We start from the raw sequence: 108,291 nt of genomic DNA, 5'->3' as shown, positions 1-108,291 counted from the left end.
TGGTTTCCTGAGTGACTGGGACCTGCACTATCTGCCCCACTGCATCCGCCTGATCCCCATGGAGCTTGGCCTGCGCTTTCTGACGGATCATTTGGAGGGCGATGTGTATTTCCGCTGCGATCGACCCGGGCACAACCTGCAACGGGCCCTGGTGCAGTTCCGACTGACCGAAGCGGTTGAGCAGCAGTTCAACGCACTGGAGCAACTGGTTGCGCGGCTGAAGCAGCAGGAAAGCCCAAGCCTCTGAGATGGCGCGTTCAGCCGTGATGCTGCGTCAGGCCTGCCGCCTGATTCCCTTTGAACGGTCCATTTCACCGGGGGTCCAGATCAGCGCCGAGCTGGTGTGGAGGCGCGAGGGTTGGCTGGAACTCAGCTATGGGATTCTGGCCCGCGCGGCCAAGGGCATCGACGTCCTGAAGCTGCCGGTGGGACTGAACGATGGGCCCCAACAGGGGCAGCGCAAAGATGAGCTCTGGACCACCACCTGCTTCGAGGCATTCATCGCTGCCCCTGGAGAGCAGCGCTACTGGGAAGTGAATCTGGCTGCCAATGGCGATTGGGCGGTCTATCGCTTCGATGGCTACCGCAGTGGCCAAACTCAGCAGGAGCTGAGCATGCCCCCAACGGTGCGACTGCAACGCGGGGTGCACCAACTGCGGCTCGACGCCCGGATCGCGTTGGAGCCCTGGTGGACACCAGGCGTCTGTCCAGACCTGGCACTGACGGCTGTAATGGACCGCGGGCAGGAGGGTCTGAGCCATTGGGCCCTCAGCCACGGCCGCAAGGCGGACTTTCACGACCGCAGCACCTTTCTTTCAGCCTGAACCGCACCGGTAGGGTCAGCACAGCGCCCCTGCCTCACCATGCGCAGCCGCAATGTGCTGGTTGTCTCGGCCATCACGGCAAGCCTGCTGACTGGGCTTTTGCTGAAACCAAAACAGCCGCAGGCTGAAGCCGAAGCGGTGGTTCCCAAGCCAGTGGTGATGGCACCAGTGCTGCTTCCGGCCCAAGCCAGCCAACCGACAACGAAAGGCGGCCGTCAGTACCCCCTTGTGCCAGCGGAGTCAGCCGAGCTGGCAGCACTGCTGGTTGCTGTTGAACAGGCTCTAAGGGATCCCGCCACACCGGCCGAGGCACTGCCCGATCTCGGCCATCAACAGCAGGTGATCTACCGGGTCTTATCGACAGACGAACCCAGATCTCAGCAGGTCGTGAAGGCGTTACCCCCGCGCTGGCGCAGCGTGGCCGAACGCCACCTGGCGGCACGGCGCGAATTCGTTCGCATGAGCCGCGGCCGTGGGCCGACGATGCTCCCCGCCTGGCGGATCATTCAGCCCGAACCGGCGGCGGATCTGCTCAGCTATTACCGCAAGGCCGAGGCGGCGACAAGGATCGAATGGGAGGTATTGGCGGCCGTGAATCTGGTTGAAACGGGCATGGGTCGCATCGATGGCATCTCCGTAGCCAATGCCCAGGGCCCGATGCAGTTCCTACCTACCACCTGGGCTGAACCTGGGATTGGCGCCGGGGACATCCGCGATCCCAACGACGCCATCCAGGCAGCAGCGCGCTACCTGGTCAGGCGGGGCGGACTGCAGGACATTCGCCGCGGCCTCTGGGGCTACAACAACAGCGATTACTACGGCCGCGCCGTACTGCTCTATGCCTCACTGATGAAAGAGGACCCCACGGCCTACACCGGTTTGTATCACTGGGAAATCCACTTCAATGCTGCAGACGGCGATCTTTGGCTGCCGGTGGGTTACAACCAACCACAGCGCATCTCGGTTGAGAAGCATCTGCAGGACAACCCCGCCAGCAGATCACCAAACCGGTGAGCATCGACACCTACGCTGAGACCTGGCGTGATCCAGGAAGCGGGTGTCCAAGGAAACCTCCCATCGCGGTGATGAACTGAAGGGTCTCGGCTGGTCCGAGGCTGATGTGGCTCGCTACGTCGAGCTCTGGGAATACCGGCAGCGCTGGGGAGCCATGAATTTGGAGCGGGAGGATCGCCTGTTCCTGCGCAAAGCCGAAAAAGCTCTGCCAGCGATTGTGACTGGACGGGCCGCCGCCAAGAAGCCAATCAAAGACAAGACCTACTACCGCTGGCTGCGCTTCCATCTCGATGCGATGACCGAAGCCGAAGCGGAAATGGGCCTAGGCGACGGTGAACGCGGAGCATGGCCTGTGCTGCTGGAGGCCGAACTCCGTCTGCTCGACCATTACGAGCCCGTGCTCGGCTTGCCCGACACGTTGAGGGCTAAAGCCCTCAGCCCCTTGCGTGAAAAGCTCACCGCTCAAGTGGCCTCCCTCGGCAACACCAAGGCCTACGACTTCCAGGCGCCCCTGATTGCGCTGAAAGCGGAAGACAGCAGCAACCGCTGGAAGCACCTACGCGAGGTGGACGCCAGTGATCGCACCTATCCCCTGCTCAGCTCAGATGGCGTGGCTGGATTCCGCAGCGAAGCGCACCGCGACATCCAGGCCTTGATCCGCAGCACATTCCCCTCTTTGGCGGAAACCGACAAACCCGAGCTCTCTGACGACTAGAACTGGGGCAGTGGCCCCCGCCGAAGACCATGTCTCACCGTTTCGAGACCCTGCAACTGCACGCCGGGCAGTCCCCGGATAGCGCAACAAACGCGCGGGCGGTTCCGATCTATCAGACCAGCTCCTACGTCTTCAATGACGCCGAACACGGAGCCAACCTTTTCGGTCTGAAGGAGTTCGGGAACATCTACACCCGCCTGATGAATCCCACCACCGACGTGTTTGAAAAACGCGTCGCCGCCCTTGAAGGCGGGGTGGCCGCACTGGCGACAGCCTCCGGGCAGTCGGCTCAGTTCCTGGCGATCACCAACTGCATGCAGGCGGGAGACAACTTCGTTTCAACGTCTTACCTGTACGGCGGCACATACAACCAGTTCAAGGTGCAGTTCCCGAGATTGGGAATCGACGTGCGTTTTGCCGAAGGCGACGACGTCGCGAGCTTTGCAGCAAAAATCGACGACAACACCAAAGCGCTCTACGTCGAGGCGATGGGAAATCCCCGCTTCAACATTCCCGATTTTGAGGGTCTTTCTGCGCTTGCCAAAGACAAAGGCATCCCATTGATCGTCGACAACACCCTTGGGGCCTGTGGGGCTCTGCTGCGACCGATTGAGCATGGCGCCGATGTGGTGGTTGAAAGTGCCACCAAGTGGATCGGGGGCCACGGCACCAGCCTGGGGGGCGTGATCGTGGATGCCGGCACGTTCAATTGGGGCAACGGCAAGTTCCCGTTGATGAGCCAGCCCAGCGCCGCTTATCACGGCTTGGTGCACTGGGATGCGTTTGGCTTCGGCAGTGACGTCTGCAAAATGCTTGGCCTGCCGGATGACCGCAACATCGCCTTCGCGCTGCGGGCCCGGGTGGAGGGCTTACGAGATTGGGGTCCGGCCGTTAGTCCGTTCAACAGCTTCTTGCTGCTGCAGGGCCTGGAAACCCTGAGCCTGCGCGTTGAGCGCCACACCGAAAACGCCATGGCCCTGGCCACCTGGCTGCAGACCCATCCCGCCATTGCCCATGTGAGCTATCCCGGTCTGGCTAGTGATCCTTACAACGCTGCCGCGAAGAAATACCTGACAGGCCGCGGGATGGGATGCATGCTGATGTTCTCCCTCAACGGTGGCTACGACGATGCAGTTCGCTTCATCGACAGCCTCAAGCTGGCCAGCCACCTTGCCAACGTGGGCGATGCCAAAACGCTGGTGATTCACCCCGCGTCCACGACCCACCAGCAACTGAGTGAGGCTGAACAAGCCTCGGCTGGAGTGACCCCCACGATGGTGCGGGTCTCTGTCGGACTCGAGCACATCGACGACATCAAGGCCGACTTCGAGCAGGCCCTAGCCGTTCTCAGCTGAATAAAGACCCAGCCCCCATGGCGCTGATCCTTCCTGGCAGTTACCACAAAATCGCGGAGGTTGAACGCAACCGGATTTCCTGGATTCAGCCTGAACAGGCCGAACGCCAGGACATTCGGCCCCTGCGTATCGGCATTTTGAACATCATGCCGCTGGGCAAGCAGTACGAGTTCAACCTGCTGCATCCACTGGGCCTTTCGGTGCTGCAGATCGAACCGATTTGGATTCGACTCAACTCCCATGCCTACAAGAGTTGGGATCAAAACCATCTCGACCAGCTCTATGTGAGCTGGGATGAAGCCTTGTCCCAAGGTCCCCTGGATGGCTTGATCATCACCGGTGCCCCCGTGGAACACCTGCCCTTTGAAAAGGTCAGTTACTGGAATGAACTGGTCCAGTTAATCGAGAAAGCGCGAAGCACTTGTGCCAGCACCCTAGGCCTGTGCTGGGCCGGTTTCGCCCTCGCCTACCTTGCAGGCGTCGACAAGGTGGCCTTCCAGCAGAAGCTGTTCGGGATCTACCCGATGCGCAGCCTTGTTCCGGGGCATCCGTTGATGGGAACCCAAGACGACCATTTCGTCTGCCCCCAAAGCCGTCATGCCGGACTACCGGATGCCGCCATGGAAGGCGCCGAACGGGATGGACGTCTTCGTTTGCTCGCCCACGGCGAACACGTTGGCTACACCATTTTCGAGACACCGGATCAGCGTCAGCTCATGCACCTCGGCCACCCCGAATACAACGTGGGACGGATCCTCGGAGAAATGGAACGCGACCAGGCCCGGGGAGATGTTCCTCCGCCTGAAAATTTCGATGCAGCCCAACCCCAGACCCTGTGGCGGTCCCACCGAAACCTTCTATTTCAACAGTGGCTTTGGTTCTGCTATCAGCGGGTCAGCCTGAAAGCCTGATCAGGCTTGGCTAGGCAGCACCATTAACCATTTCGTTTCGGGGTGAATTCCAGATTGACCGAAGGCTCGTGAGCGACGGCATCCGGACGCTCAGCTGATTTGCGATTGAGTTCCCTCTCCAGCAAGGCGATACGTCTCTCGCGCAGGCAATGACGGCATCCACCCAGGGTTTGAAGATGCTTTTCCGGTGTGATCGTGATCGGTTGAACCGGATGGGCGTTGCAACGGATTTGAACGGGACTCTTGAAACTGCGCCAGCGGATCAAGCTGTAATCGAATTGATCACCGAAGCGCTGTACGGCGCGCTTGAGGAATTCGTCTTGGGTAATGCGGGCTCCCATGCACCGAATGTATGGGACAGTCGCGGGAACGAAGCGACCTCGTCATCCGACGTCACGAATGGCCATCCATCCAGCCGCAGCTGTAACGGACTGGTCCCTGCATGAGGGTTGGCTGAAGCCAGATCTTGCCAGGCACTGGCAAACACAGCTTGAACACCAGCTCCAGTGGGAGCAGCCCGTCGTTCAGGTCTATGGCAAGCGCCACCCGGTCCCCCGAATGACGGTGTTTCTTGCCAATGAAGGAATTCACTACCGCTACAGCGGTGCCATTCACACCGGCTGTGGCTGGCCTGAATGGTTCAAGCCATTACTCCACCAGGTGAATGAAGCCTGTGAGACACACTTCAACGGATGCCTGCTCAATTTGTATCGCCATGGCGATGACCGCATGGGTTGGCACGCCGATGACGAACCGGAAATTGATCAGCGGGCTCCGATTGCCTCCCTTTCACTCGGGGCGACGCGGGATTTTCAGCTCCGCCACCGCAACACTGCTCAGCTGAAGATGTCTCTGCCGTTGGCCGATGGTGACCTTCTGGTGATGCACCCGGGGTGTCAGAGCCGCTGGATGCACAGTGTTCCCCAGCGGCGCAAAGTGCAGAGCACCCGCATCAACCTCACCTTTCGCCGTTTTCAGAACTGAGATCGCAGCAGCACGCCCCATGCAGGCGCTGTCATCAATGCCAGCAGCGTGCTCCAAAACACCAGACCTGCGGCCTGCTCCTGATCAGCACCCACAGACTCTGCAATCAGCAAAAGAGAGATCGCCGTCGGTGCGGCTCCTTGCAGAGCAACCGCCTGAACCATCAAAGGCTTGAACTTCAACAACGATGCAAGCAGCAACAGGAGCAACGGGTAAAGCAGGAGTTTGGCCACCAGTGGCTTGAGCAGCTGCACAGGACGGGCCACTGGAGCGATGCCATGACGATGAATGCTGCCCAGGCGCATGCCCACCACCATCAGAGCCAGCACAATCACGCAGCGGGAGGGCCACCACAGCGCATCGGCCATCGCTCCAGACCATGGGGTCGCCTGAACCAGCAAAGCGCCGATCAGTCCTTGGGTTGCAGGACTCCCAGCAACGCTGCTCAGAAGACCACGTAACCGTTTGGAACCATCGACCTGCCTCCCGATCAGCAGCGGTCCCAGGCTCCAGACCAGCAGTGTCGCCCCGAGGTCGTAGCCAATGCTGATGGGCAGAGCTTCGTCAGGGAGGAAGGCCAGGGCAAGAGGAACCCCGAAATAGGCCGTGTTTCCGGTGCAGCTGCCGAGCCGCAGCATGGGAGACGCCAGCTCAGCCAATCCCGGCAGGCGCGCGGCCCCCACCAGAACAAGGCCCATCGCGAGCACCGCAAGACCTGCGGCCTGCAACATGTCGCCGCTGAGGCCACCTTTCAAGAGCAGGCCCATCACACTGATCGGCACACCAAAGCGCACCAGCGGTGCAGCCAATCGGGTGGACAGGGTTTCATGGCGTCGACCAGCCCAGAACCCAAGCAGAAGAGAGGGCACAAGCTCCAGCAAAAACCGAAGAATTGGCACCTCCACCAGACAAATTGACCCTAGAAAACTGAGGTAAATGATGCCCCAGCCACAGGCTTAATCTGACGCCCGATCGGCCGCGTGGATCCAGCTGATGCAGCCAGCTTCGCGCCATCGCATCGTGCGCAGTGATCAATCAGAGGATGGGCTGACAAGGCAGCGCTTTGACAGCTACGACGCTGCCTACGATGAACTTGAGCGTTACTACGGCGATTTTTGCTGCTCTGATGATGATCGTGTCGAGTACACGATCGTTTGTGAACCCTCCGACAGTCCTGAGGTTTAAACCACTGAGGAGGCCTCAAAATCAGCCCGTCAAACTTCATCGCAGGGGAGCAGTCTCAAAAGCCAGACCACAGAGACGCATCCCTAGATACCAACCTTTCAAACCACTAAGCCTTAGCAATATCGGCTCGAATGATTGACATCCAGCCAGCCAACCAGTTATGAACTATGTATCCATTGAGACGCATTTAAAATGCTGACCGGTTCCGATCTGCTTGCCAAGGTCAAAGAGCTTGGAGATGTTTCCAAATCCGACCTGGTAAGAGCTTGCGGATACGTCTCTGACAAGAAAGATGGTGGTGATCGCCTGAATTTCACAGCCTTCTACGAAGCTCTGCTTGAAGCCAAGGGCGTGAATTTGAGCAGCGGTGGTGCTGCGATTGGCAAAGGCGGTCGCAAGCTGAGCTACATCGCCAAAGTGCAGGGGAACGGCAATCTGCTGATCGGCAAGGCTTACACCGCCATGCTGAACCTGGAACCCGGTGACGAGTTTGAGATCAAGCTTGGCAAAAAAGCCATCCGTCTGATCCCCACGGGTGCAGCTGCGGAGCACAGCGAAGCTGCCGACCAAGTTGACGAGTGATCAACTGATCCATCACCCCAAGGTGAATCCCTCTCAGCCCCTTCACCACAAGGAGGGGCTTTTTTTGGCAACAAAGCAACCCGGGGCATACCGCAGCCACGATGGGGCTGGCATCACAATTGTTGCTCGGTAATGTGAGCCCGAGTGGAGCGACAGAGTTGAAATCCTTCAGGACAACCGTCGCTTCGCTCCTGAGCAATACGTTTCTGATAGGGGGCTCAGTCGCCATATCCATCCATATCGTGCTGACTTTTTTTCGGATGCACGGACTGGCTCTGACCCTCGCTTTTGTGGTGCTTTGGCTGATCAGCGTGACTGCCTACCTCCATTGGAAGGAGCAGCATTCGAAGCCTCGGACTGTCAGCCAAGCTGCAACGCACCAAAAGAACAGCCGAAAGCCCACTGAGGCTTGGAGAGAACGACAGTCGGCCTGAAGCAATGCACGAGGCTGTGCAAGCCGTTTAGTGCTGCATCTGATTAAGGAACCTGCGGCTGCGTTCTTCCCTGGCATTGCTGAAGAACGTCTCTGGATCGGAGGTCTCCACCACCTGGCCCAGATCCATGAACATCACCCGATCCGCCACCTCACGGGCAAAGCTCAGTTCGTGGGTGACAACCACCATCGTCATGCCGCCTTTGGCCAACTGACGCATCGCATCCAACACTTCCTTCACCCGCTCCGGATCCAAGGCGCTGGTGGGCTCGTCGAACAGCATCACCTCAGGATCCAACGCCAGAGCCCGGGCGATTGCCACCCGCTGCTGCTGACCACCACTGAGCTGCGCCGGGTACTTGTAGGCCTGCTCGCGAATCCCCATCTGATCAAGAAGCTCCATCGCCCGCTCCTCGGCAGACGCCTTGGCACGCTGTTGCACCTTGATCGGAGCAAGGGTGATGTTGTCGAGAATGGAAAGGTGAGGAAACAGGTTGAACTGCTGAAACACCATCCCCACGCGCTTGCGAATCGCCCGCACCTGACGTTCACCATGGGTGGCATCCAAGGAAACCCCGAGCACATCAAGAGCACCGCCGTCCAGCGTTTCCAGACCATTGAAGGTACGGATCAGCGTGCTCTTACCGGACCCAGAAGGGCCCATCACCACAAGCACTTCGCCGCTGTTCACCTCAAGGGTGACGCCATCGAGAGCTCGAACCCCTTGGGAATAGCTCTTGACCAGATCAGTGGCACGAATGGCAACAGTCATGAGGCGGAGCGGGCAGGGTCAAGCTGAACTTCCAGGTGGCGGGCCAGTAGCGCCATGGCCGTACACGCCAGCCAGTAAACCGCAGCAAGCCAGAGATAGACCTCCAGATAGCGGCCGATGAAAGCTGGATTCGCCAACAGGCTGCGGCTGATGCCCAGTAATTCCACCAAACCCAGAATGGCCATCAGGCTTGTGTTTTGCAGCAAACCCACCGCCTGGTTGGTGAGCGAAGGAAGCGCAACCCGCAGTGCCTGCGGCAGCACCACCAATTGCAGCGATTGACGTGGCGACAGCCCCAGCACGGCTGCAGCTTCCCGCTGGGTGGGCGGAATCGCCTGCAGTCCACCGCGCACATCCTCTGCGATGTATGCCGCTGCAAACAAAGCGAAAGCCACAAGCGCCCGCAGAACCCGATTGATCTCAAGCCCTGGCGGCAGGAACAACGGAATCAGTAGTTGTCCGAAAAACAGAACCGCAATCAACGGCACAGCCCGCATCAGCTCGATGTAAGCAGCGCTGATCCAACGCATCACTGGCAGATCACTGCGCCGGCCGAGGGCTAGGAGGATCCCCAACGGAAGCGCCAAAGCACCACTGCCTCCCGTAAGCAGCAGCGTGAGCGTCAGACCACCCCAACTGCGCGTGCCCACCGGCAGCAAGCCCAAACCTCCGGCCAAAAACCAGAGACCCAGCGGTGCCATCACGATCCAGAACAACGGCAACCAACGGCGAAGCCAGCCATGCTTTGGACCGACGAGGGTCAGCAGCGTGAGCGTGATCAGTGCAGCCATCCACAGCAGCGGTCGCCAGCGTTGATCCGCTGGAAAACTGCCCACGGCATACAGCGGCAGATTTGTGGTCACCACAGACCAGTCAGCCCCAAACAGCAGCCAATGCAGCATTGACCAGCCAGCCCATCCGAGCAGAGCCAGCAGTAGCAGGGTGATCCCACGATCCAACCAACGGTTCATCAACGGCTCCTGTTGAGACGGCCCAGAACGGCACGGTTGAAGGCAGCCATGCCGCCGCTGATCAACAAATTCAGCAGCAGAAAGCTGAGCAGCAGCAGCAGGAAGCCTTCAATGGCGCGGCCGGTTTGGGTGATGGTGGTGTCACTGACGGCGTAGAGATCGGCGTAGCCCACGGCAATCGCCAGGGTGCTGTTCTTCGCGAGATTGAGGTATTGGCTCGTGAGCGCAGGAAGAATCGCCGGAAGCGCCTGGGGCAACACAATCCGACGCAGCCCTAGCCCTTCCCCAAGTCCAAGGCTGCGAAAGGCCTCCCACTGGCCCCTTGGCACAGCGTTGATGCCACCGCGCACGATCTCTGCAATCGACGCACCCGTGAACACCGTGAGCCCGACAAGAACCGCACAAAATTCAACGCTGAGATTCAGGCCTAACAACTGAATGCCCTGATTCGAAAGCCGGATCAACCCACCGATCGGCACCGACGGAAGGCCAAGGAAGGCAACGAAATACCAGAACAGCAACTGCAGGAGCAGAGGAATCTGACGAATCAACGCCACGTAGCCCCCAGCCAGGCTGCTCAGCAAACGGTTATTGCTGCTGCGGGCTGCACCAGCAGCCACACCCAGGACGGTGGCCAACACCAGACCAGCTGCGATCACCTTCAGGCTGTTAAGCCAACCGATGGTCAAGGCCCAGAGGTAGCTATCGGATGGGGCATAGGGGAGAGCTGTTTCCGCCAGTGCAAAACCAGCGGGTCGACCCAGCCAGCCAAAACCCAGCCCCAAGCCCGTCCGGATCAGATTGACGGCCAGATTGTTGACCAACAGAGCCAGAAGGCCGATCAGAACGGCGGCGACACCAACCTGAACCAGAAGACGACGCTGCCGCATCAGGTGAACGGTGGGGAAATCATCAAACCACCTTCACCGCCCAGGCGGTTCGCCCCCCTTGGAATCGCCACAGCACTGTCCGGTCCGAGATGGCGGTTGTAGATCTCGCCGTAATTGCCGGTGGCACGGATCATTTGAACGACAAAGTCATCGGCCAGTCCGAGTTTTCGGCCCAGGCCTGGATCCACACCCAAGAAGCGCCGCAGAGCGGTTTGGGAGGGATCGGCTGCGGCTTGCTTCACCACCGCATCCACATTCCCTTGGGTGATGCCCCGTTCCTCGGCTTCGATCAGGGCGTTGACCACCCAAGTCATGGCATCACCCATGGGCTGGTCCCCCCCCACCACAGCTGGAGCCAAGGGCTCCTTGCTAATCCGGTCATCAAGGATCAGATGCGCCTGGGGATCACTGAAACCTGAGCGTGCCGCAGCCAGTTGCGACCGATCAGACGTCATGGCTTCGCAGCGCCCCTGGAGGTAGCCGCCAACCACCTGATTGAGGTCTTGGTATTTGATTGGTGTGTAAGGAAGCCCCTGGGAAGCGAAGGCATCGTTGAGGTTTTGCTCGGTCGTGGTGCCCGATCCCACGCAAATGGACTTACCACTCAAATCAGCCAGCACACGCACTCCGCTGGTGGCATTCACCATCAGGCCCTGTCCGTCATGGAACACCACAGGCCCAAAGCGCAACCCGTTGCCCCCCACCGCATCGCGGCTGAGGGTGTGGGTGGTGTTGCGGGACAACAGATCGATCTCGCCCGATCGCAAGGCCGTGAACCGCTCAGGCGCGGTTAGAGGCCGGTACTGAACCTTCTCAGCATCACCAACAAAAGCAGCAGCCATGGCACGGCAGATGTCGACATCCAGGCCGGTGTAACGCCCATCAGGGCTGAGAAAACTGAAGCCTGGAATCTTGCCGCTCACCCCACAAAGCAACTCTCCACGCGCTTTGACCAGATCAAGACGCGATCCAGCCGCACTGTCCAGTGACGCGCAGGACGCAAGCAAAGAGGACAACCCGGCCAACGCAACGATCAGAACACGCGAACTGGATCGGAACATCAGCGTTGGTACGAATCGGGTGGGATTGTCCCAGATCCCGAGCAAAGCCATCACGTCCGATCTACGTTCACGGCAATCAACAATGGTGCAATGAGGGTCTGGGCCTGCCTTTTGGCCGGACTGATCGCTGGAACCACTGCTCCCGGTGCTGTCGCATGGGAAGAACAAGACCGTGGCAGTTACAACAACAAGATGGCTCTGTTGAGTTTTCTTCTAGAGAGTGCTCAACAACGAGCCGGACGTGATGTTCAGACCCTTTGCCTATTAATGAGTATCGGCAACGATGTCACCGAGCAGTACATGGCGATCAACCCTGATGACGTGCAGATTCAGCAGCGGCTCATGGCGATGCGCCAAGACCTCAGTGCCTGTCATGCCAACCAAGCTGAGGCTCATGCATGGGCTGATTCCTGACCGCCGATCCGCTCGAACAGATCAAGGCTTTCCTCGTTCAGACCAATCACGCTGACAACAGATCCACCGCTGCGGTATTTGCGGATGAGCTGATCCAACGCAGCCACGCCGCTCTGGTCCCAAATATGGGCTTGGGAGAGATCAATCGTGATGCGCTCTGGATGGTCGTGAAGATCAAATCCCTGAAGGAAATACACCTTGCTCACAAAAAACAGCTGCCCCTGCACGCGGTACAACCGCTCCTGATCACCGATCTCGACAGCCTCCACCTGAATCACCTTGGCCACCTTGCGGCTGAACAGAATTCCTGCCAGTGCCACGCCAGCCAACACGCCAAGGGCGAGGTTGTGAGGGGTGGTGAGCATCGTGACGGCAAAGGTCATCAACATCACCGAGGTGTCGCTCTTGGGGATGCGACGCAGATTGCGCAGACCGTTGATGTCAGCGGTGCTGACAGCGATGCTGATCATCACGGCCACCAGGGCCGCCATCGGAATTTGCTTGAGCCAGGGCCCTGCCAGCAGGATCATCGCCAGCAGGCTCACCCCCGAGAACAGGGTTGAGAGCCGCGTGCGACCGCCGTTGTCCACATTCATCACGGACTGACCCACCAGGGCACAGCCGGCCATGCCACCGAACAGGGACGCGACGATATTGGCGATGCCTTGCCCCCTGGCCTCAACGTTTTTATTGGTGGTGGTATCGGTCTTGTCGTCGAGGATGTCCTGGGTCAGGAAGGTTTCCATCAGACCCACCAGGGAGATGGCCAAGGCTGTGGGGAGCACCAAGCCAAGGGTGTCCAAGCTGAAGGGAACACCGCTTTCACCGAAGGGAAGGCTGAAGGAGGGAAGCCCTGCCGGAAGGGTGCCGAGACTGCTGACCGTGGGGATGTCGAAGCTGAATCCCACACTGATGGCGGTCAGAACAATGATGGCCACCAGCTGTGAAGGCACCACCCGGGTCAGCCGGGGAAGGCCATAGATGATCACCAGACCCAGCAGGACCAAGCCCCAGACGACGGGGATCTGGCCGCCATGGGGGAGCAACGACGAGGCCCCATGGTCAACATCTCCAGCATGAAGATTGAGACCGAGCTGGGGCAGCTGGGCCTGAAAAATAAGCAAGGCAAGCGCATTGACGAAGCCGCTCAGCACCCCTTGAGGAACAAAGCGCATCTGATAGGCAAGACGCAGATAACCCCAGAGGATCTGCAGTAGACCCGTCACGAGCCCGGCCACCATCAAGTACTGGACACCCAGGCCTGGCCCCCTGGCTTCACCGGTGGCCACAAGCCCTGTCATCAAAAGGGCCGTAGAGCCGGTGGCTGAGGTGATCATGGCCATGCGACCACCCACGACGGCGATGGTCAACGACAGGCAGAACGCTCCGAACAGGCCCACCTTGGGATCAACCCCAGCGATCCCCGAAAAGGCAATGGCCTCGGGAATCATCGCGAAAGCCACCACCAGACCCGAAAGCAGGTCTTTGCTGGGGTTGGCCAACCACTGATTCACCAGGGTTGGGCTGAATCGTTTGGCCATCAATGGATGCCGGTTATCGGCGACCGTAAATCAGAGCGTCGGCAGGGTGCCTGCTGGATCCAAGCGCTGTTTCAGCTTTCGCAACTCGAGCAACCAGGGGCCGAACGCTGCTTCCAACTCCTTGTGATGGAAGGGCAGATGGTCGTGAAACTGCGCCAGATGCACACCAGGGCAGGCCGGCTGGAGAATCTGCCAGACCTCCTCCAACCAAGCGAGGCTGCGCCTTTGGCCAGGGGCATCCCCGGGCGTCCACGCGGCCGTGATCCATGGTTTCCACTCGGCGTTGCGGTGCACAAATGAGCTGGCCTCCACCGCAACCTGTTGCGTCGCCGCCCCAAGCTGCTGACAGGCCAGGCTGCAGATCGGATGAGGACGGTGCTGCAGCAAACGGCATAAATCCGGCATCAAAGGCCCCCAGAGCTCAGCCGCTGCTGGCCCCAACAAGCCAACCACCTCCGTGTGAGAGCGGGGAGGCATTGGAGCCAATCCCCGCAGCGGCGGGAGCTGATGCAACCCATCGATCTTCTGCGCACCAGCCCATGGAGCATCAGCAATCCGGAGCAACTGCACCACCTCAGCGCTCTCCCAGTGCCACTGCAGGCTGGCGCTGGCGTCGGCCGCTTCCGCCTGAAGCATGAACTCAGGCAGTTGATTCGGAGACACCACGCACTGCTCCACCCAAAGCGGCACCAGCGGCTGGGTACTCATGCGCAGCTCGCTCACCACCCCCAAAAACGGCGCTGCACCACATAGGCTCCGCCACTCCAGCGAACCAGCATCGGCGGCCCGAGACAGCGCAAAGGGGCTGCCATCGCCCCAGACCCCATGGATCTCAAGTACTTGATCAACCGCGAGCCCCACCTGCCGGCTCAGCGGCCCCATGCCGCCCGTGAGCACATAGCCAAGCCCAGGCAGACCCGACAAACCAGCAGCCACGGTTCGGCCGTAGGGAAGCAAGGCCTCCAGCACCCCTCCCATGCGGCAGCCCCCTCCAATCCAGACCGACTGATCCGCGGGCTGCCACTCCAAACGTTGGAAGTGGGTTTGAAGATCCAGGGTCCAGTGATCGGCCACGGCGGCCCGCGACGTAGTCCCACCACCACAGAGACGCAGCGGCCGGGGGCCAGTCCAGTTCTGAACCAAAGCTGCCAACTCCTCTGGTCGAGGGGAAACCAGACCGGATCGCCTTGCATCAGCCGCCTGCGCATTGAAGAAAACGGGACGGTCTGAATCCATTGCGATGCGACCGATATCGTCAAACCATTGGAACAGCAGAGCGACCTTTTGGCCGAACAGCACGCGGAAAACAGCAACGAGCGCCTTGGCGTTCTGATCTGCGGCCACGGCAGTCGCAACCGATTGGCCGTCGAAGAATTCGCACAGATGGTGGACGCCCTGCGACCTCGGCTCGCCCCCATGCCGGTGGAGCACGGCTACCTGGAATTCGCCCGCCCCATCCTTCGCGATGGCCTTGAAGCGCTCAGGCAAAAAGGCGTCACCAAGGTGCTGGCCATTCCAGCCATGCTTTTCGCTGCAGGGCATGCCAAGAACGACATCCCCTCTGTCCTGAACACCTACACGGCCGAAACGGGTTTACCGATCGATTACGGCCGGGAGCTGGGGGTGGACCGGTTGATGGTATCGGCCGCCGGAGCCCGCGTTCAGGAGTGCCTGGATGCGGCGAAGCACGACGTTCCACTGGCCGAAACCCTGCTGGTGGTGGTGGGTCGAGGTTCCTCGGATCCAGACGCCAACTCCAACGTGGCCAAGGTGACGCGGCTGTTGGTGGAGGGGTTTGGCTTTGGCTGGGGAGAAACGGTGTACTCGGGCGTGACCTTCCCCTTGGTGGAACCGGGGCTTCGTCACGCCGTAAAGCTGGGCTTCCGCCGTGTGGTGGTCGTGCCCTATTTCCTCTTTTCAGGGGTTCTGGTGAGCCGAATCCGCCAACACACCGAGCTGGTGGCTGCCGATCATCCCGAGGTGGAGTTTCTCTCTGCGGGCTATCTAGGCGACCACACCTTGGTGGTGGACACCTTCAAAGAACGGGTCGAAGAGGTGTTGCGGGGGGACACCGCCATGAACTGCTCACTTTGCAAGTACCGCGCCCAGGTGCTGGGTTTCGAACAGGACGTGGGACGTGCTCAGGAAAGCCACCACCACCATGTGGAAGGACTTGCGGAAAGCTGCACGCTCTGCGAACTGGAGTGCACGGGTGCCTGCCAACCCGACGGCATCCCGATTGCCCATGACCACGGCCACCCTTCAGACCAAAGCCATGGGTCAGACCACAGCCATGCGCACCATCACCCGCCCTATCCCCATTCCGATCACCCCCTTGGGCCGGTAACGCTGCAACGCAGAAGCGACACTCCTAAAGATTGAGTCCATATCCCTTAAGGGAAACGGTTTCCCAGTGACCAATGACACGGTTCTCGAAAGCGACTGCAGCGACGAAGCAAAGATCAGGCTTTCTTATCGAAATTGCTTCGCCAGGGTCCACCCTCTTTTTCCACAAAAAACAACGTCGTTTTCCACAGGCAGAAGTTGGCCCGCCGGCTGTGACGGTCAACCTGTGAATTTCTGAGGGAATCGTGCCACTGGGTTGACAGACTTCCTATCCGACCTAGGCCAACCGCATTTCGTCATTGCTCATGCACTCAGACCCAGTCACAGACTGCCGTCTCATCTCGTCTCACCTGCAATTCAACAAAAGTGGACGGCTTTGACGCAAGCGCCGGTTATGTGGCTTTCATAGTTGGCGTTGGACAGGGACAAGCCGGAAGGAATGAATCGAAATCACCTTGAGCGATGCCATGAAAAGGGGACCACTGAGCGCGGTACTGCTTCAAAAGCCAGCTACGTGAGCCTGGAAACGGAAATCCCCGAGGTGCTCTATCGAGGCATGAAGGATTTCCTCGGGGAGAACCCCACCTGGGACCAATACCGCGTGATGAGTTCTGCTCTCGCCCACTTTCTGTTTCAGAACGGCTGTGACGACCGCGCCGTTACCGAGCGCTATCTCGACGATCTGTTCATCCGCCCCGACCACTGAGGGCCATCAGACAGGCCCGACGGCTCAGGGCCATCATCGTTAGGGTTGGGCTCTGCCAAGCCGACGTCGGCCAACAGGCGCCATCCACCACAAGAACGTTGGGAGCTCGCCAAAGACGGTTAGAGGAATCAACAACGCTGCTGGTCTCACTTCCCCCCATCGCAGCCCCTCCCACCTCGTGGATGTAGTAGCCAGGGGGGGCTGCACCGTCCGATAGCGCAACAGCTCCCTCCAGGAAAGGCTCAACCAAGGGCAGGTGGAAGAGGTCTTTGATCGATTTGGCTTCGCCTCCGGCGGCGGTAATGCAGGCCTGAATTGAAGCGCGCATGTGCCCCACCATTGCCAATTCATTGCCGCTCCAACGGCAGGCAATCGAGGGGACACGCACGCCCCAGCGGTCCATGCGCTCACTCAGGGTCACCCTGTTGTCAGCCCTGGGTAGAACTTCGCCATGACCAATGAGGAACCCTGTGATGGTTGAAGGGCGACGCCGCAACCACCGCGGCGGATCAAACCGTCCAATGCCACCCCAGAGGCCATAGCCGCCCTGAAAATCAGCCGATGGCAGGTGTCGGCCAAAGGGAACAAAAAAACTTCCAGCCCCCGTGAGCATGGGCTGATCGCCCTGAACAGGCTCGGGGAAGGCAAAAAACTGCGATGTGGACACATGGTCCATCAAGCGTGTTCCAAGTCGTCCTGAAGGGTCGTCCAAACCGTTGCTCTGTTCCCCACGACGGGAACGCAACAGGATGGACACGGTCTGGATCGTGGAAGCAGCCAAGACCACGAGATCCGCCTTCAACTCCCTGCGGTTGCCGTTGGATTGGTCAACGGCAACCACACCAATGGCTTTGTCTCCGCCTGCATCCATCAACAGATGCTCCACCAAATGCGCAGAAAGCAGCTGTGTGCGTCCTGTGGCCATGGCGCGGGGAAGGCTGCTGCCGCGACTGCTGGAACGAGGCCAGGCGGGATCCTCTCCCTGTGGCGCCGGACCAAACCCCCTTGAGGGAATCACGGGATAACCCAACCGTTGCCTTACAGCTTCAGCAAAACGCTCTTCCGCCGGCGTCGCCGCCAGAGCCGGTTGCGTTTCGCCATCCGGCAGATGATTCAAACCATCGCGCCCACCATGAACTCCTAGCCAGCGCTCCAGTTCGGCGTAGTGAGAAGTCAGCTCACCGCTGCGCAAAGGCCAACTGACCTGTTCACCCTCCACATCCACACCAGCCAGATCCTCATCCGAGAGACGCAGGGTGATGCCACCCCATGTGAGGCTGCGGCCGCCAACCTGCAAACCTCGCGTCCACAGAAACGGCTGTTCCGCCGGGTGCTCGTAGGGATGCAGACGCTCGTCGGCATACAGACGAGGGTTGGCTTTCCAGTAGCCGGGATGCTGGGACTGCAGGCGGTGGCTGCCGCTGATCAGGCCCACGATCCGCCGCAGCAGATTTCCTGGTTCAGACCCGAAGGCTTGCGTGCTGTTGAGGTCAGGTCCTGCCTCCACCACAAGCACGCGCGCTCCTGCTTCAGACAAGGTCATGGCGGCCACGCCGCCACTCGCTCCCGAGCCAACAACAATGGCGTCCCAAGGGCCATCGCAGTTCATGGAGCGACTGCTCATAGAGGTACGACAAGCAAAAAAAAATCTCCCGTTAGGGAGATCTCTTATTCAATCAGAGTTGGTGGCGGGGGGGAGATTTGAACTCCCGACCTTCGGGTTATGAGCCCGACGAGCTACCAGACTGCTCTACCCCGCGACGACCTGAAAATCATACATGTCGGTGTCGCACGTGACAGCAAAGTCACGACTGCAAGGCACCGGACACTCTGAGCTTGACGGTCGGGTTCACGACCAGTACCTGCTCATCGAGCTCATCGAGCCCCATCGGTGTGAGCCACTCCAGTTGACGCAACAAATGCAGAGCAACCGCTTGCTTGGCACGACGGGAGCCGTCTTCCACCTTGATGGCTACTCCAAGACCCTCACCAACGCGGCTGAGGCATTGAATACCCTCTGCACCACCTTTGCTCAAGACCTGACCATGGCTGCGCCTCATCAGCTCGGTGTCAAAACGACCCTCGCCGGCCACCAGATCGGGATGACTCAGCATCGCTCGACTGATCTGCTCGAATTCAGCATTCTGTGAAGCGCCTAGGTGGGCATAGAGCAAGGCCATCTGAGCGAACTGCAACACCAGGGTGGGAGCACCACAGTCATCCCGTTCTGCAACCAATTCCTCAGCAGGTAGACCGATCAGTTCAGCGACCCGGCGGTTCACTTCAACCTGCAGCGGATGGTCCTGCTGGAGATAGGTCTCGATCGGCCAGCCCATCTTTCGACTGGTGGCCAGGAAGGCAGCGTGCTTACCAGAACAATTGTGCTGCAGCGGGCTATCAGCCCCATTGGGAACTGGACATTGAAGTGAGGAGCTGTCCAACTCTGCTTTCCAGAGCAATCTGAAGGCTTCCCGGGCGTGGGCATTGGTACCCGCATGGGACGCGCAGCTGATGGCGATGCCCCGTTCATCTACATCCAGTTGGTCGGCGGTTCCACTGCTAAGAAACGGCAGAGCCTGAAAGGGTTTAAGAGCCGAACGAATGAAACTTTCCTGCCCGGGGTTTCCTGCCGACATCAACACCCGTCCTCGGCCATCACAAACCACCGCATGAACGCGATGCACCGATTCCGTAATCGATCCACGCCGCAGACAGACCTCAAGGGGGGCTGAGGCGGATCGGGCTGCAGGGCTGAAGCCCGAGGGCAAAGTCATCGGACACCCCGATTTGTTCAGAGAGCCTGACAGAGACTGGCACCGGCCAGCATCAAACCCGCCGATGTGGCCATGGCTCGTCCCAGACGACCAAGGATCGGGCGAACCTCATGCCGGGCCACAAGAAGATCCCGTTCCCGCCAGGACAGCGGCTTTTCCCAAGTCTGCCCGTCGTACCAGCCGGATTCCTCGTAGTCGACGGATTCACGCAGAAGCCTCTGCATGACGTAAGTCCATCCAAGCCATTGCCGAACCAGTAGCAGCAGGGGGAGCACAAGAGCTGCAACAGCGGCTGAGGCCAAGAGCCTGGGCGGATCCTGCTTCAAGGTCCAACTCCCACTGGCAATCAAGCTGCAGACCGGAAGTATCAGCAGCCAGAAGCCGGCAAGGCGTTGAGTCAGGCGAGGAGCTTGCCCCGCTGGCCAAGAAAAGAACCATGACTCGCAGAGCTGCTGAAACTCTTCAAGTGGCCGCTGCTCCGGCGGAACGGGGCAGGACACCGCTTCTGGCATGGGGCAAGCGGCTAGTTATCCGACGGTAAGAAGGTTCGGCTTTCACCGTGACTCCAAAACGCCTCAAGGTCGTAGTAGCCGCGCTCATCGGGCATCAGCACATGAACGATGACGTCGCCGTAGTCCAGAAGAGCCCAGCGCCCCTCATTCAGCCCTTCCTTCCGCAAAGGAAGCAGGTCTGCCTCCGTCTCCAAGCGGTCTTCAACAGACCGTGCAATGGCACGCACCTGAACATCGGACTGACCACCGGCGATGACCATCCAATCGGCAAGGCTGGAGACTTCATCAACGCGGATTAGTCGGATATCAGTGGCCTTGCGGTCATCGCAGGCGTCTGCCACCAACTCAGCAAGCTTCTCGCTATCCATAAACATTCTCACTGGTGACGGAACTACGTGAGCCCTCCTGTTGGGCCATTTCAGCTCTGGCCTTGCTGGCGCTCTTGCGCAGGGCCTCAAGACGGTCTTCGTAGTAGCTGCGGCGGCGCTTCTTGCGGGTCTTCTCGACCAAGTCCTTCAGCGCTCCCCCCAAACTGCGGTAGGCATTGGGCACGCTGTAACCAAACCGGCAGGCCAGGTCAATCGCGCGCTCATCAGCGCTGATGGCGTCTTGAAGACGCTTTTCAGAATTGTTCTTCAGGTACAGCCTGTAGCCCGCGAATCCGGAAAGGCCAAGGGCCATCATCAGCAGCAGGCCGTCCTGAACCCACAATTCACCGATGGCTCCCCCGAGGCCGATGGCGAGAGCCGCCATCTCCCAACCATCCCGAGGAATCGTGTCGTTCTGAATGCGGCCAACCTCGTGCCAGAACAAGAGATTGCGATGGTCCAGCGCGAGGGCATCCCATTCATCGAGATCCACCTGGATCTCCACTTCATCCCGCCCGATCTCTTCCAGGGTGATCAATGGAGGATCGACTGCAGCAGCTGATTCCACAAACACCCAGCTCTGCATTTCCGGTGGCAGCAGCCCCTTCAGGCGCTGGAGCTCACTCATTGCAACTCTGGTGCTGATCTGCACTCACCGTAGCGAGGCCAAGTCCCGCGGTCGGGGCAAGGCCGCGTGAGAGGCTTGAACTGTTTGGCCAAGGACGATTTCCCATGCCGAGGCGGTCTGACCTGCGTCGCATTCTTTTAGTGGGATCTGGTCCGATTGTGATCGGCCAAGCCTGCGAGTTCGATTACTCAGGAACCCAGGCCTGCAAAGCCCTTAGAGCCGAGGGATATGAAGTCATTCTGATCAACTCCAACCCGGCGTCGATCATGACCGACCCGGAGATGGCTGATCGGACTTACATCGAGCCGCTCACGCCGGATGTCGTCACCCGGGTCATCGAAAAGGAGCGCCCGGATGCTCTGCTTCCCACCATGGGTGGACAGACCGCCCTAAATCTGGCAGTCACCCTGGCGGAAAACGGCACCCTGGAACGCTTCGGCGTCGAGTTGATCGGTGCCGACCTCAAGGCGATCCAGAAAGCAGAAGACCGTCTGCTGTTCAAGCAGGCGATGGAGCGCATCGGCGTCAAGGTCTGCCCTTCAGGGATTGCCTCAACCCAAGAGGAAGCAGAGGCCGTTGGGGCCGCGATCGGCAGTTTTCCCCGGATCATCCGACCTGCCTTCACCCTGGGGGGAAGTGGCGGCGGCATTGCCTACAACCCCGAGGAATACGCAGCAATCTGCAAGAGCGGACTTGAGGCGAGTCCGGTTTCTCAGATTCTGATCGAGCAATCGCTCCTTGGCTGGAAGGAATTCGAGCTTGAAGTGATGCGTGATCTGGCGGATAACGTCGTGATCGTCTGCAGCATCGAAAACCTCGACCCCATGGGGGTGCATACGGGGGATTCGATCACGGTGGCTCCGGCCCAGACCCTCACCGACCGGGAATACCAGCGACTTCGCGACCAATCAATCGCCATCATTCGCGAAATCGGTGTCGCAACGGGCGGCAGCAACATCCAATTCGCGATTAATCCCGACAACGGCAATGTTGTGGTGATTGAGATGAATCCCAGGGTGAGTCGATCCTCGGCCTTGGCTAGCAAGGCCACCGGATTCCCGATCGCCAAGATTGCCGCACGCCTCGCCGTCGGCTACACCCTCGACGAAATCCTCAACGACATCACCGGCAAGACGCCTGCCTGCTTCGAGCCGACCATTGATTACGTCGTCACCAAAATCCCGCGCTTCGCCTTCGAAAAATTCCGAGGCAGTCCGGCCGTACTCACCACCTCGATGAAATCAGTGGGCGAAGCAATGGCCATCGGCCGTTGCTTCGAAGAGTCCTTCCAGAAAGCTGTGCGCTCCCTGGAAACGGGATTCTCGGGATGGGGAGGCGACCGGGAGGAACCGGAACTCACCGATGGCGAGCTGGATCGCCAGTTGAGGACCCCCTCTCCAGAGCGCATCCTCAGCGTGCGTACGGCGATGGTGCGCGGACGCAGTGATGAGGAGATTCATCGGATCAGCAGAATTGACCCCTGGTTCCTGGCCAAACTGCGACGCATCATTGACGCAGAGGCAAGGCTGATCAAGGGCAAAAGCCTGGAGCAGCTGGATGCCGAAAGCCTGTTTGAAGCAAAGCAGCTGGGTTTTTCAGACCGACAGATCGCGTGGCAAACCAACAGCGACGAATTGTCGGTGCGTCAGCGGCGTCATCAGCTCGATATTCGCGCCATCTTTAAAACCGTCGACACCTGCGCTGCAGAGTTCGCTTCCTCCACTCCTTATCACTACTCGACCTACGAGCGTCCCTTGCAGACCCTGCAGGCCGACGGATCCCTCAAACCCCTTCCCGCTTCATCTGAGGTAAGTCGCCGCGAAGGCGGCCGAAAGATGATGATCCTAGGCGGTGGACCCAACAGGATCGGGCAGGGGATCGAATTCGACTACTGCTGCTGCCATGCCTCCTTTGCAGGGCAAGATCAAGGGATCACCACGGTGATGGTGAACAGCAATCCGGAAACGGTGTCCACCGATTACGACACCAGCGACAGCCTCTACTTCGAACCGCTCACCTTGGAGGACGTTCTCAATGTGATCGAAGCGGAGCGTCCCGATGGCGTGGTGGTGCAGTTCGGTGGACAAACGCCTCTAAAACTCGCGATTCCCCTGCTGCGCTGGCTTGATAGTGCTGAGGGGCGCGCAACCGGCACCAGCATCTGGGGCACCTCTCCTGAATCGATCGACCGGGCCGAGGACCGCGAACAGTTCGAAGCCATCCTCCGGAATCTGAACATCCGCCAACCCCGCAATGGATTGGCACGCAGTGAGGAGGAGGCACGGGCCGTGGCGACGAGGGTGGGCTATCCAGTCGTCGTACGTCCCTCCTACGTCTTGGGCGGACGAGCCATGGAGGTGGTGTTCGACGAAGAGGAACTCAACCGCTACATGCGCGAAGCCGTTCAAGTGGAGCCAGACCATCCGGTGCTGATTGACCAGTACCTCGAGAATGCCGTTGAGGTGGACGTGGACGCGCTCTGCGATCACACCGGTGCTGTAACTATCGGTGGTCTGATGGAGCACATCGAACCGGCGGGAATCCATTCCGGAGACTCAGCCTGCTGCTTGCCGGCGGTCTCCCTCGGCGAGGCGGCACTGAACACGATTCGCGATTGGAGTCTCTCCCTGGCGCAAACCCTCGAGGTGCGGGGTCTGATCAACCTTCAGTTCGCCGTGCAGCGCAACACTGATGGATCGGAGGTCGTCTACATCATCGAAGCCAACCCCCGCGCCTCAAGGACTGTTCCCTTCGTCGCCAAGGCCACAGGACAACCACTTGCTCGCCTGGCAACCCGACTGATGGCGGGCGAAACCCTGACCGACATCGGCATGACCAGCGAACCGAAGCCACCGCTTCAGTCGATCAAGGAGGCGGTGCTGCCGTTCCGGCGCTTCCCGGGGGCGGACACGGTGCTGGGGCCAGAAATGCGCTCCACGGGAGAGGTGATGGGATCCGCCGACAGTTTCGGCATGGCCTATGCCAAGGCTGAACTCGGCGCTGGAGAAGCTCTGCCCACCCAGGGGACGGTGTTCCTCTCCACCCACGACAGGGACAAGCAGGCGCTGGTGCCCATCGCCGCTCGGCTGATCGAACTCGGGTTCGATGTCACGGCCACCTCGGGCACGGCTCAGGTTCTCGCCAACGCGGGATTGAAGGTGCAATCGGTGCTCAAGGTGCACGAAGGGCGCCCCAACATCGAGGATCAGATCCGCTCCAAACAGGTGCAGCTGGTGATCAACACACCGATCGGTCGGCAAGCTGCCCATGACGACAAGTACCTGCGTCGAGCAGCGCTCGATTACGCCGTGCCAACGGTGACGACCCTCGCGGGAGCACGCGCGGCGGTGGAGGCGATCTCAGCGCTCCAGCAACAGCCAAGGCTCAGCATCCATGCCCTGCAGGACGTTCACGCCATGCAGCGTTAGGCCACCGGTAGGGTTGCAGAAGCCATCTCACCGCTGTGACAGCCTCCGTTCCCGTTAAGTCTGGTAGTGACCTGCGTGATGACTTCCGTCGCGCCTACGAAAACCGCTACACCTGGGCGCCTGGATTCCCCGGCTACCGCGGACGCTGCATCTGGCAGCAGGGGGATCAACGGGTCGAGGGCAAGTTTGAGATCGGCGCAGATCTCAAAGCCAAGGTGGAAGGGATCGAAAACGAAGAGATCCTCAAGGCGGTGAATTCCCAGCTCTGGGAAGTCGCCATCCATCGCGTGCGTCGCAGCTTCGAGCAGACCCACGGTGAGAACACCTTCACCGCCGGTGACACCAACGATGTCGGAACCGAAGTCCTGGTCGGCGGCAAAGGAGCAGGGGACAAATACCGCATCAAGGATGACGTGGTGACCATGGTTCACCGTCACATCCACGGCACTGTCGTGACGATCTACACCACCGATGTCACCGACACGGGTGCGGGCTACCTCAGTCACACCTACACCAGTCAGTATTCCGACCCGGCAACGGGAGAAGCACGGGGCGGTCGCAGCAGCTTCAAAGACAGCTTCTCTCCCCTGCCTGGGGATGGCCCCTGGGTGCTGGCCGAGCGGGTCGTGACCACCGAAGCCCATGGCGATACACCCACCGGAAGCCAGACCTTCCGCTTTGAAGATCTCGAATCACTCTGAGTTGATTGCCGGCACAAGCCGGCTATGAGACCATCCGCCCAAACCTGTTGAAAGGCATGGGCGGAGTCGAGTCGACCATTCAGGCCATCAATAGCCCGATCAACAGCATCGTCTGGGGATGGCCCACTGTCCTTTTAATTGCCGCAACGGGCATTCTTCTGATGGTGGGTCTGCGGTTCATGCCGCTGCAACGGCTGGGCTACGGCATCTCAATGATGCTGCGTCCTGCCGCATCTCAAACCGAAGGAGAGATCACCCCCTTTCAAGCGCTGATGACGTCGTTGTCGGCAACGATTGGCACGGGAAACATCGCCGGTGTTGCTGGAGCCATTGCCGTTGGTGGACCTGGTGCCGTCTTTTGGATGTGGATCATCGCGATCTTCGGCATTGCGACCAAGTACGCCGAAGCTGTACTCGCGGTTCAGTTCCGCGAAACCGATGGAGACGGCAACCACGTGGGTGGTCCGATGTATTACATCCGCAACGGACTCGGAAGCGACTGGAGCTGGATGGCTGGCCTGTTTGCCCTCTTCGGCATGTTGGCGGGATTCGGCATCGGCAACGGGGTTCAGGCCTTTGAGGTGTCGTCAGCCTTGAGCCTGATCGGCATCCCGAAGCTGGCGACCGGTGTGATTTTGGCGGCCCTGGTTTTTGCTGTCGTCATCGGGGGCATCAAGCGCATCGCCCAGGCGGCCTCCACCATTGTTCCGTTGATGTCGATCCTCTACATCGCTGCATGCCTTCTGGTGTTGTTGGCAAATCTGGGGAGCGTGCCTGAAGCCTTCGCCACAATTTTCTCCAACGCCTTCTCTGGCAAAGCTGCGGCCGGTGGTGCCCTCGGTCAGGTTGTGCTGATGGGGTTCAAACGGGGCATCTTCTCCAATGAAGCAGGCCTGGGGAGCGCTCCGATCGCTCACGCGGCTGCCAAAACCGATGATCCCGTCCGCCAAGGCACGGTGGCGATGCTGGGCACCTTCATCGACACCCTGATCATCTGCACAATGACCGCTCTGGTGATCATCACCACCAAAGCCAATCTGATCATCGATGCAGCAGGCGAAAACCTGAGCGGAGCAGATCTCTCAATCACCGCCTTCAACACCGGCATCGCAGGAAGCGGCGTGGTGGTCACCCTGGGGTTGGTGGTCTTCGCCTTTACAACCATTCTCGGCTGGAGCTTCTATGGCGAGCGCTGCACCACCTATCTGTTCGGTCAGTCCGCCGTGCTGCCCTTTCGTTTGACTTGGGTGGCTGTTGTGGTGATTGGTGCTATCGCCGGCGACCGTGGAGTGATCTGGTCGATCGCCGACACCCTGAACGGCCTGATGGCTCTCCCGAACCTCGTGGCCTTGATCCTGCTGTCCGGAACGGTGTTCAAACTCACCAAGGGCTACAGTTTCAGCGACTGAGCATAACGACGAGCAATAAAAAAGGGGCTCAACAGCCCCCTTTTTTATTGGCGGGCGATCAACCCTGATCAGGCAACGGAGTCACAGACTTGAGCCTTTCATTGAGCTGTGTGGCCAGGCTCTGACGGCCCACCGCTAGAACCTTGAGGGTGTCTTCGTGCATCCGCAGCTGAGCGTCGGCAACCTGCATGCCACGCACAAGTTCCTTGAGCTCATCGGGAAGCGTATTGAGGTCATAGCGCTTGCCCTCAAAGGTCAAGACAGGGTTGTTGGCTGCAGAATCAGTCATCGTTTATTGCCGGGATGGCGGTGTGCCGGCGGCCAGATCGTAGAGGGATTCAAGTCTTTTGCTGATCTCGAATGAACTGCCGTTCGCACAATTCGCGATAACGCCCACCACGCTGCATCAATTCATCGTGGGTTCCTCGATCGACAACAGCACCTTTCTCAAGAACCACGATTCGATCGGCTTCCTGCACCGTGGCCAGACGGTGAGCGATCACCAACACCGTTCGTCCCTTCATCGCCTGCTTCAGTCCAAGTTGCACCGCAGCCTCGGCTTCAGCATCGAGGGCACTGGTGGCTTCATCCAGCAGCAACAGCGCTGGGTTGCCAAGCACCGCCCGGGCAATGGCGATCCGCTGCAGTTGTCCTCCGGAAACGTTGGTTCCCCGTTCCTCAAGCTGGGTGTCATACCCCCGGGGGAAGGCACGGATGAAATCATCCGCATTGGCCAACCGAGCCGCATCGCGCACCTCATCGTCCGTCGCACGACGCCCGAACCGAATCGCTTCAGCAACGGTTCCGGAGAACACGGTTGTGCGCTGCGGAACCAGGGCCACCTGCTGACGCAGCTCACGGGCGCGCATCAGGCTGATGTCGGTGCCATCAAGACAAATCTCACCCTGTTGAACGGTGTTAAATCGCAGCAGGAGCGACAGCAAGGTGCTTTTGCCCGCACCGGAGGGGCCAACGATGGCCAGCACCTGACCGGCATCCGCCCGCAGATTGAACTGATGCAGCACTGGCTGGGCTGGGTCATAGCCAAAGCTCACCTGATCAAAAACCAGATCACCTCGGAGAGCACCGATGGATTGCGCCTCGGCTGGATCAGCAGCCTCCTGAGGCTCTCTCTCGATCTCACGCAGACGTCGCAGCGACGCCTGCCCCTGCTGGAATTCGTTGAAGTTGTTGGTGACGTGGGCAATGGGATCGATCAGCACGATCAGCCCCGTCAAGTAACTGCTCAGCCCGGCAATGCTCAGGTCCCCGGTCTTAATCCGCCAGGCTCCGAGGGCCAATACGGCAAACAGACCCACCACCTCGATGATGCCAACCACCGGATGCTGCAGCGCCAAGAGGCTGTAGGTGCGGTGGCGAGCCTGCCGGTGCTGGTCGATTTCCGTCTCAAAACGCTCCTGCAGCCAAGGCTCAGCGGCAAAAGCACGCACCAGGGGCAAACCTTCGATGGCCTCACCAAGCAGACCGGCCAGTTCACTCACCTTTTTCTGACTGCGTTCAGTGGCCGCCATAACGCGCGCACCAAACAGGCTGATCAACCAGACGATCACCGGTGCCAGCAACAGGATGGCCAGCGTCAGTTTCCAGTCGAGCCAAAGCATCATCCCCAGCACAGCAAAGAGCTGAAGCACGCTGGGAACCGTGTCGTGAATGGTCTTGTAGAGCACCTCGCTGACGCGATCTGCGTCTTCTGTGAAGCGGTAGGTGAGATCACCGGCCGAGAGCTTCTCCAGCGCTCCCAGCTCCACGGTCTGCAAGCGGCGGAACAAATCGCGCCGTAAGTCCTGGCTCACCAGCAATGCAGGCCCGGCAAGAAGAGAGTCCTGACCGAACTGGGCGATTTTCTGAACAGCAAAGATCAGCAACGCCAGCCCGATCAGCTGAAACACGCGAGCAAGATCGCCCGACCCCAGCGCTGGGAACAAGTCCCCGGCCAGCTGCACGAGCAGCGGAAAGCTACCGACGTAAACCACCATGCAGCAGCCCCCCCAGAGCAGTTCCCGCAAGTGGGGGCGAAGCAGCGGCAGCAGCCGGCGGAATCCGGCCTGGGATGGGGTCAGCATCCCGGCACAGTATCAATGGTGAAATCAGAACTCTCTCCAATGAAGCTGGATCAGTTCCTGAAATGGAAGGGTTGGGTCTCCACCGGCGGTGAAGCGAAGCAACGCATTCAAATGGGTGAAGTGGAAGTCAATGGAAGCGTTGAAACCCGGCGGGGACGTCAGCTTTCCCCGGGAGATCGGGTTGTGCTTGCAGGGGAGGAGTCCTTTGTCGGGGGCGAAAACGCGACCGGGCCGTAAGTTGGCTGCCACATTCCATGGGGAAGCAAGGCGTGCGCAGACCGGTGATCGCTGGCAACTGGAAGATGCACATGACCTGCGCCCAGTCGCGGGAATTCATGGAAGCCTTCCTGCCACTGATTACCGAAACCCCAGACGACCGTGATCTGGTGCTGGCACCACCCTTCACGGCGCTGTCGACCATGGCGGAACTCAGCCAGAACTCCCGTCTCTGCCTGTCAAGCCAGAACGTGCACTGGGAAGGCCAAGGGGCCTTCACTGGGGAGATCTCCCCAGCGATGCTCAAGGAGCATGGTGTGACCCACACGATCGTGGGCCACAGCGAACCCCGGAAATACTTCAGCGAAAGCGACGAGCAGATCAACCACCGGGCCAGGTCATCCCAGTCCAATGGTCTGATTCCGATCGTTTGCGTTGGCGAAAGCGATGAGCAACGAGAACGGGGCGAAGCCGAACGGGTGATCCGCCGCCAGATCGAGCAGGGACTCGAGGGTCTCGATGCAGAGAAGTTAGTGGTCGCCTACGAACCGATCTGGGCGATCGGCACAGGCAAAACCTGCGCTGCCGAAGAAGCCAACCGCATCTGCGGTCTGATTCGAAGCTGGGTGGGATCCCCCGATCTGGTGATTCAGTACGGCGGCTCCGTCAAGCCCAGCAACATTGATGAGTTGATGGGAATGAGCGATATCGACGGTGTTCTGGTGGGGGGAGCTTCCTTGGAGCCTGAAAGCTTTGGACGAATTGCCAACTACCAAGCAGCTTGATTCAGGCAACTGGCCCCAGGGCTGGCGCCAACGCACAACAGTGATGGGGGTTATCAACATCACCCCTGATTCATTCAGCGATGGAGGACGATTCCTCGCCAGCGAACGGGCCCTCGCCGAAGCCCAGTGGCAACTGAGCAATGGCGCTGACGTGTTGGATCTGGGAGCACAGAGCACCCGCCCTGGGGCTGAGGAGGTTGGCGCCGAGGAGGAATTACGCCGACTGTTGCCTGCGCTCCAAGCAATCCGGCAGCACTGCCCAGAGGCCCTGATCTCCATCGACACGTTTCTCGCACCAGTTGCCGCCAAAGCACTGGAGGCAGGTGCCAATTGGATCAATGATGTGAGCGGTGGCAGGCGGGATCCCGATCTGCTGCGCGTGGTCTCCGACGCGGGCTGTCCGGTGGTGCTGATGCACAGCCGCGGTGACAGCCAAACCATGGATCAACTCACGACCTATACCGATGTCGTTGCGGATGTGAAGGAGGCGTTGCGGGAGCGCAGTGAGGCCGCGATTCAAGCCGGCGTCCTGGAAAGCCAAATCATCTGGGATCCGGGTCTCGGTTTTGCCAAGACCCACGAGCAGAACCTCCAGCTGCTGCGGGATCTGGAACAACTCACTGAGGGCCCGCAACCGGTGCTGATCGGTCCTTCGCGCAAGCGCTTCATTGGTGCCGTGCTCGACGAGCCCAGACCGAAAGCGCGGCTCTGGGGGACCGCTGCCGTGGCCTGCCGCTGCGCTCAGGCGCGCACTGCCGTGCTTCGGGTGCACGATGTAGGCCCCATCAGCCAGACGCTGCGCATGGCTGCCGCCCTTTGGTGAGATCCACGATCTTCATACAGATCGCGTCTTACCGAGACCCGGATCTTCCGGCCACGCTGCACAACCTGATCGAAAGGGCAGCACAACCCGAACGCCTGCGCTTCGGCATCTGCCTGCAGCTGGCTGATGACGACCCAACCCACTGGGGAGAAAGTGCATTTCCGAATCATCCACACCTGAAGATCGTCAGGCTCGATGCAAAGGAAAGTCATGGAGCCTGCTGGGCCCGTCGGCAGGCCCAAAGCTTTTACGGCGGGGAAGATTTCCTACTTCAGATCGACAGCCACATGCGGTCCGTGGAGCACTGGGATGACCTGCTGCTGAAGGCCTGGAAAGAATGCAGCGATGAGCGAGCCATCCTCAGTGTTTACCCCAACGGCTTTCAACCACCCTGTCGATTGCAAACATCAACATTGCCGGTGATGGGTGCGGGTGAGTTCGATTCATACGGCATCCTCAAGTTACGAGGCATCAGCCGATTCCAGCTTCCAGAAGAACAGCCAGAACGTCCTATCCCCGGAGCCTTTATCGCTGGAGGCTTCCTGTTCGGAGCTGGCTCAATCGTGAGAGAGGTGCCCTACGACCCCGAGCTCTACTTCTATGGGGAAGAGATTGCAATGTCGGCACGACTTTGGACTTCGGGTTTCAACATCTACGCCCCAAATCGCCTGCTTCTTTTTCATCTCTACAAGCCAGAAAACCCCGCAGCAGAACATTCAGCTACTCATTGGGGTGATCACAGTGACTGGCACAAGTACAACCTTCGCTCACTCAAACGTGTTCACAGACTGCTTGGCAGCCTCGACAATGCCCCGGCAGCAATCCGTTGCTTCAATGATCATCCTGGCGAACTTAAATCCTTCGGATTAGGGACGAATCGCAGCTTAAAAATGTATCAACAGTGGGCTGGAGTTGATTTCAAAACAGCAAAGATCAGCCTTGCAGCAAGAAAGGCAGAGTTCAACATTTCGCAGCTCTGAATGCAACCAATTCATCCCCAACAAAAAAAGCCAGAATTCGTAGAGAACTCTGGCTGATGCTCAACGCTTGCCTGAAGATCAGTCGGTAACAACACCCTCAATCCGATCTTCCACTTCCTGATAAAGCTCCTGCAGCTGTTCGATGTTTTCGTCTGAGGTTTCCCAGTAGCCGCGACCATGAACCTCAAGAAGCGTGCCCACAATCTGGCGGAAGCTGTTGGGGTTCAATTCCAGAAGACGCTTGCGCATCTCCGGGTCATTGATGAAGGTCTCGTTGGCTTCCTCGTAAACGAAGTTGTCTACGGCACCACTGGTTGCACTCCAACCCAAAGTGAAGTTGAGGCGCTTGGCCACCTCTCGCACACCCTCATAACCGGAGTCGAGCATGCCTTCGTACCACTTGGGATTCAGCAACTTGGTGCGTGAATCCAGGCGGATCGTTTCACTCAGCGAACGAACCTGCGCATTGGCCGTGGTGGTGTCAGCAATGTAACTGGTGGGGGCTTTGCCGTCATCACGGAGGCCCGCGATCAGCTTGGTGGGATCGGAGTCGAAGTAGTGGCTCACATCGGTGAGGGAAATCTCAGCTGAATCCAGATTCTGGAAGGTCACGTCCGCTGTCTTCATCACGTTCTCGAACACCTCCCGCTTCTGGTTCATCTCACCAGGGTTGTCAGCATTGAAGGCAAAGGTCTTGCGGGAGAGGTACATCTCCTGCAGCTCACCTTCCTCCTCCCAGGTGCTGTTCTCCACCGCAAGGTTCACGTTGGAGCTGTAGCTGCCGCTGGCGTTGGAGAACACCCGGCAGGCCGCATCACGCAGGCTCATGCCTTCTTTCTCTGCCTGCTCAAGGGCGTGCTTGCGTACAAAGTTCTGCTCCAGGGGCTCGTCGGCCTCTGCAGCCATCTTCACGGCCTGATCAATCAGGGCCATCTGGTTGATGAACAGATCGCGGAACACACCCGAGCAGTTCACCACCACATCAACACGGGGACGACCGAGTTCTTCGAGGGGAATCAGCTCAAGCTTGTTGACCCGACCCACGGAGTCAGGCATCGGCTTGACACCGACGAACCAGAGAATCTGAGCCAGGGATTCGCCATAGGTCTTGATGTTGTCCGTTCCCCAAAGCACGCAAGCGATGGTCTCGGGCCAAGTGCCCTGCTCCTCGCGCTGACGATCAATCAACTTGTCGACAACACTCTTGGCCGCAGCCACCGCGGCACGGGTGGGAATCGCCTGCGGATCCAGCGCGTGGATGTTCTTGCCGCTGGGAAGCACACCAGGATTCCGAATCGGGTCACCACCTGGGCCCGGAAGGATGTATTCGCCATCCAGCGCCTTCAGGAGACTCTCCATCTCCATGTCGGCACACACCTGCTCGAGGCAGAAGCGCAGATATGCAAAGAGTTTGTCGAGCTCGGTGGAATCGATCTGAACGAAACCGGCCGTACAACAAGCCCGCAACCAGGGTGAGGGAAGCTTGAAGCCAAACCTCGCCAGCAGGTCGTAGAACCAACCAAAGCTGTTGCGCAGGCTGACACGACCATCACGACCAGTGAGGGTGCGAACCATGGCACCGATCGCAGCGCGGGATGTCTCCGTGATCGTGCGGTTGAGCTCGACATCAGCGAGCACGCCCTCGTCGTTGCCTTTGTAGATGTCTTCAATGGAGCGACCCATCGCCTCAGCCAGCAGACCGGGGAGTGAGCGCAGACCATCCTCCTCACGCTCAAGAGCAGCGATGCTCACCAACGTGGCAACCGCTTCCTCCGCGGTGGGAGGCTTGCCAATGGTGTGCAGGCCACAAGGAAGGAGACGGCTTTCAATCTCCATCAACTGGCGATAGACGGCACCCACGAGGGCATCGCGACCCTCCAATTCGAGGGTCGAAGCATCTTCCTCAGGAAGGTCGACGTCCTTATCAAGGTTGCACTGACGTGCCGTCTCAACGATGGTGTTGACGATCTGAATGCCGCGGCCGCCCTCACGGAGCTGCTGGTAGGAACCAACCAGTTCACCCAGTTCCTTCAGGCCCCTGTAGAGGCCAGCATTTTCGGCAGGAGGGGTGAGGTAACTGATGGTGGAGGCATAACCCCTCCGCTTGGCAATGGTGGCCTCGGAGGGGTTGTTGGCGGCGTAGTAATAAAGATTGGGCAGCGCACCGATGAGTGAATCGGGATAGCAGGTTTCGCTCATGCCCATCTGCTTTCCGGGCATGAATTCGAGGGAACCGTGGGTGCCGAAATGCAACACCGCATCAGCCTTCCAGATCTTCTGCAGGTAGGTGTAGTAGGCGGCGAAGCCATGGTGAGGGCTTGCACTACGGGAGTAGAGCAGGCGCATCGGGTCACCTTCGTAGCCAAAGGTGGGCTGAACACCGACGAAGAGGTTGCCGAAGTGGCGACCGAAAACCAAAAGGTTCTGGCCATCGCTGTTGAGGTTGCCGGGGGGCTTACCCCAGTTCTCTTCAAGCCGCTCGGAGTAAGGAGTCAGGCGCTCGTACTCTTCGACACTCATCCGATGGGCGATGGACAGCTCCGGGGAACCCTGCATGGCATCGGCGTCATTGATGACAGCCTCCAACAGCTCTCGAGGAGTTGAAGGCATGTCCTGGACGTCGTATCCCTTGGCCTTCATCTCCTGCATCACCCGATGGATGGAGCCGAAGACGTCGAGGTAAGCCGCCGTTCCGACGTTGCCCTTGTCGGGAGGGAAGCTGAACACAGTGATCGCCAGCTTCTTTTCGTTGCGGGGCTTGATCCGCAGTGATGACCAGCGGATTGCGCGCTCAGCAATGGCATCAACCCGATCTTGGAGGGTGTGAGCTTTGCCGGTGGCGTCGTCGCGACCAGACAGAACAATGGGCTCGATGGCACCATCAAGTTCTGGAATGGCGATCTGCAAGGCCACCTGCACTGGGTGCAGGCCGAGGTCGCTCTGTTCCCACTCCTGGGTGGTTTGGAAGACGAGAGGAAGCGCAACCATGTAGGGGCGGTTTAGCTTTTTCAGCGACTCAATCGCCTTGGGGTGGTCCTGGCGGGCCGGGCCACCGACCAGCGCAAAACCGGTGAGGGAGACGATGCCGTCCACCAGGGGCTGCTCGGGATTCAGCGGGTCGTAGAAGAAAGCGTTGACAGGCTTCGAGAAGTCGAGGCCACCGCAGAAGATCGGAATCACGCGGGCGCCACGGAACTCCAGTTCCTGGATGGTGGCCACGTAATGCGCATCGTCACCGGTGACGATGTGGCTGCGCTGCAGCACCAGGCCAATCACAGGTCCTTTGCGGGCTTCCTCAGACAGGTCTGAGCGACTGGAGTTCCAGTTCAAATATTCCTTGAGGTCCTCGAACATCGAAGGAGCCAGGGGGTGCCAGATCCCGAGGTCGGGGAACACTTCAGGCTCTGCCACGTCCATCGCTGGACGCTCCTCACCTTCTGCCGCTGGGAAGACGTACTTGTCCGCCAGCATCAACAGGAAGTTGCGGAGGTTATCGGGAGTACCGCCCAGCCAGTACTGGAAGCTGAGCATGAAGCTGCGGGCATCCTGCGCCTTCTCGACTGGCAGGTACTTGAGGACGGTGGGCAGGGTGTTCAGCAGCTTGAGCATCGCGTCCTGGAAACCAGCACCTCCGGCCTCCTTCCGCTTCTTCATGAAGCCTGCGATGGCGCTCTTGCTCTGACCGAGCTGAGCCATCGAGAAGCTGCCCAGCTTGTTCAGCCGCATCACTTCAGGCATGGACGGGAAGACCACAGCCGCCTTGAGTCGGTCGCGGTGTGGGGCAACGGCGTCCACAACCTTCTGAGCCAGATCTTCAATGAAGATCAAGGAGGCGACAAAGACATCAGCCTCAGCCACATCGGCACAGAAGCCGGCGTAGTTGTCGTCGTCGCGGAGTTCTTCGATCAGATATCCGCTCAGCTCGATCCCGAGATCGCCGCCTGAGGCATTCAGTGCCGTCGCAGCCTGAGTGAGGGCGTTTTGATACTGGGGCTCCAGTACCACATAAACCGCTTTCATCACGGACTTGTGGTTCTGACCCTCAACAGGAGCAACGCGGCGATCGGCGGAGCGGACCTGTGTGAACATCTGGGAGCTTTTAGCAATGTAAAGAACCTTACGGTGACTGGCCCTAGGGACGCGAGGATTTCTGATCGGCCGTTACACGAGCCGACCCATAGGCTTTGAAGCGTCTGCTGCGCTTTCATGACTGGTCCGATTCCCGTCGTTGTCGCCGGTGCCTTGGGGCGAATGGGCGCCGAGGTGATCAAGGCTGTGGTGGGAGCCCAAGACTGCAGTCTTGCTGGCGCCATCGACAACACACCCGGCAAAGAGGGGGCCGACGTGGGCCTGGAGCTGGGCTTGGGCGAGCTTGAGGTGGCCGTGACGGCTGATTTCGAAGGCTGTCTCTGCGCTGTGAGCCAATCGGTGCGGGACAGCGGCAGCGGCGCCGTGCTGGTGGACTTCACCCACCCTTCCGTTGTGTACGAGCACACCCGAGCGGCGATTGCCTACGGCGTTCATCCCGTGATCGGAACCACGGGGTTATCCCCGGAGCAACTCAACGACCTCACCGAGTTTTCGGCCAAAGCGTCCGTGGGTGGGGCCGTGATCCCGAATTTTTCAGTGGGCATGGTGCTGTTGCAGCAAGCGGCAGCCGCAGCGGCACGGTTTTACGACCACGCGGAACTGACGGAGTTGCACCACAACCGCAAGGCCGACGCCCCCAGCGGCACCTGCATCAAAACCGCTGAGCTGATGGAAGAGCTGGGGAAAAGCTTCAATCCCGAGGAAGTGGACGAGCACGAATCCCTAGCGGGTTGCCGCGGTGGACAGCGGGACAGTGGTCTGCGGCTGCACTCCGTGCGGCTGCCGGGCCTGGTGGCTCACCAGGAAGTGATGTTCGGTGCCCCGGGGGAGACCTACACCCTGCGTCACGACACGATCGATCGCTCCGCCTACATGCCAGGCGTGCTGCTCACGGTGCGCAAGGTGGGCAGCCTCGGCAGCCTTGTGTATGGCCTTGAGCGCCTGATCTGAAGGCGACACCATGCTCATTCCCCTTCGCCCCGGTGAACTGCAACGGTTAATCCCTGCCGTTGCCACCGGCAACCAGTTCCGCTTCTCCCTCGGCAACCCCCAGGAGGTGCTGCAGCGCCTGATGATCGCCGCCATCGGTGGAGTCATCACATTCCTGATCTACAACCAAGCGCAGCTCGGTAGCCGCTGGGGCCCCGTCTGGCTGGTGATCAGCGTCGTTTTTTTCCTGTATGTGCTTTGGGGCCCAATCGTTCAGGCCGGCCAGCGCAACGCGACCCTGCGGCGATATCCCTCGGCTGCACTGTTTGAGGGCGAAATAGCTGACGTGATCACCCGAGAACGGGTGGAAAACCGCCACGAGCAAGCCGACAGCCGAGGCCGGCTGGAACTCGTGGAGAACCGACGCACATGGATGCTGCTCGAACTCGAAGACGAGGAGGGCTATCTCGGCCGAGTGGCATTTCCGATGGAGAAAAAGCACCAGTCGATCCGACGCGGCAGCCTGATCCGCTGCCTAGTGCTGAGTGAGCGCAAGGATTTCTCACAGATCGGAGCCCTCAGCGATGCTTGGCTGCCGGGCATGCGGATGTGGGTTGGCGAGTACCCATTCCTGCTCCGTCCAGCCTTTGAGGAACTCTGCCAACTCCGCCTGAACAGCCGCCGCTGAATATTTCTTAAACCTGGTTTACACTTCTTATTAATTCAAGCGGTGGCATCCATGTCTCAGTCTTCACCTTCCACTCCTGTCGTGCGCGGTGCACAGGTCACCATGGAAGACGGCGGCCGCCTCAACGCCTTTGCCACGGAACCCCGCATGGAAGTCGTTGAACCGACGCAGGGTTGGGGTTTCCATGATCGCGCCGAAAAACTGAACGGCCGCATGGCCATGCTTGGCTTCATTGCTCTGCTCGCCACCGAGTTTGCCCTGGGCGGCGAATCCTTCGTTCACGGGCTGCTCGGCCTGGGCTGATTGCCTCGCGCTGGATTGGGATGGCTGGCCAGACTCCCTGAATGGTCCCTTCCCTTCCAGAGATTCATGTATTGGGCGCTGGTCCCACCGGCGCCCTTACAGCTCTTGCTCTCGGCCTCCGAGGTCAGCGTGTGGTCCTGTTTGACCCGCTGTCGTCATCGGAATTGCAGTCCAGAAGCCGCGCCTATGCCATCACCCACTCCAGTCGTCGATTGTTGACAAATTTGGGGCTCTGGCACGACCTGCACAATGCCTTGGTGCCCTTCCGTCACCTTGATCTGCGAGATGGAGCTACCAACACCCGCGTTCTCTTTGGACAGGACGATCTGGCATCAGCCAATCGGAACCATGACGGCATTGGCTGGATCCTTGATCACCGGCCATTGATGAAGCTGCTGCTGGCACGGCTGGAGGCCAATGACAACGTTGCAGTTCACCTGACCGAACCATGCCCTGATCCAAGCGCTGATGCCCTGATCGTGGCGGCTGATGGACCGCGCTCCCCCACGCGAGAGGCCTGGGGCATTCGTCACTGGGGCATCCGCTATCGCCAGGGATGTCTCACCGCAAAAGTTGTCCTACGGGGACTTCCCCACGACAGGGCCTGCGAGTTGTTTCGTCCGGAAGGCCCCCTCGCCGTTCTGCCTTTGGGTCAGGGAACCTTCCAGGTGGTGTGGAGTGCACCATGGCAGCGTTGCCAGCAACGCAGCACGCTGCAAAGCAGTGCATTTCTCGATCAGCTGGCCGCTGTTCTCCCGCAGGGGATCGAACCGGATCGCCTGCTCGATCAACCCCGTGCTTTCCCTCAACAATGGCTGCTGGCTCGCCGCTTTCATCGCGGCCGGGGCGTGCTGATCGGCGAAGCAGGCCACCGCTGCCATCCCGTGGGAGGCCAAGGGCTCAATCTCTGCTGGCGCGATGTAGATGGGTTGCTACGCGCCGTGGAGCGGGGCGGCAGCGCAGCAACGATCGCTCGGCACTACGGGATGAGCCGCTGGCTTGATGTGCTCCAGGTGGGTTTGGCGACGGATCTTCTGGTGCGAGTGTTTTCCAACCACCAACCGCTGCTGCTTCCCCTGCGGCGCTTGGCACTGCTACTGCTGAAACAGTTCCCTGGGTTGCGCCGACTCAGCCTGCGGGCCATGAGTGACGGCCCCATGCAGCTCTGGCAGGCCTTGCCAAACTGAGTCCAGCGCGAGTCGCGACCATGGTGATGTCCAGCCAGCGGCAACCCCCAGCAACTGACGCGCTGCTGCACTTTCTGCAGCGCCGTTTGGGGTTGAGTCCCAGCGCCTTGGAACTAGGGCAACGTCAGGCGGAACTGGAACAAGCTCCCCTCCCGATCGTGCTTTGGAGCTTCGGGTTGTTGAGTTTGAAGCAGTTGGAGAAGGTGTTCGACTGGCAGAACAGTCAGCCGTAGCGCAACAACGCTTCCACGGGTTGGCCTGAGGACAACGCCTGGCGACCTCCGAGCCCCTCCAGCTCGATCACAAAGGCAAAGCCCACCAAACAACCGCCGGCCTGCTCCACTAGCTGTCCTGTCGCCGCAGCAGTTCCACCGGTGGCCAGTAGATCGTCCACCACCAGGACCCGGGGAGAATTCTCAAAGGCATCGGCTTGAATCTCCAGTCGATCGGTGCCGTACTCAAGGACGTAGTCCAGACCAACCACCTCGCCGGCCAGCTTTCCAGGCTTCCGCACAGGCACGAAGCCAAGCCGTCGGTCGCCGGCCAAAGGAGCCCCAAAGATGAACCCCCGGGATTCGATCCCAACGATCAGATCCGGCTTCACCTGGTCGCAGAACCGTCCCAGCTGCTGAATCACCTCGGCCATGGCCTCGGGCGAACGCAGGAGTGGGTTGATGTCTCGAAACAGAATTCCAGGCTTGGGAAAGTCTGGAATTGAACGAATGTGCGACTGAAGATCCAAATCCAGGTGACGCATGGCGGTGCCCCTGGCATCATCGCAGCCATGACTGAAGCTCTAGCCCCAAGCGCACCCACCGACGGCGCGCGTCTCAGCCGGCGGGGCGTCGAGCGCCTCGACCTATTGCTGCTGACCATCGAGGCTTTGGATCTCAATGGTGGCGAGGCGATGGTCTGGACAAGCCAGCAGATGGGCCTTCAAGCGCAATTCCCTAACCGGGTTGAACTCTGGAAGCGGCGCTGTCATAACCCGCTTCGGCGCACTACCCGACGGGACCAGCTCGACCCAGTGGACGCCGAATCACTGATCTGCCTGGTTTGTGCCATGGCAGATCGGCTCTACCCAATGCTCCACCAACTCCTCTCAAGCCGCGAGCCGGAACAGCTCACCCAACAGCGTTGGCAGTTGTTCCACGAGCGCCTGCGCGACCTCATCGAAGAGCGGATGAATCAGCGGCGGGAAGCGGTTGTTCGCCTTCTCACGATGGAGCCGGCGGGCCCTCTGCACCGCGAACTGATCAGCACCCTGGCGTTCTGCGCAGGCCCAGGAGGAATCGATCGACTCCGCGCCACCCTGCTCGACCCCACGCCCTAGGCCGACCATGTTGAAAACGACGTACCAATACGAACAGACCGCGGCACGGCTGGTGGTCGAGGGCTTTCCCGACCTCTCCGCCGGCCATTCCAATGAGGCGATCGGCATCCTGTCGTCCTGGCGGCTGCAGTTGGTCGGAGCACCGGAACTGGAAGGCACACGGGATCATCTCGAGGCTCTGATGGGAGCCGTGATGCCCTACGCCAGACATCGCTTGTCTGGGGTGCAGCGCCGTTTTGGCCAGGAGAGCGGTTTTGTGAGCATCGCGCCGGATCAAGCCAACCATCGGCTGGAACTGCGCAGCAGCCGAGAGGGCGTTGAGCCGCTGCAGCTCAAACTCGATGACGCCGAACTGGCCGATCTGGTACGTTGCCTCGATCGCTTGCGGCTGGACAGCCGGGTCAAGCTGACCTGGACGTTCCCCGAGGCTCGCCCCCTGAAGCGTCAGGAGATCGTCGATCGCGTTCCTCTGCAAAAACGCCTTGGACCACCCCTTCTGGCTGGAGTCGCTCTGGCGTGCACCATCGCCACGGCATGGCTTGTTCCTCTGCCTCAGGAGACCAAGGAGTCATCGCCGGAACCCGCACCAGTGAACAAGCCTGAAACGCAGTCCGACCGTTGACGTGCAGGAAACACGCTTCAGAATCGCCGCATTAATGGCTCACTGATCAGCACCATGCCATGAGGAAGGCACGCCGTAGCAGCAAACTCGATCAACGACGGGTCTTCCGCCCCCGTCGTCGCTTCCCCTACGGCGCCGTTTTGCGTCAGTTCACCGTCGTGGTTCTGATGTTTGCTGCGGCAGCCGGGATCGCTGTGCTTCTTCATCAGTTGCCCCAGCAGGTCGACATCATGCTGCTGCTGAGCAAGGCCATCGATGATCTGATTGGCGGTGTTCAGCAACTGCTGGAAGCCATGCTTGGGCTCGCCGCCATCGTGCTGATCGCTGGCATCGCGCTCCTGGCCGGCATCCTCTTGCTTGGTGCGCTCTGGAGGTTGATTCGCATTATCCGCCTGGTGATCTCTCCCCCCGCTCAAGGCCGGCGCTGAGGCGGAGCTAGAGAGCGCTGATGGTTCCACAACTCCTCAAGCGTCACGGTTCCATCCCGATCACCATCCAAAACATTGAAGTTGCGACTGTTCCGGGGGATACGCATGGCTTCCTCTGGATGCAAGCGAATATTCCGGTCGAGGTCGGCTTGGCGGAGATGGTGCTTCAGGCGTAGGCCAGTGGGCGATGAATCCTGAAGACGTAGGTCCTTCAAAGGGAGATAGAAACGATTGTTCTGCCGCTTGAGCACACAGCGCAGGGAACGTCGACTCTGCACTTCTGTCGCCCTCAGACAGACCGTTGGGGTTCGATTAGACCAATGCCATCCAAATCCTTGCAGTCCAAATCAATACGCAAACCAACAGAACAAATAGATTAACAGTGATAAGCCAAACACCAATATCCCGATCGAGATTTTAATCCGCATCCCCCTTTTTATCCCATTTGTAGGGAACCATCACCACGATCGTAAAAAATGTCAAAGCGGCATACACAACCAAGGTGTGCTTGGGATGCTCCTTGGCAGCCAACATACTGACGCCATGCCAGATGAAGTTCAGCATCGGGGCATAGGACGAAATCGCAACAAGGCTTAAAGCAACTCTTTGCGCTTTTTGAATTGACCAGAAATCGATTATTGAAGGCGCATCAAAGACAATGAAGGGCCAAGAACTTCAACATAGCGACTAAATCTTTTTACTCACATTCCAAGGAATCCCCTCATGAGATGGAGTGTCATGCGCAGCGGGCTTGAGCCCAGACAGCAGCACGCTTTAAGGTGACTAACCATCCAGTCCTGCAGGTTTTGCTCGGTTCCTGGCAAGTCCTAATGCGGTGTGTCGCCAGCGCACTCTTCCTGGTGGCCCATGGACTGCTGGTGCTGGAGCACATCACCATTGGAACGGCACTCCATGGGATTGCGGAGTTGTTCCTTGCCCCTTGGGCGATCCGCCACAAAGCCTGGGACATCATTGTGATCGGACTGATTTTCTGCGTCTTCGACCTGTGGGGAACGCTGCGTCTGACCGGCGTGTTGGTCTAAAACCCTTCAACCACTCAGCCGCTGGGACCAAAAACCAAACAGCTGCCACGACGACCAGAGGAACATCCCAAGAAACACCCAGTTCAGCCAAGCCGGACGTCGGTCGTTTTCAAACATCTCGCAAGACAGCGAAAGGCAACACCTGACCTTATCGGTGTAAACCGGATCACTTCGCCGAAGAACTCCAATCGGCGGAACGAAACGACACGTTGGAGCCACCACTGCGTTTCAAGTCGTGCATGCCCTCCAACTGGTTGTAGACCGACAAAAGCTGTCGGCGCATGTGGTCGGTATGGGGCAGATCAGCGATCAAACGCAGCACATCCTCCAAGGATCGCTTGGCATCAATCACCAAACGACAATCGGGGCTGCCGGGCTCGTCACGCATCAGATCAAAAACGAATACATCTATTAAGCAGAAAATCCCTGCTCGTGGGTGTCTGAATCCCTACCAACACGGCGATATTCAGCAGAAATTCAGGGTTTGCCCCAAACGTCCACCACCCATGCATTCATCCCGCGGCGTTTCGCACCGCTGGCAGCCTGAGGCTGCTGAGCCACGACAACAACACCAGCAGGGATGAAGCCCAGAGGCAAGCCTGCATACCCGCGGCTTCGGTTCTGCCGAGCATGAACACCGCTCCCGAAAGCAACGTGCCCACGAGTCGCCCGGCAGCATTGGCCATGTAATAAAAGCCCACGTTGAGGCTGACGTTCTCCGCATCGGTGTACGCCAGCACCATGTAGGAGTGGATCGACGAATTCATCGCGAACACCACGCCGAAGGCGGCAAGGCCTGCAGTGATGGCCACCGCCACGTCCACCTGGCGCCACAGCGCTACCGCGATCAGAGCCGGTATCGCCGTCAACAACGCACTCCAGAACTGCACTGCAGACACCCCCGGGGATGTGGTCTGCCCCCAGAGTCGTCGAAGTGCCGGCGCTGATCCCTGAACGATGCCGTAGCCAATCACCCAGATACCGAGAAAGCCACCGATCTCCCCGAAGCTCCAGCCCAGGGAGGCCTCGAGAAACACCGGAAAGGCCACTACAAACCAGACATCCCGGGCACCGAACAGAAAGAAGCGCGCCAGAGACAGCATATTGATGCCCTTGGATTTCGAGAAAAGCGAGGAGAAAGCCGGCTTGGACTTCATCTTTCCGATCTCCCCGGGCAGCACCAGCGTGAGAAGGAAGGCGAGAGCCAGGCCTGCTGCCATCCAGCCCACGGCAACATTGAATCCAAATGCGCTCAGCAGCACCCCACCGAGAAAAAAGCCGACACCCTTTAGGGCGTTCTTGGATCCCGTCAGGATCGCCACCCACTTGAACAGCTGCTGCTGCCCCTGCTGCTGATCATCCGGTGTTTCCGGCACCACCTTCTTGATGGCACTTTTGGCGCTCATCTTGTTGAGGTCTTTGGCAATACCGCTGATGGCCTGAGCTGCCATCACGTAGATCACGCTCAAGAGTTTCGGCCAACTGGCGGCGACGGGCATCAGCATCAGCAGCGCCAAGATCTGCAGCAGCGTGCCCACCCAGAGGGTGAGCCGAAGACCGTATCGGGCCCCAATCCATCCCCCGTAGAGGTTGGTGATCACCCCGAACAATTCGTAGAAGAGGAAGAGGAACGCAATCTCGAGGGTGGTGTAGCCGAGCTGATGAAAATGGAACACCACCAGCATGCGCAGCGCTCCATCGGTGAGCGTGAAGGCCCAATAGTTGGCGGTGACGATGCCGTACTGCTGCAGGGGGGAAAGCCTCATGCCTCCAGTCCCACCACGTGGCAGGCGAGGTCAGCCATGCGGCAGCTGTAGCCCCACTCGTTGTCGTACCAGGCAAACACCTTCAGCTGGTTGCTATCCACCACCATCGTCGAGAGGGCATCGACAATCGAGCTGCGGTTGTCGTTGGTGTAATCGCACGACACCAACGGGCGTTCCTCGTAACCCAGAATTCCCTGCAGCGACCCTTCAGCAGCAGCTTTGAAGGCGGCATTCACCTGCTCCACCGTGACGCTCTGCTTGAGCTCAAACACCGCATCGGTGAGTGATCCATTCAGCAGAGGAACGCGCACAGCATGACCGTTGAGCTTGCCCTTCAGCTCGGGGAAGATCATCGCGATCGCCTTGGCCGAGCCGGTGGTGGTGGGGATCAGTGAGGTGAGGCCGGAGCGCGCCCGGCGTAGATCGGTCTTGAAGGAATCGATCAGCACCTGGGTGTTGGTGATGTTGTGAATGGTGGTGATCAGCCCGTGCTCAATGCCGAAGCTTTCGTGCACCACCTTCACCACCGGCGCCAGGCAGTTGGTGGTGCAGGTGGCGGCCGTCACCAACTTGTGCCGAGCCGGTTCATAGAGGTGGTGATTGATCCCGTAAACGATGTTGAGCGCGTCCTCACCGGCGATCACACCCTTCACGGGACAGGCCACCACCACACGCTTGAGGCCCAGCTGATCGAAATAGGGATTGAGAGTCTCCGGCGTTTTGATCTTGCCGCTGGCCTCGAGCACCATCTCCACCCCCCGATCGCTCCAGGGCACTGCGGTGGGATCGCTTTCACTGGACCAGGTGAGTGCGGATCCCTCCACGCTGAATCCATCAGCGCTGCTGGTGATTCCTCGATCCCAGCGACCATGCACAGAATCGAACTCCAGCAGGTTGGCCGCCGTTGCTGCATCGCCAGCGGGATCATTGACGTGCACCAATTCGATGCCAGGCCGGCCCCAGAGGGCCCGGAACACCAGGCGACCAATCCGCCCAAAGCCGTTGATGCCGATGCGCATGCCGAACCCCAGTCATCCATCAAATTATGTTGATCCAAGCAGATCGGGCGGTGCGGCTCTTGTGATCAAGAACACCCTCAATGTCGAGCAGTCGAGGCAGCTGCTCAAAGCACTGGCCGACCCGATCCGCCTCGACGTGATCCATGCATTAGCGCAAGGCGAACGATGCGTCTGCGACCTCACCGGTGATCTCAACCTCTCCCAGTCGAAGCTCTCGTTTCATCTCAGGGTGCTTCGCGAAGCAGGGCTGCTGACAGACCGACAAAGCGGCCGCTGGATCTACTACCGCCTGCAACCGAACGCCCTGGCAGCACTGGAAGCCTGGCTGGCGGAGCTGCGCCTTGATTGCAGCCAGAGCGCTGCCCCCTGCCCGAGCTGACGATGGACCAACGGCTTTTCTTCCCAGCCACAGAACGCAATCGAGGCCCCATCGGAGATCTGCTGAACCAGCTGTTGCCTGCCTCAGGGGCCGTGCTGGAACTGGCCAGCGGCAGTGGTGAGCACGCCACCTGTTTTCAGCAACGCTTTCCCCATCTGCGCTGGCAAGCCAGCGATCCGGATCGAGACCATCGCACCAGCATCAACGCCTGGATCCAGCACCAGGGTCTGAGCCAGGTGATGCCATCAGCTCTCAACATTGATGTTGAGAAACGCCCCTGGACCCTGCCCCAGACCATACGAGGAGCACTGAAAGCTGTGGTTTGTATCAACTTGCTGCACATCAGTCCAGCCAGCTGCACTGATGCCGTGCTGGAGGAATCCGCCCTGCTGCTCCCCAGCGGAGCCCCCTTGATCATTTATGGGCCGTTCATGCGTAATGGTGCTCACACGAGTGCAAGCAATGCAGCCTTCGACCAATTCCTTAGGGAACGCAACCATCGGTGGGGGTTGAGGGAGCTGAATCACGTGACAGCCATCGCCGCCAAGGCAGGCTTCAAAACCGAAAACGTGCTCCCCATGCCCGCCAACAATCTGAGCCTCGTTTTTCAGCGCGCTTGAGCCTGATCTTGTTGCCAGCTTCAGCAAGGCCATCGACAATCACGCTTATATCCGGTGCGCGCGATGGATCCGACTGGTTTTTTAACAACGCTGCTAATCGGTTCAGCCATCACCCTGACCCTGGTCTTCCTATGTAGGACGGTTTTTCCTCGGTTCACGAAGCGGAGCAAAACCGACTTCGACGACTTTGTGCTCAACGCCTTCGCCGCTTCGGTGGTGCCTTTAGGTTTGGTGGTCACCCTGATCCTTGCGCAGGATGATTTGGGCTTGCCCAACAACATCGAAAGGGCCTACAACACATCGCTACGGATTGTTGGCACGGTCATTCTGATTCGGTTGGTTAACCGAATCGGAGCTCGATTCCTTTTCGGATTGGCACGCCGTGCAGGCGCAGATGATCTTCAACAACTCCTCCAAAGCCTGCTCCCGCTGCTGAGAACCGTGGTGTGGGCTATCGGCTCCTTGGTGCTGCTGCAGAGCCTGGGCGTGAAGATGACGGTGATCTGGGGTTTGCTCAGCGCCGGCGGCATCGGCATCGGCTTGGCCCTGAAAGAACCTGCCCAGGAATTGTTCGCTTATCTGATGATTCTTCTGGACAAGCCCTTCACCGTTGGGCAATTCATCACAGTGGGCTCAACTTCGGCAACGGTGGAACGCATCGGTGTTCGCTCCACCCATCTGCGCAGCCTGCGCGGTGAACAAGTGGTGATGAGCAACTCATCCCTTACAGGCTCCACCATCCTCAACTTCGCCGAAATGGCACAACGCCGGATGATCTATTCGATTGGCGTCACCTACAGCACATCAGCCGAGCAGATGAAGGCGATACCAACGATTATTCAAACCATCATCGATGCTAAGGAGCACAGCACCTTCAACCGCTGCCACTTCACCGAATTCGCTGATTCCAGCTTGAATTTTGAACTGGTTTATTACATCGACACCCGCGATTTCACGGTCGCTTTGAACGAACAGCAAGCAATAAACCTCGGAATCATGGAGGCCTTTGCAGAAGAAGGCGTCGATTTTGCCTTCCCGAGCCGGACGCTCTACCTGGAGGGAGATTCACTAACTGGTAAAGCCTCCTGAGCCGTCGGCACGGCAGAACGCCAAACGACACCGGCGATCAACAGGGCCGAGGCTGCCACAGCAGCGACCAGGGGAATCAAGCGTCGACGCCCAGGACTGGGCCCAAGAGCGATCTGGCCTGAGATGTTGTCGCGTCGTGACGCCAGGAATGCCCCCTGCCGGCATTGGGTGCACACCGTGTTGGTGACCCCTGCACTCTTCAACTTGAAGCCGTAACGACCCGGGATCTCAACGGGTGTTCCACAGCTGGAACAAAGGAGAGAAAAAACTGCCATGGGGAATCTGCCCTCAATTCAGATCTATCACCCCGCTTTCACTCCAGCGGGATAACACCCATGGCACAAACCGAACCCCAGCAGAGGCTGTGATCCACCGTCCAGAAGGGCTGCACCTCGAGCCAGTCTTCAGCCTGACCAACCCGCATCATCATCTGACCACTGCCGTCATGGACAAATTCGACGCGCTGCTGATTCCAGGTCAACACCCAGCGCTCTCCAGGACTGGAGGCAACCATCCGACAGGGACTCCAGGCCTGCTGAGCAATCCGGCAACGCACCGAGGTCGCTGCCGCTGAGCTTCCATCTGCTGAGCTGCCAATCAGCAGCAGAGCAGCGGTCCAGAGCTGAATGCGAAACACAGACACCGACTCGGCAACACACTGGCTAATGGCCTCCTTTTCACCATGGGGGCGGGCGATGGTCACGCCGTTGAGGAGCACCGGATCTCTTCAGGGTTTGGTGTCTGTCAGGATTTGATCAGACCAGTTGCTGATCGTGCCGCGTTTTCAAGCCCGCGTCCTCGTGCGTCTGCGCCCCTCTGTGCTAGATCCAGCCGGAGAAGCAGCGCGTGGTGCCGCTGAACGACTTGGGGTGGAAGGCCTCAGCAAACTGCGCATCGGCAAAGCCGTGGAAATGGAGCTGGAGGCTCCTGATGAAGCCGAAGCCCGCCGCAGATTGGAACTGCTCAGTGATCGCTTGCTGGCCAACCCGGTGATCGAAGACTGGACCCTGGAGCTGGAGCAGTCATGAGCATCGGGGTCATCGTTTTTCCAGGCTCGAACTGCGATCGGGATGTGCAATGGGCTACCGAGGGTTGCCTGGGGATAAGCACGCGCCGGGTCTGGCATGAGGAGACCGACCTCAGCAGCTTTGACGCCATCGTTCTGCCAGGCGGTTTCAGCTATGGCGACTACCTGCGTTGCGGTGCCATTGCCCGCTTCGCGCCAGCCCTGCAGTCCTTGATCGACTTTGCAGCCAAGGGCGGTCGCGTGCTCGGCATCTGCAACGGATTTCAGGTGCTCACAGAACTGGGGCTCCTGCCCGGTGCACTCACCCGGAACCGGGATCTGCACTTCATCTGTGAGGACGCGCCCCTCAAGGTGGTGAGCCAACGCACGGCCTGGATGCAGGGGTACAACGACGGAGCCTTGACCCTGCCGATCGCCCACGGTGAAGGCCGTTACCAATGCAGCGATGACACGCTGAAGCAGCTTCAGGACGAAGACGCCATTGCCCTCAGCTATGGCAACAACCCCAATGGGTCGGTGTCCGACATCGCGGGCATCACCAATGCCAGCGGCAGTGTTCTAGGCCTAATGCCCCACCCGGAGCGGGCCTGTGATCCAGCCACGGGAGGAACCGACGGCCGCCGCATGCTGGAAGCCCTGCTGGGCTGATGCCAACACGACGGACGCTGCTGATTTCAGGGGCATCCACCGTCATCACGGCCCTGCTCTCCCCCATGGGCATGGCTGCCCAGCGCAGGCTGAAACCCCTCAAGCCTGGATCGCGCATCCGCGCCGTGAACCCCGGCACCTGGATGGATCCGGAGACCGATCTGCAGGCATTGCGCGAACGCTGTGATCAACAGCAGTGGCATCTGGAGATTCCCGCAGCCGTCACCCGTCAATGGCGCTATTTCTCGGGAACCGACCAGGAACGGGTTCAGGATCTGAAATCAGCCTGGAATGATCCAACCGTGGATGCTGTGGTGACCCTTGGCGGTGGCTGGGGGGCTGCCCGTGTGCTCGAAGCTGGGTTTCGCTTTCCGCGACATCCCAAATGGAGTCTGGGGTTCTCCGACACCAGCTCCCTGCTACTGGCCCAGTGGGCCGCTGGGCTACCGGGTGCCATCCATGGATCCAGCGGCGGCAGTGAGGCGCAGTGGCAACGCACGGTGGATTTGCTCTGCGGACGTCCTGTGGCGCCCCTGCTGGGCGAGTCACGACGACGGGGGATCGTCCGCGGCCCTTTGGTGGTCACCAACCTCACCGTGGCGACCCACCTAATCGGCACGCCCTGGCTTCCCTCCCTGAAGGGGGCCATCCTGGTGCTTGAAGACGTGGGCGAAGCGCCTTACAGGGTCGATCGGATGCTGACCCAGTGGCGCAGCGCAGGCCTGTTGCAGCACTTGGCAGGGGTGGCCTGCGGTCCCTTCAGCTGGGCAGAAGACGACATCCTTCCGGGTGATTTCACGATGGACGAGATCCTTGAAGAACGCCTTGGCGATCTCGGTATTCCACTGGTGCTGAATCTGCCACTGGGCCATGGAGGGCCCAACCAGGCCTTGCCCCTGGGAGCGCAGGCGCAACTGGATGGCAACCACGGCCGTCTCAGCCTGATGGCCTGATCAAAGGCTGACTCCGCTCACGATGGAGCAGCGCAACAAAAAAGGGGGCCTTTCGGCCCCCGGTGATCGATCGTTTGATCGTGATGATCAGGCAGCGACGGCAGCCTTGGGATCGAGAGCGCCCTTGGCGTACAGGCCGGCGAAGTGGGTGATGCTCTGCTGCTGGATCTTGCTGGCATTGCCGGCAGCCCAGAACTGCTGATAGCGGTCAAGGCAGACCTGCTTCATGTACTTCCGAGCCGGCTTGTTGAAGTGGCGGGGATCGAAGTTGGCAGGGTCAGCCATGGCGGCTTCACGCACAGCGGCGGTGAAGGCCAGACGGTTGTCGGTGTCGATGTTCACCTTGCGCACACCGTTGCGGATGCCTTCCTGGATTTCTTCGACGGGAACGCCGTAGGTCTCAGGGATGGAACCACCGTGCTTGTTGATCATCTCCAACCATTCCTGGGGAACGGAGGAGGAGCCGTGCATCACTAGGTGGGTGTTGGGGATGGCTTTGTGGATTTCAGCGATGCGGCTGATGGCTAGCACTTCACCTGTGGGCTTGCGGGTGAACTTGTAAGCGCCGTGGCTGGTGCCGATGGCGATGGCCAGCGCGTCGCACTTGGTCTTGGCAACGAAGTCGGCAGCCTCAGCGGGATCGGTGAGCAGCATGTCCTTGGACAGCTCGCCCTCGAAGCCGTGGCCGTCTTCTGCTTCACCCTTGCCGGTTTCCAGGGAGCCCAGGCAACCCAGCTCACCCTCAACGCTCACACCCACGGAGTGAGCGAAGTCCACCACCTGCTTGGTGACGTTGACGTTGTAGTCGTAGCTGGCGGGAGTCTTGGCGTCTGCTTCCAGGGAACCGTCCATCATCACGGAGGTGAAACCGTTGATGGCAGCGGAGTAGCAGGTGTCAGGGGCGTTGCCATGGTCTTGGTGCATCACCACGGGAATGTGGGGATAGGTCTCGGTCGCGGCCAGGATCAGGTGACGCAGGAAGATCTCGCCGGCGTAGCTACGGGCACCGCGGGAAGCCTGGAGGATCACAGGGCTGTCGGTCTCGTCAGCCGCTTCCATGATGGCCTGGACCTGCTCCAGATTGTTCACGTTGAACGCAGGAATGCCATAGCCATTCTCAGCGGCGTGGTCGAGCAGGAGCCGAAGCGGAACGAGCGCCATGGATAAATCCTCGGAGGGTTGGGGTCGTCGAAGACGAGTCGGCGGCAACTTTACCGCGTGTTACGCAAGATTCAATGTGCCGAGGGCAGCCTGATCGCAAGCCACACGACTCGCCACGCCCTCGGCCAGTCCAGGCAGCATCGGTTGCCCACGGCGAATGCTCTCGGCCCACCAGCCCAGCACCCTGGCCACAGGGGCGATGCGGCCATCCGACCAGGTTTCTGGGAAGGCGAGGTCGGCAGCGGGCTCCACCGCACGGAAGGGCTCACCGATCGGGGCATGCTGCAGCTCAAAGCCATGGACGTAGTCCTTCTGGTTGGCGCTGCTGAGCAGCAGCGATCCCGAGGAACCCACCACATCCAGGCAGAAACCGCGACCGTTGCGCGACACGGAACTGAGGCTGACCTGAGCCGGCACCGGCAGGTCCTGCCTTCCCTGCCAATGGGCAACGGTCTGCAGCAGCGACACATCGGGGGCATCCACGGCGGCCAGGCCACCATCGGGGTGAGGGCGTTGCTTGATCGAAACGCTGTTCAGGGCCTGGACGGCACCCAGGGGACCGATCAACCAGGCCAGCATGTCCAGGGCATGGGTCCCCAGGGCTCCAATCACGCCGCCGCCCTGATCCGCCTGGGCATACCAGTTCCAGCTGCGCTGGGGATCGGCTCGGCTGCCCATCAACCAGTCGAGCTTCACCAGCCAGGGCGTGCCGACAGCACCGGTCTGCAGAAGGCGTGCGGCCTGCATGAACAGGGGAACAGCCCGGTATTCGTAATCCACAGCCACCGAAAGTCCGCGCGCCAAGGCCAGCCGCTGCAGCTCCCGGGCTTGATCGGCATGCAGAGCAATGGGCTTCTCGAGCAGCAAATGCTTGCCTGCCTCCAGGGCCCGTCGGGCCAGGTCAAAGCGAGGTGCCGGGGGGGTGGCGATGACCACCGCGTCCACCGCGGGATCGGCCAGCAGAGCGTCCCAGTCGCTGAATCCCTTCAAGCCATGGGCAGCAGTGGCGGCATCCATGCGCTCCTGGCGGGGGTGCCACAGGGCAACCGCATCAAGATCGCGCGCGGCAGCAAGGGCCGGCAAGTGCACCTTCTCCCCGAAGCCGAGACCGGCAAGGGCAACACCAAGGGGTTGTGGAGACATCTCAGCTGGGGAGGGGTTCGGTGCAGACAGCCTTAATCACAGAGGTGATCAGCCCGTCATCCCCGGCAGGCTGCCAATGGGCGCGAAAACGAGGCAAACCATTCACTTGTTTATCGCGATACAGCTCCTGGGAGCAGTCCAGTTGCATCACATAGAGCTCTCCGGAAGGCTGATCCTCGTCGTCGGTGGCCGCTGGAGTGAAGCGGCTCAGCACGGTTCGATATCCATCCCGATCAATGCGCACACTGCCGCGGTCCCACCACTGCTGACCCGCATCGGTAGCGGGAACCTCGATCCATTCCACTGGGCCAGCCAGCACGGGGGCGACCCAGCAGAGCAAAGCCAGGATCAGAACAAGTCCAGCTCGGATCATGCGCTGGTGAGCTCCATCGGTTTGCAGCCGTGCAGGCGAAGAATATTGGCCAGGGTGGGGCGCAGCTGGGTGCGGGGAACGATCGTGTCCACGAACCCATGCTCCTGCAGATATTCGGCCGTCTGAAAATTGTCGGGCAGCTTTTCCCGGAGGGTCTGCTCAATCACACGACGCCCTGCGAAACCAATCAACGCTTTCGGTTCCGCCAGAATCAGATCGCCCAGCATGGCGAAACTGGCGGTCACACCTCCCGTTGTGGGGTGGGTGAGCAAGGGCATGTAAAGCAGCTCGGCTTCGCGGTGGCGTTCCAGCGCGCCGGAGATCTTCGCCATCTGCATCAGGCTGAGCATCCCCTCCTGCATCCGGGCACCGCCGGAGGCACAGACAATCAGGAGCGGCAGCTTGCGGGCAGTGGACTCCTCGATCAGACGGGTGATTTTCTCCCCGACCACGGAGCCCATCGATCCCCCCATGAAGCGGAAGTCCATCGCTGCCAGGCCCATCGGGATGCCTTCCACCCGGCAAAGCCCGGTGACCACACCATCCCGCAGCCCCGTCGAGGCCTGACTTTCCCGCAGCCGGTCGGCATAGGCGCGTCGGTCTTTGAATCCGAGAGGATCCACTGGTGCCAGATCCGCGTTCAGCACCTGGAAGCTGTCGGGATCCGCGATCAGCGCGATGCGTTCAGCACTGTCGATCCGGTGGTGATGGCCGCATTTGGCACAAACACTGGCATTGAGTTTCAGGTCTTTGAGATAGACGACCTGACCACATTCCGGACATTTGCTCCAGAGACCATCGCCTTCATCCGGTTCCTGCTTGACGTTGGCGACGTACTGACCCTTGCGGCGATCAGCAAACCAATCGAACAGAGACACACAGGGCCGTCAGCTCACACCATTAAAAGCCGGCCCGGGAACAGAGCTGGTTTATCAAGCGCCCAACAACATCAAGCAGGTGGTCCACCACAACTGAGGACCGGTCAACCAGACCAGCCAAATGCCCAGGCGATAAAAGGACCGAAGAGGAATGGTTCCCTGGGACCCAGCCGGCCACTGAGGCGAGCTGTGCTTTCGACCAATGCTCCCGACACGATAGCAAGGGCCATCGCAGCTGCGATGCCCCCGGGGCCCAGCCATGCCCCACCCAACGCCGCCAACTTTGCATCGCCGAGGCCCAGCGCGGACTGTCCCAACAATCGCTCGGCCAGGGCACTGAGACCTTCCAACAGCAGCAAGGCCAGCACTACCCCCCAGCGGCATAGGGGCTCCGACAACCAAAGGTGATCCAGATCGATCAACACCAGCGGCAAGAGCACCGCGATCAAGGGGAGACCAGCCCAGGGGAGCCAGAGATCAGGCAGCCCCCCTCCAGCACCAGGCCACACCACAAACGCCGAGATCGAGAGACCGGCACTTAGGGCTTCCACTGCGGGGTGACGCCAGCTGATCGCTGCATCACAGTCGCGGCAGCGCCCCCCTCAGCAACAGCCAACCGAGCACAGGGAGATTGTCATGCCAGCGGATGACGTGGCCGCATTTGGGGCAGTGGCTACCAGGGAAGACCACTGATTCCTGGCGGGGCAAGCGCCAGGCCACCACGTTGGTGAAGCTGCCGACGCAGGCGCCCAGCAGGCCGGTCCAAGCCAGAATCAACCCTTCCATCGGGTCCGACCACGGCTCGTGCGCCCCCGAATCAGATCGATGACAATGAATTCTTCATGCGGCAGAAGAACAGGGGTCTCAAAGACCACCCGACCATCGGGGTCTTGCGTATCCACCACCACGCCGAGGGGCTCCTGCCCTGCAGGGCTGCTGGAGAGATAAGCGAAATAAACGCGACGGGCCTGGGCGATCAGAGAGCGGCTGTCAATACGGTCCCAACGGGGAGTAGATGGCGCCCCCGAGGCTCCACGGATTTCAAAGGAGGGCGTTGACAAAGAAATAGAGCCCACCTGATCACTCAGATGAGCCCATTGTAGAGACGATTGTTGGTAGGAGAAGCGATCAGCTGGCCTTGTTCTTCTCTTCGATCATGCGGTGAATGATCGGGGTGAGAATCAGCTCCATGGCGAAACCCATCTTGCCGCCGTTCACCACAATGCTGGTGGGGCTCGACATGAAGGAATCGTGGATCATGTTCAGCAGATAACCGAAGTCGATCCCCCACTTCTCACGAGCACCTTTGCGGAAGTGGATGATCACGAAGCTTTCATCCGGGGTGGGAATGTTCCGGCAGATGAAGGGATTGGAGGTGTCCACAGTGGGAACCCTCTGGAAATTGATGTCGGTCTGGCTGAACTGAGGGCAGATGTGATTGATGTAATCAGGCATCCGGCGCAGGATCGTGTCAACGATGGCCTCAGCGGAATAACCACGCTCAGCATTGTCGCGGTGGATCTTCTGAATCCACTCGAGGTTGGTGATCGGCACCACACCCACCAAGAGGTCGGCCAGGGCGGACACGTCGTAGCCCTCGCCCTTCACACCACCATGAAGGCCTTCGTAGAACAGCACGTCAGTGCCTGAGGGGATGTCTTCCCAAGGCGTGAACTGACCCGGCTCGAGGTTGACGCCAAGACGGGCGTTGTGTTCAGCAGCTTCTTCGACGCTGTGAAGGTAGTAGCGCTTCTGACCAGCACCGGTTTCGCCGTAGGTGCGGAACAGTTCCTCGAGCTTGTCGAAGAGGTTGGCCTCAGGGCCGAAGTGGGAGAAGTTCTCACCCTTGGCCAGGGCATCCGCCATGGCCTGTTTCATTGGCATCCGCTCGTAGCGGTGGTAGCTATCGCCTTCCACCACTGCAGGGGTAATGCCTTCCCTCGCAAAGATGTGCTCGAAGGCGCGCTTGACGGTGCTGGTTCCAGCTCCGGAAGAACCGGTAACAGCGACAACCGGATGACGCTTCGACATCGACGCAGGGACTAAGGGCTCGGCGATCCTGCCAGATCAGGGCCCGATTGCACCAATCTCGGGCTTAAAGAGCTTTAAGCAATTGCTCACCCATGGCGCGACAACCCAGCTGGGTGCAGCCTTCTGCCATCAGATCACCGGTGCGGAAGCCACCGGCCAGAACGGCGTCGATGGCCGCTTCCAGATCATCGGCGGCCGCGGATTCTTTCAGACCAATGCGCAGCATCATTGCGGCCGACAGCACCATGGCCATGGGGTTGGCCTTGTCCTGACCGGCGATGTCAGGGGCGGAACCGTGCACAGGCTCAAACAGACCAGGTCCCTCACTGCCAAGGGAGGCCGAGGGCAGCATGCCGATGGAGCCGGTGAGCATCGCCGCCTCGTCGCTGAGGATATCGCCGAAAAGGTTGCCGGTGAGCAGCACATCGAACTGGCGTGGATCACGCACCAGCTGCATCGCCGCGTTGTCCACATAAATGTGACTCACCTCCACACCGTCATAGGTGGGCGCCATGGCATCAACCCGGTCCCGCCAGAGCTGGCTGACATCGAGCACATTTGCCTTGTCCACCGAGCAGAGCCGGCCCCGCCGTTCCTGGGCGATTTTAAAGGCCACCTTTGCAATCCGATCCACCTCCGAGGCGGAGTAGGTCATGGTGTTGAAACCGCGCTCCTCCCCCTCGTTCTGGATGCGTCCCTTGGGCTGACCGAAATAAATCCCCCCGGTGAGTTCCCGCACCACCATCAAGTCCACCCCGTCGATCACCTCACGCTTGAGGCTGCTGGCATCGATGAGGGCCGGAACAATCTTCACCGGCCGCAGATTGGCGAACAGCTCCATGCCGGAGCGCAGGCCAAGCAAGCCTGTCTCTGGCCGTTTCTCGCGGGGAAGGCTGTCGAAGCGGGGGCTGCCGATGGCGGCGAGCAACACCGCATCGGCAGCCTTGCAGGCCTCCAGGGTGCTAGTGGGCAACGGCTCACCGGTGGCATCGATGGCGCTGCCGCCGATGGGCTGCTCTTCGAAGCTCAGCGAAAAACCATGGCGCTGGCTCACCACCTCCAGCAGCTGACGGGCGACAGCGGTGATCTCGGGGCCGATGCCATCACCGGGCAGGAGAACGACGCGATGCTGAGCCATGACGGTGCTGTACGGCAGGTCGACCGCTGAGGTTACTGAGGGGTGTCGCGTTTCATCTCCCGCAGGCTCTTGGCCATCTCCGGCAGCTTGCTGAAGGTGACGGCGCATCGCAGCCAGAGGCGATTCGGAATCGCGGGAAAACCACTCACCACCTCTCCGGGGGCCACATCACCGTGAATGCCGGTCTTGGAGCTGGCGATGACGCCATCGCCGACGACAACACGATTGCCGACCCCGACCTGGCCCGCCAGGATTACCCCATGACCGATCCGGGCGCCGCCGGCGATGCCCACCTGGGACGCGAAGGCACAGCCACGCCCAGTGGTGACCCCATGACCGATCTGGACAAGGTTGTCGATCTTGGTGCCGGCACCAATGCGGGTCTCCCCAACGGAAGGGCGATCGATGGTGGTGCAGCTGCCCACCTCAACGCCGTCTTCAAGAACCACCTGGCCGGTCTGCGGCATTTTTCGCCATCCTTTCGCCGTCGGCACAAAGCCAAAGCCCTCGGAGCCGACAACGGCATTGGAGTTCACCACACAGCCACGTCCGAGACGGCTGCCGGGATGGAGCACGGCATTAGCGTGTAGCTCGCAGCCATCACCCACCACCACGTCGTCGTAGATTACGACGCCAGGATGAACGATGCAGTCGGCACCAAGACGGCTGCCCTCACCGATGCAGACCCGCGGGCCCACCGCCGTGCCTGGGCCCACCACAGCCCGTTCATCGATCACCGCCGAGGGGTGAATCTCCGCCAAGGGCCGGCGTCGGGGATGCAACTGATCGAGGGCTTCAGCAAAAGCCAGGCGCGGATCAGCGAAGACCGCAAAGGCGATGCCACGCTGCGACGCCAAATCAATCAGATCCTGTTGATCGGGTAGCAGCAGGGCACCCACGCCGCTGGCACCCAAGGCCGCCGTGAGGGCGTTGCCCTTCTCCAAAAAGCTGAGCTGCACAGCTGAGGCCTGATCGAGCGAAGCAGCATCTTCAAGCCATGGGTCCAAGCCCGCCTGGCTCCAGCGCAAGCCTGCATCACCGGTCTGCAAAACCTTGATCAGGGTGCTGAAACGCATGGAGGCCAGAACATTCCGGCGGATCGTAGACGTGGTTACCGGCTGCGAAGCACCAGACCATCGCGATGCACCACCACCGGGGAGGACTCCCCCGGCGATGGATCATTCATCGCGGCCCGCAGCTGGTCGCTGTCCATCGAACAGAGGCCACGGCCCAGGTCCTCGCCCTGGGGGTCCAGCAACCGAACGGGTTGATTGGCGGCGAAATCGCCCCGCACCGCTGTCACACCCACCAGCAGCAGAGACGCGCCACGGTGCTGCAGCGCATCACAGGCCCCCGCATCCAGCTGCAGTTCACCCTCAGGCCGAAGCACGTGGGCGAGCCAACTGCGTCGATTACCCAGAGGTTCGGGGTGGGGATGGAACACTGTCCCCCCCCGTTCCCCCTGCAACAAGGCCTTGAGGCAAGCGGGGTCGCGGCCATCGGCGAGCTGCACAGTGATGCCACTAGCGGTGGCGATGCGGGCTGCCGCCAGCTTCGTGGTCATGCCGCCGGTGCCCCAGCGACCACCGTCGCCGGCCCCCTGTTCGAGCTGGTCCAGCTCACGGGGGTGGCGAACATCCGAGATCGGTTCGGCATTGGCATCAACCCGCGGATCGGAGGAATAAAGGCGGTCAACATCCGTGAGCAGGATCAGTTGCTGCGCTTCAACAGCGGCGGCCACCAAAGCCGAAAGGGTGTCGTTGTCGCCGAAGCGCAACTCCGCCGGCGAGAGGGCATCGTTCTCGTTGATCACCGGCAACACCCCCCAACTCAGAAGCTGCCGCAGGGTGCCCGAAGCGTTCTGATAGCGACGGCGATCGGCCAGATCGGAGCGGGTCAGCAACACTTGAGCCACGGAATAGCCGTGGCGTTCCATCGCCCTTTCATAAAGAGCCATCAGCGCGCCCTGCCCGATGGCTGCAGCGGCCTGCAGAGCCACAACCGTGTCAGGTCGTCTGGAGAGGGCCAGCTTCTGGCAGCCCAGCCCAACGGCACCACTGGTGACCAGCACCACCTGATCCCCCCTGGCCATTGCCCCTGCGAAGCAGCGGGCGTAGCCATCAATCGTGGCGGCGGTCTCCCCCCGAAGCAGGCTGGTACCGACTTTCACGACCCACAGGGTCATGCTGAAGGGGCCCCCATGACGCGGGCCATGGCGCGTTCAAACCGCTGCACTCGGTCATGGCGGCAGGGCTTGCCATCCTCTCGAACCGGACGCACCAACACCGTGTAAAGCCCCATCCGGTTGCCGCAGAGCACATCCGTGAACACACGGTCTCCGATCATCGCGATCGCCTCCGGTGGCAGCGCGAGATCGCGAACCACGCTGCGCAGGGCGCCACGCCGGGGCTTGCCAGCACCAAAGGTGAAGCTGACCTCCAGCTGATCAGCCACAGCGGCAATCCGATCGCGGGAGGGGTTGTTGCTGAACAGATGCAGTTGCAGGCGGCGGCCGGCATCCACCAGCCAGTCGCGCACAGGCCCTGGCAAGGTCACATCACGACCGGGCAGGAGGGTGCGGTCGACATCGATCACAGCAGCCCTCAGGCCATGGGCCGTGAGGTGGGGTATCGAAAGCTGGGCAATGGTGAGATGCGAATCCCAATCAGGGGTCAACCAATGCTGTGGCTTCAATCCGGCCATTCACGCTCCTCCAGTTCGGCCTCAATCAAGGGTTGAACGCGGTCGAGCTCATCGTCGCTCAGAAGCACCGCCTGACCATCGACCATCCGCACCAACACCAGGAAAGGATCGAGCGGGATGTAAAGGCCGTATTCCTCCGCTTCGACCATGAAGCTCACCAGCAGTTCAAAGGTCTCGGCGTCCTCATCAACGTCGTCATCGTCCTCCAGCTCATCCAGCTCGTCCTGATACGGCTCCTCCAATTCACCACTGACGGTGAGGGTGATCGCCGATCGCACCAAGACCAGGTCATGCTCCTGGAGCACCACATCAGCCACCGAGAGAATCGGCTCGCTGCTGGCGACTTCCGTGATGGGGACTGGCTCAGCATCGTCATTAAGCCGAAACAGCGACACGGGCGTGTCGACCGGCGAGAGCAGGGCGTAGTCCTGCCCCTCGATGGGGATCAGATGCTCGAGGAAGCACAGCAGGTCATGGCCCTCGCGGTCGCGTACCAGCAGGGTGGGGTGATCGCTGCTCTTACCGGGGCCCGACTCAGACATCTACGCGGCTCTGACTGGGCTCAGGATCCACCATCGCCCGCCCCGGCGCCCGACCTTGACGCACTCTGTTGGGCCGGTTTGAGCTCCGGACCCTCCGCCAGCCACTGCTCCAGCAGCAGGGCAGCGGCTGCACTGTCCAGACGCCCGCTGCGGTCGCCCGTCAACCCGAACTGTTCACCGGCCGCCCAGGTGCTGCTGTGTTCATTCACCCAGGCCAGGGGCAGCTCAAGGGCGGCGGCCAGCCGCAGGCCGTAACGCTGGCAATGCTCCGCCTGGGCCGTGGGCTGGCCCGCGGCATCCAGGGGCAATCCCACCACGAGCCCCTGCACTGAGCGTTCGCGGCAATGAGACCGCAGAACGACCAGATCGGCATCAAAGCGACCGCGACGCAGGGCAGTGAGGGGGGTGACGCTAATGCCGAGTGCATCGCAGCCGGCCAGGCCGATACGCCGCCGGCCCACATCCAGGCTGAGGATCGAACAGGGACGCGGGCGCATCAGTGCCGATCACCCAGGCTTGGCGTGGGAATGGGTGTGCCCTGGGGCCGCAAACGGCCCAGCACCTGATCGAGCGATCGGGACAGCTGCAAGTTGCGCTGGGGTGACTGACGCCGCCACATGCTTCGTCCGAGCAGCAACTGCTCTTCGCCGCGGGTCCACCCCTCGGCCTCCAGGATCCGGCTGAGGGGTGCATCGTCAAACGCTGTGAGCAGCCCGCGGGGGCGGCCGCGCTGAATGATTCCGTTCAAAACGTGGGGAAGGGCCTGATCCAGCCGGGGATCCCAGGCGACGTCATGCATCAGCTCCAGGAAACCGGCCTCGCCCGCGTCGGGAAGGCGGATGCAGCCTGCAAGAACAGCGTCTCCGGCCATAAGAACGCCGCAGCCGGGTCCGTTCCGGTCCAGCAGATCCAGCCAATGGCGGTCGGTTATCTGACGCAGGTGGCTGTGGCTGCCGCCCTGCTCGATCGACCACAGCAACTGGGCGGTGCGGCGGTTTAATGCCGCCCAACGCAGACCCGCAGGCAGCTGATCGCTGCCCATTGACTCAACCTCGCCACCTGGTGGACACCAGCACTGATATGGGCGAAGTGGTTGAAAACCAAGCTCCCGCAGCAGGGCGATGGCATCGGCATCGGTGGCCGGACAACGAATCACCCAGCTGCAAATCTGGGCCGTCCAGGACTGCAGGGCCTGCTGAAGCAAGGACTGCTGAATGATGCGATGGCTGTGATCGTCCACCGGCCCCAGCAGCTCCGGCAAATGGAGGATCCAGCAGCTGCCGCGGCGGTTGAACGGCCGCGCCACAACACTGGCCACCGGGCGATCAGCCTCAAGGGCCATCAAGCAACGCGGCGAGCGGCTGGGAAGCAGATCAGGGAAGCGCTGCTCGACTCTTGAAAGCCATTCACCGATCAAAAAGCCCTTAAACCGTGAGAGCTGATCGATCGGCGCGTCTTGAAGCCACTGCGCCAGGTGGGCCGGATTGAGGGGCTCAATACGGATGGAGGTTGTCTTGGGTTCTGTCACCGGACACCCTCCAACCCCAACTGTTCACAATGTATCGCTCATTCCAGGCCTGGCCGCACCAAGACCAGGGGGGTGCGCTCATTGGCATTGCCAGCGGGATTGGGGTGCAGGGCCCGGCCCAGCAAGCCCTCATCACATCCGGGGCTGGAAGCCAGTACCTTCACACGGCCGAGGTCGTTGACGTCGACGATGGCTACGTCAACCCCGAGTTCAGCAGAGGCATCACGACAGAACTGCTCGGCCTGGGATGGACCCAAAACAATGGTCTGGTCATAAGGCGGTGTGGTTCCGGTGATGTCGTCGATCAAGCGAGCCTGATCACCGGCGAGGCGATAGAAGCCCCCGGGGATACCCACCAGCTTCATCAGGAGCCCCCCCAACCAGGCCGCAAGCACCCGCGTCGGGCCCACCAAATCGATCAAGGTCTGCATGCCGCAGGCCGTCGCCAGGCTGCTGGTGGGGTGGAACACACGGCAAGCCAGACGCGCCACCATGCCTGGTTCCACCTCACTGGGATGGCGATAGCGCCCCTGGATCACAGCCACGGGGGTCTCGCCGATGGTGAGGATGTCGCCAGGCTGGACCAAATCAGCGGCATAGGTACGCAAGACGTCAATGGCGTCATCCAGGGGTCCGAGCAGGTGGGTGCGCAGCGGCAGCACACGGCACCCCTCCCCCTGGCGGAAGTTGGCTTGATCGGGCTGCAGGGGTTCAGGACGGGTCAGGGGAACCAGCACGCCCTGACGGCGCTCCAAGCGACCGAAGGGTCCGTAATTCACCCAGTGGGCATCCACCCAGAGGCTGTCGACCCGGACCGATGGCGTTGGTCCGGTGATCTCGATCGAAACCCGAGCACGCGTGGTCTTGCGTCCTTTGACGATGTAAGCCGCCCAGTAGCCGTCCGCCCTGGTCTCCTCATCGGGATGGTCAGCAATGATCCGCGTTTTCACCTCCAGACCGGCGGGGTCGGAGGACCCAAGCAGAACGGGTTCGACCCGCAGCTCCGGCACAAAAACCTCCATGCGGGGGTGGGGGTTGCTGATCTCCAACACACCTTCGATGCGGAGCCGGCCGCTCAGATCATCGACGCGCCAGTTGCGAGGAGTCATCCGCAACGGCGAAGCGGGTCTCAGGCGGTGGCGGAGCTCCAACCAGGCCACGGCGAGTCCAAGGCCTAGCGGAGCAAGCAGCAGCGACACAGCGGATCCGGCTCAACGACCGGGACAACTGGCCGGCAGCGTAGGCGCCGTGGCTGTGGGCGTCTCAGTTGGCGGTGACTTCGATGTTCACTTCGTTGAAGCTGCCTTCCTGGTTAATCCGCCCCAGATCGGGAGCGGGAAGACCGGTGGAGGCGCTAATGGCATCGTTGATCGCCGCCAGGGGAACCTGACCCTTTTGATCGAGAACAATCCGGCCATCGGTACCGATCACCACCACCTGAGGAATGGTTCCGGACCAATAGGTGGCTGGATCACCGGCCCCCAGGGCTTCACGGCCCTGTAGCGGATCGGTGGAGAGCGGCAGCAGATCAATGCTGCGGCCCCAAAGCCGTTGCAGTTCAGACACCACCGGAGCGAAGCGTTTGCTCACGGCGCTGTCATCCAAGTAGTAAACGATCACAGCCGTGCGTCCCTCCGCAAGGGACTCCTCCAGGGTGTTAGCGGGAGGCACCAACGAACCGTTGCCGGCGTAGAGGGCATAGATGTTGCCGTCGTAGCTGTCACTGTTCAACACAGCGGCGGCTGGAGCGACATGGAGCAGCAGCGCGATCGAAACGGTGATCAGACAGCGCACCAAAGCAAGCATCAAGCCGAAGCAGCGGATCGCCATTGTGGACCCAGGGGCCTAACCGCGGCCGAAGCTGCGTCCCATGCCCTGGGCAATGCCCCGCCCAACTAGACCGATGGCGCGACCAAGCACCTGAGTGAGAAGGATCACAGCAAGGTCGCCGATGCGGCGCACGAGGGCCTGCACCTGCGGTGCGAGGGCATCCCTGGCTTCCAACAGCAAGGCCACCTGCCGCTGCCACCAACCCAGCTGATTGAGCTCCTTGTCGCGGGGCTCCGTCAGCAGCAGCGGTTCGATGCGACCGGAGCGCAACTGAAAAAGTGTGCGTTGGCTTTCGTAGAGCTGAATGGGGCGCTCAACCCAATCCGCCCAACGCAGCTGGGTGTTCAAGCGGTTCCTGAGGCGATCGAGTTCCCGGGTTGCCAGGAGGGGATCCCGCAGCAGATAACGACGCAGCTCTGGCCAGTCACCACAGGCATCGAGCAGTTCGGCACCAATCAGTTCAGCTGTCCTTACCAGCCAATTACTGACCAGGATTTCCAGCTGCAGGAAGGCCCTTGGGTCATCGGCCGGCAGCAGCAAACCGTTCACCAGCATCGGCTGATCGGCCACCAGCGGGGCCAGCATTCCAGTTGGATCCGGCAGCTCGCCGTCCGCACTGGTTAGATCAGCACGGCTGAGCAGCACTGCAACAACCGGTTGCAGCTCGCCATCACAGGGGATCTGGACGTAGCTGCCTGCCAAAGCGGTGAGGGCCTGCTGGCGCAACTCGGGCTGAAGTGCATCCCAGGATTGGGCCATGGCGATGCTGTCCTGGCGGCTGCGCAGGCGCTGCAAGACCTGATCAAGCTGTTGCAGCAGAGCCAGTAGCAACTCCCTACGGCGATCCGGATGCAGACCCTCAATCGCCAGCAGACGGCCTGTGGAATTGGTCAATCCCGCCTGAACCGATGCATCGATACGGTCTCGAATGGCATCCCAAACCGCAACGGCATTGCGTTCGCGCAGGCTGATCGCCGTGGTGGTGGGTGATCCATCACTGGACACGGATGGAGCCAAAGGTTCCGCATGCTCGAGCCCCATTTGCAGCGGCCCCCAGAGCCAGAGCAGCAAGCCCTTGGCGAAGCGCAATTCGCGTCGGCGACCCTGGAGCAGAAGGAACAGCAACGGCTGCTCCGGGGGTGGATTGAGCAGGGCCTCCACCCGTTGGAGGTCGCGGCTTACCTGCTGCAGGCCACTGACCAGCAACCACTGCCCCAGGCCCATGGTTTGACCCGGGTTCTGGGTCTCCGAAGCAGCCTCAAGGCGAATATCACGCCCACCCTGCAGCAGGGTTTCAATGGCGGTTTGCAGGCCCTGGGCGTCAACGTTTTGAAGCAGCCCGGCGGCCGGCAGCTCCAACAGCTGTTCCCTCGACAGGCGTAGCTCGCTGGGCAGCAGCAGCAACACCGGGGCGGGCTGCCAACGCTCCTGCAGGGAGAACAGCTCCTGCTGAATCGCCGACAATGAGGAGACGGTGTCGATCGACCAGATCACTAGGGCAGGGGAGCCCTTCAGGCGTTCAGGACGAAGCACCACCTCCCAATCGGTGCGGGCGGAGGTGAGTTTCAGCGCCAGCGACTCCCCAAGCAGATCCGGAGCGAGCAGCAACATCCGCACCGGCGAAGGGGAGGCCAAGCGTTGAACCCGAAACAGTTGGGTTAAAAGTAACGAGCTTCTGCTCAGTTCTCCAGGGTGCGCCGGCCATTTAATTGCAGGGTGTACGACTCGATGCGGAAGCCGGTGCGCTGTTCGATCTGACGCAACAGGTCGTTGGGAAGAACAACGTCGATGTCTTCGATCGAACCGCTGTCCAGACAGGTGAGATGGCTGTGGGGATCACTCCGATAGCCGTACAGGCGCCCACTGGCACGGTCGAGACATTCGATGACCCCTGCCGACTGCAGGGCTTCGAGGTTCTGATACACCGAGGTGTGGCCGATGCTCCGCCCTCTCAGATTCAATTGCTCAAAAATGTCGCGAGCGCTGAGGTGGCTCTTTTCGTTCCAGAGCAGGTCGAGCACCATGCGCCGCTGTCGGCTGAGGCGCATCCCCAGACCCCTGCATTGCTCAAACACCTCCTGCAAGCTGCCCGCGGGGGACAGCGTGCTGCTCTTGCCGGCGGCGGCTCTTACCACAGAAGGTGCCTGCTCCCTCGACAATAAGGCCCTAGGCCTGTTCAAGCGATGTCTGCCGCCACGGCGGTGACGTCTTGAAGCCTTGCCTCACCCAACGCGGCGATGGCCTCCGCCAGGTCAACACGGCCGTCATAGAGGGCTCGGCCAACGATCACTCCCGTCACACCAAGAGGCTCCAAGGGCAGGAGCGACAGGAGATCGGCCATGCAACCGATGCCACCGGAGGCGATCACCGGAACAGCGCTGCATTGCGCCATGGTTCTCAAGGCCTCCAGGTTGGGGCCGGCGAGGGTTCCATCAGTGGCGATGTCGGTGGTGATGATCGCCGCGATGCCAGCGGCACTGAACTGCTTGGCCAGATCGGTGGCTAGGACATCGCTCTGCTCGATCCAGCCCCGGGTGGCCACCCGGCCATTGTTGGCATCAATGCCAACAACAATGCGGCCGGGATGACGTTTGGCCAACTCCTGAACCAACTGCGGCTGTTCAATCGCCACCGTGCCGAGGATGACCCGATCCAGGCCACAGGCGATCAACTCTTCGGCGCGCTCAAGCGAGCGCACACCACCACCGAGCTGAACAGGGATGTCGAGAGCGGAGGTGATGGCCCGCACCGCTGCGTCATTGATCGGCTCACCCCGTTTGGCGCCATCGAGATCCACCAGGTGCAAACGAGTTGCCCCCTGGCTCTGCCAGCTGAGGGCCTGAGCCACAGGATCCTCACTGAATCGGGTCACCTGGTCGTAATCCCCCTGGTGGAGCCGGACGCAGGCTCCATCGAGCAAATCAATGGCGGGAAGGATCTCCATCGGAGGCGGACCAGAGACCCTCCATCCTGCAGCGCCACGCTTCAATAGCTGCGCTTTTCGGGCCCAACTGCATGAAGATCCTGGTGATGGGGGGAACTCGCTTCGTGGGCAGGCCCCTGGTGGCCCGCCTACATGCCCAGGGCCATGCACTCACCCTGTTTACCCGCGGCAACAACCCCGTTCCCGCCGACGTGGAACATCTCTGTGGCGATCGCAGCAACGATGAAGGCCTAAGCGCACTGCAGGGCCGCAACTTCGATGTGATCGTCGATAGTTCCGGACGCAAGCAAGAGGACACCAGCCGCGTGGTGGCCATCACTGGGGCCCCCAGCCATCGCTTTGTGTATGTGAGTTCAGCCGGTGTGTATGCCGATTCGGAACAGTGGCCCCTGGATGAATCCAGCCCCACCGATCCGCAGAGCCGTCACGCCGGCAAGGCCGACACCGAGGCCTGGCTGCGCAAGAAAGGTATCCCCTTCACCAGTTTCCGGCCGACCTACATCTACGGGCCTGGCAACTACAACCCAGTGGAGCGCTGGTTCTTCGATCGCATCGTTCACAACCGCCCGATTCCCCTCCCCGGTGACGGCAGCACGATCACCCAATTGGGCCATGTGGAGGATCTGGCGGAGGCAATGGCCCGTTGCATCGAGGTGGATGCAGCGGCCAACCGCATCTACAACTGCTCCGGCAAACAGGGCATCAGCTTCAGGGGCCTGATCCGCGCCGCCGCCGTGGCTTGCGGCCGCGATCCCGATGGTCTCGATCTGCGCAGCTTCAACCCCAGCGATCTGGACCCCAAGGCCCGCAAGGCCTTCCCACTGCGGCTCAATCACTTCCTTACCGACATCACCCGGGTGGAACGCGAACTGGCCTGGCAACCGAGCTTTGACCTGGCCAAGGGCCTGGCCGACAGCTACAGCAACGACTACGCCAAGAGTCCAACCGCAGCACCAGACTTCAGTTCTGACGAGGCGCTGATCGGGGCATGAGGTAACCCAGGGCTGAGCTCAGAGCCAGGGCGAGGGAGGGCCAGAACAGCAACCAGCCCAGGCTCTGAAGCTCGGGAGCACCGATCCAAGAGGAAGGCCAAAGCATCAGCAACAAACTGAGGAACTGAAGAATCGTCTTAGCTTTGCCCGACAACGAGGCCGGCCCCCCATCGCTGGCCTGGGACCGCCAGCCAGAGATCAGGAATTCACGGGCCAACAACAACCAGACCGCCCAGAGCGGCAGCACGGCGGACGACGCCAGCCAGAGCAACGGTGCCGCGATCAGCACCTTGTCGGTGAGGGGATCCAGGCGGGCCCCCCAGCTGCTGCCGCCCCCTGCGCGGCGGGCCAGCCAGCCATCGGCCGCATCACTGAGCCCGGCCAACAGCAGCAACCACCAGGCCGAGCCCTGCCAGCCGAACTGCAGGGCAAGGATCAGCGGGAAACCGGCAACAGCTCGCGCCACGGTGAGTCCGTTGGCCATCGAACGCAAAGACAGAAACAACGCTCAGAATGTGGGGAGCTGAACCTTGATCATGGTCCTGCAGCTGAAGGTGGCTGATGTGATGACCAAGCCTGTTCTGACGGTCACGCCCGACACACCGTTGCAGCAAGCCGTGCAGATCATCAGCGATCACCACGTGAGTGGTTTGCCGGTGGTGGATGCAGAAGGGCGTCTGATCGGCGAGCTGACGGAGCAGGATCTGATGGTGCGGGAAAGCGGCGTTGATGCCGGCCCTTACGTGATGCTGCTGGACAGCGTGATCTACTTGCGCAATCCCTTGAACTGGGACAAGCAGGTGCACCAGGTGCTCGGCACCAACGTGAGCGATCTAATGCGCAAAGACTCCCACAGTTGTGGGACCGACCTACCGCTGCCCAAAGCAGCATCCCAGCTGCATGAGCGGGGCACGCAGCGCCTGTTCGTTCTCGACGGGAAAAAATGTCCCATCGGCGTGATCACGCGGGGCGACGTGGTGCGCGCCCTCGCCTCCCATCAAAAGAGCTGATTCATCAGGCCAGCCGAATCCCGATCGCAATCGGTTGAATCGAACGGAAACTGACGAAGTCACCCAGCTTGAGTTGGGCAAGGTGATCGGCAAATACCCCGTAGCGATCGGTGCACCGGAATCGCCAATCCCTCCGGGCAGCTGTGCGGTCACCAAAATGGACCCCCAGCCTGAGTACCACAAGAAAGGCAAGGTCATTGCTCCCGGCCCGAACAACCCCGTGGGCGTGCCCTACGTGGCCTACGAGCAGATCGGAACAGGCGAGTACGCCATCCACGGAACGGCCTGGCCCAACTGGGTGAAGTTGCGGGCCGCCGTCAGCCTTGGCTGCATCCGCATGCTGAACAGCGACGTAATTCAGGTGTACAACCGCATCAAGGTCAGCACGCCGGTGGTTGTCACGAACTGATCCTTCGTTCTCCCTTTCCAATCCGATGCTGAGCTTTGTTCTGTTCGCTTGTGTGGTGGCGGTTCTCCCACTGCAGGCCCATGCCATTCCCACGACAGAAACCCAGGAAAACGACTTCCTCGATCTTGTTGATGGAGAATGAAACGTGCTGATCCAGGCCCGAGGGGTTGATGCGGTCAATGCTGAAGCCAGGACCCAGAGCTTGGCGTTTCCTGTCTTGGGCTACTGGTCGCCGGAGGGTCACTACTTTATAAAACCTGCTCCGGAGGACAGCAAAGGTGTGTTCAACCGCTAAGGGCGTTCCGCCGTTTGCGATGCAGGAGCAGGCTGCACGCGGTTATCCACACGCAACGGCGAGAAGAGAACGAGGTTGCCCGCCACCAAACCTGCGGTAACAACAACAGCCGCGAAAACCTCTAAGCCTTCCGATGTTTTGGATTGCATGCCTCGATTATGCGCCGTTGGGTTGCTAATAGCGAGACCTTGTCTGGCTTTCAACGTGTCCGAACGAAAGGAGTCAATTGATACGTCAACCGTCGAATCAGGAGAGTTACGACGGAGCAGTTGATGCGCCCAGACCTGTGTCGCTCATCTCACGGTTTCACGACGACACAGGTGATGTGCCTCCGATCAAGTTCGAGACCGGGCATCAGGGGAAGGAGGCAGAACGCCTCAGTCGATACATCTGGAACCAAGTGATTCAACTGCTGCTGGCAGGCAAGGAGTTAGAGGCCAACTCGCTGTTAGAAGAATTTGATGAACCACCCCTTTGGGACGATCCAATCGACTGACAGACCATGGGAACTCCACTCACGCAATGGCTTCAGCTGGTGGACTGAGTGCTGCTCGCCACAACCCTGATTTGCTTAAGTGCGACAGGGGTTTTCTGAGTTGATCGATTGAATCAAAACACCCTCAAAAGTAATCGATCTAATCTGCAAAATCAGAGATCAATGACATCGGAATTGATCCGGTATCACTTGCTACAACGATCCCGAAGTCTTCCTTGAATGCATTAGCAGCGGTATCCAATCGGATTTTTGATTGATGCACGCATTGATTGAAACCAATGGCTTCGTATCAGGTCACAGTCACCACATCCGAAGGGTCGTCGACCTTTGCATGTGCCGACGATCAGTACATCCTGGATGCTGCAGAGGAAGCTGGTGCTGACCTGCCCTATTCATGTCGAGCTGGCGCCTGCTCCACCTGCGTGGGCAAACTTTCGAGTGGCTCTCTTGATCAATCGGATCAAAGCTTCTTGGACGATGAGCAGATCTCGAAAGGCTTCGCCCTGCTTTGCGTGGCTTACCCGACAAGTGATTGTCAGATCGCAGGGGAAGCTGAAGAAGACCTCTGATCACCTCCTGGCTGAAGAGGGCGGGGCGGTATCCCTATCGCCCCTCTTTTATGTTCAAGGTTTGGCCCCAGCGATTGTGGATTGTCCCAAGAAAAAGTCCCGGCATTTATTGGCGGGACCCCCGTCTCTCATGACGTGAATCATTTTTAGCAAAGTGCGTAAGCACTTATACGTACGGTTTATACAACTTCTTACGGCGAAGAGTGATCAAACCCTATCTCTGTTCTTTTTGACCAGCTCTAGTCCATTCACTTCAGCAATCACCTGATTCGCCCAGGCTGAATTCACCACGCGATAGGTGCCCAATGTCGCCATTGACTTAGCGCGAGCGTTCACGAAAGCTTTGAACTCCGTCTTGAAGCAGATTTCTTTCCTCCATTGAGCGTCATCGTCTTGGCGTTCGATGCAATACATGCCGAGAAGCTCGTTCAGCACATATAAGCCAGGCAATGCTCAAACATATTGAAATTGCAGAACTGCTTCGGGATCGCCTCTTCAGTTCCTCACAGTGGCTTGTTGCAGCGGCAGCAGGTGATACATAAGCGCTCCCACTGATTCCACCTGCAAGGAGCGGCGAAGCAAGGCTCGTCCTACGGATTAGACGCCAAAGAAAGCAGGGACTGCTTCTAAGGCTCCGAGACCCAACAGGAAAACAGCCGTGAGCAAGGCAAAGTCTTTTTTTTGAGTTAGCCACAGATGCAACGGTTGCTCCGACGAATGCCAAAAGAACACACCTAAAGAGAATCGGAAGAGCCAACATTGCGGAGGGTGTACGTCTCCGATGAGTTTTTTTTGTAAAGCCGCTGCGGTGCAGGGAACTAACGGCTCGATACCAATGTTGGTTTCCTTAATTCCTCTCAAAAGAGGTAATCAGACTGACGAAAGGCATCACCCTCGCCCCTTAAAAACTGCTCTGGCTCTGCCCAGCGAAGCGGCCCGCATAGTGCTCTTCACCATCCATCCGCTGAAAGATGAACTGACAGATCAGCGTGCCCGGAACCACCGCCAATGGAGCAGGGCCGAAATTGCTCATTTCCAGCACCTGATGACTGTCGATCCCCGGCCCCATAAATGGTGCACTGATATGCACCATCAACCCCAGGCGAGCAAAGCGACTGCGGCCCTCAAGCCAACCGCAAAGGCCTGGCCCGAGCATGACCCGCTCGCGGGTGATCCCCAGCACGGTCTCCCCCGGCATGATCAAGATGTGCCCGCCCTCTGGAATCTCCAGCTTGTCCGTGCATTCGCGGTAATCGGTGTGATCGCGAACCTCGATCACTTCATGCACCTTGCGGAACACCCGAAACGTGGAGCCGAGGGTGAGGTCCACCGATGCAGGCCCGACATGGTCGGCGCTGAAAGGCGTGATCGCGATCAGTCCGTCATCAACTGCTTGAAGAATGGCCTGACGTCCAAGCACCGCCATGGGTCGATCCCTTGATGGGCCATGAGTATGGACGCCTCAGACGCCTGGGTGCTCAAACAGAACCGTCGATCGCTCTGACTCGCTCAGCACGGCAGGGTCTTGCTTCCGAGGCTGCTCAAGCGGTGGAGCCTCGGGAAGCCGGAATGCTTTTTCGAGGCCTGCCTTGATGGCACCAAAGGGGTAGGTCATAAAAAAAGAGGACTGCCCACAGCCCCCTCGGAACGACTTGACGACGCATCCCTGCGCCTCCGTTACATTAGTCAACAAAGTTATGTAACGAGAGTCATGGCCTTCACCACCCAGGACCTTCTCATCGCGTTTGGCAGCTTCGGCATGGCCCTCTTCGCCCTGAACCTCTACAAACTGACCAAGCCGGCCAACGGCTGATCAGATCGGACATTTAAAGACCTGGAGCCGGCGACCTTCATCGGTTTGTATGTTCCCAGAGTGGAAGCAGTCCAGCTCTGCTGGGGGAAGCCGCGTGCCGACGTGAGTCGTGAAATGAGCAGCGCTTCTTACCCCAGTCGCCAACACAAGCGCGAAAGCTGCGAGTGAGAGGAGGAATTTGAGCAACACTCGCATCCAGCTCTGAGCAAAAGAGAGTTAAGTCTGGTCGGAAGACCCCGTCGATGGAGCCCCTCGAAGAAGAAACTCCTCCGTAGGCTGATCTTGGAAATCCTGGACAATGGACAAGACCAAAGAGCCGGTTGGTCATCTCAGCGCGATTATCGGGATTGGCCTTTTGCTCATTGGCCTCGTTGTCTTTGGAGTGTTCCAACAGAAGGCCTGGAGCCATCAAGCCGAACTCACTAACAGCTTCGAGGCATGCATGGAGAGCGCACCCTTCAAACAGTTTCTAAGGGTGCCGCGGCCAGAGGCTGTGCTCACGGACGAGCAACTGCAGAACCACTTTGAAGCCTTTGATCAGATGCTCAAAGAAACAGGTTTACCGCCCATTTGGAATGGCAAAACACTGGTTGCATGGAAGGAATTCCACAAAAACTCGATTGAGTTTGCAAGCCAATGCCATGGCCAGCTGGGCATCGATCAGCCTCAACGACAACTGAAGGGGACCTACGCCAAACCCGTTTGGGATCCCAACTCTCCCATCTGGCGGCAGGCTGATTGATGGGCACGCGTCGGTTCAAAGGGCTCTACCTGCAAGCCACCGGTGATCCATGCTGCTTTTCATTTGTGACGTACACACCACAAACCAAAGAACAAATGGTTGCTTGTGGAGATTTGGATGCAAGCGATGAATATTTTAATCCAGTGATTTTTGATTTTCTTTTGTTCGCATCAGAAGCTGCCCTTGGAGCACCATCTGGCGACTCATTCCCCATCAAATACGACGACGTCTCGATCATCACATCACGAAAAAGAGGATCAGGCATCCAGCATGAATACCTGATCAGGCTCTCAGACCAAGACTGGAATGATTCAAAGCAGTCTGCAATTGATCAACTACAAGACGTGTTAATGAGTGAGCAATGGAATGGAGCTCGGCTCACAGATTCGCGCGATTAAAAAAGCAGCGAGCCGCCGAGGGACAGCCGAGTCCTTTAGCTTGACTGCTTCAACAGTCATCACCATGATTCCAGAGCCCCACGAGCCCTTTGACTCCAACAGAAAGGAAGACTCGATCTTCCTAGTGGGCTCAATGTTCATTGTGATCTTACTCTTCCTTCTTTAAAAGAGAAAATGCTCATATCGAGCAGCTAATAAAAAAGCATCTGCTTAACCCGAGCAGATGCTTTTTGGCTATTTAACTAACATCAACGAACAGTTGCCAGGGAAAATTCAACGACGCGGCAGGCTCACTTGATACATCGTGTCGTCAACAGGTTTCCACTGCACAAGGTGAAGCCGGTCGATCTTGTTGTCGTCCAAACAATCCCAGATTGTGGCTCCAGACAGTGTTGCCATCGACCACACATCGCCCTGACTCTTCATCTGCTTGCGGTTGCGATCTTTCCATTCCGTCCAGTTGATTTTTGGGTATGAGCCAACCTGCTCACTCAGAATCACAACCGTGAATTCCACCGAACGCGAACCAAACCCGGAGGGGACTCTAAGTTGTTGAACTTCAATTCCCTGGTTCAGACCATGGGTTTGCGCCAGATCCGCCAAACCAGCCAGCCCGTCACCCCGAGCCAGAGGAACGCCACAGCCGAAAGGATCGGCACGACGATCAGATAGCTCCACACCCCTAGAGCCACCCAGGCCAGCAGAGACGTGACCAACGCCTTCTGGAAGTTGTTGGCCTCAGCCAGACGTTGCTGAAGACGAGATCTCACGCTGTTGCTTGGTGCTCCATCAGTCCTCTAGCCACGGATGCCCTCAGCGACAGCAACGCTGAAGCCCTCCTGCGTCCAGAGGCTGAGGGAATAGCGCGAACCATGCAGCCATGCCGCGGCTCCGTCCGGAGCGATGGTCACATTGGGGAGTCCGCCGCCCAGTCCCAGTCCTGCTGCCTTCAACACAGCCTCCTTTGCCGTCCAGGCCTGAATCAACGTCCAGTGCTGCAGGCAGGCTGTCGCATCAGCAGCCGAGGCAAACATGCGCCGCTTCAACAGTTCAGAGGCCACACGCAACGGCCGGTCCAGCGCTTCAACATCAATGCCAATCGGATCAGGCCCCACCACACCAAGGCTGAGGGATCTGGTGTTGGAAACACTGTGGTGCAGCGGAGAGTCTCGAAGCTGCGGCTTGCCATAAATCGTGCGGCCAATGTCATCCGAAGCAACCACCTGGCCTGCATCGGCGAACAGCCGGCAGGTGAGGCTGTCACTCATAGCCCGCTGTTCAGCGCGCGTTGGGGGTTGGGGGAGATGCGCCACCAACACCCGACGTTGCGTGCTGGGAATCGACCACCAGGACCAAACGGCTTCCAAAGCTCAATCCTGAACAGCAGGCACGGGCACCTGCGGTAGGGGCGGCAGAGCCGGCGGCGGCATCACCGGTGGGGCTGACTCATCCAGGAGAACCTCAGCAGGATTGAGCATCGGCTCATCGAGAACGATCGGCGGCGGCAGATCGGGGGGCAACGGCGCATAGGGCTGCGGCTCGGTCCAGCTGTCATCCGCATCAGGCTCAGCCGGCTCCAGCTCCCGGATCACAGCCGGCTGCTCGCGCAACACCAAAGGATCAGCCGTGATCGGGGGTTCCCGCAGGGGTGCACGATCCAGATCGACGCTGCGGTCATCGGCATCCGCAGGCGAGCCCGGCTTGGTGAGGGTGGAGGGCCCCCAGATCATCCGGGCCAGAGGTTCAACGCCCTGTTCCATCACCCGGTTCAAGCCCGCAAGAGCGCGATCGGCGAGGTGGCTGCCGAAAGACGAGACACAGTCGAAGGGGCCATCGCAGCCCTCATCCATCACCAGCCTGGGCGCCAGACCCGCGATCAAATTACCCCGAAGGGGAATCTGGCGGGGGCTCAACCGCAGCATGTAAGGGACATGCACAAAGCTGGTGGCACCGCCGCTGATCCAGTTGGCGTCTTCTTCGGTGAATCCCTTGACCCCGGGGATGATGAAGCGGCTCTTCGAGGCATGGTCAGGCATATAAGCCGCCAGGTAGCCCCGGCGACGGGCGAGGTCTTTGGTCTGCTCCAGGGTCAGGCCATCACGGCTCATCAGCACTTCCATGTGGCCGTCCTGACGCAGACCCATCACCATGCGAATCCGCGGCAGGTAGTAGCGGATCCGCTGGCCCATGCTGATGCTGTAGGCGCCCTTGTAGCTCTCAGGCGGCTCCTCGATGTCGTTGTAAAGGCTGTGCAGGCCGCCGATGAAGGTGTCGTAGATGCGGCTGCGCTCATCGGTCAGCTCCCCGTAGCTGAAATCAATGCTGCCGTCGTGGCGGATGCCGACGTAGGCCCGTTGGCGTGAAGCCGTGCGGTTACGCCCTCGCCAGACCTGGTTGCCGAATTTGAGATCCCCCAGAGGAACCGTTATCTCGCGACCGTCGTCGTCCACATGGCGCTCATACATCGGGCCGGACACGTAGGCCAGAGCAGCGCTGTCCTGGTAGGCGTCCTGTTCGCGATCCCAACCCTCCAGCAGCCCGAAGCGCACCCGCCGTGGATCGAGATCCAGCGCGTAAACCTCATCGTCGGGGATGTAGCGGAACGGCTTGGCATCCTGGCCGCGCTGCTGTAGGGAACCGGCAGGTTGATCCTCCAGATCGGAGCGCTCAGGAGCGACAGGCGCCAAGGCGATCAAGCCGCCGAACACCACAAACGGCACGGCCAGCAACAGCCAGCTCATACGCAGACGAATTCTGCGCTTGGGTCGAGGTCTGGGTCGCGGCGCAACAGGCTGCGTCACGCGATTCTTCGCTCTCGGTTTTTGGGGATTGGATCGAACCAAGGAACGATGGAGCCTTCAGCCACCAGCCATTGCTGGTAACGCTCGCCGCAGTCATGGCCTCCCGTCAACTGCCCGAAGGAAGGAATCACCAAACGCGGCCCATCCGGATCAAAGGCGAAGCAAGGCAAACGCAACTGATCGGAACGGCTGCGAATCCAGGTAGTGGGATGCAGGTGACCGCACACGTTCAAGAACCCCGGCTCAGGAACCCGTTCGGGCATATGGCTCAACCAGAGATTGCCCAAGCGCTGAGAAGGCTGCTGGGGCAAGCCTTCAATCCAGCTGTCCTGGTCATGGTTGCCACCGATCAGAACCACCGGGCAACCACACAGATCGGGCAGCGCCAGCAAGGTCTCGCGCAGGAGGGCGGTGATGCCGGTCCGGGCATGCACGAGGTCACCCAGCACAAACAAGCGCTGCGGTGACCAGACATTGCAGAGCTCAAGCAATGGATTGAGGGTCCCCTGATCCCCGTCGCTGGGCATGGGGATCCCATGGGCCTGGAACACCTCGGCCTTGCCGAGATGCAGGTCGGCGACAAACAGCTCGCGCCCCTCAGCCCGCCACAGGGCCCGCTGGGGCAGGAACGTGAGCGGGCTGTCGCCCCAAGACCACTCCAATGCGGTCATGAAGGGTGCAGATCGCAGATCTGTAGCGCTGGCTGCATTGGATGACTGACGTCGTGCCGCAAGCTTCGAGGGCCTCCAGAAGACTCATTGTGGCGCGGAGCAAGGGTCCACACCAGCTCGCGAGTTCAACCCTGCGCACGCTTGAACAACGGTTGAGCTTGCTGGAAGAGGAAGGCCGTTTCGAATGTGCCTATGCCCTGAGGATGGAAGTGGCCGACTGGCTGCTCGGGGCCGGGGATGCCAACCTGAGCGCACCATCACTCCCCTGACGTTTCCATGACCATTGCCCTGCTGATCGCGCTGGCGGGTTCCCTGGCGGCAATGGCCGTGATCGTGCGTCGTCTGGAACAGCGCTGATGGGAGGGGTCCGGCGCTGGTCCGTCGTCCTCGCGCTCGCTTGCTTCGGCAGCGCACTTCCCCTAGAGGCCAACCAACTGAAGGTGGGGGTCAGTGGATCGGCCCCCTTCGTGATCAAGAACGGCGAGCAGATCAGCGGCATCAGCCTCGAGATCTGGCGACGCGTCGCCGAAGACAACAACCTCAGCTACGAGCTGATTCCCCAGCCGACGCCCAAAGCCGGCATTGAAGCGGTTGATGAAGGCGTCATCGACGTGCTCGTCGGCCCAATCAGCATCACCTCCCGCCGCCTTGCCATCACAGGGATTGACTTCACCCAGCCCTACTTCCTGAGCAAGGAGGGCATTCTTCTTCCCCTGAAGGCCCCCTCCCTCTTCAGTCGCCTGGGGGTGTTCTTCGGCTGGGCCGTGATCTCCTCGATGTTGGTGCTGATCACCGTGCTGTTGGTGGTCGGCAGCCTGATCTGGCTGGCCGAGCGGCGCACGAACAGCGAACAGTTCCCCCGCGACTGGCTGCCCGGTATCAGCAGCGGCATGTGGTTTGCCCTGGTGACTTTGACGACCGTGGGCTATGGCGACAAGGCACCGATCACACGAACTGGCCGGGGCATCACCGGCGCCTGGATGGTGATCTCCCTGATCGCAGTGTCATCCCTGACCGCCAGCCTGGCCTCAGCCTTCACCCTTTTTCTCTCGGGGACCACCGAAGCAGCCATTGACAGTCCTCAACAGCTCAGCGGCCGCCGGGTCGCCGTCGTCGAAGGCACCGATGGCATGGAGCTGGCGGAAAACCGCGAGATGCGGGTCGTGCCAGCACCCAGCCTCGACAGCGCCGTTCAGTTGGTGCTGGATCGCAAGGCCGATGCCTTGATCTTTGATCGGCATTCGCTTCGTTACCACCTCAAACAGAACCCTGATCTTGCTGTTCGGATCGCACCGTTCACCCTCGCGGATGAGACCTACGGATTCGTGTTGACCCCCAACAGCGAGCTGCGCACGCGCTTGGGGGTGTCGATCCTGAAGCTCCAACAGAGTGGTGGAGCGGAAGCCATCACCGACAAGTTTCTGGATTGAACAGAGCCCTAACCCAGGGGGCGATGGCGACGCAGGGCCTCTTCCAAGAGGTAGGCAGCGAGATTGCCGCAACTGCGCCCTTCAGCGAGAGCGTGGCGCTTAAGGTCATCCATCACCCCGCGGGGCAGGGTGACATTGATGCGCTCCGAGCCGGCCGCATCCGCCACCGCAGCCGTGCTGGGAGCCACGGCCTGGGCCTCGATCCGCTGCTGCAACTCCTGAACCAGGTCTTGAAGGAGAGACACGATTTCGTGAAAATATGATCACAATAAATAAACAATATCGTGCAAGACAAGATTGCGTAATCTTGAGCTCCATTTTGAGGCGCCATGCAAACCCTGCCGATGAAGCTTGCTCCCGGCAGTGATCTGCGCCTCAGCCTCGAAGAGCTGGCCCAGCGGGACGGCATCAGCGGCTTCGTTCTAGGCGTGGTTGGCAACCTGACCAGGGCTTCGTTCCAGTGCCCTGGGCAGGCGGAGCCCACCGTCTTGGAAGGCGACCTTGAGGTGATCACCCTCAATGGAACCTTTTCCCCTGAGGGTGTGCACCTGCACCTGAGCCTCTCGGATGGAGCCTGTCAGGTGTGGGGAGGCCACCTGGAACCCGGCACGATCGTGCAGAAGGGCGTCGATCTGCTGATTGGTGTGCTGGAGCAACGCGAAGGCCGCCCCTCACGCCAAACCGCAGCAGCAGCTCCAAGGATCGAGATCGCCGTGCTGCCGGGATGCCCCTGGTGCAGCCGCGCCCTGCGCATCCTGAGAACCCTGGATCTGCCCCACACCGTCACCACCGTCAACGACGACGCAGCCTTCCAAGCCGTGCAGCAGCGCAGTGAAATGACCACCTTCCCCCAGGTGTTCATCGACGGATCAGTGATTGGTGGCTACGACGATCTCGCCGCCATGCAAGCCGCCGGTGAACTCGACGCCCTCCGCTGAACAGACGGAGCTGAAGCCTCAGGAACAGCCAAAGTTCTGGTCGCTGAAACCCTGGTGGTGCCAGCCCTGGTCCATCGTCTCCACGGGAGTGCTGGTGGTCGGAGGTTCCTGGGCCGTACTGCATCGCCTCTGGGTCAGCCTTCCTCTGGGCCTGGGTGTGCTGGCCTGGTGGCTGCTGTTTCTGGTGCTCGTCCCCGCCGCCTACCGGTCGGCAGCGGAGGCGAACCAATGACGTCCACACCCTTTCGCCGCATCGACCAGTAGCTGTTCGCCCAGGTTTCCGCCGAGGCCCGGCAGCACCCCCGCCTGCGCCTGGACCACAATTTCCACCGGGAACAGGATGCGGTTCAGCGATTCCTCAACGTGCTGCAGCCCGGCACCTATGTGCGGCCCCACCGCCACCGGCGCAACGGCTCTGGCACAGGCTTCGAATGTTTCCTGGTGCTGCAGGGCGCCATCGGACTGCTGCTGTTCAACAGTGAGGGCGACATCCAGCAGCAGCTCCATCTCAGCGCCAAGGGGCCCACCCACGGCAACGAGATTGCAGAAGATCAGTTCCACACTTTGGTGGCCCTGAAGGCCGACAGCGTGATTTTCGAGCTGAAACAGGGGCCCTACCAGCCCGCTCAAGACAAGGACTTTCTCAACGGCTTCCCCCTGGAGGGCACAACGGAGGCCGCCAGGCAGGAGTCGCAGTGGCGCGACCTTCTTTCAGGATCAGGCCTGACGTGAGGCTGATCGGGATCGCTGCTTCTCATCCAGCAATTCCCCTTCCAGCTGCTCGATCAAACGACTCACCAATGCCTGAAATTCCGGTTGGCAACCACGAAATGCAGCCTTGTGACGGATCGGCTCGTTTCGCATGCGCAGATCCGTGAGCATCAGCTGCAGCGAATCGATCCTGGCGTTGGAAGTCATGAACTGCGTCGGCGTTCCAAAACGAGGTTATGACGCAGATGCTTCATAGCCCTAGCTCCCGCAGCAAAGTATTTTGCTTCTCCGGACCGAGGACGGCATGGGCCGCCATCGCACCGCTCGCCGCCACGGGGGGTATGCCAATACCGGGGAAGGTGCTGGCACCACAAAGCCAGAAATTGGCGAGGGGCGTGGTCACACCAGGGAAGAGACCTTCAGCCGCTGAAAGGGCAGGGCCGTAACTTCCTTGATGAACATTGAGGAAATGGCTGTGGGTCAGCGGCGTTCCCTCCATGATCAGCTCGCAGCGGTCGCGGATGTCGGGAATACGGCGTTCAAGCACCCGCCAGAACACAGCGCATCGCTCCTGTTTTCTCTGCTGATATGCCGCACTGTCGCGCTCCAGGTCAGCCCATAACTCCCAGGGTTCGCTGGCCGGGGTGTAGGCATGCAGCACATGGCGACCGGCCGGAGCCATCGAGGGGGCCAACACCGACGGAATCGACAACACCACAGCATTGCGCTCAGCATCGATCCCACGCTCCCAGTCGTCGACCCAGACGGTGTGGATCGGCAAATCCTCCAGCCCCGTGGCATCAAAGCCCAGATGCAGATGCAGGAAGCCGTTGCAGGCCGGCGTGGCCTCGCGCTGACGCTGCCACTTCGGCGCAACGGACTCCGGCAGCAGACCAAGGGTGGACCAGATGTCGGCATTGCAGATCACCTGCTTCGCCGCAATCTGCGTTCCATCGGCCAAGGTCACACCCACAACACGATCCCCCTCCACCCGCAGCTGTTGCACCGCCGTGCCCGTCTGCAGACTGCCGCCGTGGGCCTCTAGGCCACGCACCAAGGCATCAACCACCGCAGCACTGCCGCCAACGGGGTAGTCGAGATGGGCTTCCGGTTCAAACCACTGGCCGAACAGCGTGGCCATGGCTGCAGCGTTGGTGTCTCCCATCGGCATGCCGCTGATCAGGAAGGAGAGCAAATCCACCCAATGGCGAAGGAAGGGATCGCTGAGGTGACGATCCACCAGGGGACCAAAGGAACCGGAGAGGTGACGCATCGCCGCGAGGTGCGGCAAGAGGCGTCCGCCGCGCTTCAGCAGTTGTGCCATGCCATCCACCCCAGGCCGCAGGGCCAGCAAAGGCAAAGCATCAGCAGCGGCGGCAATTGGCTGTAGCGCCTCTACAAAACGCCGCCATTCGGCGGCCACCTCGGGGCCGCGCAGGCTGCGCACCACAGCCTCAAAGTCGTCATGCCCAACGGCGATGCGCAGATCCCCTTCCGGCAACAGCACATCCCATGTGCGATAGGGAATCACCTCCAGGGTTTGACCCAGCGCGCGCAGCACCTGGGCCAGGGGATTGCTGCTGGGCCAACGCCCCAGGCCACTCCAGAGGGATGGACCGGATTCAAAGTGATAACCCTGGCGTTGAAAGCCATGGGCCGCCCCACCGGGTTGGTGATGGGCTTCCAGCACCAGCACCTCACGGCCGGCGCGGGCACACAAACCTGCGGCACAGAGTCCACCGATGCCGCTGCCGATCACCAGAACGTCGACGTCGCTTCTGATCATCCGCTCAGCATCCGCGTCATCATTGTGGTCATTGGCGCAAGATGATGCGCGCTCGACTGCTGCTTCCCCTGCTGATCCTGGCCTTGGCCTGGGGGCAGGAACTGATCGACCAACTGATCTTTGCGGGGCAGTGGAACCTGCCGATGGGCCCGGATCAACCGTGGTGGGGGGTCATCACAGCGCCGTTCAGCCATGCCGGCCTTGGGCATCTGATCTCCAACAGCCTGGCGTTTCTGCCCCTGAGCTGGCTGGTGCTCAGCCGGGGGATGCGCGATTACCTGAGCGTCTGGCTGTCAGTGTTGCTGATCAACATTCCCGTCGCCCTGTTCTGGCCGGCCCGCAGCCATGGACTCTCGGGGGTGGTTTACGGACTGCTGGGCTACCTGCTGCTGATCGGCTGGCTGGAACGTCGCATTTTGTCGATGGTCCTTGGCCTGGTGGCGTTCTGGCTCTACGGCTCAGCCCTGATCGCCTTGATCCCCGGTGTCTCACCCGCCGGCGTCAGCTGGATTGGCCACAGCTCAGGCTTCATCGGCGGATTGGTAGCGGCTCTTGCGGTGTATCGCGAGCCTTCCGCCAGTTGAAGACAGCTGGTTTAGCTCAGCCCTCAGCCAGAACCTCATCGAGAAATGCCAGGGGGCGCTCCATGGTGGCTGAGTAGCCGAGCAGGCTTTGATCGCGGTGGCAGTAGATCACGCTGTCATCCCCATCGAGGAGAACGGTGGCACCGCGCTGGGTGATGTAGTCGTCACAGGGCACATAGGTGCTCCAGTTCTGAAGCACTTCGTTCATGTTGCGCAGACGCTTGGTGGCGAGCTCAAACGGTCGCTGAAACCCCGCGCCACCAGCCCGGCGAAACAGAGCACCCTGGAAGCGCGGTATGGGAAATGCTTCAACCCACTCATCGTCGTCAAAAATCTGGGCAGCCGAGCGATCTCCGGTGTAGCCGCGCAGCACCTCGCGCAAGGTGCCGGGCGAACCGACGCCGGCGCACATCAGCAAAAAGCCAGGCCATGGCCCACCGGGGAGCTTCAAGCCGGCCTCCAACCCCAGGGACTGATGCAACAGCGGTGATGGATCAGCGATCAGCTGCTGCAGAGGAAAACTGGTAAAGGCCGCGAAGCGCTCTGCACTGCCGGCGTTGCCGATTCCGAACAGCTGAACCTTGACCCCAACCGCCGCCAACTGGGGAAGCCTTGGCACCAGCGCCTGGGCGTATTCGATTGAATCGAAATCACCAAGTTGGCCCAGAACAACAACAAGGCGCTTGCAGCCGCTCTCCATGCCGGCAATTCCGGCCAGCCGTTGCAGCAGTGGGTCTAAGGGAATCATCCGGACAGGCTGACATTCCACAGCCGACAACGTGGATTGCGCTTGCGCGCCGCCTGACAGACTCACAGCAAAGGAAGGAAGCAGGTGGGCAAGAAATCTGGCTTCACAACTGCTGAGATCGAGGAGATCAAGCGTCTGTATTTGCAGGAAGGGCGATCGATCCTCCAGATCCCCAAAATCCTGGGCAAAGGCAGTGAAAACTCTGTGCGCAACGCGCTGCATAAGGCGCGGGTCAAGCATGAACCCGAAGAACGCACCAAGCTTGAGCGATTCAAGCCAGAGCAAGTTTTTGGCAACGTCACGCTCTTAAAGCGACTGAAAAAAGCGAAAAAACTGAAGTTCCATGCCCGCTGCTCCTGTGGCTACGAATTTGATGTGGATCCGTTTCGGCTGACGCTGCCGGAACATCACAAAGACAGAATTTCTGCATGCCAACGCTGCAGCAAAGCGCAAACGGAGGAACGCTCCAGGCCTCAAGCCTGAGCAAATCAATCAAGGAAAGTTCAACAGCACGAATAAAACCAACAAAATATTTCAAGCGCTTCACATGAACCGACACAAAATCCAATAACTCGCCTCAACCCCTTTCCCCTGTCATGGCAGGCACAGAGAACAAAACTTGTATCAAGCCGACGCGGCTTTAACAATGGCTATAGAACAAGGTATTAAACGGAACCTTGCAGAATTTTTACGGCGACGTAGAGCATAAAAAGTTTTTTATTCTTCCCTATTCACTTCATGGAACTCACTTTCTTGGGAAACAAATATGCAAAGACAGAAACAGTATCTGTAAGGCCAACCATTCAACTGAAATACATGGGGAAAAGCTATCGGACTGAGCAAATCAAATCCGTTCGCAATTGCGTTGCTCTGACCTACCGGGGCGTCTCGTACTCCAAAGCCTGATCAGGCTTTGGGCCATAGCCCTGATGGCGCAGCCAGAACTACGGCGTAACAGCGCAGGATGGACAAAAAATGGCGCGATGAGACTTCTGATCACAGCCCTCATCGCGTCCTGCACTTTGGGCTTACCGGCGAGGAGCGCGGAACCGATCCCTCTCGTGGTGGTTCCCTTTGATGCCGCATGGGGGTCGCGACGTCTTCACGTTCAACCCGCAGCCTTGTTGCCTCCACCCCCAATCCCTGGTCGAAGTTCAGCCAGCGAAGCCGAGGCTGAACCAAAACCGCAGCGTCAACGCTGGTGTCGGGGCGGCTGCTGAACGCAGCGTGGCTGTCACCTGGCCTCGTTCTGAGTAAACCGAAAGGAGAAGCAATCCCATCGGGCATTAAAGATGCGATATGCGGCTCTATTGATGGCCAGCCTCCTTTTGGGATCCACGGCTCTTGCGGGCGGGAAGCGCGCCACAGCCCAAGGCCCGTCTGAGCAGTTCGCCACCGCCGAGGCGATGCGGGTGATCCCGAAAGGGGCAACGATCACCGAGACAACCTGCAAAAGCATTGATGTGGGAGCCAGCAGCCGCTATCAGTGCACCATCACGTACAGCCCCTGAGCTGATTGATGAAAGGCTGGCGTGCTGAGTGTGGACCCTGGCTCTTTTGGGGATCCCAGCGGGGGGGCGCGCCGAATTTGATCAGTGCCGCTTGATCGATCAAGTGCTGAACCGCCTGGGCAACGCCATGGCGGTCAATCGGTTGATCATTGCTGAAAGCAGTGACAACTCAGCAGTTGCTGCGGCCAGTGACGCTTTGGCCCAACAGAACGAGAGCTACCGGAGTACCAAACGCCAACGCTCCAAGGCCGGCTGCGACGGCTGGCAAAGGGACTGACTGGCTGTCTGACGAACTCCAGGCAAGCTGGTGAAACCTGATTGAGAGATCTTGGCCTTCACCGTCTGCCAGAACTGCGGAAGCCGACGGTTTCGTTCAGACCGATCGATGGGCGGTCGGCTGGTCTGTCAAGACTGCGGCACTCCAGCTGGAAGCCGAGCTATCCGTGCAACGCCCCGGAGCAGCCGACGAAACAACGGAAAGCTCTGGTTGGTGATCCTGCTGATCGCGGTGATCGTGCTGGTGGTGGTCACCTCGTGAGCAGCTGCACGACTTCGGCCGTATTCGCCGACAAGGAATTGGCGGCCAACTGGTCGATGGCCTGACGCATGACCGATTGCCGCTCGGGGCCGTAACTGGCGCAGCGGCTGAACACCTTGGCCATCCGTGACGCGGTGATCGGATTGCGGGAATCGACCGCTGCAATTTGCTCCGCCATGAACCGGTAACCACTGCCATCGACGGCATGAAATGCCCGAACATTGGCGGTGAATCCACCGAGAACAGCGCGAAGGGAATTGGGCGCCAGGGGATCGAAGCGCGGGTGGTCCAACAGCTGTTGAACCCGCTCCAATGCGTTGGATCTGGGGGCTGATGCCTCCATCGCAAACCAGGCATCCAGGATCACGGGCTTGTCTTGCCAACGCTCGTAAAACAGAGCCATTGCCTTCTCACGCTCTGCGCTCTCCTGCGGCAACAAGGCCCGCAGGGCTCCCCGCGCCAAGGTCATCGAGGGTCCGGAAACCGCCGCCAAGGCTTCGGCTTGCACCGTGGCATCGCCCGCCGCAGCAAGCCAGCGCCAGGCCAAAGCCGTCAGGGCACGACCGCCCTGGCCAGCCGGCCAAGCCAGGGTCCAGTCAGCCCGGGCCAGCTCTAGAAGTCGACGCAGGGACGACTGCAATTGAACGCCAATCTCCTGGGTCCACGCCCGGAAGGCTTGATCCAGCGCCAACGGATCCACCGGAGATTGCAACGCCTCCAGTTCCGCCATTCCCGGCAGCGCCAGCAGCGCTACCAGGCCCATGCCATCACCACCGTCGTAGGCGCAGATCCGCTGATCGAGAGCCTGAATCAGTGCCGCCTCCACCGCAGGCTTCGGCTGGTTTTCAGCCCGCGCCAAAAGCACCTGGCGTGCCAGGCGCTGGGCCGCATCCCAGCGACAGAAGGAGTCATCGTCGGAAGCCAACAGCTGCAGGCACTCCTCCAGCGGCTGCTCGAGACGCACGTGCACCGGCGCCGAGAAGCGGCGGAGCACCGAAAGGGCAGGAGGGGTGTCGCCCGGCTGGCCCTGCAGGGTGATGCTGGCGCGCTCAGCCTCCATCACCAGCAGCTGCTCGTCACCAACACGGCCTTGCTCACCCACCAGGGCCATGGCAACCGGCAGCACCAGGGGCTGTTTGTCCGCTTGTCCCGGCGTCGGAGGGGTCGCCTGGTGCAAGTTGACCGTCAGCTGACCCGATTCAGGGTTCCACTGACGTTCAATGCTGAGTTCCGGAGTTCCTGCCTGGTGATACCAGCGCTTGAAACGTTCCAGATCAAAGCCAAGGGGCTCGCCCTGACTGGTGGCACCATCAGCGATCGCCTGAACAAAGTCTTCCGTCGTGGCGGCCGTGCCATCGAAACGTTGCACGTAAACCTCCATTCCCTTCATGAACCGCTCCGGTCCAAGCAGGGTGCGCAGCATGCGGATCAATTCCGCACCTTTTTCATAGATGGTTGTTGTATAGAAGTTATCGATCGCCTGGTATTCCGCTGGCTTCACAGGGTGCGCCGTGGGGCCAGCGTCCTCATGAAATTGGGTGTTGCGCAACATCGCAACATCCTCAATGCGCTTTACCGCTTCCGAATGTAAATCTGCGGTGAAGCATTGATCACGGAACACCGTCAAGCCTTCTTTAAGCGACAGCTGGAACCAATCCCGGCAGGTAATGCGATTTCCGCTCCAGTTGTGAAAGTATTCATGGGCGATCACACTTTCGATGCGTTCAAGTTCAGCATCGGTGGCTGTTGCCGCATCAGCCAGAACAAGCTTTGAGTTGAAAATATTCAGACTCTTGTTCTCCATCGCGCCCATATTGAAGTGACGGACGGCAACGATGTTGTATTCATCAAGGTCGTATTCAAGGTTGTAAACCGATTCGTCCCATTGCATGGATCGCTTTAACGAGGCCATGGCGTGGGCCGTGAAGGGTTCATCCCCCTCCTCCACATGCAATCGCAGGGTGACCTGCCGGCCCGACGCCGTTGTGTACTGATCACGAATCTCTCTGAGGTCTCCGGCCACCAGGGCGAACAAATAGGAGGGCTTGGGGAAGGGGTCATCCCAAGTAATCGCATGACGATCAGCGCCTACGGATTCCTCCTGAACCGCATTGCCATTGCTCAGCAGCACAGGGCAGCTGCTGCGACTGGCCTCAATCCGCACTTGCCATCGGCTCAGCACATCCGGGCGATCGGGGTGCAGGCTGATGCGCCGGAATCCCTCGGCCTCGCACTGGGTGCTCAGCAGACCACCACTGGCATATAAGCCTTCGAGCGAACTGTTGGAGTAGGGGTCCAGACGGCAACAGGTCTCCAGAACAAACGGCTGGCCCGGCACGTCGGGAATGGTGAGACGTCCGTCGGTGAAGCTGTAATCCTCAGGCTGCAAAGGCGTCTGATCGATCGCCAGGGATTCGATGGCCAGATCAACACCGAACAGCACAAGGGGCTCTCCGGACCGGCCCGGGTCAAGGCTGAGCCTGGATATCACAACGACATGGTCGCTCTGGATGTTCACGTCCAGGGCGATGGCGGGGAGCTCAAACGCCCATGGCGTGTAATCCACCAGACGAATCGAAGCAGCAGCAGACATGGCCTAACGACGCGAGCAGGAAATGATCCTGACGGACGAGCCCTAAAACCGAGACGTTTCAAGCGAAAACCTTCAGCCAGGGGGGCAGCCTTCAAACAGCAGCAGAAGACAACAGAACATATGAAAAAGCGTCTGACCTCAATCGGCCAAAAATGCAAGTACTGAAGACTGAAAAGGAATTATTTTTTGCCGGGCTTCAACGAGGCAGCAGCTTTTTCAAAACGAGCTTTTTCTGCTGCGGGGACTGATTTAGGGCAGAACTTCAGCGCTCCTCCCACAATCATGAATCCTGCATTGTTGAGAAATCGCTTCTCGGGCAAGGGCTCTTTGCTGCCGGAAAGTAAACCACCGTGCTTGCCATAAATCACATGCAACTGACCGGCGAGAGCCACTGCCAAAGATTTGCTGAAATCAATCTTTTGAGCCCTTGCCTCACAAAAGGTGGAAATCGACATCACTCCGTAGGTGTTGACCTCCATGGCTGTAGCGGGAGAGGGCTTGTCCTTGGAGGCTTGGGCCAGAGCCGTTGCGGGTGACAGCAAGGGGGCTGCCAGCAAAAAAGCTGCGACAGCAAATGAACGACGAATCACCTGGTTCCCTGGCAGCGTCAATTTTTTGCAACTTACCGCCCATGCCAAAGCTGGCCGAGGCTTAGGCGCGGTTGTTGAACTGGGCCATCAGCACATCGGTGTCGTTCAGTCGTCCTCGATCAGCGGCAGGGGATCGGACATTCGAATCTCATGATGGTGCTCAACGATCGAGAGATCACCGTTCTCCCAGCTGTAAATGGCGCGATAGCGGTAGCGGTCCTGATCGACAAGGCGAATGTGCTCAAGGATGTCCCACTGCTGATAGTGGGATTCGAGGATGGTTTCGTGCTCATCAACTTGACGCAGCCGGGTGCGCACCGGGTCTCCCGTTAGATAACCGCGACTTCTCTGAAGTTGATGACCCCACAATGTGGCTTCCATCACTCCACTACGCTCAAACCAGGGCTTGCGGGCAAAAAATTCGTCGCAATGCTGGTCTTCTTGGTCAGACCACCAGCTGAAGCGGTAGCGGCTCTCACCCACCTCGGGGTGTGCGAATGCCTCCATCTTGAGGTTCATGTCCAAGTGGAGAACCTGGTCGTCACTGAAGCTGTATTGCCGCCGAGAACGCCATAACCCCAGATTCCGGCTGAACCAGCGGCGCAGGTTGCTATCAACCTGAATCGAGGGCTGGTCAGCCACTCCGCCGGGAACGGTCAGAGGAACACGGTTTTGCGCGGAAAAAAGCGACATGGACCGCGTCAATGACGCAACGGAGTGTTCCTGTTCGTCTTAGCGCTGCTGGCGGTGCAGTCAAAAACCCATAAGGTAAGCATCGGTTTTTGCTGTCTTGCAGTCCGCGTGGTCAAGGACGCTCCCAAGACACGGCAAACGCTGACGCTATTGCTGGTGGCTGCTCGACATCACCTGTCGGGTCAGGACCTCCGTTCCTTGGTGCAGTTCCTGGAACGGGAGGACCTGGGCTTCGAAGTCACCCTGCAGGTTGCCGATCCCGCACAACAACCCGAACTGCTTGAACTGCATCGCCTCGTGGTGACGCCAGCGCTGATCAAACTCTCGCCGAACCCCAAGCAGGTTTTTGCCGGAAGCAACATTCTTCAGCAACTCAAAGGATGGGTGCCCCGCTGGAAACAGGATGGGGTGGTGAGCGGCCTTGGCCTCAGCCTCAGGCCGACCGAACTGGATGGCAGTCGAACCCAAAAAGAACTCCAGCTGGAGGATCAGCTGCTGGTGTTGCGGCAGGAGAATGAAACGCTGATCGATCGCGTCAGCGCTCAGGAACGACTGTTGCGCATGGTGGCCCATGAACTGCGCACACCACTCACGGCAGCGGCGTTGGCCCTGCAAAGCCAGAAGCTGGGCCAGATCGATATGGATCGCTTTCAAGATGTGATCACCCGTCGACTTCAAGAGATGGAGGCGCTGTCAAAAGATTTGCTGGAAGTGGGCACCACCCGATGGGAAACCCTGTTCAACCCACAGCGGCTTGACCTGGCCAGCGTTTCAGCCGAAGTGATCCTCGAGCTTGAAAAATTTTGGCTGGGCCGCAACGTTGAGATCAAAACCGATATTCCGGCTGACCTGCCCAAGGTCTTTGCCGATCAGCGGCGCATGCGTCAGGTGATGCTGAATCTTCTGGAAAACGCCCTGAAATACACCAACGATGGTGGGCACATTTCGCTCACGATGCTGCATCGCACCAGCCAGCGGGTTGAGGTGAGCGTTTGTGACAGTGGACCGGGCATTCCGGAGACGGAACAGCAGCGAATTTTTCTGGATCGGGTGCGGCTGCCGCAAACCTCCGACCAAACCACCGGCTACGGCGTGGGGCTGTCGGTCTGTCGCCGCATCGTCGAAGTGCACGGCGGCAAGATCTGGGTGGTTTCGGACCCTGGCGAGGGTGCCTGCTTCACCTTCACAGTGCCGATCTGGCAAGGACAAGGTGTCGAATGGGGTCAAGCTGTCTTGACGGAGGGTCCGACCAAGCCCTAGTGTTCACAAGTGATCAGAAGCACAGACTGCTCGCTGATTACGGCCTCGCCCCCATCGTCTAGAGGCCTAGGACACCTCCCTTTCACGGAGGCGACAGGGGTTCGAATCCCCTTGGGGGTACTACGTCATCACAAAGCTTGTTTTGGTGGTGAACCGGGTAAAAGTTCAATCATTTTCTGGTGCGGTTCAGGCATCAGTCACTTGAGGCCGCTAGGCAAATGCAGCCCCCCATTCCGATCGGGAACTATCCAACTAGGGCCGAGAATCAAAGCGCAACTGAATTTCTATATTCAGTTTTTCTGCGATGTGCTTCCTGCACCACGGCGTTGAGGTTGCTGGAGAGATCGTCCCGCAGCCGCTCCTCGATCAGACCGATCGGCATTCCCAGGCACCCTTGAACCGTCAGCTCATAAAGCAGTGAGCAGCCGTCGGGACGTTGACGGATCTGCCACGAGCCTTCAAAGCGTCGGAAATCACCTTTCACCATGCGGAATTGCAGCAGTCCGTCCTGGCGGAATTCGATCAGCTCCAACTGAACCTGGGCTGAGAACCGAAGCCCAAGAAGCTGCTGACTACCCACCTGTTGAAGCCGCACCGTCTGACCCTGGCGTTGGATCAGCTCGCTGCTACTGAGGTTGGGGATGAACCGGGACAGATTCTCGTAATCCGTCAGCACATCCCAGAGCAGTTGAACGGGCAGGGGAGATTTGAGTTCAGCTGCCAAACGCCGCGTCCCCTGAGGCAGCCGCTCCATGGTCTGCTCGATCGCAGTCCCTGGATCTGCGGAGGTTTGCAGCCCTGGTCCAAACATTGTCTGGGGGAAAACCAAAAGAGACGCCGAGATGAGAGGCCGAACCTGAGGATCTTAAGGAGGTTGCCTGGATCACATCAGATTCTGTTCCGAACAGCAACCTTTTTGTGTGAAATCAAAGGCCACGCCTATAGTCGCGCCACAAAAAGCAGGTGATTTCAATGCGTGTGTCCAATGCAGCGACAGAGCACTGCAATGAGGCTCTGTTCACTGTCGTGGCAAGTGGTCCCCATGTCGGCTCACAACCGTCTGTGGTTCAGACCTACACCGTTGGGATGAACCAGTTTTCCGCACTTTTCAAACGATTGGGTGCCTCTGGCGCCAAAATCTTGTCTGTGAATGGTGTGGAAGTAGAGCGACAAGCCTCTCCCGTTGCCACCACCCCGGCACCTGCCAAAAAAACCGCCAAAAAACCCGCCAAGAAAGCCGTGACGTCAAGCGCCCCGAAGAAAAAGCCCCACGCCGACGTTCCGGTCAACACCTACAAGCCCAAAACCCCTTTCATGGGGACGGTCACCGAGAACTATTCCCTGCTTCAGGACGGTGCGATCGGTCGTGTTCAGCACATCACGTTTGACCTCGCCGGTGGTGAGCCCCAGCTGAAGTACATCGAAGGGCAGAGCATCGGCATCATTCCCGAGGGGGAAGACGCCAACGGCAAACCCCACAAATTGCGCCTGTATTCCATCGCCAGCACCCGCCACGGCGACAACCTGGAAGGCAACACTGTCTCCCTCTGTGTTCGTCAGCTCGAATACAAAAACGAGGCTGGTGAACAGATCTATGGCGTCTGCTCCACCTATCTCTGCGACATCGAACCAGGAACCAAGGTGAAGATCACCGGTCCGGTGGGCAAGGAGATGCTTCTTCCTGACGATGAGGAAGCCAACATCATCATGCTGGCGACCGGCACCGGCATCGCTCCGATGCGCACCTACCTGCGCCGCATGTTCGAACCCCGCGAACAGGAGACCAACGGCTGGAAATTCCGCGGCAAAGCCTGGCTGTTCATGGGCGCACCCAAAACCGCCAATCTTCTGTACGACGAGGACTTCCTCCACTACGAAAAGGAGTATCCCGACAACTTCCGCTACACCAAGGCGATCAGCAGGGAACAGCAGAACACCAAGGGAGGCCGGATGTACATCCAGGACCGCGTTCTGGAGCACGCCGAAGAGATCTTCGCAATGATCGAAGATCCCAAGACCCACGTGTACATGTGCGGTTTACGCGGCATGGAGCCGGGCATCGATGAGGCCATGACCGCCGCCGCGGCAGCCAAGGGTCTGGACTGGTCCGAACTGCGCCCTCAGCTCAAGAAGGCCGACCGCTGGCACGTCGAGACCTACTGATCGATCACAAGCCGATCAATCAGCCATCGATCGCTTCCAGTCCACCCCGAGGGGTGGACTTTTTTTTTGGGTTGGCAACAAAAGCTGGCACCAACACGGAAACAAAGCGGCAAGTCCATGTCTGTTGCCGGTTCCGTGCCTAAACCAACCTCAGAAGCCTGGACGCTCCATGGTTGCCACGATGACGAACCCCCTCAGGGTTGGACTGCGTCAGGAGCGTGTGATCGCGCCGCAGTGTCTGGTGATCTTCGGCGCCAGCGGTGATCTAACCCACCGCAAGCTGGTGCCAGCCCTGTTTGAGCTGTTCAAGCAACGGCGTCTGCCCAGTGAGTTCGCCCTTCTGGGCTGTGCGCGACGGCCGTGGAGTGACGAAGACTTCCGCGGAAAGATGGCGGAGGCACTCGCCAGCACGATTCAGGACGATCCCCAGGCCTGGGAGCAGTTCGTCGGGAAACTCTTCTACGAGCCGGTCGACCTTCAACAACCTGAGGATGTGGTGCGGCTGGGCACACGGCTGGAAACAATCGATCAACAGTGCGCCACCCGCGGCAACCGCACCTTCTATCTCTCCGTCTCCCCCAAGTTCTACGGCAGCGGCTGCCGTTCACTCGCCGACGCTGGCCTGTTGAAGGACCCAAAACGCAGCCGGGTGGTGATCGAAAAGCCGTTCGGTCGCGACTACGGCAGTGCCCAGGCCCTCAATCAGGTGGTCCAGGCCTGCGGTCAGGAGAATCAGGTCTTTCGCATCGACCATTACCTGGGCAAGGAAACGGTCCAGAACATCATGGTTCTGCGCTTTGCCAACACGATCTTCGAGCCGATCTGGAATCGCAATTACATCTCCAGTGTTCAGATCACTGCCGCTGAAACCGTGGGTGTGGAGGAACGCGCCGGGTATTACGAGTCGGCCGGTGCCCTGCGGGACATGGTGCAGAACCACCTGACCCAGATGCTGGCGATCACCGCCATGGAACCGCCAGGACGCTTTGATCCGGAAGCGATCCGCAACGAAAAAGCCAAGGTGCTCCAGGCTGCTCGCCTGGCCGATGAGCTCGAACCCTGGAACTGCTGCATCCGTGGCCAATACGGACCCGGTGGTTCCGCGGAATCGCCCCTTGCCGGTTATCGCCATGAACCCGGTGTGAATCCCAACAGCACCACCGAGACCTACGTGGCGATGAAGCTGTTCATCGACAACTGGCGCTGGCAAGGGGTTCCGTTCTATGTGCGCACTGGCAAACGGCTGGCCAAGCGAACAAGTGAAGTGGTGCTCACCTTCCGTGAAGCACCGGTGCATCTCTTTGATGCAGCCACCGGAGGCCCCACCGCCAATCAGCTGATCCTGCGCATCCAGCCGGATGAGGGGGCTGAATTCCGCTTCGAGGTGAAATCACCCGGTTCTGGCATGCGCAGCCGGCCCATAGACATGGAGTTCTCCTACGATGAATCCTTCGGGGAGCCGTCCGATGAGGGCTATGTGCGGCTCCTGGCTGACGCCATGCTCAGCGACCCCACCCTGTTCACCCGCAGTGATGAGGTGGAGGCGGCGTGGCGGCTCTACACCCCGCTGCTGGAACTGATTGAAGACAGCCCCTGGCAGCTGCCGGTTCATCCCTATGAATCCCGCACCTGGGGGCCTGCCGCCGCGGATGCCCTGCTGGCAAAAGACGGACTGCTCTGGCGACGCCCCTGACAGCGCGCGTTCACAGCCCTGTTTCTCAGCTCTCCAAGTCTCGTTCATCCGTCACCATGTCCCCTCAGCTCACCCTGCAAACCCCGCTGGAACTGGCACCTGCGGAGGTTCCCCACTACCTCGAACAGCTCTGGTCCCCCGAGCAACAGGGCAGCACGGGCACCGGGGCCAACACCTTCTGCCTGCTGATCTGGCAACCCGCCTGGGCGGAGCAGCAATTGATCCGCAGTGGTCGCCTGCCTGGGCCCGTCACCGGACAGCAATCCGCCCCCTTGATCGCTGCGGGCCGCCAAGCGGTGCTGGATGCCGACCTTCCCCTGAGCACGCCGCCGCTTGATGGGGCCGTGGTGAAGGCGGTGGCTGATTTTGAGGGGCAGGTGAGCGCAGAAGACCTGCGTGGCCAGTACATCGATCCGGCCCTGAGTGCGCTGATGCCCCGGCGCCTGATCACCCTGGCACCAACCATCGATGCGGCGCAACCCCTCGAAACACTCGTGGCCGCCTACTGCCCGCTGCCTGAGGAGGGGGGGGGGACCGCAGCCTGCGGCGATGTTGTAGTTCTGCGAGGCGGCCATGGTGCCCTGCGTGAGGGCCTTTCGATTCTCGACCCCCTGCTGCCGGACTCGATGCCGGCCTGGGTCTGGTGGAACGGCTGCATCGACGAAGCGCCAGAGCTGATGCAACGGCTCAACAGCGCACCACGGCGCCTAATCATCGACACCGCTTTGGGGGATCCGCGTCAGTGCCTTGAGCTGCTGAGCAGCCGCGTGGTGAGCGGCCAGGCAGTGAACGATCTCAACTGGCTGCGCCTTCGCAGCTGGCGCGAGACCCTCGCCATGGTGTTCGACCCGCCGCAACGGCGTGATGCTTTAAGCCACATCACCCGTCTCGACATCGATGTTGAGGGCCATCACCCCGCCCAAGGACTGCTGCTAGCCGCATGGATCGCCGATCGACTGGGCTGGACGCTGGTCTCGACCGACACGATCGAGGACGGCACCACCGCCCAGTTCAAGCGTTCCGATGGAACGGAGGTAACCTTCCAACTGATGGCTGTGCCGACGGGGCAGCCCAACGTGCATGCCGGCCAGATGGTGGGGCTTCGACTCATTGCCGAGCCGGAAAACAAGCAAGGCGTGTGCGTGATTCTCTGCGCTGAATCTGGGGGCTGCATGCGTTTGGAGGGGGGAGGCATGGCCAACCTCGATCTGCATGAGGAAGTGGTTCCCGTTCAGCACGACACCCCTGAAATGGATGTAGCCCGCTTGCTGGGCGGCGGTCACGACAGCACCAACCCATTGCTGGCAGCTGCGGCTCCGCTGGCTGCCAGGCTGCTGAGCTGATCCGCGTCTGAGCCATGGCCGCTGTCATCGCTGCACCAGCCAGTGGCAGCGGCAAAACCCTGTTGAGCCTGGCGCTGTTGAGCTGGGCCCAACAGAACGGCCGCTGGATTCAAGCCTTCAAGGTGGGGCCGGACTATCTCGATGCCCAGCTGCTCAGCCAGGCCTCGGGTCAGACCTGTCGCAACCTCGATCTAAATCTCTGCGGGGAAGCCTGGGTTCGGCGCGCATTTCACGGTTATGGAGGTGCCTCCGAGCTGACCCTCGTGGAGGGGGTGATGGGGCTCTTCGATGGCATCGGCAGCAGTACAACCGGAAGCACCGCCGACGTGGCCCGCCTGCTGGACCTGCCGGTGGTGCTGGTGCTGGATGCCGGTGGTCAGGCTGCCTCCCTCGGCGCCATCGTGCACGGATTCCGCGATCACGATCCCCACTTGCACATCGCCGGTGTGGTGCTCAACAAAGTCAGCAGCCCCAGGCACCGGGAACTGCTGGCCGAGGTGCTGGATCGCATGGGGGTGCCATTGCTGGGCTGCCTGCCGCGCAGCGAAGCCCTGGCCCTGCCGGGCCGTCATCTCGGCTTGGCCCCGGCCCATGAATTGGAAGCGCCCGAACAGCGACGCCAGGCCTGGGCCGCTCTGGCCAGCCAGCACCTGAACCTGGAACGCCTGGAACCCCTGCTGCAGGCACCCCGCCCCGGGCCGCAGCCCCTGGCCAACATCCCCGTAGAACAGGGACAGCCCCTGCCGGTGGCACTAGCCAGTGATGCCGCCTTTCACTTCCGCTACCAGGAAACCAATGAACTGCTGGAGCACATGGGCATGCCCGTGCTCCGCTGGAGCCCCCTGGCCGATGAGGCCATCCCTTCAGAAGCCAAGGGACTGATCCTGCCGGGCGGCTTCCCCGAACAGCACGCCGCCCAGCTCAGCGGCTGTGAGCAAAGCCTGAGCTCGCTACGGGCCTTCGTGCAGCAGCGACCGATCTACGCCGAATGCGGCGGGATGCTTGTGCTCGGAAACCAGCTAACCGACCTCGATGGCAGCAGCCACCGCATGGCGGGTCTACTGCCCTTCACGGCCCAGCGCGGACCGCTGCAGGTGGGCTATCGCCGCCTGCTGGCACGGCGGGACAGCCCTGTTGTGAAGAGCGGTCAGCAGCTGGTGGGCCACGAATTTCACCGCTGGGAACTGCACACCAACCGGCCGTCCTCCGACAGGACAGTGCTGTGGGACATTGAGGGATGGAAAGTCCATCGACATTCGGAAGGATGGGTCGATCAGACAGTTCACGCGAGCTGGGTTCACCTGCACTGGGCAAGCTCTACGACGATCTGCTCCCGATGGCGCGCCGCGCTCGAAGCCGGGGAGAAGCGATCGGCAAGCGCTTCGTCAGCCGCCAGCAACCCCCGCGAATCCAACCGTTCGCCGAACGCTGGCGCTGGGTAATCGAAGGCCGCGTTCAGCGGGTAGGGTTCCGTGCCAGCTGCAATCGGCGCGCCCTGGATCTCGGCATCAGCGGTTGGGTGCGCAACCTCAGTGATGGCCGTGTGGAAGTTCAAGCCGAAGGGGCACCGCTGGCCTTGTCTGAACTGCGGGCCTGGTGTGAAGTCGGGCCGCCGGGTGCAAGGGTGCTTCGGGTGACACCCAGCCAGCTCCCGGTTACGGGCGACGACTGGTTCGAAGTGCGCTACTGAGACACTCAGGCGAAAAGATTGGGAAGGAGGGTTCCACGCTCCACCTATCTCGCTACGGCTGAAGCAGGACCTTCGCGCCAGTCGCATGCTCCGCTTTGGATTTGTCCTATTGATCACCGCGCTGCCCCTGCTCGGCATGGAGGCAATGAGCACTCGACGGGAAACCACCAAGCAAGTGTTCGATTCCGCGGCAGAGGCCCTCAACGCCTGTCAGAGCTGGCGGCACAGAGAAGGACAGTTTTCAGCCCTGATTCCCGCCGCTGCTCCGGTGTCAACGCAGGCGCGGCCTGTGCAGACCGACATCCGCAGCTGCGAGGCCGATCTGGACCATGCGCTGGTGCTGGGCCGCAGTTACAGCGTTGTGCCCGGCGTGCACTACAACAAAACGCTGCGGTCGCTGCACCGCCCGATCCGTCGCACCTTTCCTTACCTGCTGCCGGATGGCAAAACTGACGGTTGAAGCCTCTGGCATTCCTTGAGCAACTTCCTCGACACCAAAGACAAAGCCTTCTGGAGAGCCCTTCTCGGCGTTGTGAGTTTGGGGGTGAGCATTGGTCTGGCCGCCTTGATCCTGAAGCTGTGAAGCTGGCTGCTGACTCTTCAACCAACACTGTCCATCCTGAGCGGGTCACCTCCGGAACAATGCATTTCTCGCCAGCTCTGGTTGTTGCGCCATGGAGCAACTGAGTGGGCACTGAACGGGCGGCACACCGGCAGCACAGACCTACCGCTCTTACCTGATAATGAAGCCGAAGCCAGAGCCCTGAAGCCAATCCTCGGTCAACAGCAATTCGCAGCGATGTTCAGCTCCCCCTTTCAACGGGCCAGACGAACCTGCGAGTTGGCTGGCCTTGGCCACGAGATGCAGATCTGCAACGACATCGTCGAGTGGAACTATGGCGACTACGAAGGGATCACAACCACCACGATCCGCCAAACCGTGCCGAACTGGACCGTATGGAGCCATGGCTGTCCTGGAGGTGAGGACGCTGAGCAAGTTGAGGCTCGCTGCGCAAGAGCTATCTGCACAGCGCTTGACGCTCCAGGTCCAGGGGACATTGCCCTTTTCGCCCATGGCCACATCTTGAGAGCACTCGCAGGAGCTTGGCTGGGCTTGGGAGCAGCTGGCGACCAGCTCTTACCTCTCGCAACAGCCTCCGTAAGCATCCTGGGATGGGAACGAGAGATTCGAGCCATTTAGCGCTGAAATGCCCCAACAAATCCACCGGCCTAAATGGCGGAACCCCGGATCTGGACCGAACTGCTGACCTACGGGCTTGGCGTGGCGCTGTCGCCCATCCACATCGTTCTGCTGCTGTTGCTGCTGCTGGGGGGGTCACCGCTGCGGCGCGGGGGATTGTTTGTAGGCGGCTGGCTGCTGACCAGCGCCCGCTTGGAGCGGCGCCGTGGATCGTTTCGCCGCAATGCCGCTTCCCTTGCTGTTGCTGATCAGCAGCGTCACTGAAGTGATCAGTCCCGACGATCTGTTGTTGTTCGCCAAAAGCGCCGCCGTAATCCTGACCGCGCAGTTGCCCCTGCAAGAGGAGATTGCCTGCCGCATCGGCTTAAGCTTCGCCGCCACTGCCCTGATGCTGGTTCCGTTTCTAGCGGTTTTGATCGGACGCCAAGGGGTTCTTCCGCTGCTGCAACGCGGCAAAACCGCCCTGCTGAGCCGGGGAGAACTGGTGGTGGGCAGCCTCAGTTTTGGGCTGGGGACTTACCTGGGCTTGCAGGGGGTCAGCGGCCTGATGGTCTCCTGATTCATGCGTGGTCCCGGGTGGTATCGAATTCGCGCTGCCAGGAGGTGCGCAGATCAGGCGACGTCTCCCCGCCAAGCAACCAAACCCCCGTGCGGGCTCGGGACACTGCGACATAACAGAGCTGCTGGCGGATGGCTGGGTCGGCCCGGAACACATCCGGCGCCACAAAGACATCCCCAAAACTGCTGCCCTGACTGCGGTGAACCGTGAGCACCGCCGCCGGCCCAAGGGAAGCGAAGGCATCACGAATCAGGAAGTACTGCCGCCAGATCGCGCGACCGTTTTTCTTGCCAGCATCACGGGCCTGCTTGCGCAGCCGCTGCATCACCGCATCAAGCTCCTGACGACCAGAGCTGCCAATCGGCGGCTGCAGGCGCAGGGTGAGCTCAAGATCCCCCGCATTCACCGATGCGGAGAGGGTCTCGATCACCGGCACAGGCCCATCGGCAGACGACAGGCCAAAATCCGCCAGGTCACAGGCCTCCGGCTTGACGTCCCGCACCGTCACTTCACGGTTGGAGCCCAGCACCATGTCGGGTTCTTCACCGGCCTCTTCTCCATCCCTTGAGGCCGGGGCCATCACCGCGGTTCGACTGATCAACACCTCACCGGGCAGCACCGGCATCTGATCCGCCATTTCCCCATGGATCGCGCGGCGCGCATGGGGCACCAAGCGATCCAGGGTGCGGTTCGTGTAGCAGAGGATGCGTGCGGCATCGGGGTTGTCTTGCACCGAGGCATCCCTCAAGGCACGCCGGGCCTGATCCAGCCATTCCCGTTGCACCAGGCTGCGCACCTGCCCCTGCGGGGAACGAATCGGCGGCAGCAGCGGTGGCATCTGGCAGGGCAGGCGCCCCTCCCGCAGACCCGCCGCCAGCCGCAGCACCGGGCCTTGATGCCGCACCACCTGGGTCAAGCTGGCAGAACAGGACCGTTGCATCGCAAACACGGGACTGTTCTGCTCACCAACCGGTGGCAACTGGGCCGGGTCGCCGACAAACACCAAACGTGTCTTGAACGGATGGGCACACTGGAGGGCGATGCCCAACAGGGTGCTGTCCACCATCGAAGCTTCGTCAATCAGCACAAGGCCCAAGTTCTCCAGGGCCATGGCCGTCTGCTCGGTGGGTTCACAGAGTTCAGCGTCGGCGGAGCGCTTGAGTTTCAGCCGCAACAAGCGATGGATGGTGGAGGGATACCAGGTGGGTTGGAGCCCCTCCAACTCCAAGGCCTGGCGCAAGACGCCCACCGCTTTGTGGGTTGGGGCAACGACGGTCCAACACAAACCGCTGGCTTCCACCTGACGCAGCAGGCGCATGGAGAGGAAGGTCTTGCCGCTGCCGGCAAAACCACTGAGCACGAAGGGAGTTCCATCCACGGGCTGTTTGAGCCAGGCCGCAAAGGCATCCGCCGCGGCCTGCTGATCAGCGGTGAGGTCCGCGGCGGCGGTCACCCCAGCCCAGCTCCAAGACCCGACAGCAGATGCAGCGGTGATCCCACAAACTCCACGCCAGGCAGAGCAATGGCGGGACCCATCAGGCTGCCCACCAGCACCTGCAGCCGGCTGTGGCCCAGGCTTTCCTTGAGGGGTTTCTCCAGAACATCCGGCCAGAGCGAATCAGGCAAGCCATTCACCCGTTCCGCCGTCAGCCCGGCATTACGCCGAATGCCACTGGCGTCGTACATGACAACAAACGCCACCATCGCCGCAAGGGCGAAGAGGGGGTGATCAAAACCCAGGGTCCAGCCCACACAGGCTGCCGTGCCTGTGACCAAGGCGGAGTGACTCGACGGCATACCGCCGGTTTCGATCAGCACCGACGGTCGCCAACGGCGATGCAGGAGCAACTCAAGGAACAGCTTCGAGAGCTGGGCACCGCCACAGGCCAGTAAGCCCCAGGTGAGTGAACTGTTGTCGAAAAACTCCCGCAGGACCGCATGGGAAGGCGTGGCGTCGATCATCGGTCGCGGCTGGTAATGAAGTCGGCCAACGCCAGCAGGGGCATGGCCTTCTCGGCCCAGGGTTGAAGGGACTCTTTCGCTTCGTTCACCAGCGCATCAGCCCGGCGGCGGGACTCGTCGAGCCCCAAGAGCTTGGGATAAGTGGTCTTATCAGCGATGAGGTCCTTGCCGGCGGTTTTACCGAGCACCTCGCTGCTGGCCGTGATGTCGAGGATGTCGTCGATGATCTGGAAGGCTAGGCCGATTCCTCTGGCATAGATGCGCAGGGCCTTGATCAGCGCCTCATCGGCGCCGCCGATCATCGCCCCGGTGATCACACAAGCGCTCAACAGGGCTCCGGTTTTATGGAGATGGATGTACTCGAGGGTTTCAAGATCCACCTCCTTGCCCTCGCTTTCTAGATCCACCACCTGGCCGCCCACAAGGCCAGGGGCCCCGGCCACCAACGACAGTTCTCCCACCACCTTGAGGAGGCGCTCAGCCGGCACATCCGGACTGCGCAGCGCGACCATTTCAAAGGCGCGGGTCAGCAGGGCATCACCCGCCAGGATGGCGACCGCTTCGCCGTACACCTTGTGGTTGGTGGGACGACCACGGCGCAGGTCGTCGTCATCCATGGCCGGCAGGTCGTCGTGAATCAACGACATGGTGTGGATCATTTCCAGCGCCACCGCTGTGGGCAGGGCCTGCGTCGCCTCCCCGCCTGCCAGCTCGCAGGCAGCAAGGCAGAGAATCGGGCGCAGACGCTTGCCACCGGCAAGAAGCGAATAGCGCATCGCTTCCCTGAGGGACTCCGGCCGCTCAGGACCAAGGGATCCATCGAGGGCCGCTTCCACCTGCTCTTTGGCCTTGCCGAGATAGGCCTTGAAATCGAACTCGGCGCTCATGGGTGGACCCTGGCTGGCGGGATTCTCTCAGGCCGAGCCATTAGCTGCCGAGGGGGACCCAATCCATCGGATGGGGTGTTCGCATCTCGCGTCCCTTGCCTGGCGCCGTGGTGATGGCCAAGTCGTAGGACACCGAATAGCGAGGGCCGCTTCCCTCGTAAGGGAGCACCCGATGGCGCAGGTCCGAGGGATCATCAGAAGACGGTGAGGCAGCGGCGCGAACACACCACCGGAGACAGCCGCGTCCCGGTCGGGCATCGCCATCACATGGCTGAAGTAATCATCGGGCGCCTCAAATTCCAGCTCCCCGCTCTCTTTGGCCGGATCCGTCAACACGTAAAACACTGCGCTCAACTGGGCATTGCGGTGGCTGTGGAGATCCACCGTTCCGCCATTCCTCGCACACACCACGGGCCAGGCTTTTTGGATATGGGCCACAAGACCGTGATCCGGGCCTAACAGCGAACGGAGATAGGCCGACACATGCTCGGCCTATCTCCGTTCAGCCACTGGAACGCATCCGTGCGATGCAACTGATCCAGGCCGGCATGGCCCAATAGATCCCCAGTGAGGTTGTTGCGATCGCTGAACTCGGGGTGCTGATACACCTGGGTATCGAACTGCTCAAGCTGCTGCTACTTGGCTGCGGCCGTGGCGGCATCCGGCCCGAGATCGACCTGTAGAGCAGGGATAGGGAACAGCCAGTGCAGCGCCATGGAACCGATCAGGGCACGAGATCGTCCAAATCATGGTCAAGGGTGTGGCGTCTGCACCAAGCCACAACGGTGTTCACCAGAAGCATCGTCACCGTCATCGGTCCCACACCGCCAGGGACAGGCGACAGCGCAGAAGTGATCGACTCGATTTCAGCCGCTCGAACATCACCGCACAATCCACCTTCCGGCTTGCGGTGGATGCCGACATCCACCACCGCCGCTCCCGGCCGCACGTGCTCGGCCCCGATGAACTCAGGACGGCCAGCTGCCACCACAAGAATGTCGGCTTCGCGGGTGTGGGCCACCAGATCGGCCGTGCGGGAGTGGGCAATGGTGACGGTGGCGTTGGCGGCCTGCAGCATCAAGGCCATCGGCTGCCCCACAAGAATGCTGCGGCCGATAACCACAGCGCGCTTGCCCGCTGGATCGATGCCATTGCTGCGCAGCATCGCCATCACCCCTGCGGGAGTGCAGCTGCGCGGGCCCGGTTCCCCCTTGAGCAGCCGTCCGAGATTGAGGGTGTGCAGACCATCGGCATCCTTTTCAGGATCGATGGCCATCAGCAGCGGCCCCTCATCGAGGCCGGCTGGAAGGGGAAGCTGCAGAAGGATCCCGTCCACTTCCGGGTTGGCATTCAACCGTTCGATCGTTTGAAGCACCTGCGCTGGAGGCGTGTCGGCGGGGAGGTGATCGCCAAAGCTGGCCACCCCGATCCGAGCACAGGCCTTTTCCTTGTTGGCGACGTAGACGGCGCTGGCGGGATCATCACCAACCCGCAGCACCGCCAAGCCCGGCGGTCGCCCCACCTCGGCCAGACACCGTTCGATCAGGATTTGAAGACGATGCTCCACATCCCTTGCCAGCACCTTGCCGTCCAAACGCAGGGCCATGGCATCCCCTTGCACACCTTCCAGCATGCCCTCTAGAGAGAGCTAGCGTTAGAACGCTACAAGGTCCCTTTTGGTTCGCGTTCCTCGGCTGAGCAGCCTTTGGCGGAACTGGGTGCGGCTCGAAGGCCCCGGGGGTCGCCTGCTGCGCTGGACGCGACTACAGACACTCGTTGTTTTGCTGCTGTGCCTTTCCGTGGCCGCAGCCTCAAGCCTGCCCTGGCTGATAAAGCCGAAAGTCCAACCCGGATCGCTGGCCCCGTTTGAAGCCATCGCTCCGAAAGATGCCCTGGTGCAGGACAGCACCGCCCTCGAGCAGCAGCGAGCCTCTCTGGTGTCGCGATCGGTGGTGCAGGTCATCGATCAGGAGCAGACCCAAGCACTTAAACAACGGCTCGAGCAACAACTGCTGCAGCTGCAGGAGGTCACCAACACCGGATCTGGCGCCCGAATCGGGCCGGTGAACCTTTCTGAGCCGGAGAAAAAATGGCTGGAACGACGCAGCGAACGGGAACATCTGGCATGGGATGAGTCGGTGCGCAGCACCGCTGATCGCATGCTCAGCCAAGGGCTGGTGAGCAATCTGGCCGTTGAGCAATTACTCCAGGCGGCCAACCTGCAACTCCAGGCGGTTGCCCTGCAGCCACCGGCAGCTTGGTCCCTTGCCGGCAAGGTGCTCACCAGCACCCTGCGCGGAAGCAGCAACCTGCGCACCGACCCAAACCTGAGCAAACAGCTGATCGAGGAACAGCTGACCAAACAGGCCATCCCCACCATCAAGGTGCGCAAGGGGGATCTCATCACCCGCAAGGGCGAGCCAATCAGCCCACAGGCCTACGACGTGCTGGATTATTTCGGCCGCGTGCGCCGCGAGCCCCAACCGTTGATCTGGTTCCAACGGTTTGTTGAAGCCGCTGCAGCCTGCGCAGTGATGCTGTTGGTGATGCGGCGCGAACGGCCTGGCCTGGAAGTGCGCCATGCCCTGCTGGCGGTGGGTCTGCTGCTGCTGGTGCAGGGAGCGAAACTCTGGTTCAAGGGAACCGTGAGCCCTCTGGCCATCCTTGTGCCGCCCAGCCTGCTGCTGGCGGAGGGACTGGGCACCGGTTGCGGCTTGGTCTGGATGGGTGTGGCCGCTCTGCTCTGGCCAGAACCCGTGCAGGGACTTGGGGATGGCCGCCTGCTGGTGGCGGCAAGCGTGGCCGCCACTGGGGCCTTGATCGCGGGCCGTCAACGCAGCCGCGGGCAGCTGCTGCAACTGACGGTGCTGCTGCCGATCGGCGCGCTTGTGGGCCAGTGGCTGCTGCTGCAACTGCAACCTTTCACCGGCCTGCGGCTCTGGGGAAGCCTGAATCCAAGCCTGGATGAACTGGCCACCGATGCCTTGCTGCTGGGGATTGTGCTGATGTTCAGCCTGCTGCTGATCCCGATGCTGGAAGGGTCCTTCGGCCTACTCACCCGGGCACGGCTGCTGGAGCTGGCGGATCAGGAACGGCCTCTGTTGCGCCGCCTTTCCTGCGAAGCCCCGGGAACCTTTGAGCACACCCTGATGATCTGCGGCCTCGCGGAGGAGGGGGCGCGGGCGATTGGCGCGGATGTGGATCTGATCCGGACCGGGTCGCTCTATCACGATGTGGGCAAACTGCATGCGCCGGACTGGTTCATCGAGAACCAGAAGGACGGCCCCAATCCCCACGACGCGCTGGATGACCCCCAGGCAAGTGCAGCGGTGCTTCAAGCCCATGTGGATGAGGGGCTGAAGCTGGCGCGGCGTCACCGCCTACCCCGGCCCATCGCCGATTTCATCCCTGAGCACCAAGGCACCTTGAAAATGGGCTACTTCCTGCACAAGGCCCAGGAGCGCGGCGGAGTGGTTGAGGAGCACCGCTTCCGTTATAGGGGCCCGGAACCCCGTACCAAAGAAACAGCGATCTTGATGCTGGCGGATGGCTGTGAGGCGGCGTTGCGATCCCTCCCTCCCGACACCTCCGATGCCCAGGCAGTGGACACGGTGCGGCGGATCGTGGAAGCGCGGCAGCGGGATGGACAACTGCGCAAAAGCAACCTCAACCGCAGCGAAGTGGAACTGGTGATTCGTGCCTTCGTGCAGGTGTGGCGGCGGATGCGCCACCGCCGCATTCCCTATCCGATCCCGGCCCGTCGCTGATGGCCTGAGGGCTCATCGCTTACAACGACCACAACGCCACACCACTGGTGAACATGCCCAGGGAAATCGCCTTGGTGTCGCCACTGCGCAGCGTCCGAGTTCATCACTCAATTGCAAAGGGAAGCTCCTGCGCGATCAGACGGACGCGTTGCTGGGTGAAGGGATGGCGAAAGCTCAGGGCCTGGGCATGCAGATGCATGCGACAGGAACGGCCGGCATCCCCGTAGATCGGATCTCCCACGATGGGGTGGCCCCGTTCGGCCAGATGGGCCCGCAGCTGATGGGAGCGCCCCGTGAGCGGACGCAACCAGAGCCGCGTGCGGTGGGAACCAGCGGCGCGGGCTCGCCAAATCGTCAGCGCCAGACGCCCCTCCGGGTGGCTGCCGTAGCGCGGCGGTTGGCGCGAGAGACGCGCCAACGAGCTGGCGATGCTGCCGCTGCCTTGGAGCTCCCCCTCCACCTCCGCCTGATAGAGCTTGTTGATTCGTCGTTCAGCAAACAGGGCACTGAGCCGCCGCAGGGGGTCAGCGCTTCGGGCCAAGAGCAGCACCCCCGAGGTGTCGCGGTCCAGGCGGTGAACCAGGCGCAGGCCTTGATCCTGCTGCTGCAAGCGGGTGATCACGGAATCGCTTTGCTCCGGCCCCAGGCCAGGTTGGCTCAGCAGGCCGGCAGGCTTATCGACCGCTATCAGCCATGGGTCCCGCATCAGCAGCTTCAAGGGGAGAGCCGCTTGGCGCAGTGTTTTTCAAACAAGGCCACCACCTGCTCCTCTGGAAGGGCCTGAATCAGCCGGGCTTCGGCCTCAACGTGATGCTGACTGGAGTGATACAACTGCAACTCGTGAAAAGGATTGGGGTCCTGCTGGCGGGCCAGCTCAACCTCACGGCTGAGCAAGGCCGCCGGCATCAGATTGCCGCCGTTGCACAACTGCATCACATGAGCTGATTCATGGGCCAGTACCACCCAAACCACCGCTGGATCGTCGGGCAGGTTGTTGCCGCACATCAACAGGGCCTGCTTGCCCTCATGAAATGCACCCAGCAAGCCCAAAGGGCAGTCGATCGCTACCAGGGCATTCACCCCCGCCCGCTGCAGCAAGCGCAGGTAACTGGCAATGCGATCCCACGTTGACGCCTGAACAGCACTGCCCGTCAGCTGTACAACCAGCAGTGCAAACAGCGCAGCCCTGAAACCGCGACCCATCAAGCAAGGGACCACACAACAATCTCATTGGTCTCAAGATCGGCTCAGCCCGAATCGAAACCCACCAAAGTTCTACAGATTCTTAATCGCCCAGAAGCTCTTCCACTGAGGAGACATTCCCAGCGAACGACTGCTGCCGACAGTTGCGGGTGTTGAGCTTGAGCGCTGTGTAAAGGCGCGGGGCGCAATTCGGCGTGACAAGCCCGCACATAGTCCATGACCTCGTCCTACGGGCCTTCGATCGCCGTGCCATTGGGACCCAGCTGATGGCTCAAGCTCGTGGCAGCGATCACCCGCTCACAGGCGGCGATGTAAGGCGAAAGACTGACACCGACACCGATCGGCACCACGCAGAGGTCAACACTGACCCACATCAGCCCGCTGTCGCACTGGATCGGCTCAAGCAACTCACTGGATAGTCGATGGTGCGCCAACTGCCGCTGTCAGTTCGCACTTCAACCGCAATACCCTGCTGACCCATGGAACATCGGGACCCTTGTCCCGTGCACCAATCGCTGGCATCAGCGAGGGCCAGTTCCAACGTGTCGTAAGGGGCGTCGAGCACCGGATGCGGTTGACCGTCGAGGCCAACCAACCGGTAGCGGGAGCGATGCTTGGCCATCGCGTTCCAATCCCGGAAGTGTCACCATCCTCCCATAATCGCGGCCCGGCGTCATTCACACACTGGAGCCAGCAACAGGACGAAATGGGCATGAGTGAACCGCTTCAGCAGGCCTACAACGCCCTGATGGTGAAGGCTCCGGGGGCAGCGTTTCAAAAAGCACGGGCCCTTTATCTCAACAAATATCCACTTCCCCAGACCGACAGCAGCGGGCCACTGCGGCTCTACGTCTGCGAGGAGCAACTGGAGGAGTCGATTCAGCCCGCCAACGACGGCGATTCGAATCACCGCCTTGCGATTCTCCGCTCACGGCCGATGCAGTTAGCCGTGTTGCACTGGCAACAGCCCCATCCGCCCGAGCCGGAGCAACTGCGCCGCTACCTGCAGGACACCTGGTCTCTCAACCTGGAAGATCTGGAGATCGAGGCCCTCAGCACCCCCTGGTTCCGTGAGGGAGGTCATCAGAGCCGCTTTGCAGCACCCACGGGGTTGAGCTGGGAACAACAAAGCCTATTAACCCTTAGGGAAGAAAAGTAAAAGCAATTCTGCAGTTCGCGCCAAGCCGCTGCAAGGTACCGCTAGCGAACAAATAGAGCTCTCTCAGCCAATGCTCATTAAGTACGCCGAACGCTACGTGCTGCGGTCCTGTTCAGCCGGCGGCTATCTCGGCGTCAATGCCGTGGATCAACGCATCGAAGGCCAATCTTCCCCTGACAGCGCCTGGATCTTTCACACCCACGAAGGTGCCGTGAACCACGCCCGTTGGATTGGCGAAGTGCACGGGGAAACACCGGACGTGGTGAAGCTGGATCAATGAAATGAGAGGCGGCGGGGATCAGCCGTGGATGAAATTGCGCAGGCGCCGCGCTTCTGCAGCCTGATCCTGCTGAAGCTCAACTGCCGTTCGCACGTGGTGCTCACGCTGCTGCGCCGCGAAGACATCCGCCTCACTCAAGGCAATGCCATGCTCAGCGGCGAGCCCGAGAAACCGCTCAAGGTCCATGGGCTGCGCCAGGGTCTTGGCCAGATCGGGGTCGCTGTCGCGAAGGGTTAGAAACCGATCAAGATCTTTAAGAGACATCCCGGCACAACTTGTTGCGGACCCCATTCAAGTCAGCATCGGTCCAAGTGGGGGAGGTTGGATACTGTTGAAACTGATCAACTGCGGCAGCCTGGCGCTGGTGAGTGTTCTGGTGGTGCCCCTGCTGCAGGGATTGCGTCAGCACAACCAACGCATTCAGGCGCAATAGAAACGGATAGATCAGCTGGAGGAACGCGCGCCGAAGCGTGCCCACAGCGACTTGCTCAGCCAACAGATGGGTGTGATCCAGGAACGCATGGATGCCTTCGCAGCCATGCGTTCCTGGATCACACCCCCTTCATCCCTTCACCGCATCCCCACTGGCATTGGGCAGGATGAAACTCTGCAACAGCACAAACAAGACCAGCACCGGCAGGATTGAGACCACCGAGCCGGCGGCAACGATGCGCCAATCCAGCGAAAAGCTGCTGGAGAGTTGCTGCAGGCCCAAAGGCAAGGTGTAGAGGGATGGGTCGTCAAGGATCACCAGCGGCCAAAGGAAATCACTCCAGGTGCCGATGAAGACGAACATCGCCAGGGTGATCAGATCGGCTTTGGCGGCGGGGATCATCACGTTCCACCATTCCCCCAGGCGGCTGCAACCATCTATCCGTGCCGCCTCCTCCAGCTCCTTGGGAACGCCGAGGAAGCTCTGGCGCAGTAGATAGAGACCAAAGGCGGTGGCTGCCTGGGGAATCACCAGGGCCAGCAGGGTGTTGCGCAGTCCCAGCTGCA

The 108,291-nt window shown here is 60.4% G+C and carries 132 protein-coding genes, 2 tRNA genes and 4 pseudogenes (2 of these 138 cut by a window edge); 65 read left to right on the top strand and 73 right to left on the bottom strand.

The window, feature by feature from the left end; genetic code table 11:
• The 6 genes in view from FZX09_RS00970 to FZX09_RS00945 are tightly spaced (at most 43 nt apart) and all read left to right on the top strand, a layout consistent with a single transcriptional unit that may run on beyond the window.
• Positions 1-247, top strand: partial view of a phosphotransferase enzyme family protein gene (locus FZX09_RS00970; protein ID WP_226399228.1) — the 3' end only. 872 nt of this gene lie to the left of the window's left edge; 247 of the gene's 1,119 nt are visible here — the last part of the coding sequence; its start codon lies beyond the left edge, outside the window; it ends in the stop codon at positions 245-247.
• A gap of 1 nt (position 248) precedes the next feature.
• A complete protein-coding gene (locus FZX09_RS00965) occupies positions 249-824 on the top strand; it encodes a DOMON-like domain-containing protein (protein WP_226399227.1) in 576 nt (191 codons plus the stop codon).
• 39 nt (positions 825-863) lie between these two features.
• On the top strand, positions 864-1,838 hold the full coding sequence (locus FZX09_RS00960) for a transglycosylase SLT domain-containing protein (RefSeq protein WP_226399226.1): 975 nt from the start codon (positions 864-866) through the stop codon (positions 1,836-1,838).
• Between the two features lie 43 nt (positions 1,839-1,881).
• Positions 1,882-2,553, top strand: coding sequence for a hypothetical protein (locus FZX09_RS00955; RefSeq protein ID WP_226399225.1), 672 nt, complete (start codon positions 1,882-1,884; stop codon positions 2,551-2,553).
• A 29-nt stretch (positions 2,554-2,582) separates the two neighbouring features.
• Complete coding sequence (locus tag FZX09_RS00950; protein WP_226399224.1) at positions 2,583-3,908, top strand: O-acetylhomoserine aminocarboxypropyltransferase/cysteine synthase family protein; 1,326 nt, start codon at positions 2,583-2,585, stop codon at positions 3,906-3,908.
• Positions 3,909-3,925: 17 nt separating this feature from the next.
• A complete protein-coding gene (locus FZX09_RS00945; protein ID WP_226399223.1) occupies positions 3,926-4,819 on the top strand; it encodes a homoserine O-succinyltransferase in 894 nt (297 codons plus the stop codon).
• 23 nt (positions 4,820-4,842) lie between these two features.
• Here FZX09_RS00945 and FZX09_RS00940 read toward each other — a convergent pair whose 3' ends face one another.
• On the bottom strand, positions 4,843-5,160 hold the full coding sequence (locus FZX09_RS00940; protein WP_226399222.1) for a hypothetical protein: 318 nt from the start codon (positions 5,158-5,160) through the stop codon (positions 4,843-4,845).
• A 58-nt stretch (positions 5,161-5,218) separates the two neighbouring features.
• Between FZX09_RS00940 and FZX09_RS00935 the strand changes: the two genes are divergently transcribed.
• Positions 5,219-5,803 carry an alpha-ketoglutarate-dependent dioxygenase AlkB gene (locus FZX09_RS00935; protein ID WP_226399221.1) on the top strand — a complete coding sequence of 195 codons (585 nt, stop codon included), beginning with the start codon at positions 5,219-5,221 and terminating at the stop codon, positions 5,801-5,803.
• Here the strand turns inward: FZX09_RS00935 and FZX09_RS00930 are convergent.
• A complete protein-coding gene (locus FZX09_RS00930) occupies positions 5,794-6,702 on the bottom strand; it encodes an AEC family transporter (protein ID WP_370624173.1) in 909 nt (302 codons plus the stop codon). The genes FZX09_RS00935 and FZX09_RS00930 overlap by 10 nt on opposite strands.
• A 94-nt stretch (positions 6,703-6,796) precedes the next feature.
• Here FZX09_RS00930 and FZX09_RS00925 point away from each other — a divergent pair, with 94 nt between their 5' ends.
• Together FZX09_RS00925 and FZX09_RS00920 are read left to right on the top strand one after the other, a co-directional pair.
• Entirely contained in the window at positions 6,797-6,988 is a 192-nt protein-coding gene (locus tag FZX09_RS00925) for a hypothetical protein (RefSeq protein ID WP_226399219.1), read from the top strand.
• A gap of 192 nt (positions 6,989-7,180) precedes the next feature.
• Positions 7,181-7,570 carry an AbrB family transcriptional regulator gene (locus tag FZX09_RS00920; RefSeq protein WP_186497474.1) on the top strand — a complete coding sequence of 130 codons (390 nt, stop codon included), beginning with the start codon at positions 7,181-7,183 and terminating at the stop codon, positions 7,568-7,570.
• Positions 7,571-8,031: 461 nt separating this feature from the next.
• On the opposite strand, the gene FZX09_RS00915 is transcribed toward FZX09_RS00920, so the two are convergent.
• Genes FZX09_RS00915 through FZX09_RS00900 form a run of 4 tightly spaced genes read right to left on the bottom strand, consistent with a single transcriptional unit; the run spans position 8,032 to position 11,697 of the window.
• Positions 8,032-8,775, bottom strand: a complete 744-nt coding sequence (locus FZX09_RS00915; protein ID WP_226399218.1) for an amino acid ABC transporter ATP-binding protein — start codon at positions 8,773-8,775, stop codon at positions 8,032-8,034.
• On the bottom strand, positions 8,772-9,746 hold the full coding sequence (locus FZX09_RS00910; protein ID WP_226399217.1) for an amino acid ABC transporter permease: 975 nt from the start codon (positions 9,744-9,746) through the stop codon (positions 8,772-8,774). The genes FZX09_RS00915 and FZX09_RS00910 overlap by 4 nt, the downstream gene beginning before the upstream one ends.
• Entirely contained in the window at positions 9,746-10,636 is an 891-nt protein-coding gene (locus FZX09_RS00905) for an ABC transporter permease subunit (RefSeq protein WP_226399216.1), read from the bottom strand. The genes FZX09_RS00910 and FZX09_RS00905 overlap by 1 nt, the downstream gene beginning before the upstream one ends.
• Positions 10,636-11,697 (bottom strand): amino acid ABC transporter substrate-binding protein, encoded by a 1,062-nt coding sequence (locus tag FZX09_RS00900; RefSeq protein ID WP_226399215.1) that lies wholly within the window; start codon positions 11,695-11,697, stop codon positions 10,636-10,638. The genes FZX09_RS00905 and FZX09_RS00900 overlap by 1 nt, the downstream gene beginning before the upstream one ends.
• Before the next feature lie 90 nt (positions 11,698-11,787).
• On the opposite strand from FZX09_RS00900, the gene FZX09_RS00895 reads away from it, so the two are divergent.
• Positions 11,788-12,111, top strand: coding sequence for a hypothetical protein (locus FZX09_RS00895; RefSeq protein ID WP_226399214.1), 324 nt, complete (start codon positions 11,788-11,790; stop codon positions 12,109-12,111).
• Here FZX09_RS00895 and FZX09_RS00890 read toward each other — a convergent pair.
• A complete protein-coding gene (locus FZX09_RS00890) occupies positions 12,090-13,652 on the bottom strand; it encodes a SulP family inorganic anion transporter (RefSeq protein WP_226399213.1) in 1,563 nt (520 codons plus the stop codon). The genes FZX09_RS00895 and FZX09_RS00890 overlap by 22 nt on opposite strands.
• Positions 13,653-13,682: 30 nt before the next feature.
• Positions 13,683-14,996, bottom strand: coding sequence for an FAD-binding protein (locus FZX09_RS00885; protein ID WP_226399212.1), 1,314 nt, complete (start codon positions 14,994-14,996; stop codon positions 13,683-13,685).
• Between FZX09_RS00885 and FZX09_RS00880 the strand changes: the two genes are divergently transcribed.
• Together FZX09_RS00880 and FZX09_RS00875 are read left to right on the top strand one after the other, a co-directional pair.
• Positions 14,937-16,034, top strand: a complete 1,098-nt coding sequence (locus tag FZX09_RS00880) for a sirohydrochlorin chelatase (protein WP_226399211.1) — start codon at positions 14,937-14,939, stop codon at positions 16,032-16,034. The two genes, FZX09_RS00885 and FZX09_RS00880, sit on opposite strands and share 60 nt — an antisense overlap.
• A gap of 403 nt (positions 16,035-16,437) precedes the next feature.
• Positions 16,438-16,704, top strand: coding sequence for a DUF2811 domain-containing protein (locus FZX09_RS00875; RefSeq protein ID WP_226399210.1), 267 nt, complete (start codon positions 16,438-16,440; stop codon positions 16,702-16,704).
• Here FZX09_RS00875 and FZX09_RS00870 read toward each other — a convergent pair.
• From FZX09_RS00870 to FZX09_RS00845, 6 genes are all read right to left on the bottom strand, one after another.
• Positions 16,685-18,328, bottom strand: a complete 1,644-nt coding sequence (locus tag FZX09_RS00870) for a GMC oxidoreductase (protein WP_226399209.1) — start codon at positions 18,326-18,328, stop codon at positions 16,685-16,687. The two genes, FZX09_RS00875 and FZX09_RS00870, sit on opposite strands and share 20 nt — an antisense overlap.
• Positions 18,329-18,387: 59 nt before the next feature.
• A tRNA-Met gene (locus tag FZX09_RS00865) sits at positions 18,388-18,464 on the bottom strand.
• Between the two features lie 45 nt (positions 18,465-18,509).
• Positions 18,510-19,478 (bottom strand): asparaginase, encoded by a 969-nt coding sequence (locus tag FZX09_RS00860; protein WP_226399208.1) that lies wholly within the window; start codon positions 19,476-19,478, stop codon positions 18,510-18,512.
• A gap of 17 nt (positions 19,479-19,495) precedes the next feature.
• Positions 19,496-19,990 carry a CGLD27 family protein gene (locus FZX09_RS00855; RefSeq protein ID WP_226399207.1) on the bottom strand — a complete coding sequence of 165 codons (495 nt, stop codon included), beginning with the start codon at positions 19,988-19,990 and terminating at the stop codon, positions 19,496-19,498.
• Between the two features lie 11 nt (positions 19,991-20,001).
• On the bottom strand, positions 20,002-20,358 hold the full coding sequence (gene rsfS, locus FZX09_RS00850; protein WP_226399206.1) for a ribosome silencing factor: 357 nt from the start codon (positions 20,356-20,358) through the stop codon (positions 20,002-20,004).
• On the bottom strand, positions 20,351-20,986 hold the full coding sequence (locus FZX09_RS00845; RefSeq protein WP_226399205.1) for a DUF3318 domain-containing protein: 636 nt from the start codon (positions 20,984-20,986) through the stop codon (positions 20,351-20,353). The genes rsfS and FZX09_RS00845 overlap by 8 nt, the downstream gene beginning before the upstream one ends.
• A gap of 104 nt (positions 20,987-21,090) precedes the next feature.
• Between FZX09_RS00845 and carB the strand changes: the two genes are divergently transcribed.
• The 3 genes from carB to FZX09_RS00830 are packed head-to-tail and all read left to right on the top strand — an operon-like array spanning position 21,091 to position 26,524.
• Complete coding sequence (gene carB / locus FZX09_RS00840; RefSeq protein ID WP_226399204.1) at positions 21,091-24,414, top strand: carbamoyl-phosphate synthase large subunit; 3,324 nt, start codon at positions 21,091-21,093, stop codon at positions 24,412-24,414.
• Between the two features lie 35 nt (positions 24,415-24,449).
• A complete protein-coding gene (locus FZX09_RS00835) occupies positions 24,450-25,115 on the top strand; it encodes a DUF3386 domain-containing protein (protein ID WP_226399203.1) in 666 nt (221 codons plus the stop codon).
• Between the two features lie 56 nt (positions 25,116-25,171).
• The gene (locus FZX09_RS00830; protein WP_226399202.1) at positions 25,172-26,524 is read left to right on the top strand and encodes a sodium:alanine symporter family protein; all 1,353 of its coding nucleotides are present in this window, start codon (positions 25,172-25,174) and stop codon (positions 26,522-26,524) included.
• A gap of 58 nt (positions 26,525-26,582) precedes the next feature.
• On the opposite strand, the gene FZX09_RS00825 is transcribed toward FZX09_RS00830, so the two are convergent.
• Both FZX09_RS00825 and FZX09_RS00820 read right to left on the bottom strand, forming a co-directional pair.
• Positions 26,583-26,813 (bottom strand): DUF6447 family protein, encoded by a 231-nt coding sequence (locus FZX09_RS00825; RefSeq protein ID WP_114987892.1) that lies wholly within the window; start codon positions 26,811-26,813, stop codon positions 26,583-26,585.
• Positions 26,814-26,862: 49 nt separating this feature from the next.
• Entirely contained in the window at positions 26,863-28,608 is a 1,746-nt protein-coding gene (locus FZX09_RS00820) for an ABC transporter ATP-binding protein (protein WP_226399201.1), read from the bottom strand.
• Between the two features lie 39 nt (positions 28,609-28,647).
• Here FZX09_RS00820 and FZX09_RS00815 point away from each other — a divergent pair, with 39 nt between their 5' ends.
• From FZX09_RS00815 to FZX09_RS00800, 4 genes are read left to right on the top strand one after another with little or no spacing between them, the layout of a single operon-like run.
• Positions 28,648-28,845, top strand: coding sequence for an RNA-binding S4 domain-containing protein (locus FZX09_RS00815; protein WP_226400304.1), 198 nt, complete (start codon positions 28,648-28,650; stop codon positions 28,843-28,845).
• A 32-nt stretch (positions 28,846-28,877) separates the two neighbouring features.
• Positions 28,878-29,609: a triose-phosphate isomerase gene (gene tpiA / locus FZX09_RS00810; protein WP_226400302.1), complete on the top strand. Its 732-nt coding sequence runs from the start codon at positions 28,878-28,880 to the stop codon at positions 29,607-29,609.
• Entirely contained in the window at positions 29,587-30,432 is an 846-nt protein-coding gene (gene folP, locus FZX09_RS00805; protein WP_226399200.1) for a dihydropteroate synthase, read from the top strand. Before tpiA ends, folP begins: the two co-directional genes overlap by 23 nt.
• Positions 30,429-31,412 (top strand): GlcNAc-transferase family protein, encoded by a 984-nt coding sequence (locus tag FZX09_RS00800; RefSeq protein ID WP_226399199.1) that lies wholly within the window; start codon positions 30,429-30,431, stop codon positions 31,410-31,412. The genes folP and FZX09_RS00800 overlap by 4 nt, the downstream gene beginning before the upstream one ends.
• A gap of 78 nt (positions 31,413-31,490) precedes the next feature.
• Here FZX09_RS00800 and FZX09_RS00795 read toward each other — a convergent pair whose 3' ends face one another.
• The gene (locus tag FZX09_RS00795) at positions 31,491-35,501 is read right to left on the bottom strand and encodes a magnesium chelatase subunit H (protein ID WP_226399198.1); all 4,011 of its coding nucleotides are present in this window, start codon (positions 35,499-35,501) and stop codon (positions 31,491-31,493) included.
• Positions 35,502-35,618: 117 nt separating this feature from the next.
• Here FZX09_RS00795 and dapB point away from each other — a divergent pair, with 117 nt between their 5' ends.
• The 5 genes from dapB to FZX09_RS00770 are packed head-to-tail and all read left to right on the top strand — an operon-like array spanning position 35,619 to position 38,842.
• A complete protein-coding gene (gene dapB, locus FZX09_RS00790) occupies positions 35,619-36,452 on the top strand; it encodes a 4-hydroxy-tetrahydrodipicolinate reductase (RefSeq protein WP_226399197.1) in 834 nt (277 codons plus the stop codon).
• A 10-nt stretch (positions 36,453-36,462) separates the two neighbouring features.
• On the top strand, positions 36,463-37,119 hold the full coding sequence (locus tag FZX09_RS00785; protein ID WP_226399196.1) for a hypothetical protein: 657 nt from the start codon (positions 36,463-36,465) through the stop codon (positions 37,117-37,119).
• Positions 37,120-37,170: 51 nt separating this feature from the next.
• On the top strand, positions 37,171-37,422 hold the full coding sequence (locus FZX09_RS00780) for a high light inducible protein (protein WP_226399195.1): 252 nt from the start codon (positions 37,171-37,173) through the stop codon (positions 37,420-37,422).
• Positions 37,423-37,463: 41 nt separating this feature from the next.
• Entirely contained in the window at positions 37,464-38,609 is a 1,146-nt protein-coding gene (locus tag FZX09_RS00775; RefSeq protein WP_226399194.1) for an FAD-dependent monooxygenase, read from the top strand.
• 20 nt (positions 38,610-38,629) lie between these two features.
• Complete coding sequence (locus FZX09_RS00770) at positions 38,630-38,842, top strand: DUF2949 domain-containing protein (RefSeq protein WP_226399193.1); 213 nt, start codon at positions 38,630-38,632, stop codon at positions 38,840-38,842.
• On the opposite strand, the gene FZX09_RS00765 is transcribed toward FZX09_RS00770, so the two are convergent.
• Positions 38,833-39,351, bottom strand: a complete 519-nt coding sequence (locus tag FZX09_RS00765; protein ID WP_226400300.1) for an adenine phosphoribosyltransferase — start codon at positions 39,349-39,351, stop codon at positions 38,833-38,835. The genes FZX09_RS00770 and FZX09_RS00765 overlap by 10 nt on opposite strands.
• 42 nt (positions 39,352-39,393) lie before the next feature.
• On the opposite strand from FZX09_RS00765, the gene FZX09_RS00760 reads away from it, so the two are divergent.
• The 3 genes from FZX09_RS00760 to FZX09_RS00750 are packed head-to-tail and all read left to right on the top strand — an operon-like array spanning position 39,394 to position 40,992.
• The gene (locus tag FZX09_RS00760) at positions 39,394-39,942 is read left to right on the top strand and encodes a DUF3038 domain-containing protein (protein WP_226399192.1); all 549 of its coding nucleotides are present in this window, start codon (positions 39,394-39,396) and stop codon (positions 39,940-39,942) included.
• Positions 39,943-39,949: 7 nt separating this feature from the next.
• Positions 39,950-40,564 carry a DUF4335 domain-containing protein gene (locus FZX09_RS00755; protein ID WP_226399191.1) on the top strand — a complete coding sequence of 205 codons (615 nt, stop codon included), beginning with the start codon at positions 39,950-39,952 and terminating at the stop codon, positions 40,562-40,564.
• Between the two features lie 59 nt (positions 40,565-40,623).
• Positions 40,624-40,992 (top strand): hypothetical protein, encoded by a 369-nt coding sequence (locus tag FZX09_RS00750; protein WP_226399190.1) that lies wholly within the window; start codon positions 40,624-40,626, stop codon positions 40,990-40,992.
• Here the strand turns inward: FZX09_RS00750 and FZX09_RS00745 are convergent.
• Entirely contained in the window at positions 40,977-41,270 is a 294-nt protein-coding gene (locus FZX09_RS00745; RefSeq protein ID WP_226399189.1) for a hypothetical protein, read from the bottom strand. The two genes, FZX09_RS00750 and FZX09_RS00745, sit on opposite strands and share 16 nt — an antisense overlap.
• 139 nt (positions 41,271-41,409) lie before the next feature.
• Positions 41,410-41,556 carry a hypothetical protein gene (locus FZX09_RS00740; RefSeq protein WP_226399188.1) on the bottom strand — a complete coding sequence of 49 codons (147 nt, stop codon included), beginning with the start codon at positions 41,554-41,556 and terminating at the stop codon, positions 41,410-41,412.
• Between the two features lie 266 nt (positions 41,557-41,822).
• On the opposite strand from FZX09_RS00740, the gene FZX09_RS00735 reads away from it, so the two are divergent.
• Positions 41,823-42,035 carry a hypothetical protein gene (locus tag FZX09_RS00735; RefSeq protein ID WP_226399187.1) on the top strand — a complete coding sequence of 71 codons (213 nt, stop codon included), beginning with the start codon at positions 41,823-41,825 and terminating at the stop codon, positions 42,033-42,035.
• 166 nt (positions 42,036-42,201) lie between these two features.
• Here the strand turns inward: FZX09_RS00735 and FZX09_RS00730 are convergent, their stop codons facing one another.
• The 3 genes from FZX09_RS00730 to FZX09_RS00720 form a co-directional block, all read right to left on the bottom strand.
• Positions 42,202-42,423 carry a hypothetical protein gene (locus FZX09_RS00730; protein WP_186570291.1) on the bottom strand — a complete coding sequence of 74 codons (222 nt, stop codon included), beginning with the start codon at positions 42,421-42,423 and terminating at the stop codon, positions 42,202-42,204.
• A 124-nt stretch (positions 42,424-42,547) separates the two neighbouring features.
• Positions 42,548-43,801, bottom strand: a complete 1,254-nt coding sequence (gene arsJ, locus FZX09_RS00725) for an organoarsenical effux MFS transporter ArsJ (RefSeq protein WP_226399186.1) — start codon at positions 43,799-43,801, stop codon at positions 42,548-42,550.
• Positions 43,798-44,820, bottom strand: a complete 1,023-nt coding sequence (locus FZX09_RS00720; protein ID WP_226399185.1) for an ArsJ-associated glyceraldehyde-3-phosphate dehydrogenase — start codon at positions 44,818-44,820, stop codon at positions 43,798-43,800. Before FZX09_RS00720 ends, arsJ begins: the two co-directional genes overlap by 4 nt.
• A 61-nt stretch (positions 44,821-44,881) precedes the next feature.
• Between FZX09_RS00720 and FZX09_RS00715 the strand changes: the two genes are divergently transcribed.
• From FZX09_RS00715 to FZX09_RS00705, 3 genes are all read left to right on the top strand, one after another.
• The gene (locus tag FZX09_RS00715; RefSeq protein WP_226399184.1) at positions 44,882-45,199 is read left to right on the top strand and encodes a metalloregulator ArsR/SmtB family transcription factor; all 318 of its coding nucleotides are present in this window, start codon (positions 44,882-44,884) and stop codon (positions 45,197-45,199) included.
• Positions 45,200-45,201: 2 nt separating this feature from the next.
• The gene (locus tag FZX09_RS00710) at positions 45,202-45,819 is read left to right on the top strand and encodes a DUF938 domain-containing protein (protein WP_226400298.1); all 618 of its coding nucleotides are present in this window, start codon (positions 45,202-45,204) and stop codon (positions 45,817-45,819) included.
• A gap of 63 nt (positions 45,820-45,882) precedes the next feature.
• The gene (locus FZX09_RS00705; protein WP_226399183.1) at positions 45,883-46,908 is read left to right on the top strand and encodes a mechanosensitive ion channel family protein; all 1,026 of its coding nucleotides are present in this window, start codon (positions 45,883-45,885) and stop codon (positions 46,906-46,908) included.
• Here FZX09_RS00705 and FZX09_RS00700 read toward each other — a convergent pair.
• On the bottom strand, positions 46,869-47,183 hold the full coding sequence (locus tag FZX09_RS00700; protein ID WP_226399182.1) for a Tat pathway signal protein: 315 nt from the start codon (positions 47,181-47,183) through the stop codon (positions 46,869-46,871). The genes FZX09_RS00705 and FZX09_RS00700 overlap by 40 nt on opposite strands.
• 38 nt (positions 47,184-47,221) lie before the next feature.
• Positions 47,222-47,626, bottom strand: a complete 405-nt coding sequence (locus tag FZX09_RS00695) for a hypothetical protein (RefSeq protein WP_226399181.1) — start codon at positions 47,624-47,626, stop codon at positions 47,222-47,224.
• 55 nt (positions 47,627-47,681) lie between these two features.
• Here FZX09_RS00695 and purS point away from each other — a divergent pair, with 55 nt between their 5' ends.
• Genes purS through FZX09_RS00680 form a run of 3 tightly spaced genes read left to right on the top strand, consistent with a single transcriptional unit; the run spans position 47,682 to position 49,536 of the window.
• On the top strand, positions 47,682-47,936 hold the full coding sequence (purS, locus tag FZX09_RS00690; protein ID WP_226399180.1) for a phosphoribosylformylglycinamidine synthase subunit PurS: 255 nt from the start codon (positions 47,682-47,684) through the stop codon (positions 47,934-47,936).
• Positions 47,933-48,583, top strand: a complete 651-nt coding sequence (gene purQ / locus FZX09_RS00685; RefSeq protein ID WP_226399179.1) for a phosphoribosylformylglycinamidine synthase subunit PurQ — start codon at positions 47,933-47,935, stop codon at positions 48,581-48,583. The genes purS and purQ overlap by 4 nt, the downstream gene beginning before the upstream one ends.
• A complete protein-coding gene (locus tag FZX09_RS00680; protein WP_226399178.1) occupies positions 48,583-49,536 on the top strand; it encodes an LD-carboxypeptidase in 954 nt (317 codons plus the stop codon). Before purQ ends, FZX09_RS00680 begins: the two co-directional genes overlap by 1 nt.
• Positions 49,537-49,623: 87 nt before the next feature.
• Here FZX09_RS00680 and fba read toward each other — a convergent pair whose 3' ends face one another.
• The 19 genes and pseudogenes from fba to hisA form a co-directional block, all read right to left on the bottom strand.
• Entirely contained in the window at positions 49,624-50,697 is a 1,074-nt protein-coding gene (gene fba, locus FZX09_RS00675) for a class II fructose-bisphosphate aldolase (RefSeq protein WP_115025231.1), read from the bottom strand.
• 60 nt (positions 50,698-50,757) lie between these two features.
• The gene (locus tag FZX09_RS00670; RefSeq protein WP_226399177.1) at positions 50,758-51,840 is read right to left on the bottom strand and encodes a Gfo/Idh/MocA family protein; all 1,083 of its coding nucleotides are present in this window, start codon (positions 51,838-51,840) and stop codon (positions 50,758-50,760) included.
• A 1-nt stretch (position 51,841) separates the two neighbouring features.
• Entirely contained in the window at positions 51,842-52,213 is a 372-nt protein-coding gene (locus tag FZX09_RS00665; RefSeq protein WP_226399176.1) for a hypothetical protein, read from the bottom strand.
• A complete protein-coding gene (accD, locus tag FZX09_RS00660) occupies positions 52,210-53,091 on the bottom strand; it encodes an acetyl-CoA carboxylase, carboxyltransferase subunit beta (RefSeq protein ID WP_226399175.1) in 882 nt (293 codons plus the stop codon). The genes FZX09_RS00665 and accD overlap by 4 nt, the downstream gene beginning before the upstream one ends.
• A 54-nt stretch (positions 53,092-53,145) precedes the next feature.
• Positions 53,146-53,877: pseudogene (locus FZX09_RS00655) on the bottom strand (A24 family peptidase).
• Positions 53,865-54,152 (bottom strand): hypothetical protein, encoded by a 288-nt coding sequence (locus FZX09_RS00650; RefSeq protein ID WP_226399174.1) that lies wholly within the window; start codon positions 54,150-54,152, stop codon positions 53,865-53,867. The pseudogene FZX09_RS00655 and the gene FZX09_RS00650 overlap by 13 nt, the downstream one beginning before the upstream one ends.
• A gap of 67 nt (positions 54,153-54,219) precedes the next feature.
• The gene (locus FZX09_RS00645; protein WP_226399173.1) at positions 54,220-55,122 is read right to left on the bottom strand and encodes a phosphoribulokinase; all 903 of its coding nucleotides are present in this window, start codon (positions 55,120-55,122) and stop codon (positions 54,220-54,222) included.
• Positions 55,123-55,186: 64 nt separating this feature from the next.
• Positions 55,187-56,260, bottom strand: coding sequence for a 3-isopropylmalate dehydrogenase (gene leuB / locus FZX09_RS00640; RefSeq protein WP_226399172.1), 1,074 nt, complete (start codon positions 56,258-56,260; stop codon positions 55,187-55,189).
• Positions 56,261-56,292: 32 nt separating this feature from the next.
• A complete protein-coding gene (lpxD, locus tag FZX09_RS00635; protein ID WP_226399171.1) occupies positions 56,293-57,336 on the bottom strand; it encodes a UDP-3-O-(3-hydroxymyristoyl)glucosamine N-acyltransferase in 1,044 nt (347 codons plus the stop codon).
• Between the two features lie 35 nt (positions 57,337-57,371).
• Entirely contained in the window at positions 57,372-58,445 is a 1,074-nt protein-coding gene (gene proB, locus FZX09_RS00630; protein ID WP_226399170.1) for a glutamate 5-kinase, read from the bottom strand.
• Positions 58,442-58,963: a YqeG family HAD IIIA-type phosphatase gene (locus FZX09_RS00625; protein ID WP_226399169.1), complete on the bottom strand. Its 522-nt coding sequence runs from the start codon at positions 58,961-58,963 to the stop codon at positions 58,442-58,444. Before FZX09_RS00625 ends, proB begins: the two co-directional genes overlap by 4 nt.
• The gene (locus FZX09_RS00620; protein ID WP_226399168.1) at positions 58,951-59,505 is read right to left on the bottom strand and encodes a DUF3727 domain-containing protein; all 555 of its coding nucleotides are present in this window, start codon (positions 59,503-59,505) and stop codon (positions 58,951-58,953) included. Before FZX09_RS00620 ends, FZX09_RS00625 begins: the two co-directional genes overlap by 13 nt.
• Before the next feature lie 20 nt (positions 59,506-59,525).
• Positions 59,526-60,002, bottom strand: a complete 477-nt coding sequence (ruvX, locus tag FZX09_RS00615) for a Holliday junction resolvase RuvX (RefSeq protein ID WP_226399167.1) — start codon at positions 60,000-60,002, stop codon at positions 59,526-59,528.
• Entirely contained in the window at positions 60,002-61,033 is a 1,032-nt protein-coding gene (locus FZX09_RS00610) for a hypothetical protein (RefSeq protein WP_226399166.1), read from the bottom strand. Before FZX09_RS00610 ends, ruvX begins: the two co-directional genes overlap by 1 nt.
• Before the next feature lie 38 nt (positions 61,034-61,071).
• Positions 61,072-62,232, bottom strand: a complete 1,161-nt coding sequence (locus FZX09_RS00605) for a F420-0:Gamma-glutamyl ligase (protein ID WP_226399165.1) — start codon at positions 62,230-62,232, stop codon at positions 61,072-61,074.
• Positions 62,233-62,296: 64 nt separating this feature from the next.
• Positions 62,297-62,863 carry a thylakoid membrane photosystem I accumulation factor gene (locus tag FZX09_RS00600; RefSeq protein ID WP_226399164.1) on the bottom strand — a complete coding sequence of 189 codons (567 nt, stop codon included), beginning with the start codon at positions 62,861-62,863 and terminating at the stop codon, positions 62,297-62,299.
• A 15-nt stretch (positions 62,864-62,878) separates the two neighbouring features.
• Positions 62,879-64,474, bottom strand: a complete 1,596-nt coding sequence (locus FZX09_RS00595; protein WP_226400296.1) for a DUF3685 domain-containing protein — start codon at positions 64,472-64,474, stop codon at positions 62,879-62,881.
• 68 nt (positions 64,475-64,542) lie between these two features.
• Entirely contained in the window at positions 64,543-64,911 is a 369-nt protein-coding gene (locus FZX09_RS00590; protein ID WP_226400294.1) for a Fur family transcriptional regulator, read from the bottom strand.
• Positions 64,912-65,039: 128 nt separating this feature from the next.
• A complete protein-coding gene (gene hisA, locus FZX09_RS00585) occupies positions 65,040-65,807 on the bottom strand; it encodes a 1-(5-phosphoribosyl)-5-[(5-phosphoribosylamino)methylideneamino]imidazole-4-carboxamide isomerase (protein ID WP_226399163.1) in 768 nt (255 codons plus the stop codon).
• Between the two features lie 71 nt (positions 65,808-65,878).
• Between hisA and FZX09_RS00580 the strand changes: the two genes are divergently transcribed.
• Positions 65,879-66,799, top strand: coding sequence for an NAD-dependent epimerase/dehydratase family protein (locus FZX09_RS00580; protein WP_226399162.1), 921 nt, complete (start codon positions 65,879-65,881; stop codon positions 66,797-66,799).
• Here FZX09_RS00580 and FZX09_RS00575 read toward each other — a convergent pair.
• Positions 66,768-67,283, bottom strand: coding sequence for a CDP-alcohol phosphatidyltransferase family protein (locus FZX09_RS00575; RefSeq protein ID WP_226400292.1), 516 nt, complete (start codon positions 67,281-67,283; stop codon positions 66,768-66,770). The two genes, FZX09_RS00580 and FZX09_RS00575, sit on opposite strands and share 32 nt — an antisense overlap.
• Before the next feature lie 52 nt (positions 67,284-67,335).
• Between FZX09_RS00575 and FZX09_RS00570 the strand changes: the two genes are divergently transcribed.
• The 4 genes from FZX09_RS00570 (at position 67,336) to FZX09_RS00555 (ending at position 69,578) form a co-directional block, all read left to right on the top strand.
• Positions 67,336-67,809 (top strand): CBS domain-containing protein, encoded by a 474-nt coding sequence (locus tag FZX09_RS00570; protein ID WP_226399161.1) that lies wholly within the window; start codon positions 67,336-67,338, stop codon positions 67,807-67,809.
• Between the two features lie 34 nt (positions 67,810-67,843).
• On the top strand, positions 67,844-68,218 hold the full coding sequence (locus FZX09_RS00565) for a L,D-transpeptidase (RefSeq protein WP_226399160.1): 375 nt from the start codon (positions 67,844-67,846) through the stop codon (positions 68,216-68,218).
• A gap of 581 nt (positions 68,219-68,799) precedes the next feature.
• Positions 68,800-69,009: a hypothetical protein gene (locus FZX09_RS00560; protein WP_226399159.1), complete on the top strand. Its 210-nt coding sequence runs from the start codon at positions 68,800-68,802 to the stop codon at positions 69,007-69,009.
• A 278-nt stretch (positions 69,010-69,287) separates the two neighbouring features.
• Entirely contained in the window at positions 69,288-69,578 is a 291-nt protein-coding gene (locus tag FZX09_RS00555; RefSeq protein ID WP_226399158.1) for a 2Fe-2S iron-sulfur cluster-binding protein, read from the top strand.
• 207 nt (positions 69,579-69,785) lie between these two features.
• Here FZX09_RS00555 and FZX09_RS00550 read toward each other — a convergent pair whose 3' ends face one another.
• From FZX09_RS00550 to FZX09_RS00540, 3 genes are all read right to left on the bottom strand, one after another.
• Positions 69,786-70,013, bottom strand: coding sequence for a hypothetical protein (locus FZX09_RS00550; RefSeq protein WP_226399157.1), 228 nt, complete (start codon positions 70,011-70,013; stop codon positions 69,786-69,788).
• A gap of 466 nt (positions 70,014-70,479) precedes the next feature.
• Positions 70,480-71,004 (bottom strand): dCTP deaminase, encoded by a 525-nt coding sequence (dcd, locus tag FZX09_RS00545; RefSeq protein WP_226399156.1) that lies wholly within the window; start codon positions 71,002-71,004, stop codon positions 70,480-70,482.
• Positions 71,005-71,040: 36 nt separating this feature from the next.
• Entirely contained in the window at positions 71,041-71,193 is a 153-nt protein-coding gene (locus FZX09_RS00540; RefSeq protein ID WP_226399155.1) for a hypothetical protein, read from the bottom strand.
• Positions 71,194-71,689: 496 nt separating this feature from the next.
• On the opposite strand from FZX09_RS00540, the gene FZX09_RS00535 reads away from it, so the two are divergent.
• Together FZX09_RS00535 and FZX09_RS00530 are read left to right on the top strand one after the other, a co-directional pair.
• Entirely contained in the window at positions 71,690-72,133 is a 444-nt protein-coding gene (locus FZX09_RS00535; RefSeq protein WP_226399154.1) for a hypothetical protein, read from the top strand.
• A complete protein-coding gene (locus FZX09_RS00530; RefSeq protein WP_226399153.1) occupies positions 72,133-72,531 on the top strand; it encodes a hypothetical protein in 399 nt (132 codons plus the stop codon). The genes FZX09_RS00535 and FZX09_RS00530 overlap by 1 nt, the downstream gene beginning before the upstream one ends.
• Before the next feature lie 273 nt (positions 72,532-72,804).
• Here FZX09_RS00530 and FZX09_RS00525 read toward each other — a convergent pair whose 3' ends face one another.
• Genes FZX09_RS00525 through pdeM form a run of 5 tightly spaced genes read right to left on the bottom strand, consistent with a single transcriptional unit; the run spans position 72,805 to position 76,003 of the window.
• The gene (locus FZX09_RS00525) at positions 72,805-73,134 is read right to left on the bottom strand and encodes a hypothetical protein (RefSeq protein WP_370624135.1); all 330 of its coding nucleotides are present in this window, start codon (positions 73,132-73,134) and stop codon (positions 72,805-72,807) included.
• A complete protein-coding gene (locus FZX09_RS00520; RefSeq protein WP_226399152.1) occupies positions 73,104-73,301 on the bottom strand; it encodes a hypothetical protein in 198 nt (65 codons plus the stop codon). The genes FZX09_RS00525 and FZX09_RS00520 overlap by 31 nt, the downstream gene beginning before the upstream one ends.
• Positions 73,302-73,328: 27 nt before the next feature.
• A complete protein-coding gene (locus FZX09_RS00515; RefSeq protein WP_226399151.1) occupies positions 73,329-73,898 on the bottom strand; it encodes a 4'-phosphopantetheinyl transferase superfamily protein in 570 nt (189 codons plus the stop codon).
• Between the two features lie 3 nt (positions 73,899-73,901).
• On the bottom strand, positions 73,902-75,272 hold the full coding sequence (locus FZX09_RS00510; protein ID WP_226399150.1) for a hypothetical protein: 1,371 nt from the start codon (positions 75,270-75,272) through the stop codon (positions 73,902-73,904).
• Between the two features lie 56 nt (positions 75,273-75,328).
• A complete protein-coding gene (gene pdeM / locus FZX09_RS00505) occupies positions 75,329-76,003 on the bottom strand; it encodes a ligase-associated DNA damage response endonuclease PdeM (protein WP_226399149.1) in 675 nt (224 codons plus the stop codon).
• A gap of 89 nt (positions 76,004-76,092) precedes the next feature.
• Between pdeM and FZX09_RS00500 the strand changes: the two genes are divergently transcribed.
• Together FZX09_RS00500 and FZX09_RS00495 are read left to right on the top strand one after the other, a co-directional pair.
• Positions 76,093-76,272, top strand: coding sequence for a hypothetical protein (locus FZX09_RS00500; RefSeq protein WP_226399148.1), 180 nt, complete (start codon positions 76,093-76,095; stop codon positions 76,270-76,272).
• 87 nt (positions 76,273-76,359) lie between these two features.
• On the top strand, positions 76,360-77,433 hold the full coding sequence (locus FZX09_RS00495) for a transporter substrate-binding domain-containing protein (protein ID WP_226399147.1): 1,074 nt from the start codon (positions 76,360-76,362) through the stop codon (positions 77,431-77,433).
• Positions 77,434-77,441: 8 nt separating this feature from the next.
• Here the strand turns inward: FZX09_RS00495 and FZX09_RS00490 are convergent, their stop codons facing one another.
• Positions 77,442-77,678, bottom strand: a complete 237-nt coding sequence (locus tag FZX09_RS00490) for a CopG family transcriptional regulator (protein WP_226399146.1) — start codon at positions 77,676-77,678, stop codon at positions 77,442-77,444.
• A gap of 84 nt (positions 77,679-77,762) precedes the next feature.
• Between FZX09_RS00490 and FZX09_RS00485 the strand changes: the two genes are divergently transcribed.
• From FZX09_RS00485 to FZX09_RS00475, 3 genes are read left to right on the top strand one after another with little or no spacing between them, the layout of a single operon-like run.
• Positions 77,763-78,371, top strand: coding sequence for a PCC domain-containing protein (locus tag FZX09_RS00485; RefSeq protein WP_226399145.1), 609 nt, complete (start codon positions 77,763-77,765; stop codon positions 78,369-78,371).
• Positions 78,349-78,603 carry a DUF6737 family protein gene (locus FZX09_RS00480; RefSeq protein ID WP_226399144.1) on the top strand — a complete coding sequence of 85 codons (255 nt, stop codon included), beginning with the start codon at positions 78,349-78,351 and terminating at the stop codon, positions 78,601-78,603. Before FZX09_RS00485 ends, FZX09_RS00480 begins: the two co-directional genes overlap by 23 nt.
• Before the next feature lie 32 nt (positions 78,604-78,635).
• Positions 78,636-79,103, top strand: coding sequence for a WbuC family cupin fold metalloprotein (locus tag FZX09_RS00475; RefSeq protein WP_226400288.1), 468 nt, complete (start codon positions 78,636-78,638; stop codon positions 79,101-79,103).
• Here the strand turns inward: FZX09_RS00475 and FZX09_RS00470 are convergent.
• On the bottom strand, positions 79,089-79,289 hold the full coding sequence (locus tag FZX09_RS00470; RefSeq protein ID WP_226399143.1) for a hypothetical protein: 201 nt from the start codon (positions 79,287-79,289) through the stop codon (positions 79,089-79,091). The two genes, FZX09_RS00475 and FZX09_RS00470, sit on opposite strands and share 15 nt — an antisense overlap.
• A 43-nt stretch (positions 79,290-79,332) precedes the next feature.
• Positions 79,333-80,868: an NAD(P)/FAD-dependent oxidoreductase gene (locus FZX09_RS00465; protein WP_226399142.1), complete on the bottom strand. Its 1,536-nt coding sequence runs from the start codon at positions 80,866-80,868 to the stop codon at positions 79,333-79,335.
• A 44-nt stretch (positions 80,869-80,912) separates the two neighbouring features.
• Between FZX09_RS00465 and FZX09_RS00460 the strand changes: the two genes are divergently transcribed.
• Positions 80,913-81,452 carry a rhomboid family intramembrane serine protease gene (locus FZX09_RS00460; protein ID WP_226399141.1) on the top strand — a complete coding sequence of 180 codons (540 nt, stop codon included), beginning with the start codon at positions 80,913-80,915 and terminating at the stop codon, positions 81,450-81,452.
• A gap of 16 nt (positions 81,453-81,468) precedes the next feature.
• Here the strand turns inward: FZX09_RS00460 and FZX09_RS00455 are convergent, their stop codons facing one another.
• Positions 81,469-82,200 carry a peroxiredoxin-like family protein gene (locus FZX09_RS00455; protein WP_226399140.1) on the bottom strand — a complete coding sequence of 244 codons (732 nt, stop codon included), beginning with the start codon at positions 82,198-82,200 and terminating at the stop codon, positions 81,469-81,471.
• 84 nt (positions 82,201-82,284) lie between these two features.
• Between FZX09_RS00455 and FZX09_RS00450 the strand changes: the two genes are divergently transcribed.
• From FZX09_RS00450 to FZX09_RS00430, 5 genes are all read left to right on the top strand, one after another.
• Positions 82,285-82,683 carry a hypothetical protein gene (locus tag FZX09_RS00450; protein WP_226399139.1) on the top strand — a complete coding sequence of 133 codons (399 nt, stop codon included), beginning with the start codon at positions 82,285-82,287 and terminating at the stop codon, positions 82,681-82,683.
• 255 nt (positions 82,684-82,938) lie between these two features.
• A complete protein-coding gene (locus FZX09_RS11965) occupies positions 82,939-83,106 on the top strand; it encodes a DUF4278 domain-containing protein (RefSeq protein WP_226399138.1) in 168 nt (55 codons plus the stop codon).
• Between the two features lie 407 nt (positions 83,107-83,513).
• Positions 83,514-83,711: a hypothetical protein gene (locus FZX09_RS00440; RefSeq protein WP_226399137.1), complete on the top strand. Its 198-nt coding sequence runs from the start codon at positions 83,514-83,516 to the stop codon at positions 83,709-83,711.
• Between the two features lie 28 nt (positions 83,712-83,739).
• The gene (locus FZX09_RS00435) at positions 83,740-83,988 is read left to right on the top strand and encodes a hypothetical protein (protein ID WP_226399136.1); all 249 of its coding nucleotides are present in this window, start codon (positions 83,740-83,742) and stop codon (positions 83,986-83,988) included.
• Between the two features lie 51 nt (positions 83,989-84,039).
• Positions 84,040-84,249 (top strand): DUF2318 domain-containing protein, encoded by a 210-nt coding sequence (locus FZX09_RS00430; RefSeq protein WP_226399135.1) that lies wholly within the window; start codon positions 84,040-84,042, stop codon positions 84,247-84,249.
• Here FZX09_RS00430 and pepN read toward each other — a convergent pair.
• The 3 genes from pepN to FZX09_RS00415 all read right to left on the bottom strand — a co-directional run bounded on the left by pepN (position 84,239) and on the right by FZX09_RS00415 (position 88,125).
• Complete coding sequence (gene pepN / locus FZX09_RS00425; protein WP_226399134.1) at positions 84,239-86,842, bottom strand: aminopeptidase N; 2,604 nt, start codon at positions 86,840-86,842, stop codon at positions 84,239-84,241. The genes FZX09_RS00430 and pepN overlap by 11 nt on opposite strands.
• 179 nt (positions 86,843-87,021) lie before the next feature.
• Positions 87,022-87,321: a cAMP phosphodiesterase gene (locus FZX09_RS00420; RefSeq protein WP_226399133.1), complete on the bottom strand. Its 300-nt coding sequence runs from the start codon at positions 87,319-87,321 to the stop codon at positions 87,022-87,024.
• Positions 87,322-87,537: 216 nt separating this feature from the next.
• Positions 87,538-88,125, bottom strand: coding sequence for a hypothetical protein (locus FZX09_RS00415; RefSeq protein ID WP_226399132.1), 588 nt, complete (start codon positions 88,123-88,125; stop codon positions 87,538-87,540).
• Between the two features lie 108 nt (positions 88,126-88,233).
• On the opposite strand from FZX09_RS00415, the gene FZX09_RS00410 reads away from it, so the two are divergent.
• Positions 88,234-89,385, top strand: a complete 1,152-nt coding sequence (locus FZX09_RS00410; protein WP_226399131.1) for a histidine kinase — start codon at positions 88,234-88,236, stop codon at positions 89,383-89,385.
• A gap of 47 nt (positions 89,386-89,432) precedes the next feature.
• Positions 89,433-89,505, top strand: a tRNA-Glu gene (locus FZX09_RS00405).
• Positions 89,506-89,650: 145 nt separating this feature from the next.
• On the opposite strand, the gene FZX09_RS00400 is transcribed toward FZX09_RS00405, so the two are convergent.
• Positions 89,651-90,196 (bottom strand): SRPBCC family protein, encoded by a 546-nt coding sequence (locus FZX09_RS00400; RefSeq protein ID WP_226399130.1) that lies wholly within the window; start codon positions 90,194-90,196, stop codon positions 89,651-89,653.
• 161 nt (positions 90,197-90,357) lie between these two features.
• On the opposite strand from FZX09_RS00400, the gene FZX09_RS00395 reads away from it, so the two are divergent.
• From FZX09_RS00395 to FZX09_RS00360, 8 genes and pseudogenes are all read left to right on the top strand, one after another.
• Positions 90,358-91,548, top strand: a complete 1,191-nt coding sequence (locus FZX09_RS00395; protein ID WP_226399129.1) for an FAD-binding oxidoreductase — start codon at positions 90,358-90,360, stop codon at positions 91,546-91,548.
• Between the two features lie 169 nt (positions 91,549-91,717).
• Positions 91,718-93,241: a glucose-6-phosphate dehydrogenase gene (zwf, locus tag FZX09_RS00390; protein ID WP_226399128.1), complete on the top strand. Its 1,524-nt coding sequence runs from the start codon at positions 91,718-91,720 to the stop codon at positions 93,239-93,241.
• 56 nt (positions 93,242-93,297) lie between these two features.
• Complete coding sequence (locus FZX09_RS00385) at positions 93,298-94,584, top strand: glucose-6-phosphate dehydrogenase assembly protein OpcA (RefSeq protein ID WP_226399127.1); 1,287 nt, start codon at positions 93,298-93,300, stop codon at positions 94,582-94,584.
• A 14-nt stretch (positions 94,585-94,598) separates the two neighbouring features.
• The gene (locus FZX09_RS00380) at positions 94,599-96,026 is read left to right on the top strand and encodes a cobyrinate a,c-diamide synthase (protein WP_226399126.1); all 1,428 of its coding nucleotides are present in this window, start codon (positions 94,599-94,601) and stop codon (positions 96,024-96,026) included.
• Positions 95,921-96,274: an acylphosphatase gene (locus tag FZX09_RS00375; protein WP_226399125.1), complete on the top strand. Its 354-nt coding sequence runs from the start codon at positions 95,921-95,923 to the stop codon at positions 96,272-96,274. The genes FZX09_RS00380 and FZX09_RS00375 overlap by 106 nt, the downstream gene beginning before the upstream one ends.
• A gap of 85 nt (positions 96,275-96,359) precedes the next feature.
• Entirely contained in the window at positions 96,360-96,734 is a 375-nt protein-coding gene (locus tag FZX09_RS00370) for a hypothetical protein (RefSeq protein WP_226399124.1), read from the top strand.
• A gap of 207 nt (positions 96,735-96,941) precedes the next feature.
• A complete protein-coding gene (locus FZX09_RS00365) occupies positions 96,942-97,475 on the top strand; it encodes a histidine phosphatase family protein (RefSeq protein ID WP_226399123.1) in 534 nt (177 codons plus the stop codon).
• 33 nt (positions 97,476-97,508) lie between these two features.
• Positions 97,509-98,034, top strand: a pseudogene (locus FZX09_RS00360) (GAP family protein).
• 1 nt (position 98,035) lies between these two features.
• Here the strand turns inward: FZX09_RS00360 and FZX09_RS00355 are convergent.
• The 6 genes and pseudogenes from FZX09_RS00355 to folD all read right to left on the bottom strand — a co-directional run bounded on the left by FZX09_RS00355 (position 98,036) and on the right by folD (position 102,489).
• The gene (locus FZX09_RS00355; protein WP_226399122.1) at positions 98,036-99,487 is read right to left on the bottom strand and encodes an AAA family ATPase; all 1,452 of its coding nucleotides are present in this window, start codon (positions 99,485-99,487) and stop codon (positions 98,036-98,038) included.
• A complete protein-coding gene (locus tag FZX09_RS00350) occupies positions 99,484-99,996 on the bottom strand; it encodes a divergent PAP2 family protein (RefSeq protein ID WP_226399121.1) in 513 nt (170 codons plus the stop codon). The genes FZX09_RS00355 and FZX09_RS00350 overlap by 4 nt, the downstream gene beginning before the upstream one ends.
• Positions 99,993-100,883, bottom strand: coding sequence for a geranylgeranyl diphosphate synthase CrtE (gene crtE / locus FZX09_RS00345; protein ID WP_226399120.1), 891 nt, complete (start codon positions 100,881-100,883; stop codon positions 99,993-99,995). The genes FZX09_RS00350 and crtE overlap by 4 nt, the downstream gene beginning before the upstream one ends.
• Positions 100,884-100,923: 40 nt before the next feature.
• The gene (locus FZX09_RS11960; RefSeq protein WP_370624180.1) at positions 100,924-101,052 is read right to left on the bottom strand and encodes a hypothetical protein; all 129 of its coding nucleotides are present in this window, start codon (positions 101,050-101,052) and stop codon (positions 100,924-100,926) included.
• 80 nt (positions 101,053-101,132) lie between these two features.
• A pseudogene (locus FZX09_RS11955) lies at positions 101,133-101,321 on the bottom strand (putative 2OG-Fe(II) oxygenase); the annotation flags it as partial.
• Positions 101,322-101,607: 286 nt separating this feature from the next.
• Positions 101,608-102,489, bottom strand: a complete 882-nt coding sequence (gene folD / locus FZX09_RS00335; RefSeq protein WP_226399119.1) for a bifunctional methylenetetrahydrofolate dehydrogenase/methenyltetrahydrofolate cyclohydrolase FolD — start codon at positions 102,487-102,489, stop codon at positions 101,608-101,610.
• 70 nt (positions 102,490-102,559) lie between these two features.
• On the opposite strand from folD, the gene FZX09_RS00330 reads away from it, so the two are divergent.
• Entirely contained in the window at positions 102,560-104,650 is a 2,091-nt protein-coding gene (locus FZX09_RS00330; protein WP_226399118.1) for an HDIG domain-containing metalloprotein, read from the top strand.
• Between the two features lie 103 nt (positions 104,651-104,753).
• Here FZX09_RS00330 and FZX09_RS00325 read toward each other — a convergent pair whose 3' ends face one another.
• The 4 genes and pseudogenes from FZX09_RS00325 to FZX09_RS00310 all read right to left on the bottom strand — a co-directional run bounded on the left by FZX09_RS00325 (position 104,754) and on the right by FZX09_RS00310 (position 106,475).
• Positions 104,754-105,356 (bottom strand): RluA family pseudouridine synthase, encoded by a 603-nt coding sequence (locus FZX09_RS00325; protein ID WP_226399117.1) that lies wholly within the window; start codon positions 105,354-105,356, stop codon positions 104,754-104,756.
• 8 nt (positions 105,357-105,364) lie between these two features.
• Entirely contained in the window at positions 105,365-105,853 is a 489-nt protein-coding gene (locus FZX09_RS00320) for a hypothetical protein (RefSeq protein WP_226399116.1), read from the bottom strand.
• Positions 105,854-105,935: 82 nt separating this feature from the next.
• A pseudogene (locus FZX09_RS00315) lies at positions 105,936-106,227 on the bottom strand (MTH1187 family thiamine-binding protein).
• Positions 106,227-106,475 (bottom strand): hypothetical protein, encoded by a 249-nt coding sequence (locus FZX09_RS00310; RefSeq protein WP_226399115.1) that lies wholly within the window; start codon positions 106,473-106,475, stop codon positions 106,227-106,229. Before FZX09_RS00310 ends, FZX09_RS00315 begins: the two are co-directional and overlap by 1 nt.
• Positions 106,476-106,565: 90 nt before the next feature.
• Between FZX09_RS00310 and FZX09_RS00305 the strand changes: the two genes are divergently transcribed.
• Both FZX09_RS00305 and FZX09_RS00300 read left to right on the top strand, forming a co-directional pair.
• Positions 106,566-107,012 (top strand): hypothetical protein, encoded by a 447-nt coding sequence (locus FZX09_RS00305; RefSeq protein WP_226399114.1) that lies wholly within the window; start codon positions 106,566-106,568, stop codon positions 107,010-107,012.
• 70 nt (positions 107,013-107,082) lie between these two features.
• Positions 107,083-107,292: a hypothetical protein gene (locus FZX09_RS00300; RefSeq protein WP_226399113.1), complete on the top strand. Its 210-nt coding sequence runs from the start codon at positions 107,083-107,085 to the stop codon at positions 107,290-107,292.
• A gap of 18 nt (positions 107,293-107,310) precedes the next feature.
• On the opposite strand, the gene FZX09_RS00295 is transcribed toward FZX09_RS00300, so the two are convergent.
• Positions 107,311-107,556 carry a Nif11-like leader peptide family natural product precursor gene (locus FZX09_RS00295; protein ID WP_226399112.1) on the bottom strand — a complete coding sequence of 82 codons (246 nt, stop codon included), beginning with the start codon at positions 107,554-107,556 and terminating at the stop codon, positions 107,311-107,313.
• Positions 107,557-107,854: 298 nt separating this feature from the next.
• Positions 107,855-108,291, bottom strand: the 3' portion of a protein-coding gene (locus FZX09_RS00290) for a carbohydrate ABC transporter permease (protein ID WP_226399111.1). Its footprint extends 388 nt past the window's final position; 437 of the gene's 825 nt are visible here — the last part of the coding sequence; its start codon lies beyond the right edge, outside the window; it ends in the stop codon at positions 107,855-107,857.

This window comes from Synechococcus sp. MU1643 (assembly GCF_020514095.1).
Taxonomy (GTDB): Bacteria; Cyanobacteriota; Cyanobacteriia; order PCC-6307; family Cyanobiaceae; genus Parasynechococcus.
Note: the sequence above shows the minus strand (reverse complement) of the source record. Positions and strands in the feature narration are given on the sequence as shown.

What these genes read in the sequence shown, in the direction of transcription:
- FZX09_RS00530 (WP_226399153.1), top strand. Translation starts at nt 72,133, where the DNA reads ATGGGCACGCGTCGGTTCAAAGGGCTCTACCTGCAAGCCACCGGTGAT.
- FZX09_RS00465 (WP_226399142.1), bottom strand. Translation starts at nt 80,868, where the DNA reads ATGATCAGAAGCGACGTCGACGTTCTGGTGATCGGCAGCGGCATCGGT.
- FZX09_RS00350 (WP_226399121.1), bottom strand. Translation starts at nt 99,996, where the DNA reads ATGATCGACGCCACGCCTTCCCATGCGGTCCTGCGGGAGTTTTTCGAC.
- rsfS (WP_226399206.1), bottom strand. Translation starts at nt 20,358, where the DNA reads ATGGATAGCGAGAAGCTTGCTGAGTTGGTGGCAGACGCCTGCGATGAC.
- FZX09_RS00310 (WP_226399115.1), bottom strand. Translation starts at nt 106,475, where the DNA reads ATGGCCAAGCATCGCTCCCGCTACCGGTTGGTTGGCCTCGACGGTCAA.
- FZX09_RS00775 (WP_226399194.1), top strand. Translation starts at nt 37,464, where the DNA reads ATGGTCCCTTCCCTTCCAGAGATTCATGTATTGGGCGCTGGTCCCACC.
- FZX09_RS00395 (WP_226399129.1), top strand. Translation starts at nt 90,358, where the DNA reads ATGCGTGTGTCCAATGCAGCGACAGAGCACTGCAATGAGGCTCTGTTC.
- FZX09_RS00370 (WP_226399124.1), top strand. Translation starts at nt 96,360, where the DNA reads ATGCTCCGCTTTGGATTTGTCCTATTGATCACCGCGCTGCCCCTGCTC.
- FZX09_RS00325 (WP_226399117.1), bottom strand. Translation starts at nt 105,356, where the DNA reads ATGCGGGACCCATGGCTGATAGCGGTCGATAAGCCTGCCGGCCTGCTG.
- FZX09_RS00855 (WP_226399207.1), bottom strand. Translation starts at nt 19,990, where the DNA reads ATGCCAGAAGCGGTGTCCTGCCCCGTTCCGCCGGAGCAGCGGCCACTT.
- arsJ (WP_226399186.1), bottom strand. Translation starts at nt 43,801, where the DNA reads ATGAGGCTTTCCCCCCTGCAGCAGTACGGCATCGTCACCGCCAACTAT.
- dapB (WP_226399197.1), top strand. Translation starts at nt 35,619, where the DNA reads ATGACTGGTCCGATTCCCGTCGTTGTCGCCGGTGCCTTGGGGCGAATG.
- FZX09_RS00860 (WP_226399208.1), bottom strand. Translation starts at nt 19,478, where the DNA reads ATGACTTTGCCCTCGGGCTTCAGCCCTGCAGCCCGATCCGCCTCAGCC.
- FZX09_RS00705 (WP_226399183.1), top strand. Translation starts at nt 45,883, where the DNA reads ATGGATCCGACTGGTTTTTTAACAACGCTGCTAATCGGTTCAGCCATC.
- FZX09_RS11965 (WP_226399138.1), top strand. Translation starts at nt 82,939, where the DNA reads ATGGAACTCACTTTCTTGGGAAACAAATATGCAAAGACAGAAACAGTA.
- FZX09_RS00495 (WP_226399147.1), top strand. Translation starts at nt 76,360, where the DNA reads ATGGGAGGGGTCCGGCGCTGGTCCGTCGTCCTCGCGCTCGCTTGCTTC.
- FZX09_RS00455 (WP_226399140.1), bottom strand. Translation starts at nt 82,200, where the DNA reads ATGATTCCCTTAGACCCACTGCTGCAACGGCTGGCCGGAATTGCCGGC.
- FZX09_RS00665 (WP_226399176.1), bottom strand. Translation starts at nt 52,213, where the DNA reads ATGATCCGAGCTGGACTTGTTCTGATCCTGGCTTTGCTCTGCTGGGTC.
- FZX09_RS00820 (WP_226399201.1), bottom strand. Translation starts at nt 28,608, where the DNA reads ATGCTGACCCCATCCCAGGCCGGATTCCGCCGGCTGCTGCCGCTGCTT.
- FZX09_RS00720 (WP_226399185.1), bottom strand. Translation starts at nt 44,820, where the DNA reads ATGCGCATCGGCATCAACGGCTTTGGGCGGATTGGTCGCCTGGTGTTC.
- FZX09_RS00795 (WP_226399198.1), bottom strand. Translation starts at nt 35,501, where the DNA reads ATGTTCACACAGGTCCGCTCCGCCGATCGCCGCGTTGCTCCTGTTGAG.
- FZX09_RS00540 (WP_226399155.1), bottom strand. Translation starts at nt 71,193, where the DNA reads ATGACCTACCCCTTTGGTGCCATCAAGGCAGGCCTCGAAAAAGCATTC.
- pdeM (WP_226399149.1), bottom strand. Translation starts at nt 76,003, where the DNA reads ATGACCGCATTGGAGTGGTCTTGGGGCGACAGCCCGCTCACGTTCCTG.
- FZX09_RS00870 (WP_226399209.1), bottom strand. Translation starts at nt 18,328, where the DNA reads ATGAGCAGTCGCTCCATGAACTGCGATGGCCCTTGGGACGCCATTGTT.
- FZX09_RS00920 (WP_186497474.1), top strand. Translation starts at nt 7,181, where the DNA reads ATGCTGACCGGTTCCGATCTGCTTGCCAAGGTCAAAGAGCTTGGAGAT.
- FZX09_RS00755 (WP_226399191.1), top strand. Translation starts at nt 39,950, where the DNA reads ATGTTGAAAACGACGTACCAATACGAACAGACCGCGGCACGGCTGGTG.
- ruvX (WP_226399167.1), bottom strand. Translation starts at nt 60,002, where the DNA reads ATGCGCCCGCGTCCCTGTTCGATCCTCAGCCTGGATGTGGGCCGGCGG.
- FZX09_RS00830 (WP_226399202.1), top strand. Translation starts at nt 25,172, where the DNA reads ATGGGCGGAGTCGAGTCGACCATTCAGGCCATCAATAGCCCGATCAAC.
- FZX09_RS00440 (WP_226399137.1), top strand. Translation starts at nt 83,514, where the DNA reads ATGGCCAGCCTCCTTTTGGGATCCACGGCTCTTGCGGGCGGGAAGCGC.
- FZX09_RS00770 (WP_226399193.1), top strand. Translation starts at nt 38,630, where the DNA reads ATGGTGATGTCCAGCCAGCGGCAACCCCCAGCAACTGACGCGCTGCTG.
- FZX09_RS00960 (WP_226399226.1), top strand. Translation starts at nt 864, where the DNA reads ATGCGCAGCCGCAATGTGCTGGTTGTCTCGGCCATCACGGCAAGCCTG.
- FZX09_RS00580 (WP_226399162.1), top strand. Translation starts at nt 65,879, where the DNA reads ATGAAGATCCTGGTGATGGGGGGAACTCGCTTCGTGGGCAGGCCCCTG.
- FZX09_RS00620 (WP_226399168.1), bottom strand. Translation starts at nt 59,505, where the DNA reads ATGTCTGAGTCGGGCCCCGGTAAGAGCAGCGATCACCCCACCCTGCTG.
- FZX09_RS00760 (WP_226399192.1), top strand. Translation starts at nt 39,394, where the DNA reads ATGACTGAAGCTCTAGCCCCAAGCGCACCCACCGACGGCGCGCGTCTC.
- FZX09_RS00815 (WP_226400304.1), top strand. Translation starts at nt 28,648, where the DNA reads ATGAAGCTGGATCAGTTCCTGAAATGGAAGGGTTGGGTCTCCACCGGC.
- FZX09_RS00730 (WP_186570291.1), bottom strand. Translation starts at nt 42,423, where the DNA reads ATGCGTGACGAGCCCGGCAGCCCCGATTGTCGTTTGGTGATTGATGCC.
- FZX09_RS00890 (WP_226399213.1), bottom strand. Translation starts at nt 13,652, where the DNA reads ATGGCCAAACGATTCAGCCCAACCCTGGTGAATCAGTGGTTGGCCAAC.
- FZX09_RS00945 (WP_226399223.1), top strand. Translation starts at nt 3,926, where the DNA reads ATGGCGCTGATCCTTCCTGGCAGTTACCACAAAATCGCGGAGGTTGAA.
- FZX09_RS00875 (WP_226399210.1), top strand. Translation starts at nt 16,438, where the DNA reads ATGAATCGAAATCACCTTGAGCGATGCCATGAAAAGGGGACCACTGAG.
- hisA (WP_226399163.1), bottom strand. Translation starts at nt 65,807, where the DNA reads ATGGAGATCCTTCCCGCCATTGATTTGCTCGATGGAGCCTGCGTCCGG.
- FZX09_RS00680 (WP_226399178.1), top strand. Translation starts at nt 48,583, where the DNA reads ATGCCAACACGACGGACGCTGCTGATTTCAGGGGCATCCACCGTCATC.
- FZX09_RS00710 (WP_226400298.1), top strand. Translation starts at nt 45,202, where the DNA reads ATGGACCAACGGCTTTTCTTCCCAGCCACAGAACGCAATCGAGGCCCC.
- fba (WP_115025231.1), bottom strand. Translation starts at nt 50,697, where the DNA reads ATGGCGCTCGTTCCGCTTCGGCTCCTGCTCGACCACGCCGCTGAGAAT.
- proB (WP_226399170.1), bottom strand. Translation starts at nt 58,445, where the DNA reads ATGACCCTGTGGGTCGTGAAAGTCGGTACCAGCCTGCTTCGGGGGGAG.
- FZX09_RS00845 (WP_226399205.1), bottom strand. Translation starts at nt 20,986, where the DNA reads ATGAGTGAGCTCCAGCGCCTGAAGGGGCTGCTGCCACCGGAAATGCAG.
- FZX09_RS00670 (WP_226399177.1), bottom strand. Translation starts at nt 51,840, where the DNA reads ATGTCTCCACAACCCCTTGGTGTTGCCCTTGCCGGTCTCGGCTTCGGG.
- carB (WP_226399204.1), top strand. Translation starts at nt 21,091, where the DNA reads ATGCCGAGGCGGTCTGACCTGCGTCGCATTCTTTTAGTGGGATCTGGT.
- FZX09_RS00940 (WP_226399222.1), bottom strand. Translation starts at nt 5,160, where the DNA reads ATGGGAGCCCGCATTACCCAAGACGAATTCCTCAAGCGCGCCGTACAG.
- FZX09_RS00910 (WP_226399217.1), bottom strand. Translation starts at nt 9,746, where the DNA reads ATGAACCGTTGGTTGGATCGTGGGATCACCCTGCTACTGCTGGCTCTG.
- FZX09_RS00535 (WP_226399154.1), top strand. Translation starts at nt 71,690, where the DNA reads ATGGACAAGACCAAAGAGCCGGTTGGTCATCTCAGCGCGATTATCGGG.
- FZX09_RS00900 (WP_226399215.1), bottom strand. Translation starts at nt 11,697, where the DNA reads ATGTTCCGATCCAGTTCGCGTGTTCTGATCGTTGCGTTGGCCGGGTTG.
- FZX09_RS00510 (WP_226399150.1), bottom strand. Translation starts at nt 75,272, where the DNA reads ATGAGCTGGCTGTTGCTGGCCGTGCCGTTTGTGGTGTTCGGCGGCTTG.
- FZX09_RS00415 (WP_226399132.1), bottom strand. Translation starts at nt 88,125, where the DNA reads ATGTCGCTTTTTTCCGCGCAAAACCGTGTTCCTCTGACCGTTCCCGGC.
- FZX09_RS00400 (WP_226399130.1), bottom strand. Translation starts at nt 90,196, where the DNA reads ATGTTTGGACCAGGGCTGCAAACCTCCGCAGATCCAGGGACTGCGATC.
- FZX09_RS00320 (WP_226399116.1), bottom strand. Translation starts at nt 105,853, where the DNA reads ATGGGTCGCGGTTTCAGGGCTGCGCTGTTTGCACTGCTGGTTGTACAG.
- FZX09_RS00625 (WP_226399169.1), bottom strand. Translation starts at nt 58,963, where the DNA reads ATGGCCGGATTGAAGCCACAGCATTGGTTGACCCCTGATTGGGATTCG.
- FZX09_RS00420 (WP_226399133.1), bottom strand. Translation starts at nt 87,321, where the DNA reads ATGGAGGTCAACACCTACGGAGTGATGTCGATTTCCACCTTTTGTGAG.
- FZX09_RS00915 (WP_226399218.1), bottom strand. Translation starts at nt 8,775, where the DNA reads ATGACTGTTGCCATTCGTGCCACTGATCTGGTCAAGAGCTATTCCCAA.
- FZX09_RS00925 (WP_226399219.1), top strand. Translation starts at nt 6,797, where the DNA reads ATGCAGCCAGCTTCGCGCCATCGCATCGTGCGCAGTGATCAATCAGAG.
- dcd (WP_226399156.1), bottom strand. Translation starts at nt 71,004, where the DNA reads ATGGCGGTGCTTGGACGTCAGGCCATTCTTCAAGCAGTTGATGACGGA.
- FZX09_RS00950 (WP_226399224.1), top strand. Translation starts at nt 2,583, where the DNA reads ATGTCTCACCGTTTCGAGACCCTGCAACTGCACGCCGGGCAGTCCCCG.
- FZX09_RS00375 (WP_226399125.1), top strand. Translation starts at nt 95,921, where the DNA reads ATGGCGCGCCGCGCTCGAAGCCGGGGAGAAGCGATCGGCAAGCGCTTC.
- FZX09_RS00785 (WP_226399196.1), top strand. Translation starts at nt 36,463, where the DNA reads ATGCTCATTCCCCTTCGCCCCGGTGAACTGCAACGGTTAATCCCTGCC.
- FZX09_RS00485 (WP_226399145.1), top strand. Translation starts at nt 77,763, where the DNA reads ATGCAAACCCTGCCGATGAAGCTTGCTCCCGGCAGTGATCTGCGCCTC.
- FZX09_RS00895 (WP_226399214.1), top strand. Translation starts at nt 11,788, where the DNA reads ATGAGGGTCTGGGCCTGCCTTTTGGCCGGACTGATCGCTGGAACCACT.
- crtE (WP_226399120.1), bottom strand. Translation starts at nt 100,883, where the DNA reads ATGAGCGCCGAGTTCGATTTCAAGGCCTATCTCGGCAAGGCCAAAGAG.
- FZX09_RS00575 (WP_226400292.1), bottom strand. Translation starts at nt 67,283, where the DNA reads ATGGCCAACGGACTCACCGTGGCGCGAGCTGTTGCCGGTTTCCCGCTG.
- FZX09_RS00935 (WP_226399221.1), top strand. Translation starts at nt 5,219, where the DNA reads ATGGCCATCCATCCAGCCGCAGCTGTAACGGACTGGTCCCTGCATGAG.
- lpxD (WP_226399171.1), bottom strand. Translation starts at nt 57,336, where the DNA reads ATGCGTTTCAGCACCCTGATCAAGGTTTTGCAGACCGGTGATGCAGGC.
- FZX09_RS00570 (WP_226399161.1), top strand. Translation starts at nt 67,336, where the DNA reads ATGGTCCTGCAGCTGAAGGTGGCTGATGTGATGACCAAGCCTGTTCTG.
- FZX09_RS00600 (WP_226399164.1), bottom strand. Translation starts at nt 62,863, where the DNA reads ATGGCGATCCGCTGCTTCGGCTTGATGCTTGCTTTGGTGCGCTGTCTG.
- FZX09_RS00295 (WP_226399112.1), bottom strand. Translation starts at nt 107,556, where the DNA reads ATGTCTCTTAAAGATCTTGATCGGTTTCTAACCCTTCGCGACAGCGAC.
- folD (WP_226399119.1), bottom strand. Translation starts at nt 102,489, where the DNA reads ATGGCCCTGCGTTTGGACGGCAAGGTGCTGGCAAGGGATGTGGAGCAT.
- leuB (WP_226399172.1), bottom strand. Translation starts at nt 56,260, where the DNA reads ATGGCTCAGCATCGCGTCGTTCTCCTGCCCGGTGATGGCATCGGCCCC.
- purQ (WP_226399179.1), top strand. Translation starts at nt 47,933, where the DNA reads ATGAGCATCGGGGTCATCGTTTTTCCAGGCTCGAACTGCGATCGGGAT.
- FZX09_RS00470 (WP_226399143.1), bottom strand. Translation starts at nt 79,289, where the DNA reads ATGACTTCCAACGCCAGGATCGATTCGCTGCAGCTGATGCTCACGGAT.
- FZX09_RS00595 (WP_226400296.1), bottom strand. Translation starts at nt 64,474, where the DNA reads ATGTTGCTGCTCGCTCCGGATCTGCTTGGGGAGTCGCTGGCGCTGAAA.
- FZX09_RS00380 (WP_226399126.1), top strand. Translation starts at nt 94,599, where the DNA reads ATGGCCGCTGTCATCGCTGCACCAGCCAGTGGCAGCGGCAAAACCCTG.
- FZX09_RS00385 (WP_226399127.1), top strand. Translation starts at nt 93,298, where the DNA reads ATGTCCCCTCAGCTCACCCTGCAAACCCCGCTGGAACTGGCACCTGCG.
- pepN (WP_226399134.1), bottom strand. Translation starts at nt 86,842, where the DNA reads ATGTCTGCTGCTGCTTCGATTCGTCTGGTGGATTACACGCCATGGGCG.
- FZX09_RS00300 (WP_226399113.1), top strand. Translation starts at nt 107,083, where the DNA reads ATGCTCATTAAGTACGCCGAACGCTACGTGCTGCGGTCCTGTTCAGCC.
- FZX09_RS00825 (WP_114987892.1), bottom strand. Translation starts at nt 26,813, where the DNA reads ATGACTGATTCTGCAGCCAACAACCCTGTCTTGACCTTTGAGGGCAAG.
- zwf (WP_226399128.1), top strand. Translation starts at nt 91,718, where the DNA reads ATGGTTGCCACGATGACGAACCCCCTCAGGGTTGGACTGCGTCAGGAG.
- FZX09_RS00750 (WP_226399190.1), top strand. Translation starts at nt 40,624, where the DNA reads ATGAGGAAGGCACGCCGTAGCAGCAAACTCGATCAACGACGGGTCTTC.
- FZX09_RS00905 (WP_226399216.1), bottom strand. Translation starts at nt 10,636, where the DNA reads ATGCGGCAGCGTCGTCTTCTGGTTCAGGTTGGTGTCGCCGCCGTTCTG.
- FZX09_RS00740 (WP_226399188.1), bottom strand. Translation starts at nt 41,556, where the DNA reads ATGCTGAACTTCATCTGGCATGGCGTCAGTATGTTGGCTGCCAAGGAG.
- FZX09_RS00965 (WP_226399227.1), top strand. Translation starts at nt 249, where the DNA reads ATGGCGCGTTCAGCCGTGATGCTGCGTCAGGCCTGCCGCCTGATTCCC.
- FZX09_RS00590 (WP_226400294.1), bottom strand. Translation starts at nt 64,911, where the DNA reads ATGCGCCTCAGCCGACAGCGGCGCATGGTGCTCGACCTGCTCTGGAAC.
- FZX09_RS00700 (WP_226399182.1), bottom strand. Translation starts at nt 47,183, where the DNA reads ATGGCAGTTTTTTCTCTCCTTTGTTCCAGCTGTGGAACACCCGTTGAG.
- FZX09_RS00645 (WP_226399173.1), bottom strand. Translation starts at nt 55,122, where the DNA reads ATGTCGAAGCGTCATCCGGTTGTCGCTGTTACCGGTTCTTCCGGAGCT.
- FZX09_RS00555 (WP_226399158.1), top strand. Translation starts at nt 69,288, where the DNA reads ATGGCTTCGTATCAGGTCACAGTCACCACATCCGAAGGGTCGTCGACC.
- FZX09_RS00305 (WP_226399114.1), top strand. Translation starts at nt 106,566, where the DNA reads ATGAGTGAACCGCTTCAGCAGGCCTACAACGCCCTGATGGTGAAGGCT.
- FZX09_RS00460 (WP_226399141.1), top strand. Translation starts at nt 80,913, where the DNA reads ATGCGCGCTCGACTGCTGCTTCCCCTGCTGATCCTGGCCTTGGCCTGG.
- FZX09_RS00780 (WP_226399195.1), top strand. Translation starts at nt 37,171, where the DNA reads ATGTCTCAGTCTTCACCTTCCACTCCTGTCGTGCGCGGTGCACAGGTC.
- FZX09_RS00735 (WP_226399187.1), top strand. Translation starts at nt 41,823, where the DNA reads ATGCGGTGTGTCGCCAGCGCACTCTTCCTGGTGGCCCATGGACTGCTG.